The organism is uncultured Psychroserpens sp., assembly GCF_947500255.1.
Lineage (GTDB): Bacteria > Bacteroidota > Bacteroidia > Flavobacteriales > Flavobacteriaceae > Psychroserpens.
On the sequence record NZ_CANMRL010000002.1, the window covers coordinates 287,508 to 402,850 of the forward strand.

General features: G+C 33.5%; 106 protein-coding genes and 1 riboswitch (1 of these 107 only partly in view). Of the genes, 59 read left to right on the top strand and 47 right to left on the bottom strand.

The window, feature by feature from the left end:
- Positions 1-10: 10 nt before the first annotated feature.
- Both Q0783_RS08110 and Q0783_RS08115 read right to left on the bottom strand, forming a co-directional pair.
- Positions 11-1,240 (bottom strand): glycosyltransferase, encoded by a 1,230-nt coding sequence (locus Q0783_RS08110; protein WP_298894401.1) that lies wholly within the window; start codon positions 1,238-1,240, stop codon positions 11-13.
- A gap of 11 nt (positions 1,241-1,251) precedes the next feature.
- Positions 1,252-1,725, bottom strand: a complete 474-nt coding sequence (locus tag Q0783_RS08115; protein WP_298894402.1) for a heme-binding domain-containing protein — start codon at positions 1,723-1,725, stop codon at positions 1,252-1,254.
- Between the two features lie 48 nt (positions 1,726-1,773).
- Here Q0783_RS08115 and Q0783_RS08120 point away from each other — a divergent pair, with 48 nt between their 5' ends.
- Entirely contained in the window at positions 1,774-2,340 is a 567-nt protein-coding gene (locus Q0783_RS08120; protein WP_298894403.1) for an adenylosuccinate lyase, read from the top strand.
- Here Q0783_RS08120 and Q0783_RS08125 read toward each other — a convergent pair.
- Complete coding sequence (locus Q0783_RS08125; protein WP_298894404.1) at positions 2,337-3,272, bottom strand: DUF1028 domain-containing protein; 936 nt, start codon at positions 3,270-3,272, stop codon at positions 2,337-2,339. The genes Q0783_RS08120 and Q0783_RS08125 overlap by 4 nt on opposite strands.
- Before the next feature lie 133 nt (positions 3,273-3,405).
- Here Q0783_RS08125 and purB point away from each other — a divergent pair, with 133 nt between their 5' ends.
- Positions 3,406-4,749 (top strand): adenylosuccinate lyase, encoded by a 1,344-nt coding sequence (gene purB / locus Q0783_RS08130; protein WP_298894405.1) that lies wholly within the window; start codon positions 3,406-3,408, stop codon positions 4,747-4,749.
- Between the two features lie 10 nt (positions 4,750-4,759).
- Positions 4,760-4,951 carry a hypothetical protein gene (locus Q0783_RS08135; RefSeq protein ID WP_298758389.1) on the top strand — a complete coding sequence of 64 codons (192 nt, stop codon included), beginning with the start codon at positions 4,760-4,762 and terminating at the stop codon, positions 4,949-4,951.
- 44 nt (positions 4,952-4,995) lie between these two features.
- Here the strand turns inward: Q0783_RS08135 and Q0783_RS08140 are convergent, their stop codons facing one another.
- The 4 genes from Q0783_RS08140 to Q0783_RS08155 are packed head-to-tail and all read right to left on the bottom strand — an operon-like array spanning position 4,996 to position 7,141.
- Entirely contained in the window at positions 4,996-5,541 is a 546-nt protein-coding gene (locus tag Q0783_RS08140; protein WP_298758392.1) for a DUF4252 domain-containing protein, read from the bottom strand.
- 4 nt (positions 5,542-5,545) lie between these two features.
- A complete protein-coding gene (locus Q0783_RS08145; protein WP_230936310.1) occupies positions 5,546-6,115 on the bottom strand; it encodes a DUF4252 domain-containing protein in 570 nt (189 codons plus the stop codon).
- Between the two features lie 5 nt (positions 6,116-6,120).
- A complete protein-coding gene (locus tag Q0783_RS08150) occupies positions 6,121-6,645 on the bottom strand; it encodes a hypothetical protein (RefSeq protein WP_298894406.1) in 525 nt (174 codons plus the stop codon).
- Positions 6,632-7,141, bottom strand: coding sequence for a sigma-70 family RNA polymerase sigma factor (locus Q0783_RS08155; protein WP_298758401.1), 510 nt, complete (start codon positions 7,139-7,141; stop codon positions 6,632-6,634). Before Q0783_RS08155 ends, Q0783_RS08150 begins: the two co-directional genes overlap by 14 nt.
- Positions 7,142-7,312: 171 nt before the next feature.
- Here Q0783_RS08155 and Q0783_RS08160 point away from each other — a divergent pair, with 171 nt between their 5' ends.
- Complete coding sequence (locus Q0783_RS08160) at positions 7,313-8,749, top strand: S41 family peptidase (RefSeq protein WP_298894407.1); 1,437 nt, start codon at positions 7,313-7,315, stop codon at positions 8,747-8,749.
- 53 nt (positions 8,750-8,802) lie between these two features.
- On the opposite strand, the gene Q0783_RS08165 is transcribed toward Q0783_RS08160, so the two are convergent.
- Positions 8,803-9,369 (bottom strand): PAS domain-containing protein, encoded by a 567-nt coding sequence (locus Q0783_RS08165; protein WP_298894408.1) that lies wholly within the window; start codon positions 9,367-9,369, stop codon positions 8,803-8,805.
- Positions 9,370-9,440: 71 nt separating this feature from the next.
- Positions 9,441-11,372 carry a TonB-dependent receptor plug domain-containing protein gene (locus Q0783_RS08170; protein WP_298894409.1) on the bottom strand — a complete coding sequence of 644 codons (1,932 nt, stop codon included), beginning with the start codon at positions 11,370-11,372 and terminating at the stop codon, positions 9,441-9,443.
- 65 nt (positions 11,373-11,437) lie between these two features.
- Positions 11,438-11,633: riboswitch (cobalamin riboswitch) on the bottom strand.
- Positions 11,634-11,703: 70 nt separating this feature from the next.
- Here Q0783_RS08170 and Q0783_RS08175 point away from each other — a divergent pair.
- The 4 genes from Q0783_RS08175 (at position 11,704) to rmuC (ending at position 16,073) form a co-directional block, all read left to right on the top strand.
- Positions 11,704-12,852 carry an ABC transporter substrate-binding protein gene (locus tag Q0783_RS08175; protein WP_298894410.1) on the top strand — a complete coding sequence of 383 codons (1,149 nt, stop codon included), beginning with the start codon at positions 11,704-11,706 and terminating at the stop codon, positions 12,850-12,852.
- Entirely contained in the window at positions 12,853-13,875 is a 1,023-nt protein-coding gene (locus Q0783_RS08180; RefSeq protein ID WP_298894411.1) for an iron ABC transporter permease, read from the top strand.
- A gap of 8 nt (positions 13,876-13,883) precedes the next feature.
- Positions 13,884-14,678, top strand: coding sequence for an ABC transporter ATP-binding protein (locus Q0783_RS08185; RefSeq protein WP_298894412.1), 795 nt, complete (start codon positions 13,884-13,886; stop codon positions 14,676-14,678).
- Between the two features lie 75 nt (positions 14,679-14,753).
- Complete coding sequence (gene rmuC / locus Q0783_RS08190) at positions 14,754-16,073, top strand: DNA recombination protein RmuC (RefSeq protein ID WP_298894413.1); 1,320 nt, start codon at positions 14,754-14,756, stop codon at positions 16,071-16,073.
- 12 nt (positions 16,074-16,085) lie between these two features.
- On the opposite strand, the gene Q0783_RS08195 is transcribed toward rmuC, so the two are convergent.
- The 3 genes from Q0783_RS08195 to Q0783_RS08205 are packed head-to-tail and all read right to left on the bottom strand — an operon-like array spanning position 16,086 to position 19,843.
- A complete protein-coding gene (locus Q0783_RS08195; RefSeq protein WP_298894414.1) occupies positions 16,086-18,377 on the bottom strand; it encodes a TonB-dependent receptor plug domain-containing protein in 2,292 nt (763 codons plus the stop codon).
- Positions 18,361-19,272 (bottom strand): FecR family protein, encoded by a 912-nt coding sequence (locus tag Q0783_RS08200; RefSeq protein ID WP_298894415.1) that lies wholly within the window; start codon positions 19,270-19,272, stop codon positions 18,361-18,363. Before Q0783_RS08200 ends, Q0783_RS08195 begins: the two co-directional genes overlap by 17 nt.
- A gap of 46 nt (positions 19,273-19,318) precedes the next feature.
- Positions 19,319-19,843: a sigma-70 family RNA polymerase sigma factor gene (locus tag Q0783_RS08205; protein ID WP_298894416.1), complete on the bottom strand. Its 525-nt coding sequence runs from the start codon at positions 19,841-19,843 to the stop codon at positions 19,319-19,321.
- A gap of 114 nt (positions 19,844-19,957) precedes the next feature.
- Between Q0783_RS08205 and Q0783_RS08210 the strand changes: the two genes are divergently transcribed.
- The 6 genes from Q0783_RS08210 (at position 19,958) to Q0783_RS08235 (ending at position 24,274) form a co-directional block, all read left to right on the top strand.
- Positions 19,958-21,034: a hypothetical protein gene (locus Q0783_RS08210; protein ID WP_298894417.1), complete on the top strand. Its 1,077-nt coding sequence runs from the start codon at positions 19,958-19,960 to the stop codon at positions 21,032-21,034.
- 126 nt (positions 21,035-21,160) lie between these two features.
- Positions 21,161-21,541, top strand: coding sequence for a hypothetical protein (locus Q0783_RS08215; protein WP_298894418.1), 381 nt, complete (start codon positions 21,161-21,163; stop codon positions 21,539-21,541).
- A 23-nt stretch (positions 21,542-21,564) separates the two neighbouring features.
- Positions 21,565-22,329 carry a T9SS type A sorting domain-containing protein gene (locus Q0783_RS08220; RefSeq protein ID WP_298894419.1) on the top strand — a complete coding sequence of 255 codons (765 nt, stop codon included), beginning with the start codon at positions 21,565-21,567 and terminating at the stop codon, positions 22,327-22,329.
- A gap of 159 nt (positions 22,330-22,488) precedes the next feature.
- Positions 22,489-23,337 carry a DUF5777 family beta-barrel protein gene (locus Q0783_RS08225; protein WP_298894420.1) on the top strand — a complete coding sequence of 283 codons (849 nt, stop codon included), beginning with the start codon at positions 22,489-22,491 and terminating at the stop codon, positions 23,335-23,337.
- A gap of 18 nt (positions 23,338-23,355) precedes the next feature.
- A complete protein-coding gene (locus tag Q0783_RS08230; RefSeq protein ID WP_298894421.1) occupies positions 23,356-23,718 on the top strand; it encodes a hypothetical protein in 363 nt (120 codons plus the stop codon).
- Positions 23,719-23,737: 19 nt separating this feature from the next.
- Entirely contained in the window at positions 23,738-24,274 is a 537-nt protein-coding gene (locus tag Q0783_RS08235) for a YceI family protein (protein ID WP_298894422.1), read from the top strand.
- A 50-nt stretch (positions 24,275-24,324) separates the two neighbouring features.
- On the opposite strand, the gene Q0783_RS08240 is transcribed toward Q0783_RS08235, so the two are convergent.
- The 6 genes from Q0783_RS08240 to rpmH all read right to left on the bottom strand — a co-directional run bounded on the left by Q0783_RS08240 (position 24,325) and on the right by rpmH (position 30,762).
- Positions 24,325-25,098: a T9SS type A sorting domain-containing protein gene (locus Q0783_RS08240; RefSeq protein ID WP_298894423.1), complete on the bottom strand. Its 774-nt coding sequence runs from the start codon at positions 25,096-25,098 to the stop codon at positions 24,325-24,327.
- A gap of 132 nt (positions 25,099-25,230) precedes the next feature.
- Positions 25,231-26,100: a T9SS type A sorting domain-containing protein gene (locus Q0783_RS08245; protein WP_298894424.1), complete on the bottom strand. Its 870-nt coding sequence runs from the start codon at positions 26,098-26,100 to the stop codon at positions 25,231-25,233.
- A gap of 136 nt (positions 26,101-26,236) precedes the next feature.
- Positions 26,237-27,037 (bottom strand): T9SS type A sorting domain-containing protein, encoded by an 801-nt coding sequence (locus Q0783_RS08250; RefSeq protein ID WP_298894425.1) that lies wholly within the window; start codon positions 27,035-27,037, stop codon positions 26,237-26,239.
- Position 27,038: 1 nt separating this feature from the next.
- Positions 27,039-27,569, bottom strand: a complete 531-nt coding sequence (locus Q0783_RS08255; RefSeq protein WP_298894426.1) for an ankyrin repeat domain-containing protein — start codon at positions 27,567-27,569, stop codon at positions 27,039-27,041.
- 79 nt (positions 27,570-27,648) lie between these two features.
- Positions 27,649-30,501, bottom strand: coding sequence for a carbamoyl-phosphate synthase large subunit (gene carB / locus Q0783_RS08260; RefSeq protein ID WP_298758462.1), 2,853 nt, complete (start codon positions 30,499-30,501; stop codon positions 27,649-27,651).
- A 99-nt stretch (positions 30,502-30,600) separates the two neighbouring features.
- Entirely contained in the window at positions 30,601-30,762 is a 162-nt protein-coding gene (gene rpmH / locus Q0783_RS08265) for a 50S ribosomal protein L34 (protein WP_028873397.1), read from the bottom strand.
- A gap of 195 nt (positions 30,763-30,957) precedes the next feature.
- On the opposite strand from rpmH, the gene Q0783_RS08270 reads away from it, so the two are divergent.
- The 3 genes from Q0783_RS08270 to Q0783_RS08280 all read left to right on the top strand — a co-directional run bounded on the left by Q0783_RS08270 (position 30,958) and on the right by Q0783_RS08280 (position 33,241).
- Positions 30,958-31,857 (top strand): DUF6263 family protein, encoded by a 900-nt coding sequence (locus Q0783_RS08270; protein ID WP_298894427.1) that lies wholly within the window; start codon positions 30,958-30,960, stop codon positions 31,855-31,857.
- Positions 31,847-32,407, top strand: a complete 561-nt coding sequence (locus Q0783_RS08275; RefSeq protein ID WP_230936286.1) for a DUF2892 domain-containing protein — start codon at positions 31,847-31,849, stop codon at positions 32,405-32,407. The genes Q0783_RS08270 and Q0783_RS08275 overlap by 11 nt, the downstream gene beginning before the upstream one ends.
- A 144-nt stretch (positions 32,408-32,551) precedes the next feature.
- Entirely contained in the window at positions 32,552-33,241 is a 690-nt protein-coding gene (locus tag Q0783_RS08280) for a hypothetical protein (protein WP_298894428.1), read from the top strand.
- Positions 33,242-33,257: 16 nt separating this feature from the next.
- On the opposite strand, the gene Q0783_RS08285 is transcribed toward Q0783_RS08280, so the two are convergent.
- A complete protein-coding gene (locus tag Q0783_RS08285) occupies positions 33,258-34,199 on the bottom strand; it encodes a lytic transglycosylase domain-containing protein (RefSeq protein ID WP_298894429.1) in 942 nt (313 codons plus the stop codon).
- Positions 34,200-34,273: 74 nt separating this feature from the next.
- A complete protein-coding gene (locus Q0783_RS08290) occupies positions 34,274-34,936 on the bottom strand; it encodes an alpha/beta hydrolase (RefSeq protein WP_298894430.1) in 663 nt (220 codons plus the stop codon).
- 116 nt (positions 34,937-35,052) lie between these two features.
- Here Q0783_RS08290 and Q0783_RS08295 point away from each other — a divergent pair, with 116 nt between their 5' ends.
- Entirely contained in the window at positions 35,053-35,349 is a 297-nt protein-coding gene (locus tag Q0783_RS08295; RefSeq protein ID WP_298894431.1) for an N-acetyltransferase, read from the top strand.
- A 37-nt stretch (positions 35,350-35,386) separates the two neighbouring features.
- Here the strand turns inward: Q0783_RS08295 and mtaB are convergent, their stop codons facing one another.
- Entirely contained in the window at positions 35,387-36,712 is a 1,326-nt protein-coding gene (gene mtaB, locus Q0783_RS08300) for a tRNA (N(6)-L-threonylcarbamoyladenosine(37)-C(2))-methylthiotransferase MtaB (protein WP_298894432.1), read from the bottom strand.
- Positions 36,713-36,857: 145 nt separating this feature from the next.
- Between mtaB and Q0783_RS08305 the strand changes: the two genes are divergently transcribed.
- Genes Q0783_RS08305 through Q0783_RS08315 form a run of 3 tightly spaced genes read left to right on the top strand, consistent with a single transcriptional unit; the run spans position 36,858 to position 41,412 of the window.
- Positions 36,858-38,009 carry an ATP-binding cassette domain-containing protein gene (locus Q0783_RS08305; RefSeq protein WP_298894433.1) on the top strand — a complete coding sequence of 384 codons (1,152 nt, stop codon included), beginning with the start codon at positions 36,858-36,860 and terminating at the stop codon, positions 38,007-38,009.
- Positions 38,010-38,019: 10 nt separating this feature from the next.
- A complete protein-coding gene (locus Q0783_RS08310) occupies positions 38,020-39,804 on the top strand; it encodes a hypothetical protein (RefSeq protein WP_298894434.1) in 1,785 nt (594 codons plus the stop codon).
- Between the two features lie 3 nt (positions 39,805-39,807).
- On the top strand, positions 39,808-41,412 hold the full coding sequence (locus tag Q0783_RS08315; protein ID WP_298894435.1) for an ABC transporter substrate-binding protein: 1,605 nt from the start codon (positions 39,808-39,810) through the stop codon (positions 41,410-41,412).
- Positions 41,413-41,417: 5 nt separating this feature from the next.
- Here the strand turns inward: Q0783_RS08315 and Q0783_RS08320 are convergent, their stop codons facing one another.
- The 4 genes from Q0783_RS08320 to Q0783_RS08335 all read right to left on the bottom strand — a co-directional run bounded on the left by Q0783_RS08320 (position 41,418) and on the right by Q0783_RS08335 (position 44,241).
- The gene (locus Q0783_RS08320) at positions 41,418-41,750 is read right to left on the bottom strand and encodes a hypothetical protein (protein ID WP_298894436.1); all 333 of its coding nucleotides are present in this window, start codon (positions 41,748-41,750) and stop codon (positions 41,418-41,420) included.
- Between the two features lie 48 nt (positions 41,751-41,798).
- Positions 41,799-42,731 (bottom strand): hypothetical protein, encoded by a 933-nt coding sequence (locus Q0783_RS08325; RefSeq protein ID WP_298894437.1) that lies wholly within the window; start codon positions 42,729-42,731, stop codon positions 41,799-41,801.
- Positions 42,716-43,891, bottom strand: a complete 1,176-nt coding sequence (locus Q0783_RS08330; RefSeq protein ID WP_298894438.1) for a GlmU family protein — start codon at positions 43,889-43,891, stop codon at positions 42,716-42,718. The genes Q0783_RS08325 and Q0783_RS08330 overlap by 16 nt, the downstream gene beginning before the upstream one ends.
- Positions 43,892-43,989: 98 nt before the next feature.
- Positions 43,990-44,241 (bottom strand): type B 50S ribosomal protein L31, encoded by a 252-nt coding sequence (locus Q0783_RS08335; RefSeq protein WP_230936273.1) that lies wholly within the window; start codon positions 44,239-44,241, stop codon positions 43,990-43,992.
- A 161-nt stretch (positions 44,242-44,402) separates the two neighbouring features.
- Here Q0783_RS08335 and Q0783_RS08340 point away from each other — a divergent pair, with 161 nt between their 5' ends.
- The 7 genes from Q0783_RS08340 (at position 44,403) to Q0783_RS08370 (ending at position 51,483) form a co-directional block, all read left to right on the top strand.
- Complete coding sequence (locus Q0783_RS08340) at positions 44,403-44,936, top strand: DUF4199 domain-containing protein (RefSeq protein ID WP_230936272.1); 534 nt, start codon at positions 44,403-44,405, stop codon at positions 44,934-44,936.
- 43 nt (positions 44,937-44,979) lie between these two features.
- Positions 44,980-45,927, top strand: a complete 948-nt coding sequence (locus tag Q0783_RS08345) for a glycosyltransferase family 2 protein (protein ID WP_298894439.1) — start codon at positions 44,980-44,982, stop codon at positions 45,925-45,927.
- Between the two features lie 75 nt (positions 45,928-46,002).
- Positions 46,003-47,733 carry a phospho-sugar mutase gene (locus tag Q0783_RS08350; protein ID WP_298894440.1) on the top strand — a complete coding sequence of 577 codons (1,731 nt, stop codon included), beginning with the start codon at positions 46,003-46,005 and terminating at the stop codon, positions 47,731-47,733.
- Positions 47,733-49,571, top strand: a complete 1,839-nt coding sequence (locus Q0783_RS08355) for an ABC transporter ATP-binding protein (RefSeq protein WP_298894441.1) — start codon at positions 47,733-47,735, stop codon at positions 49,569-49,571. The genes Q0783_RS08350 and Q0783_RS08355 overlap by 1 nt, the downstream gene beginning before the upstream one ends.
- Positions 49,572-49,867: 296 nt before the next feature.
- The gene (locus tag Q0783_RS08360; protein WP_298894442.1) at positions 49,868-50,410 is read left to right on the top strand and encodes an RNA polymerase sigma factor; all 543 of its coding nucleotides are present in this window, start codon (positions 49,868-49,870) and stop codon (positions 50,408-50,410) included.
- Positions 50,411-50,440: 30 nt separating this feature from the next.
- Positions 50,441-50,941 carry a hypothetical protein gene (locus Q0783_RS08365; protein ID WP_298894443.1) on the top strand — a complete coding sequence of 167 codons (501 nt, stop codon included), beginning with the start codon at positions 50,441-50,443 and terminating at the stop codon, positions 50,939-50,941.
- A 5-nt stretch (positions 50,942-50,946) separates the two neighbouring features.
- Positions 50,947-51,483 carry a hypothetical protein gene (locus Q0783_RS08370; RefSeq protein ID WP_298894444.1) on the top strand — a complete coding sequence of 179 codons (537 nt, stop codon included), beginning with the start codon at positions 50,947-50,949 and terminating at the stop codon, positions 51,481-51,483.
- Between the two features lie 29 nt (positions 51,484-51,512).
- Here the strand turns inward: Q0783_RS08370 and Q0783_RS08375 are convergent, their stop codons facing one another.
- The 4 genes from Q0783_RS08375 to Q0783_RS08390 form a co-directional block, all read right to left on the bottom strand.
- Positions 51,513-52,643, bottom strand: a complete 1,131-nt coding sequence (locus tag Q0783_RS08375; RefSeq protein ID WP_298894445.1) for an oxidoreductase — start codon at positions 52,641-52,643, stop codon at positions 51,513-51,515.
- A 201-nt stretch (positions 52,644-52,844) separates the two neighbouring features.
- The gene (locus Q0783_RS08380; RefSeq protein WP_298894446.1) at positions 52,845-53,291 is read right to left on the bottom strand and encodes a hypothetical protein; all 447 of its coding nucleotides are present in this window, start codon (positions 53,289-53,291) and stop codon (positions 52,845-52,847) included.
- On the bottom strand, positions 53,278-53,610 hold the full coding sequence (locus Q0783_RS08385) for a hypothetical protein (RefSeq protein ID WP_298894447.1): 333 nt from the start codon (positions 53,608-53,610) through the stop codon (positions 53,278-53,280). The genes Q0783_RS08380 and Q0783_RS08385 overlap by 14 nt, the downstream gene beginning before the upstream one ends.
- Positions 53,611-53,652: 42 nt before the next feature.
- Positions 53,653-54,228, bottom strand: coding sequence for an RNA polymerase sigma factor (locus Q0783_RS08390; RefSeq protein WP_298894448.1), 576 nt, complete (start codon positions 54,226-54,228; stop codon positions 53,653-53,655).
- Between the two features lie 150 nt (positions 54,229-54,378).
- Here Q0783_RS08390 and Q0783_RS08395 point away from each other — a divergent pair, with 150 nt between their 5' ends.
- The gene (locus Q0783_RS08395; RefSeq protein WP_298894449.1) at positions 54,379-55,593 is read left to right on the top strand and encodes a methyltransferase domain-containing protein; all 1,215 of its coding nucleotides are present in this window, start codon (positions 54,379-54,381) and stop codon (positions 55,591-55,593) included.
- 11 nt (positions 55,594-55,604) lie between these two features.
- Positions 55,605-57,509, top strand: coding sequence for an endonuclease (locus tag Q0783_RS08400; protein WP_298894450.1), 1,905 nt, complete (start codon positions 55,605-55,607; stop codon positions 57,507-57,509).
- Between the two features lie 49 nt (positions 57,510-57,558).
- On the opposite strand, the gene Q0783_RS08405 is transcribed toward Q0783_RS08400, so the two are convergent.
- Positions 57,559-58,662 (bottom strand): bestrophin family ion channel, encoded by a 1,104-nt coding sequence (locus tag Q0783_RS08405; RefSeq protein WP_298894451.1) that lies wholly within the window; start codon positions 58,660-58,662, stop codon positions 57,559-57,561.
- A 167-nt stretch (positions 58,663-58,829) separates the two neighbouring features.
- On the opposite strand from Q0783_RS08405, the gene purL reads away from it, so the two are divergent.
- The 9 genes from purL to Q0783_RS08450 all read left to right on the top strand — a co-directional run bounded on the left by purL (position 58,830) and on the right by Q0783_RS08450 (position 73,031).
- Complete coding sequence (gene purL, locus Q0783_RS08410; protein WP_298894452.1) at positions 58,830-62,492, top strand: phosphoribosylformylglycinamidine synthase; 3,663 nt, start codon at positions 58,830-58,832, stop codon at positions 62,490-62,492.
- An 82-nt stretch (positions 62,493-62,574) separates the two neighbouring features.
- Positions 62,575-63,378 (top strand): helix-turn-helix domain-containing protein, encoded by an 804-nt coding sequence (locus Q0783_RS08415; protein WP_298894453.1) that lies wholly within the window; start codon positions 62,575-62,577, stop codon positions 63,376-63,378.
- 251 nt (positions 63,379-63,629) lie between these two features.
- Positions 63,630-65,402 carry a long-chain fatty acid--CoA ligase gene (locus Q0783_RS08420; RefSeq protein ID WP_298894454.1) on the top strand — a complete coding sequence of 591 codons (1,773 nt, stop codon included), beginning with the start codon at positions 63,630-63,632 and terminating at the stop codon, positions 65,400-65,402.
- Between the two features lie 136 nt (positions 65,403-65,538).
- The gene (locus Q0783_RS08425) at positions 65,539-65,967 is read left to right on the top strand and encodes a hypothetical protein (RefSeq protein ID WP_298758554.1); all 429 of its coding nucleotides are present in this window, start codon (positions 65,539-65,541) and stop codon (positions 65,965-65,967) included.
- A 20-nt stretch (positions 65,968-65,987) separates the two neighbouring features.
- On the top strand, positions 65,988-67,019 hold the full coding sequence (locus tag Q0783_RS08430) for a helix-turn-helix transcriptional regulator (RefSeq protein ID WP_298894455.1): 1,032 nt from the start codon (positions 65,988-65,990) through the stop codon (positions 67,017-67,019).
- Between the two features lie 115 nt (positions 67,020-67,134).
- Entirely contained in the window at positions 67,135-67,590 is a 456-nt protein-coding gene (locus tag Q0783_RS08435) for a MarR family transcriptional regulator (RefSeq protein WP_298894456.1), read from the top strand.
- 1 nt (position 67,591) lies between these two features.
- Positions 67,592-70,000, top strand: coding sequence for a 3-hydroxyacyl-CoA dehydrogenase/enoyl-CoA hydratase family protein (locus Q0783_RS08440; protein ID WP_298894457.1), 2,409 nt, complete (start codon positions 67,592-67,594; stop codon positions 69,998-70,000).
- A gap of 4 nt (positions 70,001-70,004) precedes the next feature.
- Complete coding sequence (locus Q0783_RS08445; protein ID WP_230936254.1) at positions 70,005-71,195, top strand: acetyl-CoA C-acyltransferase; 1,191 nt, start codon at positions 70,005-70,007, stop codon at positions 71,193-71,195.
- Positions 71,196-71,222: 27 nt separating this feature from the next.
- Positions 71,223-73,031 (top strand): acyl-CoA dehydrogenase family protein, encoded by a 1,809-nt coding sequence (locus Q0783_RS08450; protein ID WP_298894458.1) that lies wholly within the window; start codon positions 71,223-71,225, stop codon positions 73,029-73,031.
- A gap of 169 nt (positions 73,032-73,200) precedes the next feature.
- Here Q0783_RS08450 and Q0783_RS08455 read toward each other — a convergent pair whose 3' ends face one another.
- Positions 73,201-74,616 carry an N-acetylmuramoyl-L-alanine amidase gene (locus Q0783_RS08455; protein ID WP_298894459.1) on the bottom strand — a complete coding sequence of 472 codons (1,416 nt, stop codon included), beginning with the start codon at positions 74,614-74,616 and terminating at the stop codon, positions 73,201-73,203.
- Complete coding sequence (locus Q0783_RS08460) at positions 74,617-74,997, bottom strand: BlaI/MecI/CopY family transcriptional regulator (protein ID WP_298758576.1); 381 nt, start codon at positions 74,995-74,997, stop codon at positions 74,617-74,619.
- A 104-nt stretch (positions 74,998-75,101) separates the two neighbouring features.
- Here Q0783_RS08460 and Q0783_RS08465 point away from each other — a divergent pair, with 104 nt between their 5' ends.
- The 4 genes from Q0783_RS08465 to Q0783_RS08480 all read left to right on the top strand — a co-directional run bounded on the left by Q0783_RS08465 (position 75,102) and on the right by Q0783_RS08480 (position 79,088).
- Entirely contained in the window at positions 75,102-76,385 is a 1,284-nt protein-coding gene (locus Q0783_RS08465; protein WP_298894460.1) for a nuclear transport factor 2 family protein, read from the top strand.
- Positions 76,386-76,476: 91 nt separating this feature from the next.
- Positions 76,477-76,962 carry a DUF6265 family protein gene (locus tag Q0783_RS08470; protein WP_298894461.1) on the top strand — a complete coding sequence of 162 codons (486 nt, stop codon included), beginning with the start codon at positions 76,477-76,479 and terminating at the stop codon, positions 76,960-76,962.
- Positions 76,962-77,723 carry a CBM9 family sugar-binding protein gene (locus tag Q0783_RS08475; protein ID WP_298894462.1) on the top strand — a complete coding sequence of 254 codons (762 nt, stop codon included), beginning with the start codon at positions 76,962-76,964 and terminating at the stop codon, positions 77,721-77,723. The genes Q0783_RS08470 and Q0783_RS08475 overlap by 1 nt, the downstream gene beginning before the upstream one ends.
- A gap of 18 nt (positions 77,724-77,741) precedes the next feature.
- Positions 77,742-79,088, top strand: a complete 1,347-nt coding sequence (locus tag Q0783_RS08480) for a M28 family metallopeptidase (RefSeq protein ID WP_298894463.1) — start codon at positions 77,742-77,744, stop codon at positions 79,086-79,088.
- An 86-nt stretch (positions 79,089-79,174) separates the two neighbouring features.
- Here the strand turns inward: Q0783_RS08480 and Q0783_RS08485 are convergent, their stop codons facing one another.
- Positions 79,175-79,972 (bottom strand): T9SS type A sorting domain-containing protein, encoded by a 798-nt coding sequence (locus tag Q0783_RS08485; RefSeq protein ID WP_298894464.1) that lies wholly within the window; start codon positions 79,970-79,972, stop codon positions 79,175-79,177.
- Between the two features lie 501 nt (positions 79,973-80,473).
- Entirely contained in the window at positions 80,474-84,688 is a 4,215-nt protein-coding gene (locus tag Q0783_RS08490) for a LamG-like jellyroll fold domain-containing protein (protein WP_298894465.1), read from the bottom strand.
- A 548-nt stretch (positions 84,689-85,236) separates the two neighbouring features.
- Here Q0783_RS08490 and Q0783_RS08495 point away from each other — a divergent pair.
- Entirely contained in the window at positions 85,237-85,800 is a 564-nt protein-coding gene (locus Q0783_RS08495; protein WP_298894466.1) for a YdeI/OmpD-associated family protein, read from the top strand.
- Here Q0783_RS08495 and Q0783_RS08500 read toward each other — a convergent pair whose 3' ends face one another.
- A complete protein-coding gene (locus Q0783_RS08500; RefSeq protein WP_298894467.1) occupies positions 85,801-86,529 on the bottom strand; it encodes a response regulator in 729 nt (242 codons plus the stop codon).
- The gene (locus Q0783_RS08505; protein WP_298894468.1) at positions 86,526-87,596 is read right to left on the bottom strand and encodes a histidine kinase; all 1,071 of its coding nucleotides are present in this window, start codon (positions 87,594-87,596) and stop codon (positions 86,526-86,528) included. The genes Q0783_RS08500 and Q0783_RS08505 overlap by 4 nt, the downstream gene beginning before the upstream one ends.
- 180 nt (positions 87,597-87,776) lie before the next feature.
- Here Q0783_RS08505 and Q0783_RS08510 point away from each other — a divergent pair, with 180 nt between their 5' ends.
- Positions 87,777-90,185 (top strand): TonB-dependent receptor, encoded by a 2,409-nt coding sequence (locus Q0783_RS08510; protein WP_298894469.1) that lies wholly within the window; start codon positions 87,777-87,779, stop codon positions 90,183-90,185.
- An 18-nt stretch (positions 90,186-90,203) separates the two neighbouring features.
- The gene (locus Q0783_RS08515; RefSeq protein WP_298894470.1) at positions 90,204-90,797 is read left to right on the top strand and encodes a hypothetical protein; all 594 of its coding nucleotides are present in this window, start codon (positions 90,204-90,206) and stop codon (positions 90,795-90,797) included.
- A gap of 30 nt (positions 90,798-90,827) precedes the next feature.
- On the opposite strand, the gene Q0783_RS08520 is transcribed toward Q0783_RS08515, so the two are convergent.
- From Q0783_RS08520 to Q0783_RS08530, 3 genes are read right to left on the bottom strand one after another with little or no spacing between them, the layout of a single operon-like run.
- Positions 90,828-92,294, bottom strand: a complete 1,467-nt coding sequence (locus Q0783_RS08520; protein WP_298894471.1) for a sigma 54-interacting transcriptional regulator — start codon at positions 92,292-92,294, stop codon at positions 90,828-90,830.
- Between the two features lie 6 nt (positions 92,295-92,300).
- A complete protein-coding gene (locus tag Q0783_RS08525; protein WP_298894472.1) occupies positions 92,301-93,428 on the bottom strand; it encodes a VWA domain-containing protein in 1,128 nt (375 codons plus the stop codon).
- Positions 93,429-93,482: 54 nt separating this feature from the next.
- Entirely contained in the window at positions 93,483-94,160 is a 678-nt protein-coding gene (locus Q0783_RS08530; protein WP_298894473.1) for a Crp/Fnr family transcriptional regulator, read from the bottom strand.
- Positions 94,161-94,267: 107 nt separating this feature from the next.
- Between Q0783_RS08530 and Q0783_RS08535 the strand changes: the two genes are divergently transcribed.
- The 12 genes from Q0783_RS08535 to Q0783_RS08590 all read left to right on the top strand — a co-directional run bounded on the left by Q0783_RS08535 (position 94,268) and on the right by Q0783_RS08590 (position 106,248).
- Entirely contained in the window at positions 94,268-96,649 is a 2,382-nt protein-coding gene (locus Q0783_RS08535) for a heavy metal translocating P-type ATPase metal-binding domain-containing protein (protein ID WP_298894474.1), read from the top strand.
- A gap of 107 nt (positions 96,650-96,756) precedes the next feature.
- Positions 96,757-96,945 (top strand): cbb3-type cytochrome oxidase assembly protein CcoS, encoded by a 189-nt coding sequence (gene ccoS / locus Q0783_RS08540; RefSeq protein WP_230936239.1) that lies wholly within the window; start codon positions 96,757-96,759, stop codon positions 96,943-96,945.
- Between the two features lie 6 nt (positions 96,946-96,951).
- Positions 96,952-99,156 (top strand): cytochrome-c oxidase, cbb3-type subunit I, encoded by a 2,205-nt coding sequence (ccoN, locus tag Q0783_RS08545; protein ID WP_298894475.1) that lies wholly within the window; start codon positions 96,952-96,954, stop codon positions 99,154-99,156.
- 3 nt (positions 99,157-99,159) lie between these two features.
- Positions 99,160-99,345: a CcoQ/FixQ family Cbb3-type cytochrome c oxidase assembly chaperone gene (locus Q0783_RS08550; protein ID WP_230936237.1), complete on the top strand. Its 186-nt coding sequence runs from the start codon at positions 99,160-99,162 to the stop codon at positions 99,343-99,345.
- Positions 99,342-100,310 (top strand): cbb3-type cytochrome c oxidase N-terminal domain-containing protein, encoded by a 969-nt coding sequence (locus Q0783_RS08555; RefSeq protein WP_298894476.1) that lies wholly within the window; start codon positions 99,342-99,344, stop codon positions 100,308-100,310. Before Q0783_RS08550 ends, Q0783_RS08555 begins: the two co-directional genes overlap by 4 nt.
- 2 nt (positions 100,311-100,312) lie before the next feature.
- On the top strand, positions 100,313-101,737 hold the full coding sequence (gene ccoG / locus Q0783_RS08560; RefSeq protein ID WP_298894477.1) for a cytochrome c oxidase accessory protein CcoG: 1,425 nt from the start codon (positions 100,313-100,315) through the stop codon (positions 101,735-101,737).
- Between the two features lie 11 nt (positions 101,738-101,748).
- Positions 101,749-102,195, top strand: a complete 447-nt coding sequence (locus Q0783_RS08565) for a FixH family protein (RefSeq protein WP_230936234.1) — start codon at positions 101,749-101,751, stop codon at positions 102,193-102,195.
- On the top strand, positions 102,196-102,897 hold the full coding sequence (locus tag Q0783_RS08570; RefSeq protein ID WP_298894478.1) for a sulfite exporter TauE/SafE family protein: 702 nt from the start codon (positions 102,196-102,198) through the stop codon (positions 102,895-102,897).
- 64 nt (positions 102,898-102,961) lie between these two features.
- A complete protein-coding gene (locus tag Q0783_RS08575) occupies positions 102,962-104,404 on the top strand; it encodes an aminotransferase class V-fold PLP-dependent enzyme (RefSeq protein ID WP_298894479.1) in 1,443 nt (480 codons plus the stop codon).
- Between the two features lie 93 nt (positions 104,405-104,497).
- Entirely contained in the window at positions 104,498-104,917 is a 420-nt protein-coding gene (locus Q0783_RS08580) for a CBS domain-containing protein (protein WP_230936231.1), read from the top strand.
- A 94-nt stretch (positions 104,918-105,011) separates the two neighbouring features.
- On the top strand, positions 105,012-105,710 hold the full coding sequence (deoD, locus tag Q0783_RS08585; protein ID WP_298894480.1) for a purine-nucleoside phosphorylase: 699 nt from the start codon (positions 105,012-105,014) through the stop codon (positions 105,708-105,710).
- Between the two features lie 103 nt (positions 105,711-105,813).
- Positions 105,814-106,248: an Rrf2 family transcriptional regulator gene (locus Q0783_RS08590; RefSeq protein ID WP_298894481.1), complete on the top strand. Its 435-nt coding sequence runs from the start codon at positions 105,814-105,816 to the stop codon at positions 106,246-106,248.
- Here the strand turns inward: Q0783_RS08590 and Q0783_RS08595 are convergent.
- The 8 genes from Q0783_RS08595 to Q0783_RS08630 form a co-directional block, all read right to left on the bottom strand.
- Positions 106,245-107,027: an ABC transporter permease gene (locus Q0783_RS08595; RefSeq protein WP_298894482.1), complete on the bottom strand. Its 783-nt coding sequence runs from the start codon at positions 107,025-107,027 to the stop codon at positions 106,245-106,247. The two genes, Q0783_RS08590 and Q0783_RS08595, sit on opposite strands and share 4 nt — an antisense overlap.
- Positions 107,020-107,727, bottom strand: coding sequence for an ABC transporter ATP-binding protein (locus tag Q0783_RS08600; RefSeq protein WP_298894483.1), 708 nt, complete (start codon positions 107,725-107,727; stop codon positions 107,020-107,022). The genes Q0783_RS08595 and Q0783_RS08600 overlap by 8 nt, the downstream gene beginning before the upstream one ends.
- Positions 107,721-108,965, bottom strand: a complete 1,245-nt coding sequence (locus Q0783_RS08605) for a nitrous oxide reductase family maturation protein NosD (RefSeq protein ID WP_298894484.1) — start codon at positions 108,963-108,965, stop codon at positions 107,721-107,723. The genes Q0783_RS08600 and Q0783_RS08605 overlap by 7 nt, the downstream gene beginning before the upstream one ends.
- Positions 108,966-109,007: 42 nt before the next feature.
- Entirely contained in the window at positions 109,008-109,448 is a 441-nt protein-coding gene (locus Q0783_RS08610) for a nitrous oxide reductase accessory protein NosL (RefSeq protein WP_298758646.1), read from the bottom strand.
- Between the two features lie 30 nt (positions 109,449-109,478).
- Positions 109,479-110,078: a hypothetical protein gene (locus Q0783_RS08615; protein WP_298894485.1), complete on the bottom strand. Its 600-nt coding sequence runs from the start codon at positions 110,076-110,078 to the stop codon at positions 109,479-109,481.
- Between the two features lie 119 nt (positions 110,079-110,197).
- Entirely contained in the window at positions 110,198-112,168 is a 1,971-nt protein-coding gene (gene nosZ / locus Q0783_RS08620; RefSeq protein ID WP_298894486.1) for a Sec-dependent nitrous-oxide reductase, read from the bottom strand.
- 27 nt (positions 112,169-112,195) lie between these two features.
- A complete protein-coding gene (locus Q0783_RS08625; protein ID WP_298894487.1) occupies positions 112,196-112,774 on the bottom strand; it encodes a fasciclin domain-containing protein in 579 nt (192 codons plus the stop codon).
- 6 nt (positions 112,775-112,780) lie between these two features.
- Entirely contained in the window at positions 112,781-113,284 is a 504-nt protein-coding gene (locus Q0783_RS08630) for a cytochrome c (RefSeq protein WP_298894488.1), read from the bottom strand.
- Between the two features lie 202 nt (positions 113,285-113,486).
- Between Q0783_RS08630 and Q0783_RS08635 the strand changes: the two genes are divergently transcribed.
- Positions 113,487-115,343, top strand: partial view of a hypothetical protein gene (locus tag Q0783_RS08635; protein WP_298894489.1) — the 5' portion only. It continues 1,368 nt past the right edge of the window; the window shows 1,857 of its 3,225 coding nt (coding positions 1-1,857); its start codon is at positions 113,487-113,489; its stop codon lies off the right edge, out of view.

Here is a 115,343-nt window from a genome sequence, read left to right on the forward strand (position 1 = left end):
ATGCTAAAATTCACGAATTCTTCGCCTCTATCCACTTACTCATAAACTTCGTACTTTGCATAGTATGGTGTTGCAATAATTGTCCGATAAAGTTTTGCGCGCGATGTGATCTTAACCCTTTAGATACTAATTCTAAACACTCAGCAAATTGAGACTCAAATACGCTTTTCGAAAACTGAGAACTTAACATCTCAAACCCCAAAGACTGATGGGCCTTCCATAGGGTTTCATTTTGATATAACTTTACCGCGTGATGAATAAAATCTTCAGAAGAATCACAAATAAAATCATGAGTTGTATTGTCAAAAATTCCTTCAACTCCAACAGATGTCGATACAAATGACGCTCCATTTTGCATAGCATCAAACAGCTTCCCTTTTAGTCCTGCTCCAAATCGAATTGGTGCCAAGAGTACTTTTGCTTGTTGCATAACTTCATTAACATCATTGACAAAACCTTTAATTAAAAAACCTTCTTTTTCATTATGCAACTGTGTCACTTTTTGAGAAGCATAGGCACCATAATTATGTAATTGCGCATTAGGCAATTGTTTTCTAATGCCATTCCAAATCGTTTTCTTTAAATACAGTAATGCATCATAGTTGGGCTCGTGAAGAAAATTACCAATAGATATAAAATGCTGTCGAGATTCAAAATTTGGGAGCACTTGTTTTCGTTCTTCTGAAACTTCATCTAGTAAAAAAGGTACATACAACAAAAGGGTCTCATCTATTTTAAATGTCGTTTTAAGCAGTTGCATTTCAGCTTTTGAAATAATCAAGCTTAAATCACAACGATAGATGCTCGCTACTTCTCGTTTTGCTGTCTCGTTAAGTAAATGAATGCTTATCATTTCAGTAGCCTCTTTAAAGGCTTGCTGTCGCGCACGTCTTAAGAAATGTAGATCTTCAGTGTCTAACAGCTTAATAGCCTGCGGACAATGCTCTGAAACACGCCAGCCAAATTGTTCTTCGGTCATAAACCGATCAAATAGCACAACATCTGGCTTCAATTTTAAAATAAAATCGTCAAAACTGGAATGGTTAAGTTCTATAGTAACTCTATCCACACCAATCGATTCTAAATCAAATGCATTGTCACTTTTAGCGCATGCACTAGCAAAAGTAATCGTATAGTCTTGGGATTGAAAAAACGAAATGAGTTGCATCATTCTACTTCCAGCAGCAGAACTCTTTGGTTCTGGCCATACAAAACCAATAATGAGCAACTTTTTTTTCAAATGAAATAAAATTATTCAGGTTGTATTTGAGCACTATATTTTGCTCTAACAGCTGTTCCCCAATCGATAATAGCTTTGATCTGTTCTTCAGAAAGCTTAGCATCCCCATGTGTCCATGTGTAAGAAGGAAGTGGCATTTCCTTGGCTTCAATCATCTCAATAAGTTCATCCATTTTATGATCCTTCTTCTTTACAGAATACGAATCCCAAGCTGATACATCAAAATGTCCTTTTCCGTGCTTTATATGATCTGCCATCCAATAATTTACAGGAGTAATACTATTATACCAAGGGTATCGCGTCACATCACTATGACAGTCAAAACAAGCATTCTTTAAAACCTCATGTACGTCGTTAGGCGGATTTGTATCTGCAATAAATGCATCAATAGATGCCATATCCCCTTCATTTTTATCTGGTCCAAAAAATTGCATAATTATTAATACAACAAGTAAACCAACTAGTATTTTTTTTATAATTTTCATCTGTCTAATTTTTATCTAATTTAGAAGCATTAAAATAAGAAAATCAATTTGACTACCGAAGAACTTTATCAAGAATTAAATTATGTAAATCACTCTCGTGACAAACGCTTGTATTATGCCAATTTGGTGATAGGTAATCCAGATCTAATTCCGAAGTTATTGAATATCTTATTCATGGTTGATGATAAAATATCTTGCCGTGCGGCTTGGGTCTTTGAATTTATGTGTGGTGAAAACCTAGAAGCTAGTATTCCCTATTTAGATAGTTTTACCGAAAACATACATAAGGTCCATCTAGATTCGGCTGTACGTCCTGTTGCCAAAGTTTGTGAATACTTGGTCACTGCCTACTATTCGAAACATGACAACGAGATAAAATCGGCTTTACTTCCGAAGCACAAAGAGAAAATTATAGAAGCTTGTTTTGATTGGATGATTAACGATGAGAAAATTGCACCAAAGGCTTATGCTATGAATACGCTTTATTTGTTAGGACATGATGAAGATTGGATTCATCCAGAACTAGTCATGATATTAGAACGTGATTATCAAATGCAAAGTTCAGGATTTAAAGCTAGAGCTAGGCATATTTTAAAGAAGGTTAAAAAGAATTAGAGCTTTATCACTATATTTAATTCCTCCTCAGAAATCACTAGTAATTTACTTTTCACTAATCTAGGTGTAAGTTTTCGCCAATTCTCATCTTGCTCAAAAATAGATTTTAAAATGGGATGGGCTTTTTTGTATTCTTTATTATTCAATAAGTTAATCGCATACCAATATTGCATTTCCAAGTTATCAGGAAATAATTTTTGAGCACTTAAATACAAGGACTCTGCTTTTTTAGAATCGCCAGCTTCCATAGCTAGATCACCTTTATTCATAAAATCATACGCTTTATGAATTTTCATCAATCGCTCTAACTCTCCTATAGGATTCTCGTGATCTTCTACACGTAAATCCATAATGGTATCTTCCCAAGAATTTCCAGTGGCTTTTCCTTTAACAATCAAGATGGCTGCAGATTGCTTTCCTCTAATGTCTCCTTTTTCTCCTTCAGCGGCTTTAAGAGCAGCTAAAATGCGTTCGCTTAACGTTCCTTTTGTCGTTTCAAAAGCTTTGGCCATGGCATCCCAAACCGTATTATTAAGCATCATATTGGCTTGTACTGAGAAGTTATTGCCTTGTCGATGTCCAGCCTCGGCAATACATAAATGACCAGTATGCGTCGCCATTTCTCCTTTCGTATTTAAAAACGCAACCTGACGATACATTTCACCTTCATCGTTTTTAACCAGTTCAATTAAGGCTTGCTCAGGACTCATACCATCTTCCATTAAAGCCAGACCTTTTGGTCCATAAGCTGGATTTACCAAAGATTGTGTAGCAACAACACCAACACCTGCTTTTCCATAAATAACAACAGAACCAACACTAAACCAGTGGGATTGTACAGCAACTCCAATATCTCCTGTTACAGAATCTCTTGCGACAATCGAATACGTATGAGTAAGGGGTTCAGATTTTTTATAAACTTGTGAGAACATGGTTTGAAAACTCAAAACAAAAAGTATTAAAAACAGCTTATGCATAACAATAAATTTTATGCTCTAAGATAACCAAATTATCTTCAATTTACCGTTCGATTTTTCTATCTTTGCAGCCTTAAACACACAACCAATGTCAATATCATCTCTCAATGCTATCTCACCAATAGATGGTCGATATAGAAATAAAGTAAATAATCTTGCACCTTATTTTTCTGAAGAAGCGCTCATCAAATATCGCGTTTTGGTAGAAATTGAGTATTTTATTGCATTGTGCGAGGCAAAACTCCCACAATTAGCGACTATTGACACTTCGGTTTTTGAAGACTTAAGAGCTATTTATAAAGTATTTTCTTCGGAAGATGCGCAAGCAATAAAAGATATTGAAGCCATTACCAATCATGATGTAAAAGCAGTTGAATATTTTATCAAAGAGAAGTTTGACAAGCTCAACTTATCTGCATATAAGGAGTTTATACATTTCGGATTGACATCACAAGACATTAATAATACTGCTATTCCGTTAAGCATTAAAGATGCTATGAACGATGTGTATGTTCCAGAATATTTTGAGGTTGTAAAAAAATTAAAAACCTTAGCTGAAGAATGGAAAGCCATTCCAATGTTGGCTCGAACTCATGGACAACCTGCTTCTCCAACTCGTCTGGGAAAAGAAATACAAGTTTTTGTAACTCGTTTAGAAGAACAGTTTAATTTATTGAACGATGTCCCTAGTGCTGCTAAATTTGGTGGTGCTACTGGAAACTTCAATGCGCATAAAGTGGCTTACCCAAATATAGATTGGAAAGCTTTTGGTACCAACTTCGTACAAGAAAAGTTGGGTTTACAACACTCGTTTCCAACAACACAAATTGAGCATTACGACCATATGGCAGCTCTTTTTGATGCACTAAAACGCATCAATACCATAATTATCGATCTTAATCGCGATATTTGGACTTATGTATCTATGGACTACTTTAAGCAAAAAATAAAGAAAGGTGAAGTTGGTAGTAGTGCTATGCCACATAAGGTAAATCCTATAGATTTTGAGAACTCTGAAGGCAACTTAGGTATTGCTAATGCTATTTTTGAGCATTTAGCAGCTAAGCTTCCTATTTCAAGATTACAACGTGATTTAACAGATAGTACTGTACTTAGAAATGTTGGAGTTCCTTTTGGTCATACGTTGATAGCTTTCAAATCAACTTTAAAAGGTTTAAACAAGTTGTTACTTAATGAAGCAAAGTTTGCTCAAGACTTGGAAAATAACTGGGCTGTGGTAGCAGAAGCCATACAAACCATCTTACGTCGCGAGGCATATCCTAATCCGTATGAAGCTTTAAAAGGCCTAACTAGAACTAATGAAATAATCAATGAACGTTCCATTTCAGAATTTATTGATACCTTAGAGGTTTCCGAAACGATTAAAACGGAATTAAAAGCTATCAATCCTAGTAACTATACTGGGATTTAACCTACTACAAATGCCAAATAGAAATACATTAACACTTGTATTCTCCGGACTTATAGCCGCTGGTTTCTTTGTGTCTGGTATTTTAGATATTTTAGATTACTTCATTGTAAAAGCTATATTATTTGCAGCTTTTGTACTACTGGCTGTACATTTAACCATTATCATTTTAAAAGATTCTGAAAACAAAAACCACCTTAAGTAGTCAGACTTAAAGTGGCTTTCTATTAACATTTTAAATATTAAGGTCTATTTAAAAAATTTGGCGATATCCTTAAATTGAGTTTCCTCAATACTGTTTTCATCGAAAACTGACGCCAGTTCCATTATTTTATTAAAGTTCATTTCATCTCCTAAAATTCTAACAACTACAAATCCTTGCTCATTAGAATTTCCAAATAGGATAAATTCATCAACATCATTTTCTCCTCCTATACATTTTACGACAAATTTTCCGTCTGTTGAGTTTCCTCCACGCATCAACTCTTCATATTTTGGATCTTTAAGAATCGTCTTTATTTTAGCGACTTCTACATCCATATCCTCTTTATTACTTTCGTCTGCGACAAAAGCCAAAAGGCTTAATTTATCTATAGATTCGTAAGCATCTTTTTGCTCTTCAGTTAATGTTGTTTCATCAATTTTAAGCATACTCGTTGGCACGTCTAAACTAGTAAAACCAGGTGCTAACTCACTATCAACATAGTACGTTTGTAAAGTTAAACCCTGGTTGCAACTCTGTAAAGTTACAACCAAGATTAACATGGTGATTATTGTTTTGATTGATGTATTCATAGTTTTAGTTCTTTTTACTTGCTTTTTTCAACTGGTCTCCTCCAGGCATATTCATTTGACTAGTTAACTTAGAGATTTGTCTTAAATCGATATCTCCTGTAAGTGTTAACAATACAGTCTCTACTTCTCTCTTCTTACCATTAATGGTAATATCTTGACCGTTAGTAAGCTCTTTCAAACCGTTAATGAACATTAATAGTTCTTTTACGTGGTTTTCATCTTTACCTTCTTTTACATAAAATTTCACTGTTTGATCACCATCTTTAATACGCATTAATTCGTCTAATTTTGATGATTTTAAATAGCCATTTACGGTAGCATTCATATCGGCAGAGATTTTCTCGTCTCCAGTTGTAAACACTTTAAGACCTGTAATATTTTTAGCCATATCAACATAAGCTTTCATTTCAGGATCATCGACATCTACACCTACTGTAGCTAACATTTTAAACATTCTCTGTGTAAGTACAACTGTCATTACACCATCTTTGTCTTCATATTTGTCAAAAACACTTTGAGCAAACATTATATTAGATGATAAGGCAATTGCGAGTATTAATATTAATTTCTTCATGATTTCTAGTTTTTGTTTTTACTTGTTTTTTTCTTTTTTACTAATCTGTTTGTTGTTTTACCAAATTCACTAACGTGACTGGCTTTTTCTGCACCTTTATTAAAACTGGTAGATACAAGACTCAGTGTGTTTACGCTACTAGCTGCATCGTTAAAATTTGATGATAGCATTGATAACGCTTCTTTGGTTTCGGTATAAACTTTACGTTCTTCATCAGTTAAACCCGCAAGTGGATCAACTATTTCTTCACCTCCCAAAATTTTAGGAACCATAATTCCTAACATAAGAACCGCAACTGCTGCGACAGAAATCCATTGATAGATATAACTTTTTCTAGGTTTTAATGGAACGTCTTTCGTATAAAGTTCTTGTTTTGTGTTGTTAAAGTATTGAAACATCATTTTGTATGACTCTAAATGTGGAGCGACTTCGTCTTGAGTAAAATACTCTTTTAAGCGTTGCTCTTCTTTTAGCGTTGTTTCGCCATTGTCATACTTTTCCAGTAATTTTTCTATACTATTTAATACCATAGCGATGTGTATTAGTTAATTTTTCTCTTATTGTTTTCCTAGCTCTTGATAAAGCGACTCTAATGGCTGTAGGATTCATATCTACTACTTTTGCAATTTCATCAAAGTCATACTCTTCTATATCTCTGAGCTGTAATATTATTTTTTGTTGTTCTGGTAACTCTTCAATTATTTTAGAAACCCAATCAACACTATCTTTATTTTCTACTTGTTTCTGTAAAGACGTGTTATTGTCTTGATAATTACTATGAACAATCTTTAAATTCTGCGCTTGTTTCGATTTTAATCGGTCTAAGCAAAAATTCTTTGTCATTGTCATCGAAAATGCTTCTACATTTTTATAGTCTGCTATTTTCTCTTTATTACGCCACAGTTTCATTAAAATTTCTTGCGTTGCATCTTCAGCTTCTTCTGTAGAAACTAGAAGTCTTTTTGCTAAACGAAAGACTTTATCCTTAAAAGGCAATACCAATTTTGTAAAATCAGTCTGTGTCATTTTTGGTTTGTTAGTTAAAAACAGTTGATTATTCTGCTTCTTGTAATTACGACGAACATGCTTCAATTTTGTTACATGATATTTTTAAATTTACAATAATGTAAGTAAATTTATAGTTTACTAGACCAATAAGCTATTGGTTTAGCTCATAAAAATTGAAAAAGAAAAAATATGAAATTATTAAAACTAAGTGTACTCTTACTACTTACCCTCTCTTTTACGAGTTGTTTTGAAGATAGAGATGACAATGCCATAGCGGCAAGTGAGATTAACGATTTTGTTTGGAAAGGGATGAATGCAGTTTATTTGTATAAGGCCGATATCCCAGATTTAGCTAATGATCGTTTTTCTTCTAACGAAGAGTATGCTAACTATCTTAATAGTTTTGCAGCTACTGAAACACTATTTGAAAGCTTGATTTTTGAAAGAGAAACTGTAGATCGCTTCAGTATTATCATTCCTAACTACATTGAATTTGAACAATTATTAGCTGGAACGTCTAAAAGTAACGGACTTGAATTTAATTTCTATCTCAAGCCTGGAAGCGAAACAGAGGTCTTCGGTATTATTAGACTTGTTCTTAATAATAGTGTTGCTGATGGATTAGGCTTAGAACGCGGACAAATTTTTGATGCAGTCAACGGTAATGCTTTATCAACAAGTAATTTAAATACCTTACTGAATCAAGATACATATACGTTGAATTTTGCAACTTATAACGATAATGGAACCGAAACGGTCGACGACGATACTATAGAGTCTTCTACAGATAGCATTGAGCTTACAAAACAAACCTATACCGAAAACCCTGTGCACCAAGCTGACATCATCGATGTTGATGGAGAAAATGTTGGCTATTTAGTTTATAATGGCTTTAATTCAAGCTTTAATAACCAATTAAATGCTGCATTTGCTGATTTTCAAGCTAATAATGTACAACACTTGGTTCTCGATTTAAGATACAATCCAGGAGGCTCTGTAAATACTGCGTCATTACTTGGAAGCATGATCACTGGCCAATTTAATGGAGATATCTATTCTAAACTAGTTTTTAACAGTGATCAACAAAGTTCAAATACAAATTTTAATTTTGTTAATAGTTTTGATGGAACTACAATAAACAGTTTAAATTTAAACAAGGTGTATGTGTTAACTACAGATCGCTCAGCTTCTGCGAGTGAATTGGTCATCAATAGCTTGAGTGCTTATATTGATGTGGTTCAAATTGGTGATTCCACTACAGGAAAAACGCAAGCATCGATAACAATATATGACTCACCAGATTTGACGTCGGTTGATATCAACCCAAGTCATACCTATGCAATGCAACCGTTAGTTGCCAACTCTATAAATGTAAATGATGTCGAAGTACCTCCAACAGGACTTGTTCCAGATATCTCTTTAATTGAATCGCCAAGAAATTTCGGAACATTAGGTGATGTCAATGAACCTCTTTTAGCAGCTGCTATTGCTGACATTCAAGGTTTAGGGCGATTTAGTGCATTCACAGAATATAGACCAATACAAACCAGCGTCAATATCAAACCATTTGAAGAGAACATGTATATTGAATATGAGATGAATACTAATCGTCTCGAATTTAAATAATAAAAAAAGCCGCTTTTCAAGCGGCTTTTTTTATTATACTTCTATTGCTACAATCAACTTACTTGTCGCTCTAAAGCAATAAAATGTGTAGCTTCATCATTACCTATTGGAAAAATCTTGACTTCGCATTTGTACGGTGTTTTATCTTTCCTATAGTTAATAATAACCTCTGTAAAAGGAGTAATCTCATTAAGCTTTGCCCTAATTCTTTCTTTAGAGTCATTAGACGTTTCTGGTCCCTGTAAAAAACGTGGTGTTTTATTAAGAGCATCAACCTTAGAATATCCGGTCATAGCTGTAAAACCTTGATTAACCCATATTATTTTTTGGTCTATGTCTGTAATAAGTATGGCTTCAAATTGCTGTTCATTAAAAATAGCATTGATATCATTTTGCCAATTTAATTTTTTAGCCAATGATCTTACCTTAAGAATATCGTGTTCTCTCTGAGCTTTTTTCCTTTTTAACATTAGGCTATCACTATAAACATCCCAGCTCATTAGAGGCAATCTTTTTGATGAGTTATAATCAATTTTGGAAGAAACGGTCTCAAATTCTTCTTTACTTAATGATGACAAATAAATATCTAATGCCATCATATTTGATAAATTATTTTTCATTACTTCTAGGTATTCATTAATTATATAAATACTAAACAAAAAGAGCCATTCAAAAAGAATAGCTCTTTTATTTATAAACTTAGCGTAAACCCTATATTAATATTTCGCCCTCTGGTTGAATAACCAAATAACTCTTCATACGCTTCGTCTAAAATATTGTTCACGTTTGCAAAAACCGTAAGCTTGTCTTTCACCAATTTATGACTTACATAAAAATCGATTAAGCTATACGATTCTAGATTAACGCTTTCACTTTGAAACGTTGTACTGTTAAAAAACGCATCGTCACGATCATCATTAAACTGATAGCTCAAACTCATAAACGTTTGTGTATTTAATTGATAGTTTAAAGCCGCGTTTATTTTTAATTCCGGAATTCTAAGGTTTAAATCCTCGTCTACTTTAGTATAGGTTCCATTAGCTCTAAGCTTTAATGTTTGTGTTAATGCCACATCTGCAACAACCTCGACTCCGCTAGCCGTAAAATCATTCTCAGTATTTGAATACTGAAACATAAAATTTCCTTGGTCTACAAAATCAACAAAATTCTCTTCAGAACGATTAAAATACACAACACTTACTGTAGCCTTATCTTTAATATTAACCTCTGTTCCTACTTCAATAGTGGTATTTTCTTCTGGTTCTAAATCACTATTTCCGAAGGAAGGTTCAAACAATTGATACAATGAAGGCGCAATATATGATGTACTGTAACTAGCCAATCCTTTGATATACCCAAAATTAAGTTCCTTTTTAAATGACGGATTCAAACTGTACACCAAATGACTACCATACTCACTATGGTTATTTAAGCGCAGACCAGCATTTACATTTAACCCAAAATCTGAAACAAATACGACATTAGCATAAGGATCAATAATAGTATGCGTCGCATCTTCTGGGTCGATATCTTGAGCAAAAGCAGTGCTTCCGAACGGAATTGAATAACTTTCAATTTCATTTTGTTGAGCATTGACACCCAAAACAGTATAAAATTTATCGTTAAAATTGTAACGGTTATATAGATCTCCTATAAAACTCTCTGCACTAAACTGGGTTGGAAAACTTGATTCTATCTCGCGTTCAACATTATTGTAAGCAACATTCAATATAATGCTACCATTATTATACTTGAACTCTGGTGAAATTCCTATTCTGTATTGATCTGTAACCGATAAATTATCGGCATCAGCAAAACCAAAGCCATCATCAAAGTCGGCTTTAAATGAATCAAAACTAGCATACGTTTGTACTTTAAATGCTTCTGAAAATTGATAACCTAACTTCACATAACCATTATAAGTATTAAAAGGGTCTGATTCTTCACCTACAGCAATTGCAGATAAACCATCAGTAAATTGATGTCCGAAACTAGCGAGATAGTTAAAGTCATCTAGTGTACCATTTACAGACACACTATTTACAAAATTCTCAACTGCATAATTACTATCTTCCTGAGATTGATTGGTTCCAATCGTACTTTTTAAATTAACAGCAAAGGCATCTTTTGACGCTTTTTTCAATTTAATATTGATTACTGCTGTAGATGCTCCACTACCATAAAGTGAGCTGGAAGCTCCTTTTAAGATTTCGATACTCTCAACCTGATCTGCATTTAATAAACGAAGATCATAGTCGTTTGCAATTTGTGAGGCATCAGTAACGGCTATACCATCAATAAGCACCAATACTTGGCGGTTTCTTCCACCTCTGATAAAATAACTTAAGTTCTGACCTGCATTACTTTTTGTTCCGTTAATTTCAATACCTGCAGTAGCATTAATAATCTCTGCAATTGATTTACCTTGTAGATTTTGAAGGTCTTTTTGAGTGATTTTGGTTATAACCTTACCTGAATTCTCTCGTTTTAATTTAAATTTAGAATCGGTAATAACCACCTCATCTAATTGCTCTATCTCTAGAGAATCTGTTTGCTGTTGCGCAAAACTAGATGCTGCTAAACCCATAGCTAGCATACCAAAAAGCATTGTTTTTTTGTTCATTGTAATGTTTAATTACTCGGAATAGCATGAATTACCACACCAAAACTTTTATCCCGAAAGTTTGACTTTTAATGTTTGAATTTGGCAGGTCTCCTGACTTGCGTCTTGCTATTGGTCTTCCCAGAAATACAATTTCCAGTGACATTGAAGGTAATAGCAAGCATAATAGCTTACAGTTGCGGGAACAGCTCTGGACTTTCACCAGATTCCCTTTTAATCTATTTAGATATACCAAATAGAACCTAAATTCGCAGCGAAAGTAAACAATTTGTTTAATGATTCACTCAAAACTTTAAATAATATTACTTTTGACATATAAAAATCACTGCTTTTGAAACAAATCATCTACATTTTAATGGTCTTGATCATCGTATCCTGTAAAGAAGATAAAGGCTTATCAAGACAATTACCTCCTGCTGAAACAAAAGAACTGCTAAAAAATAATCATGCTGAAGGGTTTACTCTTATTAAAAATGACAATTATAGCATATTAACAATTTCTAACCCTTGGCCTAAAGCTGATAAAGTCTATAGATATGCATTAATTCCTAAAGAAAATGCACCTAAGATTACATTAAACAAAGATGATTTTGATGGTATGATTATTACACCAGTTCAAAAGATTGTTGTGACTTCAACGACTCACATACCTGCATTGGAACTATTAGGCGTTGAACAAACCTTAGTAGGCTTTCCTGGCACTGATTATATTTCTTCGGAAAAAACGAGGACTCAAATCGATAATGGTGACATACGTGAACTTGGTAATAATGAAGGTATTAATACCGAAGTATTGTTAGAATTACGACCAGATGTAGTAGTGACCTTTGGTGTTGATGGCACCAATAAAACTATGGAAACGATTGAAAAAGCTGGAATTACTGTTATTTATAATGGTGATTGGGTTGAAAAATCACCGTTGGCTAAAGCCGAATGGATCAAGTTTTTTGGAGCGCTTTATCATAAAGAAAGTCAAGCCAAATCCATCTTTGACCAAATAGAAAAAGATTATTTAGAAGCCAAGTCCATAGCTGCAAAAGCAAGTAAAAAACCTACAGTGTTATGCGGAGCCATGTACAAAGATGTTTGGTATTTACCAAATGGCACAAGTCCGGAAGCTCAATTTTTAAATGATGCCAATGTTAATTATTTATGGAGCGAAACCAAAGAAACTGGCAGCATCGCCTTGAATTTTGAAACTGTTTTTGACAAGGCTAAAACAGCAGAATTATGGTTGAGTCCTTCGTATTATTTAAGTTACGACGCTTTAGAAAAAGCGAACTCACATTATACGCAATTTGATGCATTTCAAAATAAAAAAATCTTTACTTTTTCTAATACAACAGGAAAAACAGGAGGTGTTTTATATTATGAATTAGGTGCAGCTCGACCAGATTTGGTACTCAAGGATATGATAAAAATTTGTCATCCAGAATTACTCACAGACTATAAAACGACTTTTTTTAAGCCACTAGATTAATTGAAAACCAAATATACATATTCATTTATAGGCCTATCAATAGCACTATTGTTATGCTTCTTTGTGAATATTAGTTTGGGCTCGGTTAGTATTCCCATCAAAGATGTATTTAATAGTATTTTAGGGACTTCAGATAACGAAAATTGGCAATATATAATTCAAGATTATAGATTACCAAAAGCATTAACGGCTATTTTAGTAGGATCAGGTTTAGGAATTTCAGGATTATTAATGCAAACATTTTTTAGAAACCCATTAGCTGGGCCATTTGTATTAGGGATTAGTTCTGGTGCAAGCTTAGGCGTAGCGCTGGTTATTTTAGGTTCTGGATTATTTGGAGGTGCTTTTGCTACTGTTTTGATCTCAAAGTGGAGTATTGTTATTGCTGCAATTTCTGGGAGTTTTCTCGTGCTTCTAGCTGTCTTGATTGTCTCCGCAAGAGTGAGAGATACCATGGCTATTTTAATTATTGGTTTGATGTTTGGAAGTATTACAGCTGCAGTGGTTAGTGTACTCTCTTATTTTAGTTCGGCAGAACAATTACAACAGTATATTTTTTGGGGATTTGGAAGCTTAGGTAATTTATCCTGGAATGAACTCTTTGTATTCTTCGGAATTTACCTCTTAGGTATGCTTCTCACTATATTTTCTATTAAAGCACTAAACACCTTTCTATTGGGAGAAAACTATGCCAAAAGCTTAGGGCTGAACATTAAGCAAAGTCGATTAGTCATTATTTTAGCAACAAGTCTATTAGCAGGAACTATTACAGCTTTTGCTGGACCTATTGCTTTTATAGGACTGGCCATTCCGCATATGACACGTCAATTATTTCACACCTCAAATCATAAGATATTATTACCTGCTGTATTTTTATTTGGAGCGATTGTAATGCTTATTTGTGATAGTATTGCACAATTACCTACCAGTGATTATACACTACCTATTAATGCCATAACCTCTTTAATTGGAGCGCCAGTAGTGGTATGGTTATTAGTTAGAAAACGTAAAATGATATTTTAAAGACACTAGTGACAGAACAAACGCAACATATCATCCTTGAAACTCACAATCTTTCTATAGGTTACCAATCTAAGAAAGCAACAGCTGTTATTGCCAGTGACATTAATATCGAATTGTATCAAGGTGAGCTTATTGGGTTAGTTGGCGCTAATGGTATTGGAAAGTCTACTCTTTTGAGAACCTTAACATCTATACAACCTGCGTTATCTGGCACTATTTCGTTAAGTAAAAAACCACTTAATGATTATACTTCGATAGAATTAGCAAAAATCATGAGCTTGGTGTTGACCGAACAACTTATGTCTAAAAACCTATCCGTTTTCGAACTTATAGCACTTGGTCGTCAACCCTATACCAATTGGGTTGGCAATCTCAGTGATCAAGACATCTCTGTTGTCAACCAATCTATTGCACAAACAAATCTTTCAGACTTGAAGCATCGCAAGTGTTTTGAATTAAGCGACGGACAATTACAAAAAGTGATGATCGCTCGAGCATTAGCTCAAGATACCAATCTAATTATTTTGGATGAGCCTACCACACATTTAGATATGTATCACAAGGCTTATATTTTAAAGCTGCTCCAAAAATTAGCTAAAGATACTAATAAGACTATTCTTTTTTCATCACATGAAATCGATTTAGCCATTCAACTATGCGACACCATGATTGTCATGACCAATGATGGCGTTATTTATGACTCGCCGTGTAACTTGATCGAACGTGGTGTTTTTGAAACTTTATTTCCTGATGACCTTATCGGTTTTGATGAAAAAACGGGAAGTTTTAGAGTAAAGAAATAAGTCGATAGTTTTCACTCATCCATAGTATCACTTAACACCTTTTCTTTTATCTTTGAGTAAATTTCTATTCACTTTATGAACGACAATCTTATACTTATTCTAGCTATTGTTATCTCCGCAGCTATTGGTGCGTATTTAGGTATGCTTTTTATTAAACTGAAAAGTAAAAGTGAGCAGAGTACATTAGAAGAACGTCAACATCAGATGAGTTCAACTATTGAAGATCTAAAACAACATCTATCAAAGTTGGAAAGTGAACGTGAAGAGATTAGACGCGAAAAAGAGTTTTTAAATACTGAGTTAACTCGAAAAAATACAGAGTATGAAAATCTTCAGCAACAAAATTTAAAACGTGATGAAGAGCTAGAAGAACGTCAAGAACAATTGCGTAAAGATTTTGAACTGCTCGCCACAAAAATTCTTGATGAAAAATCAGAAAAGTTCACACTTCAGAATAAAGAAAATATCAAGAATATCTTAAATCCGTTACAAGAAAAAATTCAGGTATTCGAGAAAAAAGTTGAGGATACTCAAAAGGAAAGTATCTCAATGCATTCGGCATTAAAAGAGCAGTTATTGGGTTTAAAAGACCTCAATCAGCAAATGACTAAAGAAGCTACCAATTTAACAAAAGCCTTAAAAGGTGATAGTAAGATGCAAGGAAATTGGGGCGAATTGGTATTAGAGCGTGTGCTCGAAAAATCAGGTTTAGAAAAAGACAGGGAATATTATGTCCAGCAAAGCTTCACCTTACCTGATGGCACAAGAGTGCTTCCAGACGTGGTTTTGCATTTACCCGATAATAAGAAAATGATCATTGACAGTAAAGTGTCATTAACCGATTATGAACGTTATGTAAATGCCGAAGATGATGAGCGTACATTTCATTTAAAAGCGCATATCAGTTCCATTAGAAAGCATGTTGATCAACTATCTGAAAAGAACTATCAAGACTTGTACGATATTGAATCACCAGATTTCGTATTACTATTCATCCCGATAGAACCGGCTTTTGCTGTTGCCATAAATGAAGACAGTTCATTATATAATAAAGCGTTTGAGAAAAATATTGTTATCGTAACACCTGCAACACTTTTAGCAACGTTACGTACAATTGATACAATGTGGAATAATGAAAAGCAACAGCGTAATGCGATTGAAATTGCAAGGCAGGCTGGGGCACTTTATGACAAATTTGAGGGTTTAGTAAAAGACTTAACTGGAGTTGGTAAACGTATTGATGATGCCAAACGTGATTATTCATCAGCTATGAATAAATTAGTTGAAGGACGAGGAAACCTAATAACTAGTGTTGAAAAATTGAAAAAAATGGGTGCTAAAGCCAAGAAATCTTTACCCGAAGCCATTGTCAAACGCGCAAAAAGCAGCGAATAATTAAGACCATTATCAAAAGTGAACCCTCAACACAGCATTTGGTGTTATTCCTAACGAGTTTTGTAGTGTTTCACTCACATTATCATTTGTAATTCTATAAAAATTATTGATTTGATTGGTTCGGTCTAAAACGTTCCATATCGAAACCCCTAAATCTGCTTTAGTCTTTTTCCATAGCTTAACATCATACAAAGCAGAAACATCCACTCTCAAATAATCGTTCAACCTGCTTGAGTTAGTATTTTCAAAATTGATAGCATTGTCACTAATTTCATTACCAGCTATTGGCCGCGTTGTTGGACGACCAGAATGCCAATTGATCCCAGCTGACAATCTTAAACGGTCCATGGTATAAGCAGCTCCAAAAGTAATAGCATGAGTGATTTCAAAATTATTTGGAAACTTATCTTCTGGAAGTAAATCAAAACTATAATTGCTATTCATATAAGCATAACTCAACCATGTTGTGAAGTCTTTAATTTGCTTTCTCAAAATAATATCTGCGCCAAACGTATCATAATCACCTCTAGTTTTTATAAACTCATATTGATTTTGAAACCCTTGACTTTGTGTTGTAATGCCTTTTACATATTTATAATAAGCATCTGCACTAAGTAACCAGCCTTTTTTACTGAAACTCAAACCCAACGATACTTGCTTGCTTCTAATTACTGGTATATCAGTATCGTTAGACAATTGCCAACGTCTTTTTTCAATACCTAAAAAATCATTTTGGAAATTAATAATTTGAGACGTGTTTTGGTGCTTGAATTCTCCTAAAAGTTCTACTGAAAAGTCATTTAAAAACTTATGGTTAAATGCCAGTCTTGGCTCTAGTATATGCTTTCTAAATTTATCAATATAATTATATCTCAATCCGAAATTTAGGTTAGTTTTCCTATCGGACGATCTATAATTTAACTGGGAGAACAAGGCATGAGTTCGTACGACTTCAGACACTAACAATCGAAAACGTGGCGTATCAACATCATCTAAGTTTGTAACCTTAGTCTCTACAAAATGATACCCATTCAACCATTGCAAGTTATCATGTACCTTGTAGTTAGTCATTAATTTCAAGCTTGTTTCCGATATGCTATTCTCTTGTTGAAATCGTTGTTCTTCAATGATATTGGCATTATTAGATTTTAACTTATAGTCAGTTTCATAAACTTCAAAAGTGGTTTGCCAGGTATCGTTCCAAATTCTTTTGTATTGCAAAGCTCCTGCAATACTGTTTTGTCTCAAACTACTTCGGCGTGATGTTTCCATGCCACTAATTGTAGAGTTTTCATTAAATCGTAACTCGTTATCGGCATTTAAAAAATTGAGCTGTAACTGGTCCTTATCTGAGATCGTATACAGCCAGCGTAAAGACATGTCGTAAAAATCAAACTCCTGATTGGAATTCAAAATATCATTAGTATTGGTCTCTACTTCTGTATCCTGAGCGATTCTATCAAAAAAATTGGTATATGTTGGTGTTTCTGTAAAATCGCTTGTTGATTTTCGAGCAGCAATTTGTAGAGATGATGTATCTCCTAACGGTATATCAGCAAAGCCATTGGCATCAATAAAATTAACACCCAAACTCCCTTTAAACGTATCGTTGATTTTAGTGTCAGTTTCCATAGAAATTGTGCCCGAAACACCATCTGTAAGCATCGTTTCTGTACCATTTTTCAAAACACTTACCTGTTGTGTGATTTGCGGATTAAACATTGAAATCAAACCAAAGAAATGCCCAGACTGATACATTTTTATTCCATCCCAAAGGATTAAGTTTTGATCGTGTGCACCGCCTCTTATATTAATATTTGATACCGTTTCATTAATACTCTGGATTCCTGGAAAAGCCTGTACAGCCTGTAAAACATCGGTATCTATCAATCCTGGCAGAATATCAAACTCTGAAAAATCAATTTCATAAGAACCATTGTTGAGTTTATTAATTCCCTTAACAATATATTTTGATACTAGTATTTCAGATAATTGTTGCAGTTCAAAAGGCGACTCCTTTAATTGTACTAGAATGAAAGTACCATCTAAGTTTCGGAATGAAAATTTAGTATTGACTTCGAGATATGATAAAACTTGAGTTAAGGTCAAATCTTTGGAAGGTGGTATTATTGTTATACCTTCAAGGTCGGATTCGGCATAATTAAATTGAATACTGTATATCTCTTGAAGTTGAACAAACACATCAGTTAATGGCAGTTGTTCTTTAGTCTCTTGAGCATTGATCTCAAAAGAGCATATAAAAAAGAGGATCCATAAAAAATATAACTTATTTTTTATTGCCATGAATTACGACGTCATTTGATGCATTAATTTTATAGCTCAGACCCATTGGCTGTGTTATAGATAAGAGGGCATTTTCAATATTATCATGCATAAATCCTCCTGTGAATAATCGATTAGCATCTATATTGTCTACTGTAATCTTAATACCATATTGTCGTTCCATTTCTGCTATAACCAGATCAAAAGGAACAGCCTTAAACGCACTTTTATTTTGAGTCCATTGCGGTTTCAAAAATGTTGTTGTATCTGAAGCATAATCATCACCTAATCGCCTATAGGTGTCTCCTGCTAAGAGTTTTTTTGTCACATCTCCCGAAGTAACTTGAACAATCCCTTCATAACAGTGTACTTCAAAATAATTAAGACGTTGTTTTACATTAAACTCTGTACCTACAACAGTGACTAGCCCTTGAGAAGTAATGACATCGAATGTTTTTCCTTTAGCCACTTTAAAATATGCTTCACCATCTAAAGTTAAGCGCCTATTTGTATTCCAGTTTTTTTCATTGTATTCTATTTGAGAACCGGAATTCAATATCACCTCTGATTGATCTGGAAGTTCTATGGTAGTTTGCTCACTCGCCAAAGTTTGTATACGTGTAGGATAGTTGTAAAAAAATGTAAAATAAGCACCAAAAGCAATGACCAAAATACTTGCGATTCGTAGCATTGGTTTAAACCAATTTAACTTTTTAGTTTCTTTACGTTTAGCATCATAAGTTGATTTAAAATCATTGAATGATTCAAGTTCAGAAAAGTTTGATGCCTTAAAATGTTGCGCGCCATCTAAAATAGCTTGATGCAATGCAAAATCATCTCCTTGCTCAAAAGCTTGTCTTTCGGCAGGAGTTAATTCATCATTTAACCACTTTTTGATGTTGTCTTCTTTATTCATAAATCTATGTACACTTATATAACAACTTCATTTCTATTTTTCCTTATTATTTTATTTTAAATCCTTCTAATTCCGTTTTCAATATATTGAAAGCACTATAGATACGATACTCAACCACTTTTCTAGTAACACCAAGAAAATCGGCAATTTCACTATGCTTCTTCCCTTCTACTTTATTTAATAGAAAAGCAACACGCTGCTCTTCAGTTAAACTTTCCAATACCTTTTTATAACGCTGAAGAAATTGTTCCTGCTCTAAAACAAATTCTGGCGTCTCATTTGTATGTGATTTTGGGGCATTTTTTTGATGATTGAGTACCACTTTTTGATGTTTAATATCATTAAGCACCATATTATTGGCAACAGTAAATAAAAAAGATTTTGCTTTACTTAAAGTTACCTTTTTACAGTTATCCCAAAGTTTAATAAAAGCGTCTTGAGCTTTATCACTTGGATTAAATTGTTCTCCATATTTATAATACAAAAAATCATGTAGATCTTTTGAATATGTATTATACACATATTCAAAAACTTTAGCTTCACAAATGTCTTCGTTAAGATCTCTAGACAAGGAGTTTTGTTTTAGTTTTTAAAGGTAAATAAAAATTTATTTTAAAATCTCAGGAGTTTTCAAACTTGAGTTGTTATATATTAAATTGCATTAGAAATATACAAATGCAAAATTATGAAAGCAACAATTAGATTCATATTAGTTTTTATTTTTTCTTCAATGATGATATTAACATCATGTAGAAAAGAAGAAACGGAGTTTATTGAGACTCCTCCAGAAGATGTCTTACAGCCAAATTCTTTAGTCGCTAATTTGTTACAACGTACAGCTTCAAATGACGGTTCTAACGATAATATTTTAGATCTCGCTAATTGTTTTAATATCAAATTACCAGTTAACGTTACAGCAAATTCAATAGATGTGGAAATCACTAATGAGAATGACTATTATTTAGTTGAAACCATTTTTGATGAGGATTATGATGACATAGACGCTTTAGAAATTAATTTTCCTATTACTATAGTTAATTCAGATTATACTGAAGTTTCTATTAATTCTATGAGTGAATTAAATGCCAACGCAAGCAATTGTAATGGCGAAAATATAAGTGATAACGATATAGAGTGTATCGATTTTGTGTATCCATTTACAGCTTCAAAATTCAATCCGCTTAACGAGTTAATTTCTACAGAAACATTTACTAACGACAACGAACTCTATGATTATATAGAAGCAATAACTCCAGATGACATTACGAGTATAGATTTCCCGATTTCGGTTGTACTTTCTGATGATTCGCAAATGACAATAAACTCTCTAACCGAACTTGAAAATATTATTACTAATGAACAAAATTCATGTGATGAGGATGATGACTATGACTATAATGATGACGATTGCAATCACTGCACTCAAGAATTATTAGAAGACTTTCTAACGGGTTGCCAAGATTGGTTTACAGATAAAGTAAGACAAGATAATACAGACTATAATGATGTATATGATGGTTACGATTTCAATTTCTTTGAAGACGGTACAATTACTGTATTTTGGAATATGACTTCGGCAAATGGCACTTGGTCTACTCAAGGCACAGGAAATAATATGTCAGTTCTTATTAATATTCCTGCACTCACATTTTGTAATAATAATTGGAGTCTTCAAGAGATAATTAATGATAATGGTTTAAATAAAATCGATCTTAGACTTAATGAAGAAGATCGGTTACGATATAGAAATACTTGTAATTAACATATAACTGAAAAAGAAAAATTAAAAGGGTGATGATTCATAATTAGGGATTATAAATTGTTAAGATTAAGCTGCTTTAACTCATACCTGTTGAAGCAGTTTATACCCAATCAAAAAAAAGTAACCATGCGCAATCGAATTATCATTCTCATCATTTTAGTTATTGGAATTATAATAGGCTATAATTACATCTATCAAGATCATAGAGACATAGAAAGTGAGGTTGCTAAATATGAAATAACAAGTGAAGATATTACTTCAAGTTTTTCAAAAAACCCTACTGAAGCTGAAACTAAATATCTCAATACTACCATTGAGGTTGCAGGTAAAATTTCTGAGAGCGATAATACTTCAATCACATTAGATGACAAAGTATTTTGTCAGTTTACAAATAACATTCAAAATGCGGTTAAAGTAGATTCTAAAATAAGAATAAAAGGACGTGTTATTGGTTACGACGATCTTTTAGAACAAGTTAAATTAGACCAATGCAGTATTTTAAATTAATAAATCACTAACAACAAATTATTATGAAAACAAATTACTTTTTTACGACTATTTTCACGCTTCTATTTTCAGTGCTTATAGGTCAACACACTTATGCTCAAATTAAAATTTTATCGGTAGATCCTGCTGGAGATACGGTTACCATGAAAAATTTTGGTGGCTCAACAGTCGATATTGCGTCTTATAGATTGTGCTCACTTTTCTCTTATAGAACCTTATCCAGTCAAACAACTGTAGTTAATGGTTCGTTAAACTTAGCTGCAAATGCAGAAGTAACAGTATCTGCACCAAACTTTTTAAGCTTAAGCACATCTGCTGCCGACTTAGGATTATATCTACCTACAGGTAATTTTTCACAACCTACAAGTATGGTTGATTTTATGCAATGGGGAGCTGGAGGTCTCGGACGCGAGAATGTAGCTGTCTCAAAGGGAATTTGGACTGCTGGAACTTTTGTAAATGTAGCACCTCCATATGCATTTACTGGAAATGCAACAGATTTTGGTGTAAATTTTTGGGATACGCTTTTAAGTGTGGACGATTTTGAAACGTCTAGTTTTGATGTGTTCCCAAATCCAACAAGTTCTATTTTACATATTGAACTCACTTCTGGAGCTTCTGGCTTAACATATCAGGTGTTTGATATTCTAGGAAAGCAGATTGCAGCTGAAACTTTAGGAGCTGAAAATTTGTCTCAAATTGATGTATCTAACTGGAACAGTGGACTGTACCTTATTAAGCTTTCAAACGGAGATAAAACAGAAACAAAACGCTTTATCAAACAATAAAGCAATAATCATAAAGCCAAATGCATCACGTATTTGGCTTTAAATAAAACACTATGCAATGAATTTCTTAGTAATTCGGCATTTTTAAATGCCGGAATACGATGTATTAAAAACTAAAACAGGCCAACAAAACCAACTTAACATTTTAAACGATTGACTATGAAAAATTTATTCATACTAATATTCCTTGTCCCAATTTTAACGGTAGCTCAAGATGATTTACTAAATGAAATTGATACTGAAGACACTAATAATGACTACGCTACAGCTGCATTTAAAGGTTTAAAAGTTGTTAATTTTGAATCTACAAAACTTGTAGCAAAACAAGAATTCACACTTATTGTATCACATAGATTTGGAAGTATTGAAAACGGGTTTGACAGTTTTTTTGGTTTAGATGATGCAGTAACACGACTAAACTTTGTCTATGGTATTTCAGATGGTTTTAATGTTGGTGTTTCACGTAGCTCTTTTCAAAAAATTTACCAAGCCTCTGTCAAGTATAGACTATTAAGGCAACAGGAAAATGGATGTCCTTTTACAATTGTTGGATTTAATGCTGTTCTTATTAATACTGCTCTTGAAAAAGATAATTTACCAAAGTTAGAATTTATAGACCGTTTAGGATATACAACGCAACTTATTATATCTCGTAAAGTAAATACCAACTTTTCAGTAGAGTTGGCACCTACTTTCTTTCATGACAATTATGTACAGCAAAATAATCAGGATAATTCCCAGTTCGCTTTAGGACTAGGAACACGCTATAAGCTATCAAAACGCTGGTCTATTAATGCTGATTATGGCTGGCATCTCAATAGAGCAGATAATTCACCTTTCAAGAACCCATTATCTATTGGTTTCGATTTGGAAACAGGAGGACATGTATTTCAAATGCATTTCTCAAATGCTCAAGCCATGAATGCTAATGGATTTTTAGGGCAAGCTACAGGTGATTGGACCGATGGCAATATTTATTTTGGCTTTAATCTAAGTCGTATATTTTAAACTAAAAAAATTAAACAAATGAAATATCCACATAAACTTTGCATTATATGCATTTTAATATGCTTTAGTTGCAGTAACACAAGTGAAGAGGACTTGATAGATGCTACACCAATTCCTACAACAGTCACCTATATTGATAATGTAAAATCTATTATTGATAATAACTGCATATCCTGTCATAGTAATCCTCCAATTAATGGCGCTCCAATTTCATTGGTCACATTTGACAATGTAAAAAGTGCTGTTGAAAACAATGGTTTAATTGATCGCATCTCGTCTAATGATCAAGGTTTTTTAATGCCTTTTGGAGGGCCACGTTTACCACAAACCCTAATAGACCTTGTCGTGCAATGGGAAGCCGATGGATTACTTGAAGAATAAACATAAAATCTATTACAAAATGAAAAAAATCATATATCTAGTTGCTCTTGTCTGTATAAATATGACAGCACAAAATAAGTTTATCACAAAAACTGGAGTTATCAATTTTGAAGCATCTGTACCTTCTTTTGAGGAAGTCGCTGCAAAGAATAATTCAGTAACCGCAATTATTAATACTGAAAATGGAGAGTTTGCGGCTTTGGCCTTAGTGAAAGGGTTTCGATTCAAGAATGCTCTAATGGAAGAACATTTCAATGAAAATTATGCAGAGTCTGATCAATTTCCGAAAGCAACTTTTAAAGGAAAAATTGATAATTTCGATTTAAAAAAAGACACTTCTACTTATAATATTGAAGGTTCTTTAACTTTTCACGGAAAAACGAAGGTCTTGAAAGATCTAGCAGTAACTATTAATATTAAAGAGAATACAATAATCATGAATGGAAAGTTTGTTGCCAAAGCATCAGATTTTGATATCGATATCCCAAAAATTGTAAGTAATAAAATTGCGGAAGATGTAATGGTATCTTTTGAATTTGAGCTAAACAAAAAATAAAGGCCATCGTTTTAGGATGGCCAATTCATAAATATTTTAGTTGGTCATATTTATTGCTTGATAAATCGTTTGGTTTGGGTAACATCATCACTTGTAACTCTAACAATATAAACGCCAGTATTCCATTTACTAACATCTATAGATAAGTTTTGGATACCACTTATTTCTTTTTCAATAACTTTTTTACCTAGTAAATCAAATACTCTAAGTGTTGCATTTTCAACACTACCAGGAATTTCTATATTAAGGTTCAATGAAGCAGGGTTAGGCGAAATTGTAAATTTATTGATGCCGTCAAAGTCATCGACTCCAAGTAACGTATCCCAAAATGTCACTCCTGAATCTGCCGACCCTCCAGTGAATGCGTAAGGAGGTGCTACATTAATAAATGTTCCTGCAGTCCAAAAACCATTAGTTACAGCTTGAGCTTCTCTACCAATACCACCAGCTCCCCATTGAGTGAAATCAATCATATTCGCAGCTACACCAAAGCTTCCTGTTGGTAAATATAATCCTAAATCGGAAGAGGCGTCAGTTAAAACATTACCATTTGAAAATGAAACGGTAACCTCTACTTCCGCATTTGGTGCAAAATTAACGAGATCACCACTTAATAAGGTCATACTACTCAATGCATTGTAAGAAAACCTGGCACAAAGCCTATATGCAGAAATGTCTTCAGTAGTAGCGCCAAAATTTTTGATTTTTACTCTTTCCGTAGCAGGATCTACCTCAATAATTCTAAATTGAGCATTTGCATTTTGGATAGAGAATCCAAAACAAAAAAGCAGAATAAGTAGATAAAAAGTGTATTTTTTTCTCATAATATTTCAATTATAAATGATTTAGGCTTCAACAAGTTAGTGATTTTTTTAATTGGTTTGAGAAAAATTAACAAAATAAAAAGACCCATTAATTAAAAACTAATGGGTCTTTTTATAATTCTTTTTAAGTACTTATTGCTTTACAAAGCGTTTAGTTATCGTTTGTTTGTCATTTGACACTCTAACCAAATATACTCCTGAATTCCAATTAGATACATCTATCGATGATTCTAAGGCGCTTAAACTTTTAGAATATACTTTTTTACCTAAAACATTGTAAACAGTCACATTTGCATTGTCTAAAGTATTAGATAATTTGATGTTTAATTTAGATGACGCTGGATTTGGAGAGATTTCAAAATCATTTTGAACTTGAACATCTTGAGTACTTAATGTCGTAGATGCTGTAATATTATCAATACCAATAGTCGCTTCAATTGCATTAACTGCAGTACTCCATGCAGGAGTATCATTGCTTAAAATACGCATTGCATTTACATTTGATAAGGCATCATTAACAGAGGATGAACCAGAGATAACGGTAAAGTCAGCTGGAGAAATAGGAATTGTTATTGATGTCCAACCAGAACCTGCAGCAACAGCAACAGCATTAGTTGTACAAATTCTAGTCCCACTACCTTGGAATGCCACCCTTAAATTTAAATCATTAATAGTAACATTTACATCCATTTTGATAGCAATGATTCCTTCAGAAATATAGTTTGATCCCCATTGAGAAGAACCACCTGCATTAAATATAACCATCTTACTTGCGACCATTCCATTCATTCCGTTTGATGAATATGTCAAGAAATTATCACCAGCACCATTTGGTCCTCCATCACTAACATTCATAGGCAAATCGTCAGGCCCTGCGGCTCCACCAATGACCCAATTTTGAACAGTACCATCTTCAAAATCATCAACTTGTCCTGCCATAACTTGAGACAAAGCAATTGAAGATGTTAATAATAAGGATAAAAAAAGTAGTTTTGTTTTCATAGTTTTTCTTTTTCAGCACTCCAAATATAAAACATTTTATATTTAAACTAAACAGATATCAAAAATGAAGCCAATTATATAAAGTAAAAAGCCATTAATTAAATTAATGGCTTTAAAATAAAAATACATTTTCTTTTTATTGCTTTACAAAACGCTTCATCTTTGAATTGTTTTTTGTAGTAACCTTTATTACATATATACCAGTACTCCAATTGGAAACATCAACTATTGATGACAAAGAATTTAATTTCTTAGAAAATACTTTTTTTCCTAAAACATTATAAACTTCAATTTTAGTATCATCAGTATATGTTGGTAATTCAATCTTAAAACTAGTTTTAGCAGGATTTGGCGAAATTTCGAAATCGTTAACCTCTTGCTCCACTTCACTTAAAGTTAAAGATTGCATAGTAATCCCTCTACTTTCTGTTCCATGCCATTCTAAAGTATATCCTTCAAAACGTGATCTTGCCCAAGCCAATTCTATAGATGTCGCCGAAGCTGAAAACACATAATCGTTATTATTACCTGTGTTAGTTGCTCTTGTAGCAATTATTGTCCTTACACCAGAATTCAAAGTGTTTGATGTTATGGACCAATCCCTCTCTCCTTCCAAGTCTTCAGTAGGAACAATTCCTGTAGCATCATCTCCAGGCGTTTGTCCTTCAAAACCAAAATATCTATCTGTCAACCTTGAACCATCATAAATAACGACATCATCACCAGCAGTCATGCCCTGAACTCCAAATCCTAAACCTAACCATCTATTGTCAGGTCCTATCATTGTTAAGGTAACAATAGAAGATGTTACATCAATTTGAACAGAATATTCTAAACCAGAGGTATTAGAAAGATTTATCAAACCAGTTGAATATGTTTGACTAAATCCAAAATTAAAGCAAAGCAAAGCTAATAGTGCAATTGTAATTTTTTTCATATTATTTTTCTTTATTTATAAGCTTAATGATTGTATCATTTTGTGTCATAGCAGCATAATCCTTGGCATTTTTCCCTCTATTATCTTTGAAATTTATATCGGCATTGGCATCCATCAATAGTTTTATTATTTCCTCATTGCGAAAAATGATAGCATAATGTAGAGGTGTCGTTCCATTAACGTCTGCCGAATTTGGATTTGCCTTTAATTTAAGTAGATGTTTAACAATTAAAGGTCTGTTCTTGTAAACAGCTGCCATTAAGGGTGTGCCGTAGTCACTATTACCATCTATATCTTCTACATTAGAAGCTAAAAATAAAGCGACCTCTTCATTTCCCTTATAACACGCGAGAGTTAATGGACAATAGCCATTACTATCTACAGCATTTATCGTATCCAAATTTATGGCCATCAAAGTTTTTACATCTGTAACTGTGCCAGAGCGAGCTACATCGAAAATATTTTTTTGTGCAAAACCATGAAAAACCGACAAAAACAAACAGTAAATCAAGCAAAACTTTTTGATATTCAAAACAATAGATTTGAGAAATTTTAAGCTAAAATAGTAATTAAAAGGCGATTAAGACAAGCCGTTTATCGAAAAAAACAACTTATTTACTCAAATACATTTTACGTCTCGAATACAAGTTGTAAAATTCATCATCTTTTAAACTATCAATAAACAGGATACTTTCTCCTGTACTTTTCATCTCTGGCCCTAATTTTTTATTCACATTAGGAAATTTGTTAAATGAAAATACTGGCTGTTTGATGGCATAACCTTCTAAATGCGGTTTAAAATCAAAATCGGTAACTTTTTTCTCACCTAACATAACTTTAGTAGCATAATTAACGTAAGGTTCGCCATAAGCTTTTGCAATAAAAGGTACTGTTCTCGAGGCTCTAGGATTTGCTTCAATGATATAAACCATATCATCTTTTACTGCAAATTGAATATTAATTAATCCAACCGTATTCAATGCTAATGCTATCTTTTTGGTATGATCTTTAATTTGTTGCATCACAAATTCTCCTAGATTGAAAGGTGGTAATGTTGCATTACTATCTCCAGAATGGATACCACAAGGCTCAATATGCTCCATAATACCAATAATATAAACATTTTCACCGTCGCAAATAGCATCAGCTTCTGCTTCAATTGCACCATCTAAATAATGGTCTAACAATAATTTATTATTTGGGATTTTGCGTAATAAATCCACAACATGTTCTTCCAGCTCTTTTTTATTGATGACAATCTTCATGCCTTGACCACCTAATACATAAGATGGTCTCACCAAAATCGGGAAATCCAATTTATCTGCAACTGCTAAAGCTTCGTCTGCCGTTGAGGCCGTGTCAAATTCTGGATAAGGAATATTGTTTTCTTTAAGTAATGTTGAAAAACTCCCTCTATCTTCAGCTAAATCTAAAGATTGATAAGTTGTTCCAATAATTTTTATGCCGTAACGGTCTAATTTCTCTGCCAATTTTAAAGCGGTCTGTCCTCCTAATTGCACAATAACACCCTCAGGCTTTTCATGTCTAATAATATCGTAGATATGTTCCCAAAATACTGGTTCAAAATACAATTTATCAGCAATATCAAAATCTGTTGAAACCGTTTCAGGATTACAGTTGATCATAATTGTTTCGTAGCCACACTCAGCACTAGCCAATACACCATGAACACAACAATAATCAAACTCAATACCTTGTCCGATTCGATTTGGACCTGATCCTAAAACAATAATTTTCTTTTTATCAGAAACAACACTTTCAGTAGCAGAAAACTTCTCTCCATTAGGTGTTTCAACTTCATTTTCGAAGGTAGAATAGTAATATGGCGTTTGTGCCTTGAACTCCGCAGCACAAGTATCTACTAGCTTATAGACACGATTAATGTTAAATTCGTCTCGTTTATTGTACACTTGGCTTTCTAAACATTTAAGCATATGTGCAATTTGACGATCACCATATCCTTTTTGTTTTGCTTCAAGTAGCAAATCCCGCTCGATAGTATCAATAGTAAATGTCGAAATTTCTTTTTCTAAGTGGTACAGTTCTTCATATTGCTTTAAGAACCACATATCGATTTTAGTGATTTCATGAATTCTACTCAAAGGGATTCCCATTTGAATGGCGTCATAAATAGCAAATACACGATCCCAACTAGCATAAGTAAGTTTATCGATAATTTGTTGGTAATCTTTATAACCTTTTCCGTCTGCACCTAAACCATTACGTTTAATCTCCAAGGATTGTGTGGCTTTATGCAATGCCTCTTGAAACGAACGACCAATGGCCATTACTTCTCCTACTGCTTTCATTTGAAGACCAAGTGTTCTATCTGACCCTTCAAACTTATCAAAATTCCAACGTGGGATCTTAACAATAACATAATCCAAAGTTGGTTCAAATAAGGCAGAAGTAGATTTTGTAATTTGGTTACTCAATTCATCAAGTGTATAACCTAAAGCCAACTTTGCAGCAATTTTTGCAATTGGATAACCAGTAGCTTTACTTGCTAATGCAGAAGAACGTGACACACGAGGGTTAATTTCAATAGCAATTATTTCTTCCTCCTCGTCTGGACTTACAGCGAACTGTACATTACAACCACCAGCAAAATCACCAATACTTCTCATCATATGAATAGCCATATCACGCATTTTCTGAAAAGTCTTGTCAGAAAGTGTCATGGCAGGTGCTACTGTGATAGAATCACCTGTATGAATCCCCATAGGATCCATGTTTTCTATAGTACATATGATAACAACATTATCATTTTTATCTCTTAATAGCTCTAATTCGTATTCTTTCCAACCCATCATCGCCTTATCAATCATAACCTCATGGATTGGAGAAATTTCTAAACCTCGTGTTAGAGACTCATCAAACTCATCTTCATTATAAACTATTGAGGCACCTGCTCCACCTAAAGTAAAAGATGCTCTAATACACAGAGGAAAACCGAACTCTTGGGCGATTTCCTTTCCTTTTAAAAAGGACGTAGCTGTTTCTTGGGGTGCCATGCCAACACCGATTTCTAACATTAATTCTCTGAACTTTTCTCTATCTTCTGTAATATTGATGGCATCAATATTTACACCTATAATCTCTACATCAAAATCTTTCCATATTCCTTTTTCATCAGCTTCAATACACAAGTTCAAGGCTGTTTGGCCTCCCATAGTTGGCAATACAGCATCAATATGTGGATGTTCTTTTAGTATTTTAATAATTGACTTTGTAGTTAAAGGCAACAAATACACATGATCTGCCATAGATGGATCGGTCATAATTGTTGCTGGATTTGAATTGATAAGAACAGTTTCAATTCCGTCTTCACGAAGTGAACGTAACGCTTGTGATCCAGAATAATCAAACTCACAGGCTTGACCAATGATTATTGGCCCAGAACCAATGATTAGGATAGATTTTAATTTTTCGTTTTTTGGCATGTTTATTTTTTTTATGGTTGCAAAAATAGGTAACAAATGGGTACAAAAAAAGGTGTTACACCTAAGTAACACCCTTAAAATATTAACAATTGTTAATCATTATCTTTTATGTCTTGTTTCAGATGATACAGACAATTTCTTTCTTCCTTTAGCTCTTCTACGTGCTAAAACTTTTCTTCCGTTTACAGAAGCCATTCTTTCTCTGAAACCGTGCTTGTTCCTTCTCTTTCTTTTTGACGGTTGAAACGTTCTTTTTGGCATTGTCTTATATTTTTATAAACTAATATTCTTTTTTATAAATTGAGAGCTGTCTCAAAACTGGGTGCAAATATACAAAGAGTTTTTACTTTGACAAATCTAAATATAAAATTATTTTAGATATTTATATCAGGCTATATTCTAGCAACAAATTGACAAAAAATTAGTTTCTTTGTAAATCGAAAAAAGAGGAACGAAATGAAGTTTAATATATTACGATTTTTAGTCGCATTTCTGGTGACTATAAACGTCTCGACTGCACAAACTAGCCTAGTCTACAATCTCAAAATAGGAGATCAATTTAAGGTGCAGCAAACTGCTAATCAAGACATTACACAAGATATGAATGGTCAAAAACACGAAATGACCAATCTTATAGAAGGTGATTTCACATTTACAATTGAAGGTGTCAATGATAGTTTATATACGATCAAATTTAAGTTTGACCGTTTTAAAATGGAATCTAAATCAAACCTTGCAGGCAATATCATGTCTGTAAATACTGTAGATCCAGTGACTGAAGGTGACATCGAAGCAAAAATATTCGCTCAACTCATCAATACAGATCTTACTATGGAAATGTATAAAAATGGTAAAATTAAGTCTATTGAAGGCGCTGAGGCCTTAATTGACAAAATGGTCAATGCTGTTGGTGATATTGACGAATTCACAAAAGAAGTCATGAAAGAAGGAATGCGAGGAGAATTTAGCAACGAAAGCCTTGCTAAAAGTTTTGAACAGATGACTTACATCTACCCTTCTACTGAAACCAAGAAAGGAGATTCATGGAATAATACATTTGAAGGTGATTTATCTGCAGAAAATACTTGGACATTAGATGACATAAAAAAAGACGATGTTATGATAAGTGGAGTTAGTACAATTACCTTTAAAACTAATGATGAAGATGTTGAAATGAATTTGGCTGGAGATATGACTAGTACTATTATTACATCACTAGAAACTGGATTTGTGAAATCCATGTCTAGCAAATCTGTTGCAACAGGTAACTCCATCATGCATAAAATGAATGCTATGAAGTTACCAACATCAATTACTACAAACGTTACTTACAAAATAGAAAAACATGTTCAATAAAAACATAAAACTTGTCATTGCTGGATTAATAATAGCCTATGCCGTATATCAATTTATTGAAGGCTACATTGGCAATGGTATCATGTACATATTACTATCGCTTATTTTTATCTTTTTATATTTTAAAAACGAGTTTATCCTACTGGCTTTTTTAAAACTAAGAAAACAAGATTTTGAAGGTGCCAAAAATTGGTTGAATAAAATCAAAAATCCATCAAGTGCTCTTGTGAAAAAACAGGAAGGGTACTATAACTATCTACATGGTGTTATGGTATCACAAACCAACATGAATGAAGCAGAAAAGTACTTTAAAAAAGCACTGGGCTTAGGATTATCAATGGACCATGACGTAGCGATGGCAAAATTAAACCTAGCTGGAATTGCCTTTAGTAAGCGTCGACCAATTGAAGCAAAACAATTGCTCAATGAAGCTCAAAAACTTGATAAAAGAGGCATCTTGACCGAACAAATTAAAATGATGAAAGATGGGATGAAAAAATCCCAAGGCCCAAAGCAACACTACGGAAATCGTAATATGAGACGACGTTAAAACGCTCTCTTTCAGATGTATTTCATCGATGTTTTGTTAAAAAACGCTTCGTTTCTCCACGATTTTGACTTTTTAACGACTTTTTTTGATGCCATTTTACAGGCTCAATAAATTTGTAACTTATTAACCTACAAAAGATTAGACATGCGAGTTTATAGTTGTATACTAATGTTTACATGTATGTTTTTGGCATTCCCTCAACAGCAAAAAATATACTTCGATACCCAAATCGCCAAACATTTAAAAGCATATAGGGCTAAGTCTGAGGTTGCCATTCAAAATGGTGACAACATTTATGCTGGGTTTTTATTTGATTCTATTTTTAATAATTACCTAAAGCATAGTTATATTAGAGATATCTCCCTAAACAAAGTAAAAGGAGGTTCCTTAAAAACGTCGACTCTCGACAAACCTTTTCTTTTAATTACTAAATCTTCTTGGGAGCAAATTAATCTGGAAGAGATTAATGAAATTAACCGAATGTCTAAACTCTATAAAGATCAAATTGACATCATAATCTTGTTTTGGGATTCAAAAACTAAAGCTAAGGCGCTTTCTAAAAACTATAATTCTAATGTTATAATCACCTATGTTGATGAACGTAAGAATAATTCAAACCACATTATTGCAACATTTAAGCACTCCTTTGGAGCACCAGCATGTTTCTACATTTCAGAAGAAAAACAACTCGTTCGAATTGACAAGAAATTTACTATAGTTAAAGATGAAAATAGATCTGAAGTAGCATTTAACGTAATCCATGAAAAGATCAAATGGATGCTTTTCAAAGAAGAGCCTAATTCTGAAGGTCTTATTATTTCTACTGTTAATTAATTATAAAGGCTATCCATTAAGGCTTTACTGAGTAATAGCCCTCTTTAGGAATATCTATAAAATACTTTTTTCTGGATGCATTGTTAAGCTTTGGCTCTCTTAACCAAGGATTGTGAATTTTCAATATCTTATAATTAATTCCGAAGCGCTCTGCAAATTTTGTAAAGTCGGTAACTACAGTATCTACTTCCACTTTGTAGGTTGGAATCGTTTTATAAAGATCTTCCGAAGTAAAGTTAAAACCATATTTTTTAGGATGATTTAGAATCTCTTTAAGCGCTACAATTCTAAAGAGATAACGTCCAGTCTCCTCGCCTAACAATAAATCGTAATAATTAGACACACCTTGCTCTTTTAATCGTCTAGAAACACCTGCATTACCTGCATTGTATGCTGCTGCTGCTAATGTCCACGACCCCAAGTTTTTTTTAGATCTCAATAAGTATTTACAAGCCACTTCTGTAGCCTTTTCCAAATGATAACGTTCATCAACATTATTATTAATCTCTAATCCATTCTCTCTACCTGTTGTTTTCATAATTTGCCAAACACCTCGCGCTCCTGCTGGAGATACAGCATTGGTTAGTCCACTTTCAATAACAGCTAAATACTTAAAATCTTCAGGAATTCCATTCTTCTTTAAGATAGGTTCTATAATTGGAAAATACTTCTCGGCACGTTTGAACATTAATAGACCATTAGATTGCCAATAGGTATTGACAAGTAACTCTCTATCCATTCGTTCTAATATATCGGGATCTTGTAATGGCATATTTTCTCCTGCAAAATTCAAATCGTCAGGAACAGATATTGCATATACGTTATAATCGTTAATCACTTTGATAGGCTCTGCTACCTCTTGATCAGAAGGTGATTTTTCTGCTTGAACTGCAAAAATAAACAGTCCAGACACACATATAAGACCAATTGTTGCTAAAATATTCTTAATCATTGTCATATTCATTTTATTTAGGGGACAGTCATTTAATCGACTGCAAGTCAAATGTATAAAATTAAATCGTTGGTTTCAAGCTAGTCTAAAATTAGTTTTGGTAAATTTTCGTTAAACCATTTATATTTATTGATGACCATGATATGAGATCCACCTTTAATAACGATACAATCTCCTGCACATGAATGTGGAAAAACAGCATCTTTATCGCCATGGATATAAATAGCTTTTTCATTGGGCGCTTCTTGATTCCATTCGATCACATTTTCAATAGCCCAATCTAGGTATTGTTTATCACTCACAGACAGATATTTTTTATAAAGTTCTATACGCTTGGTAATCGTTTCACCAAAAGCATATTTTGCTAAAAAGTCTATATTACCAACCAATTGTGTAGGTAATAGTTTGTAGGCCTTGGTATATTTCATAAGCTTCATACGTTTAGGCAACTCATGTTTTGATTTCACGCTAGACACGACAAACAGCTTTCGCAAACTCATATACTTACTCATCTCTTGGACTAGAATACCTCCAAAAGACACACCCAACAACACAACATTTTCATGTTTAATATTTGCAATCATACGTTTAGCATAAGACTCCAGAGATTCTTTTTTATGAGGAATCATCCATTCTAACCAATGTATCTCAAACTGCTCTTCAGGGAGTTTTATATGCTCAAATATAGTTGGGTTGGCTGCCATTCCTGGCATAAGATATATATGTATAATTTCTTGCTGCATAAGTGTTTAAAATAAAGACTCTTTAATATCTGTGATATTTTTCGTAAATTTGCACTACAAAACTATACAAAAGTATAGTTCCACCCTACCGACCATTGAATTAAATACAAATTATTATGATTGATGCTGCTGAATTAACAGACAATGACTTTTTACGCCAATTCGAATTAAAAGTAGACGGTGAACTTGCAAAAATTGAGTATTCTCTACAAGATCGAAAAATCTTTTTAACAAAGCTTATTATTCCAGACAGAGTCACAAATGACGAGTTTGAAGAAGAGTTTTTAACACTCGTTTTTGAAAACATTGCCGAACGCAACATAAGTGTTGTACCAACAAGCCCAGAGATTGCAAAATTTATAAGGCGACACCGAAAATATAAAAAGATGTTACCTGTAGGTATCAGAATATAACTCATAAATCATCCGAAGCTTTAAAACTTCGGTTTTTTTATACCACCTTCTCTTCAACAAACTCAAATCTCACACTACCATCATCATCAATCTTTGACAATTCTACATCTTGTAATGTATTAACTAGTGCCGGATTCCAAGGTGCTTTCACCTTAACGTAGTTTTCTGTAAATCCGTGAATGTAACCTTCTTTGTTTTCACCTTCAAATAAAACTGTACGAGTACTCCCTATTTGGCTTTCATAGAATGCTCTTCTCTTTTTAGCTGAAAGTCCACGAAGCATTTTACTGCGTTTAGCTCTTACCTTTTTAGGCACAACGCCGTTTAAAGACGCTGCAACTGTATTATCACGTTCAGAATAGGTAAATACGTGCAAGTAGGAGATATCGAGTTCATTTAAAAAATTATAGGTCTCCAAGAATAACTCATCTGTTTCTCCAGGAAACCCAACAATAACATCAACACCAATACAAGCATGAGGCATAACGTCTTTAATCTTGGTCACACGATCTACATACAATTCTTTCATATAGCGACGACGCATCAACTTGAGAAGCTCGTTGCTTCCACTTTGTAACGGAATATGAAAATGAGGTACAAACGTTTTACTCTTCGATACAAAATCTATGGTCTCATTTTTTAGTAAATTAGGTTCAATAGAGGAGATACGTAAACGTTCTATCCCTTCAACATCATCTAAAGCTTGAACTAATTCAAAAAATGTATGTTCATGTTTTTTATTTCCGAATTCTCCTTTTCCGTAGTCACCAATATTAACGCCTGTCAATACAATTTCCTTGATGTTCTTTGCCAAAATCTCTTTAGCATTTTGAAGTACATTCTCTAAAGTATCACTTCTAGAAATTCCACGTGCCAAAGGAATCGTACAATACGTACACTTATAATCACAACCATCTTGTACTTTTAAAAAGGCACGCGTACGGTCTCCAAACGAATAACTACCTACATAGAAATCTGCGTCTTGTATTTCGCAGCTATGCACTTCTCCCATATCATTTTTAGACAGATCATTGAGATAGTCGGTAATTTTAAATTTTTCAGTAGCACCAAGTACCAAATCGACGCCTTCAACATCTGCCAATTCTTGAGGTTTCAATTGTGCATAACAACCCACTGCTGCGACAAAGGCTTCAGGGTTTAATTTTTGTGCTTGTTTTACAATAGATTTAAAACGTTTATCAGCATTCTCAGTTACAGAACAGGTATTGATAACATATATATCTGCTTTCTCTTTAAAATCAACACGCTCAAACCCTTCCGAAGAAAAATTTCTAGCAATTGTAGAGGTTTCAGAAAAATTGAGTTTACAACCCAATGTATAAAATGCGACTTTTTTATCCATATAATGATCTCGTATTTCCTTTAGCTCAGAAATCTATTTATATTTACTCGTTTCTAAATTTAGAGTGCGCAAATTTACGTAATTGTTAGACTTCTCACAATTTCTCAACAATCTCTGAGCTTAAAAACCAATAATTTACAGATATATGTCTAAAGCTGAAGCTAGAATAAAGGAGGTTATTTCATTTTTACAAAATAAAGATACGGTTCTTGGATACCGAAAATTAATGGATTGTGCTATTGACACGCAAGATCTAGATATTTATAGAGAAGTGATCGCGCTTACCGATTGGAAAGAACAATTTCCAGAGAAAGAAGATGAACTTATAGAAAAGTCACTTTCTATTTTAGAGCGAATTTCGAAAGTTCCAATTTCAGAATATGAAACGAATAATCCAGTGGTTATTGGCGAACAATTGACAAAAAGCTATGGTTATAATCGTTTTAAGCTTGGACCAATTTCTGTTAAGATTCATAAAGGTGAAGTCTATGGATTGGTTGGTGAAAACGGAAATGGTAAAACCACATTATTACGTCTTTTGGCAAAGGAACTTAAGTATAATGAAGGTCATTTAGATTTTAGATTTGATACGATCTATAATTCAGATTATGATTTAAGAACCAACTTGGTGTACATACCACAACGTACACAAAAATGGTATGGCAGCCTAAAAGACAATCTTAAGTTTGTATTGTCAAATTATGGCATACCTCCAGAGGAAAATGAAACTCGTGTGTTGATGATGATTGCGCGTTTTGGGTTATGGAATTACAAACATTTAAAATGGAACGAACTGTCTTCTGGGTACAAAATGCGTTTTGAATTGGCTCGAACATTACTGAGACAGCCAGAATTATTGCTATTAGACGAGCCTTTAGCAAACTTAGATGTATTGGCACAACAAGTAATTTTAGAGGACTTAAAATCGATGTGCAATTCTATAAATAATCCGATTGCTCTTATTTTAAGTTCACAGCAATTGTATGAGGTTGAAAAAATTTCGGATAAAGTTATCTATTTAAAAGATGGTAAATACAAAGACAATAAAACCACTATTGCTGATGAAAAGAATCAACTTATAGTAGAGATTGATTGTGAGGCCAAACGTGATACTTTGCTATCAATTTTTAAAGATCTACAATTAGAAAAACTGATTTATAATGGTGGGATTTATGTCGCCTATTTTAAGGACGACACCACCTTTTCTTCAGTATTAGAATTATTGGGAAAACATCAAATCGATGTCACCTACACCAGAAACATAAGTAAATCTACTAGACGATTCTTCGTTTCATAATCCATTTTAGATGAAAGCATTTATATATAAAACCAATCAATATTTACTGGAACGTTTTCCAACCGTATGGAATACAAGACTCATTTGGATGTTGCTCACCGCATTCTTGTTGCATCTTCTATTTTTTATCATAGGGTTTTTCACGCTGTCCAATCCTAAGATTCTACAAGAGCCTTTTATAGATTACATCTTCTTTGAAAATGGCACTGTTTTTTTGTCGTCAATAATTTCGCTATTACTCATTGTGATTTGGCTCATCTTTATGTTTAAAAACAATGCATTTAAAAACTTCTATCCTACTAGCCAATCTAAACTTTTTGGACAATTTCTATGTTATTTACTAATCATTTTCTCGTGTACGACCTTTAATTTATCTTATGAGTATGGCATGAAAACTTATATTGCCACGTCTTACCATGATGATCAAATAAATAAAGAAATAGAAATAGCTAATGATGTTAATATGTTTCTGTCGGAAAGTGTTTCTAATTACACTGTAGACAAACGACGTTTCCCAAAACCATTTTACGAACTGTATTGTGAAGATCGAGAAAAATTTATCGACTATGAAAAGCCCCACATTAACTTTTTAGACGAATCTTTTCAATTTTACACCTTGACCACAAAAGAGGTCCCAATAAATAACAATCGTGCTATTTCGCTAGAATCTGATAGTATTTATGACAATTTTGTGTTTAGTAAAACGAAAGGCGCTACAGAGGTCTACTACTTTAAAGATTCTGTCGTTGATTACACCTCGTTTCTAAAATCGGCAAAACCAAGTTACTATAATATGTCTTCGACATTTTATGTATCAAAAAATGACACGCTTAATGATGACTTTCACTTATTTAGTTACAATAATTATCAAAGTTATGATTATGATAATTATTACAACAGGCCAGAGTTTTCGATACGTCATCAATTGAGAAACCAAAGAAATTATGAACTTCTTAAACACAATAATCGTATAGAAATTAAGACATTAATGGAGGCTTTTTTAAGGTTTTCAAATCATTATAAAATTGATCATAACCTTTCTGCAGAGCAATGGCTCGAGATGGTTTATCATCCCGAAGATGATTTTGAAGTCAAACACTTTATTAGAGATAATCCTAAAGATGATTATGATTATGTGAGTCCAGCCTCATTGGAACAAACAGAAATTCAAAAGTTTTATAAAGATCATTTATCTGATTTCCATTATGATAAAGATGCCTTAGAAAATGTATTTAGAAATATTGAATACGTTAAAAGCAGTAACCCTTTTATGGAAAGTATTCATTTCTCGATGTGGTTTACATTTATATTGGCTATTATCATCTTTATGTTTAGAATTACTGGGCTAAAACCATTATTATTTAGCATTATCACTGTTGGATTACTTACGCTTTTTGTGACACTAATAACGGCATTACTATTTTATGCTGTGCGTGGCAGTGATAATGAAGCTATTTATTTCATATCATATTTTGGACTTTTCCTAGGCTCGTTAATTTTAGCTATCCCACTATTTTTTATTGATAAAGTCAAAAAACTCATCGTGGCTATTTGTGTGAATATATCGATTTTTGGTTTTGCCTTATATGTTTTTTTAATTCTTGCTATCATTTCAATGCATCAAAATGACGCATGTGACATGGATATCTATTTATATAAACAAAACCTTCAATGTCCTACAATACTAGGTGCTCTCGATGAGAATTGGAGTTTTGTGCTATTTGCAATTGCGCTTATATTTATCTTTTTATATTCGAAAGTTATAAAGAAATGGAAATCACTCCCTGAAGGTTAATCTATGAACAACTTTAAATACATACTGCTTTCCCTTTTAGTTATTTCTATGTTCTTTTCATGCGGAAATAGTACGAATTCAACAAAAGACCATCTCGTATTTAGATATAATGAGCACAAAAACATTGGGTCTTTAGATCCGGCTTTTGCTAAAGACAATGCTGATATTTGGGCTATCAACCAGTTGTTTAATGGCTTGGTACAAATGGACGAAAATTTAAATGTTCAACCTTGTATTGCAAAAGATTGGACGATTTCCGACGATGCACTTACTTATACGTTTTCACTTCGAAATGATGTTACATTTCATCCTCATGAATTATTTGGTAAAGATTCTACACGAACCGTAACCGCTAATGATTTTGAATATAGTTTATTTAGATTATGCGACAGTAAAACGGCTTCTCCAGGTAGTTGGGTGGTTAATAACCTCTGGGATATTGAAGCAAAAAATGATTCTCTGAGAATTATTTTAAAATCTCCAGACCCTTCTTTCATTGGAAAGCTTACAATGAAGTACTGCTCTGTTGTACCAAAAGAAATTGTAACCTACTACAATAGTGATTTTAGAGCTAACCCAATAGGTACAGGTCCATTTAAACTAAAACGTTGGGAAGAAAATTTAAAACTCGTTTTCCGAAGAAATGATCAGTATTTTGAAACAGACACCAATGGAGATCAATTACCATATTTGGAAGCTGTTGCAATAACCTTTTTACCAGATAAGCAGAGTGAATTTCTACAATTTGCTCAAGGAAACATTGATTTTGTGTCTGGGTTGGATGCCTCATATAAGGATGAGATTTTAACTGCAAGCGGTAATTTACGTGATAGCTACGAAACAGATGTGAATATGATTCGGGGACCATATTTAAATACCGAATATTTGGCATTTTTTATGGATTCTGAAATCCCCGAAATGCAATCACAAACCTTACGTCAAGCCATAAATTATGGATTCGACAAACAAAAGATGATGACCTATTTACGCAATGGTATTGGTATTCCTGCTCATGGTGGTTTTATTCCAAAAGGTTTACCAGGATATAGTGAAACTATAGGATTTGATTATCAACCTGAAAAAGCAAAGCAATTGGTACAGCAATTTAAAACAGATACTGGAATCAATACCCCAGAAATTACAATTACAACAACTAGTAATTATTTAAGCTTTTGTGAATACATACAGCGAGAGCTGCAAAAAATTGGAATAATAGTTAATGTAGATGTCGTACCAGCTGCAACATTAAAAGATGCAAAGGCTAATGGTAAATTAGATATGTTTAGAGCGAGTTGGGTTGCCGATTATCCTGATGCTGAAAATTATTTATCTCTCTATTCAAGTAAGAATTTTGCGCCTAATGGTCCAAACTATACACATTTTACAAGTAAAACATTTGATGAATGGTACCAAAGTGCTTTTACTATCACAGATCCCAAAGTGCGTGAAACATTGTATACTAAAATGGACAGTTTAGTGATGGCTAATACACCTATTGTCCCTTTGTTTTATGATGAAGTGGTAAGGTTTACAAGGAAAAATGTAACTGGATTAGGAATAAATCCAATTAATTTACTAGACCTAAAACGCGTTAGAAAAAATAAATAGGGCTATTATATATTATCTGAATTTTTACCGATATCCTGAATTTCATTCGTGTCGATAACAACATTTTTTTTCCAGGCTTTCTTCAAAATCGAATATAAAAGATACACAGCGCCAAGTGCTATTGGTAAAGCTATTATTGTCAATAATAATGTATTCTCCCAGTCAATACCTAATCCAAAAACCTCATCAGCAATCCCTAAAAGGACACCACCAATCAATGCAGCCACATAATAAGATACAACACCTAGAATTGCAAAAACCCACTTGTTTTGATTGTGCTCTTCTGCTAATCTAAAAAAACTTCTTCCAATGAATATTATGAGTAGAATTTCTAGCATGGTTTTATTTAAATTAATGGTTAGTACACCAAAACTAAGGAAATAAACCTAATTTATTGTGAAATAATAAATATCATCTTCACCTTTTCCTTTAGGTCGTCGTGATGAGAAGTAACCTTCGGTCTTACTATCATTAATGACATAGCAAAAATCATCACTTCTGCTATTGATAGGTTTTGGTAATAATTGAGGTTCTTCGGTTTCTGGATCTCCTTTCAGATTATAGCTGTAGATATCCAATCCGCCAACACCGCCAACACGATCTGATGCAAAGTATAATACATTATCCTTGCTCACAAATGGAAACATATCTTTGCGTGGTGAATTGATCTTTTTGCCTAAATTTTCAACCTCTCCATATTTACCATCACCTAATATTTTCACTTTAAAAAGATCAGTTTGTCCGTGAGCTCCATGTGCATTTGATGTGAAATATATTGTAGATCCATCTGGACTTAATACTGCATGTCCATAATTATATTTTGGATCACAAAATGGCAAGGGTTCAAAATTTGTCCAACCGCGACCTTCTATATATTCACCACGTTGAATATTTAGATTAATTGATTTTAATTTTCGTTTATACGATTTACCACGTTTCATAAAATTTGTCGTGATATACATATACTTACCATCAGGACTAAAACCTGCACTTGAGGTATTAAAAACAAAATCTTCAGATTTAATAAACTGTTTAGAGTTGATGATTTCACCATCTTTAGTTTTTTCGGCTTCAAACATTGTATAGATTAATCGCTTGTCGTGATCTCGTCTTGCTCTATTTCTGTTATCAAGCATGTAAGAGGTATAATATACCTTATCGCCTTTATAAAAAACGACACCATATTGACTTTTGTCGTCATTAATCTTTAGGTTTTTAATTGTGTAGGTTTGGGCAAACCCGAAATTAATTGTCAATACTAAAATGATACTGCAAATAAACTTCATGTTTCTATAATTTAATATTAGCTTTTTCTCCATTTTTTTGTCTCTTCAAAAACATGCTCCAAAATGGCTTTATCAACTTCGGAAAAATCAATGTTTCTCCGTTTCATTACAACTTCAGCTACTTCAAACGCCTTTTTGGTCACATATGTTGTAAAACCAGAATGTCCTCCCCATGAAAAACTAGGAATGAAATTTCTTGGAAATCCGCTTCCGAAGATATTAGCACTTACTCCAACAACTGTACCAGTATTAAACATGGTATTGATTCCACATTTACTATGATCACCCATCATAAGTCCACAAAACTGCAATCCTGTTCTTGCAAAACCTTCTGTTTGATAATCCCAAAGTCTTACTTCGGCATAGTTATTCTTTAAATTTGAGTTATTAGTATCTGCACCGAGATTACACCATTCGCCTAGCACGGAATTACCCAAGAATCCATCATGACCTTTATTTGAATATCCAAAAATAACTGAGTTATTAACTTCACCACCTACTTTACTATGAGGTCCAACAGTGGTAGGTCCGTAAATCTTAGCACCTAACTTTACAGTAGCATGATCACATAAAGCGAAAGGGCCTCTAATGATACTACCTTCCATAATTTCGGCATCTTTGCCAATATAAATAGGACCAGAATTAGCATTTAAGGTTACATATTCAAGTTTGGCTCCTTCTTCAATAAAAACATTTTGTGTTCCAAGAACTTGATTAGAACTTGGTATGGGTTGTGATTGACGATCTCGTGTTAACAAATCAAAATCGGCTTGAATAGCATCACCATTAGTAGCAAAAATATCCCAAGTATGTTCAATTTTCAAAACAGGCTCATCATACTCTATAGCTTCATAAGTTTCAAAATTAATTTCATCTTGAGTATTTTTTGAAAAAAACGCGATAACATCCTCATTTTGAAATACAGCTTGATTCTCTTCTAAACCTTTAATAATAGCCACCAATTCTTTATTAGGTAAATAGGATGCATTTATCATGACATTTTCATCCATTTCAACCATTGGATATTTTTCAGACAAATACTCTTCGGTTAAGGTTGTGATGGTAAAGCCTAAATGTTTTTCCCATTTTTCTCTAATGGTAAGTATACCTACTCTAATGTCGGCTACTGGCCTTGTGAAAGTAAAAGGCAATAAATTAGGACGTGATGGACCATCAAAAAGAATATAATTCATGATAACTAGTAGTTAGATGTTAAAAGTAAATCAATTATATAAAACAAAAAAGCCTTCGGGACAAATCCTGAAGGCTTACTATATCATATAGCTTAAGCTTATTTTTTAAACTTAGCGTATTTGTTTTTAAACTTATCAATACGTCCTGCTGTATCTACTAATTTAGACTTACCAGTATAATATGGGTGAGACGTTCTAGAAATTTCCAATTTAATTACTGGATACTCAACACCATCAACTTCAATTGTTTCACTAGTCTCAGCAGTAGATTTAGTTAAAAACACGTCATCATTAGACATATCTTTGAATGCTACTAATCTATAATTTTCTGGATGTATTCCTTTTTTCATCTCTTTAAACTTTAAAATCCTTACTATTTTGGAGGTGCAAATTTAAGTAATTTTTGTAAATTACCAATAATTTATTTCTTTTTTTATTTCGTAGATATTTGTAACAAATATAAACATATAGATACTAACTAACATAATCACTAAATAATCAACTAACAATTATGGAAAAATCAATTAAATCGTCATCGATTAACTATGGCATATACTTAGCTTTAGCCCTTGTTTTATACACTGTTTTATGCTATGTCATTAATGTGGAAATGGTAGTCAATTTTTGGATAAATATTCTAGTTATTCCATTGACAATTATAGCAGTAGGTGTTATTTCTAGTGCAAAAGCAAAAAGTATATTAGGAGGATTTATGTCGTTCAAACAAGCGTTTACCGCTTATTTCATTCCTATTGCCATAGCAGTAACTATTAGTACAATTACGACAGTTATTCTTTATAATTACATCGATCCTGATACTGCAGATTACATAAAAGAAATGGTAATAACTAAAACTAGAGATTTCATGGAAGGTTTCGGAGCACCACAGAGTGATATCAACGAAGCTATAGCAGAAATGGAAGGTCAAGACATGTTTGCACCTGCAACACAATTAAGATCTTTAGCGCAAAGTTTAGTATTCTTCATTGTTATAGGATTAATTGTGTCTTTAATCATGAAGAAAAAAGACCCTAATGAAGCTTAAATAATTTCAGTATTTTTGAACTTTAAACATTCAAAATCACTACATGAACATATCAGTAGTCATACCACTACTTAATGAGCAAGAGTCATTAACCGAATTACACGATTGGATTGCAAAAGTCATGCAATCCAATCGTTTTTCTTATGAAATCATTTTTATAGATGATGGTAGCACAGATGAATCTTGGTCAACTATTATGCAATTATCTCAAAAAGACAGCAATGTTAAAGGGATACGTTTTTTAAAAAACTTCGGAAAATCACAAGCACTCCATGCTGGATTTGCTAAAGCAGAAGGTGACGTTGTAATTACAATGGATGCAGATTTACAAGATAATCCTGAAGAAATTCCGGAACTATACAATATGATCGTTGTCGAGAAATTTGATTTGGTATCTGGATGGAAAAAGAAACGCTATGATTCTGTAATTGCAAAAAACCTTCCTTCTAAGTTATTCAATTGGGCTGCTCGAAGAACCTCTGGTGTTAAACTTAACGATTTTAATTGCGGACTTAAAGCTTACAATAAAAATGTTGTTAAAAACATTGATGTCAATGGTGAAATGCATCGTTACATTCCTGTACTAGCCAAAAATGCTGGATTTACTAATATAGGCGAAAAAATTGTGCAACATCAAGCCAGAAAATACGGAGAGACTAAATTTGGTATGGATCGTTTTATTAATGGTTTTTTAGACTTAATAACCATTTGGTTTTTATCCCGCTTTGGAAAACGCCCAATGCACCTGTTTGGAGCTTTAGGTGTTATTATGTTTGGGATAGGGTTTGTTTTTGCGTTTTACTTAGGAATTGATAAGCTATTCTTAAATCCTACAGGACGATTAATTACAGATCGTCCACAATTTTACATTGCACTCACCACAATGATTCTTGGTTCTCAATTTTTCGTAGCTGGATTTTTAGGCGAATTGATCTTGCGTTCTAAAAGAGATAGAAGTCGCTATTTGATAAAACAAGAACTTAATTTTTAACACTAGCCCAAATTATCGAAACCTTAGTCATTCAAAATTATTGAATTACGTATTTTTGCAGCATAATTAATACACATGATACATATTGAACCTCAACTATTAGAACGTGTCAACACATGGTTAACACCAACTTTTGATCAAGAGACTCAAAATTTTATAAAAGATTTAATAGCTAATAACCCAACCGAATTAAAAGAGAGCTTCTACAAAGATCTCGAATTTGGAACTGGCGGAATGCGAGGCGTCATGGGAATTGGCACCAACCGTATAAATAAATTCACTCTTGGTAAAAACACGCAAGGGCTGAGCAATTATCTTAAATCGCAATTCCCTTCTGAAACGTTAAAGGTTGCTATAGCTTACGATTGCAGGCATAATAGTAAATCATTAGCAAAAGTTGTAGCCGATGTATTTTCGGCAAACGGAATACACGTTTATCTTTTTGAGGATTTGCGTCCAACACCTGAATTATCGTTTGCACTCAAACATCTAGGTTGCCATTGTGGAATTGTATTAACTGCATCTCATAATCCTCCAGAGTATAATGGTTACAAGGTCTATTGGCAAGATGGCGGACAACTTGTTCCTCCTCAAGACGCTGAGATTATTGCCGAAATTAATCGTTTAGATTATGCCGAAATAAAATTTGAAGCTAATGACCAAAATATTGAATATATAGGAAAAGCTGTTGATGATGTATTTATTGATAATGCTGTCAAGAATGGTAGTTTTAGCACAACAAAAGAAGCGAAAGAACACTTAAATATTGTCTTTACGTCTTTGCATGGCACATCTATTACTGCAATACCAGAAACTCTTGAACGCGCAGGATATACTAATGTTCATATCGTTGAAGAACAACGTGAACCTAATGGTGATTTTCCAACAGTCAAATCTCCAAACCCTGAAGAACCTGAAGCCTTAAAAATGGCTATGCAACTCGCAGATAAAGTAGATGGCGATATTGTAGTAGGTACAGATCCTGATTGTGACCGTCTTGGTGTCGTTGTTAGAAATCTAGAAAATGAATTGGTGATTCTCAACGGAAATCAAACTATGATTTTAATGACCAACTTCTTATTGAAACAATGGAGAGACTCTGGTCGTATAAATGGGAATCAGTTTGTGGGTTCAACAATTGTATCAACACCAATGATGTCTGTTTTAACCAACGCCTATGGTGTCGAATGTAAAATTGGACTTACAGGTTTTAAATGGATAGCAAAAATGATCAAAGACTTCCCTGATGTTGATTTTATTGGTGGTGGTGAAGAAAGTTTTGGATTCATGGTAGGCGATTTTGTGAGAGACAAGGATGCTGTAACATCAACCCTCTTAGCTTGTGAAATTGCGGCTCAGGCAAAAGCCAAAGGGATTAGTATGTATAAAGAACTAATCGACTTGTATATCGAACATGGGTTTTACAAAGAACGTTTAGTATCATTCACTAAAAAAGGAATTGAAGGTGCACAAGAGATTAAACAAATGATGATCGATGCACGTCAAAATCCGTTAAAAGAGGTTAATGGTTCAAAAGTAGTACGTATTGAAGACTACCAATTGTCAACTATTAAACACATAAGTACTGGAGAAGAAACTGCTCTTGACATTCCTAAATCTAATGTGCTTATTTATTATACCGAAGACGGTAGTAAGATTGCGTTGCGCCCAAGTGGAACAGAACCTAAGATAAAATTCTATATTAGTGTCAATACAAACTTAGACAATATGGCAGCATTTAAGGCTACGGAACAAAAGTTGGAAGCTCGTATTGATGCCATCTTAAAAGATATGAAACTCAGTTAATGAATTATTTCAAACAAATATTAGGTTTTGCAAGACCATATAAAAAATTTGCAGCTCTAAATATTATCTGTAATATTTTTTATGCCTTATTTAGTGCATTATCGTTTATAGCATTAATCCCAATGCTCGATGTGCTCTTTCCTACGGATCAACCTTGTGAAGAGCAAGAAGCAATTGTGAAACCTGTATGGACTGGCATCTCTAACACCATGGACTATTTTAAAGATTTCATGGCATATAGAGTTGATGGTTTTGCTCAAGATGACCCTTCAAAAGCTCTTCTTTTGGTTATATCCTTGGTCATTTTACTCTTTTTCTTGAAAAACATCTTTAATTATTTAGCGATGTATTTTATTACATTTTTAAGAAATGGTGTTTTAAAAGATTTAAGAAATGCCATTTTTGATAAAATCACACAACTACCTATTGCTTTCTTTTCTGAAAAACGAAAAGGAGATACTATGGCAAGAATTTCTAATGATGTACAGGAAATTCAAGGATCTTTCTTATCCATTTTAGAACTTATTGTTAGAGAGCCATTAACCATCATTTTTACTATTGTAATGATGCTTTTGATTAGTGCTAAACTAACACTCTTTGTGTTTGTTTTTATTCCAATTTCAGGGTTTATCATCTCTAGAATTGGTAAATCATTAAAAAAGAAATCTGACAGAGTTCAAAAAGAACAAGGGACTTTTCTATCTATTATAGAGGAAACCTTAGGTGGATTAAAAGTTATTAAAGGATTTAATGGAGAAACCTCATTTTTAAATAAGTTTAAAGCTTCAACCACCCGTTTTTATCACTTTTCAAACAAATTATTAAATCGTCAAAACTTTGCTTCACCAACAAGTGAATTTTTAGGTATCACTGTTATTGCTATTTTATTATGGTATGGAGGAAGAATGGTACTCATAGATGGAACACTTGATGGAAGCTCATTTATTGCTTACATGGGATTAGCTTATAACATCCTTACGCCTGCAAAAGCTATAAGTAAAGCGAGTTATAGTGTAAAGAAAGGAAATGCAGCAGCAGAGCGTGTTTTAGAAATACTTAACACAACATCAACATTAGAAGATCGACCAGATGCTATCTATAAAAATGACTTTACCTCAGAAATTGCATTAAATAATATCTCGTTTAAATATGAAGAAGATTTAGTTCTTAAAAATTTCTCCATTAAGGTTCCTAAAGGAAAAAGCGTTGCACTGGTTGGACAATCTGGAAGTGGAAAATCGACCATTGCTAATTTAGTTACTCGTTTTTATGATGTAACCGATGGTAGTATCTCAATTGACGGAACAGATATTAAACACCTTACTAAACATTCGTTAAGAGGACTAATGGGATTAGTGACACAAGACTCTATATTATTTAATGATACTGTTAGAAATAATATTCTATTAGGAAAAGAAGATGCTACTGATGATGACATTATAGAAGCTCTAAAAATTGCTAATGCCTGGGAATTTGTTGAAAATCTAAAAGGTGGATTAGATTTTAATATTGGTGATTCTGGTGGTAAAATTTCTGGAGGACAAAAACAGCGCTTAAGTATTGCTAGAGCTGTATTGAAAAATCCGCCTATTATGATTTTAGATGAAGCAACGTCTGCTCTTGATACTGAAAGTGAGCGTTTGGTTCAAAATGCTTTGGAGAACATGATGAAAAATAGAACATCAATCATTATAGCCCATAGATTATCTACTATTCAAAATGCCGACGAGATTATCGTAATGAATAAAGGTGAAATAGCCGAGCAAGGCACTCATGATGAGCTCATAGCGAAACAAGGAGTTTATAAGAAATTAGTTGATATGCAAAGTTTTGAATAAGTAACAATTTCCAAAGAAAATAAAAACAAAAAACAGAAAAGGATGCAACATAAATTGCATCCTTTTCGTTTCTATTACCATATTTGGGGACAATGGTAATATTAAAGTAGGTTAGGCTGTGACAAACATAGATGAAATAAATGTAGTATGCAAGAAAAAAATGCATTTCATCGTTATTTTTTCACACTTTATCGATAGTATTTTATTTAAACTATTGAATTTCAATGTTTTAAAAAAAATATTTTTTTTCATTAAACTTTCATTAAATTGAAACGTCTAAATAAAAAATAGTTTTATTGGATAACGAACAAGATTTTATACAGCGCTTATCAAACTCATCTACTAAAGAAGCCGCCTTTAAAGAACTTTTAAAGCTCTATAAGGAACGTTTGTACTGGCATATACGTCATATCGTAAAATCCCATGACGATACCGACGATGTTTTACAAAACACATTTATCAAAATCTATAAAAATATCCATAACTTTAAAGGAGATAGTAAGTTGTATTCTTGGATGTATCGTATTGCTACTAATGAATCTATTACTTATATCAACAGAAATGCAAAACGTCTGAATATATCTAATGAAGAAACACATCAACATCTGGTAAACAATATAAAAGCTGATGTTTATTTTGAAGGTGATACTATTCAATATAAATTGCAGCAAGCAATCGCGACATTGCCAGAAAAGCAACAAATGGTATTTAATATGAAATATTTTCAAGATATAAAATACAAAGAGATGTCTGATATTTTAGAAACTAGTGAAGGTGCACTTAAAGCATCATATCATATTGCAGTAAAAAAAATAGAAGCCTTTTTAACCCAAGATTAAACCAATTACAGACTTAAGAGTCTTATAATTATGAAACAGAAAAAATTAGATACTATTAAAACTTCAGGGTTTAAAACACCTAAGGATTACTTTTCTCAAGTAGAAGAGCAAATTCTTAATGAAGTGAAGTTAATAGATAAAGTTGACCAATCTGGTTTTGATGTTCCTGAATCCTATTTTGATTCAATAGAGAAAGATATCTTGGATAAGATTAATTCTGAACATGACTCGAAAGTTGTGTCATTAGTGAATTGGAAAAAGATAATGTATACCACTGCCATTGCAGCATCTTTAATTTTAATGTTTAATGTATTTTTCAATACTGATGAAAATGTAACTTGGGAAAATCTAGACACCGCTTCTATTGAAAACTATATAGAGGTAGAAGATTATACAACCTACGAATTAGCATCGCTTTTAACAGAAGACGAATTAAACAAAGACAATTTTATAGAAAACGATATACCTGAAAATTCAATAGAAACTTATCTATTAGATAATGTAGAACTTGAAGACCTGATTATAGAATAATTATTATGAAACATCTCTTAGTTACCACAAATAAAAAGCTTAATCAAACTCAGATGTTCCATGTTACAACTGAAAAGAATAAACGTGTACACATGAAAAAAACACTTATAACTATATTGTTTATTGCATTAACGATAAGTGCATTCGGACAAAGAAAAGAACGACAAGAGCGATTAAAAGCACTAAAAGTAGCGTTCATCACTGAAAAACTAGAACTTACATCGGATGAAGCTGAAAAGTTTTGGCCAGTGTATAATGCCATAGAAGAGAAAAAAGAAGTCTTAAGAAAAGAAGTGCAAACTATACGCAGAGAATTAGACTTTGATGCCTTAACAGATACTGAAGCCAATAAACTACTTAAAGATTTGATGGGACTTGAAAACAGAAAGCATAATCTGCAAATCAAACAAGTAAATGATTTACTACAAGTGATACCTGCTAAAAAAATCATCTTACTAAAAGTAGTAGAAGAACAGTTTAAAGCTCAAATGCTAAAAGAATTGAGAAAACGACGTGAAAAATTTAAAAAGAATACACCTTAACATTCAAGAAGCCTAAACAGGCTTCTTTTTTATTTAAAGGTTAATTTAGACACACGTTCACGACCTGCAGCATAAGCCACACTATCATTTAAAAATCGAATCGTATAAAACCCTTCATCACTTAAATGAGTCCAAGTATTTCCATAATCGCTTGAGTAATCAATCCCCTTAAAACCTACAGCAACTAGTGCTTTACCATTACTATTAGGTATATATTTTACACAGCTTCTGTAACCAGGTGATTGATTCTTAGCTACTAATTGCCAGGTTTTTCCACCATCTTGTGTTCTAATTTTATTCGCGCTACTATCTGCTGGTTTTGTATAGTCTCCTCCTATAGCAAAACCATTTGTCTCATCATAAAAATCGATAGAATACATTCCTGTGGTTTCCAAACCTTGAACAATAGGCGTTTCAAAAACATTCCAAGTTTTTCCTTTATCTGCTGAATATAAAATGCGACTCGACTTTCCGCCTGTAGCTACCCATACCTTATCGCCTACTATTGCAATATTTGTATCACTTGCAGCAAAAGCGGCTTCTCCCTCTTTCGATTTTGGTAGAACATCACAAGATAACTTGGTCCATGTATTCCCGCCATCGCGTGTAATGATCACACTCATACACTCATCGGTTGGATCTCCTATAGCAATACCCTCTTGATCATTCCAAAACTCCATAGAGTCATAAAACGCTTTGGGATGCTCTTCTTTATAAACAACCTTAATCTTATCTTCTTCAATGTTGAGTTTATAGATTAATGCAGGTGAACCAATACTAATACCATAACCATGTTTCTCTGTTGCCGACAATGCTCTAAAATTTGGTACAATTGAATCATATGTTAATGAAATAGGAAAAACAATATCATAATTTTTAGAGGCATATAACTCCTCATTAGCTAAAAACTCAAATACTCCTTTTGGACCTATAGCCCCAAATTCGCCTTTTGATGTTAAAAATGCGAGACCTTCTAAGCCATCAACTAATTCAATAGCTCTAACATTCAACAAAGAATCTTGAAGAATGGTTTCTATCTCAACCGTTGTAAATTGCTTTTTATCTAACTGACGTGTTTTCTTATTCTGTCTATTCAATCCGAAACCATATATAGAAATGATTAAAATCGGACCTATTAAAAGGAGGAGCACTTTTTTCATGAGCATCAAATTTCTATAAAAATAAAAAAGCTCCATGACATAATCACGAAGCTTGTCAAATTAACATTAAAGACATCAATCAAATCTCTATATTAATTTATTCCTTTTGATGTAGTAATAGAAAAAAACTTGCGCTACATAACTAAAAAGCGCATCAATAATATTGAAGCGCTTTCAAAAAGACTCAAACATCTATTAACATCACTTACGTTTTTGTCTTCTTTTCTTTTTTATAGCCTTAAAAACAATTTTCTTAAACTGTTCTTTTTGTTCATTTGTACATAACTCTTGAATCGCTCTAAAGTGATAATACGTTTTAGCATCTCTTTTCGCTTCTTGCGTCCCTATTAATTGGGTTAGAGAATCTACGGTTACTGTAGATATATTTTCTTCAGAAATTTCAGTAAACAAGTGCCCTTTTAGCTCTTTAATAGTATCAGAAATCACTTTCATTTCAACCTCATGTTGATCATTTAGTGCTTTAAATTGTTGCATTTGAGAACTATCAAACTTTAATTCTTTTGCAATAAACCCTCCCGAACTACCTCTTTTTTTACCTTTAGAATGACCAAGATGATTAATCAAGAAAAAAATATTGGTAACCGCTAGGAATATAATAAGTACGTATAAGATTTTATTGGTCTTCATAAGTATCAGTTAATAAACTATTGCTTTCATGTGTGGTCAAATCATATAACTCAGCAAAATCTGAAATATAATCGTCATAGGTTGAGTTATTAATTTGCGTTAGAGTAAAAACATTCAAAACGATAAAACAAAATAACGTTGCCAGTTGAAATTTTGGAGTAAACCAAGTCCAATTCACCTGCCTCATTTCTCTTTTTTCAGAAAACAAAACACTCAACATTTTGTCTTTAAAAAAAGGAGACACCTTAACATCTTTAATAGTATCGACACTATTTAAAACAGTATTGACCTTATCCTGTATATCTTTATTTGTTTTCATTATCATTTCTTTAGATGTTAATTATATATAAAACTTGCGCTGTTAATTATTTTTATAAAAATTATCCAAGGTCTTCTGTAAATTCTTTTTTGCTCTAAAAATCAACGATTCAACAGAAGAGAGACTCTTTTGGGTAATATCACTTACTTCCTGATAACTCTTCCCATCAATTTTATTTAAAGTAAATACTAATCGCTGAGCTTCAGGTAGATTATTTATCGCTAAAAATAATAGTTCATTGATTTCTTTATTCTCCAGAATAATCCCTGGATGGTTCATTTCAGTAAAATAATTCGTTCTATCTATTTCAAAGTGTTGTCCAGTTATAGATTGCATGAAGGCAAAACGTTTCTTTGTATTTCGCTTTCTTATAAATTCTAAACACTTATTTGTCGTGATTCTGTAAATCCAGGTAGATAATTTAGATTGCTCCTTAAATTTAGAGATCGATCTATACACTTCTACAAAAACCTCTTGTGCGATATCTTCCGCATCTTGTCTATTAGGGACAAAAGATAAACAGGTTCCAAATACTTTTTGTTGATAGTCGTCTAAGAGCTTGCTGTAAGATGCTCTACTTCCACTTTTTAATGCTTCTATATATTCGGTTTCTGTCAAAAAAAGAAAACTAGATTAATTTAATTAGTTTTAGATGTGTTTTAGGATAAAAACTTGTGCGAAAAAATTATTTCTTAAAAGATAACACTTTATCTTAAACACTTCAATATCTAAACTTTTAATGTACCTTTGCATGCTTAATTTTTTATAATGCGTTTACACAGAAACTTATGCTTTGCGGTTATTGATGGGTTAACACTCATCTTCAATGAAGGCAAATATGCAGATAAAGTCATTCAACAACTACTTAAACGTGATAAACGTTGGGGAAGTCGTGATCGTGCCTTTGTTGCCGAAACAACTTACGACATAGTACGTTGGAAACGATTATATGCTGAAATTGCCGAAGTTAAAGCACCTTACGATAGAGATAATTTATGGCGCATTTTTGCAGTCTGGGCAACCTTAAGAGGTATCAAATTACCAGATTGGAAATATTTTGAAAATACGCCTCAACGAAAAATCAAAGGTCGTTTTGATGAATTATCTCAAACAAGAAAATTTAAAGAATCCATCCCTGATTGGTTGGATGAACTAGGAGCTAAAGAGTTAGGCGAGTCTATTTGGACTAAAGAAATTACTGCGCTTAACCAACAAGCTGATGTGATCTTAAGAGTGAATACACTCAAAACTACAAAGGAGAAATTACAAGCACTCTTATTTGACGACAATATAGAAACAGAGTCAATTAAAGGCTATCCAAATGCGCTTAAATTAAGAGAAAGAGCAAACGTATTTCAAACGGAGTCATTTAAAAATGGTTTTTTTGAAGTTCAAGATGCGTCATCGCAATTAGTAGCAGAATTTTTGGACGTTAAACCTGGAATGCGAGTGGTAGACACCTGTGCAGGTGCAGGAGGAAAAGCTTTGCATTTAGCTTCTTTAATGGAAAATAAAGGTCAGGTTATTGCCTTAGATATTTATGCCAATAAATTACATGAACTTAAACGTAGAGCTAAGCGTAATGGTGCTTTTAATATTGAAACAAGACCAATAGAATCTACTAAAGTTGTTAAGAAGTTATATGATAAAGCCGATCGCGTTTTAATTGATGCTCCTTGCTCTGGCTTAGGTGTTCTTAGACGAAACCCAGACGCTAAGTGGAAATTACAGCCTGAGTTTATTGATTCTATTAAAACAACTCAACAAGAGATCTTACAACAATATTCAAGAATAGTAAAGTCTGGTGGGAAATTGGTTTATGCGACGTGCTCTATTCTTCCTTCTGAAAATAAGAATCAAGTTGATGCCTTTTTAGCATCTGAATTCGGTAAAGATTTTAAATTAATAAAAGATAAAAGTATATTGTCTCATGAATCTGGATATGATGGATTCTATATGGCATTGCTGGAAAAGAAAAAATAATACCCAAATACATGAAGCATTTTTACACCTTACTCATTACGCTTATAACATTAACCGCTTCGGCACAGGTTCCTGCTGGATATTACGACTATGCAACCGGATCAGGTTATACGCTAAAAACACAATTATTTAAGATCATCAATAATGTAGATGATCCTGAAATTAATAACAGTATTGAAGAATTTCAAACTGTAGAAAGCTACAATTCCTTAGATGGATTTAATGCTACATACGAGCTAGATTTTTATTATGAGGTTAATGGCAATACTACCATTTTAGATATGTACTCTGAAAATCCTTCTGGAGCAGATCCATATAATTACACACCAGTTGTTGATGAATGTGGAAATTTCAACGGAGAAGGTGTTTGCTATAACAAAGAGCATGTTATTCCACAGTCCGTTTTTAGCTCACAACTACCAATGTATAGTGATGCACATCATTTAATACCTACCGATGGGCGTGTTAATGGGTTTAGAAGTAATTTTCCGTTTGGAAATGTGGATAACAGCCAATTAGTATCTCAGTCTGGTATTTCTAATCCTACGCAAAATGGCTCCAAATTAGGTGAATATTTAGATTTAGGATATCCTGTGGATTACAATGGTGACGTTTTTGAACCTATAGACGAGTTTAAAGGTGACATTGCGCGAATCTATTTTTACTTTGTGACACGATATGAAGATCAAGTAAGCAACTGGTCGTCGTATGCTATGTTTAATGGTAGCTCAGACCAAGTTTTAGCTGAACCTTTTCTTAGTGTTTTAATCGACTGGCATTTAAATGATCCTGTTTCTCAAAAAGAAATTGATAGAAACAATAATATCTATTACAACCATCAAAATAACAGAAACCCATTTGTAGATCACCCTGAATATGTGGCTTTAATTTGGAATACGACTCCTGATACTGAAGCACCTTCAGATGTTACAGATCTTGCAGCGTCTAATCCAACTGATAATACTATTGATCTATCTTGGACTGCAGCAACAGATAATATTGCAGTATCTTCATATGACATTTATGTAGATGGTGTGAATACATTCAACACCTCTAATACCACGTTCACAGTTCCAGGACTTACCGCAGACACTAACTATTGCTTTACAATTAAAGCTAAAGATGCCTCTGGTAACGAATCCAATTTCAGCAATCAAGCTTGTGAAATGACTACAAACAATGGAAGTTCTGGAGGTGATATAGATATTTTCTTTTCAGAATACATTGAAGGTTCAGGAACCAACAAAGTTTTAGAAATTGCCAATTTCACTGGAGCTGCAGTTGACATGTCTATTTATACCTTAAAACTTAGTGCAAACGGAAATGCTAACTGGAGCACCACTTATACATTTCCGAATAATACAACTATTAACAATCAAGACGTCTATGTGATAGCCAATGGAGGCTCAATCGTTTGTACTTCTGAATATGACGATATCAACAATGCCATAACTTCATTTAATGGAAATGATGCTATTGGACTATTTAAGAATGATATATTGATCGATATCTTAGGCGATTTTAATAGTAGTGCTAATTATGCACAAAATACAACCTTGGTTAGAAAACCAGAAATAGATCGCCCTACAACAACTTTTGACATCAACGAATGGAATAGTTTTGCATCTAATAATTGTGATGATCTTGGAACACATATCCAAACTTTAGATGTTGAAGACTTTATAGTATCAGATATTAAATTATATCCAAATCCGGTAAAAGGTAATGAAGTCACTATAGTATCGAATGAGGCTATTTCAGTTGAAGTTTATGATTTATTGGGTAAAAAAGTGAGCGAGCAAAACATCACATTAGAACATCAAACTCTTGATATCTCAGGATTATCAAAAGGGATGTACATCATTAGACTTAATTCATCTAAAGGAAGTATTACAAAAAAATTAATTAGACAATAACATTTGTTTATATACTAAAAAAAAGCGACTCCTGAGAGTCGCTTTTTTTTTACATGATAATATCATTTTTCCATTCATAAGGTTCAGGAATATTAGTGTCATCAATGAGCTGTCTAATATCTATTTCAATACCACGACTCATATTAGTTATTGGCACATCATTTGGTCCTCCTTCAAAAGGATTTTCAGTATTTTCTCCTATAGCTTCCATAGTATGAAATACCCAAGCTAAAAGTGTGCTAAACGGAATAGAAAACCAAACAAAATGCTGGGCAATAAATTCTTGTATTCTATGCAATGCGGATGTGTGGGTTGCATGTCCTTCCAAATCTGTCACAATGTGTTTCCCAATATCTTCAAATCCTTCCATAATTCCGAAAGGCAATAAAATAATAAAGAGCCAAACAAACATATAGTTTAATGTTGCAAATTGTCTTGGATAAGGGAAGTTCTTTATACGTTCACTTTTTCCTTGTAGCGCATAAAACTCCACCAGCATATTTGATAATTCCATATGTCTAAAGTCTTCGATTAAATCGTTTTGCTTTAGCTCTTTTAAGCGTCTAGATTGGATACCTAATAGTTGTGAAGCTCTATTGCCTTTAGCAAATACTTCGTTGTATTCATTTTCAGAAATATAACCTTTAATGGCCTCTTCAATAGGAATGGTGTCTTCACAAACAAGATAATGTTTCTCTCTAAATTCTCGATTAGATCTTCCCGACTTCAAATGTTGCTCCCAAGGTTTATCTGCTCTTAATTGATAACGTAATGCTGTTAACCATGCCACATGACGATGCACTAATTCTTTATGAATGGTGTGTAATTTTTCATCAGATAATGGTTCTTTGGTATGATCATTATTAATAAAATCTTTGACCATGATTGTCCATGAACGTGATGCATTAACAATACCTCCCCAAATTTTACGCGCTTCCCATAGCCTATCATACGAAGCGTTATTTTTAAAACTAACAATAAATGCCACCGCTGTACCCATAACTCCTAAAGGTAACCAAGGCACATGCAGCCATTTAAGTCCAACAACATCAAATAAAACTACTGGGATAGTGGAAAGAATAAAGAATAAAAAAATATGACGACGCGTCCATTTAATGACGCCTTTAACTGGGAATATCCGTCTTGTATACATAGAATTGGTTTAAGTTAACTAAAAGTAAAAAAATAAGAACAATAAACACAGTATTGATTGTGAATTAATTGGTGGATAACTCAAAATATTCAATGCTATTATCTAAATAAGTTACACTGAAAAAGTGTAAATTTGTGCTTTCAAAAAACAACACAAAATACGAAATAATGATTCATTTCTTCGGAAACCAAAACAGCAAGGTATTTGCTGTTCAAGCAACAAAAGAATTATCAATTGAAACCATAGCTAAATTAACGTGGCTATTTGGCGACCAACCTAAACTAGAACAAGCATCTCTCGATGCTTTTTTTGTTGGTCCTCGTGCAGCAATGATTACACCTTGGAGTACCAATGCTGTTGAGATTACTCAAAATATGGGAATAAAAAACATTATTCGTATTGAAGAGTTTGAAGCCTGCCCAAAAGATTTTATAGAGTATGACCCAATGATTTCCGAAAAATATAACGGATTAGATCAAGAGTCGTTCACCATCGATATACAACCTGAAGATATATTAGACATTGAAGATATTTCTGCTTATAACCAACAAGAAGGTTTAGCTTTAAATGACGAAGAAATAGAATACCTTGAAGGTGTCTCAAAAAAAATAGGACGTCCTCTAACCGACTCAGAAGTTTTTGGGTTTTCACAAGTGAATAGTGAACACTGTCGTCATAAAATTTTCAATGGCACCTTTGTGATTGACGGAGAAGAAAAATCTACATCACTTTTTAAAATGATTAAAGAAACGTCTAAGCAAAATCCAAATGATATTGTTTCGGCCTATAAAGATAATGTTGCTTTCATTAAAGGACCTAAGGTTGAACAGTTTGCTCCTAAGCGCGCAGATGTTCCTGATTTTTATGAAACCAAATCGTTTGAATCTGTTATTTCTCTTAAAGCCGAGACGCATAATTTCCCTACAACCGTCGAACCTTTTAATGGTGCAGCTACTGGATCTGGTGGTGAAATCCGCGATCGACTTGCTGGAGGAAAAGGTTCATTACCCTTAGCTGGAACAGCTGTTTATATGACTTCATATTCACGTTTAGAAGAGAATCGTCCTTGGGAACAAAAACTTGAAGCTAGACCTTGGCTCTATCAAACACCAATGGATATTTTGATTAAAGCGAGTAATGGTGCTTCAGATTTTGGAAACAAATTTGGGCAACCGCTTATTTGTGGTTCTGTACTTACTTTCGAACATGAAGAGGATGCTAGAAAGTTAGGTTTTGATAAAGTGATTATGCAAGCTGGTGGCATAGGTTACGGAAAATTAGACCAAGCTATTAAAGCCGTACCTGAATCTGGTGATAAAATTGTAGTACTTGGTGGTGAAAATTATCGTATCGGAATGGGAGGTGCTGCTGTATCAAGTGCAGATACAGGAGAATTCTCTACAGGAATTGAACTTAATGCAGTACAGCGTTCAAATCCTGAAATGCAAAAACGAGCAGCCAATGTAGTACGTGGTATGGTAGAAAGTGAAAACAACCATATCATTTCTATTCATGATCATGGTGCTGGTGGACACCTTAATTGCTTAAGTGAATTAATTGAAGACACAGGTGGATGCATAGACTTAGATAAATTACCTGTAGGCGATCCTACACTTTCTGATAAAGAAATTATTGGAAACGAATCTCAAGAACGTATGGGATTATTAATTGCTGAAAAACACTTAGATCATATCAGTAAAATTGCTGAACGTGAACGTTCTCCATTATATACCGTCGGAAATGTAACAGATGACAAACATTTTTGCTTTAAGTCAGAAACGAAAGGTAACAAGCCAATGGATTTAGCATTGGAAGATATGTTCGGTAGTTCTCCAAAAACGATAATGACCGATATTTCTTTACACAGAGTTTATAGCGATGTTGCTTATAATCCTGACGAGTTTTATAATTACCTAGATCAAGTTTTACAACTTGAAGCAGTCGCTTGTAAAGATTGGCTGACCAACAAAGTAGATCGCTGTGTAGGTGGAAAAGTTGCAAAGCAACAATGTGCTGGACCATTACAATTACCATTAAATAATGTTGGTGTAATGGCTTTAGATTATAATGGAAAAGAAGGTATTGCCACATCAATTGGTCACTCGCCTATTTCGGGACTAATTAACCCTGAAGCGGGAAGTAGAAATAGTATTACAGAAGCATTAACCAATATTATTTGGGCGCCCTTAAAAGATGGTCTAAAAAGCGTCTCATTATCTGCTAACTGGATGTGGCCATGTAAAAATGAAGGTGAAGATGCAAGATTATATAAAGCTGTAAAAGCGATCTCAGAGTTTGCTATCGATTTAGGAATTAATGTTCCTACAGGAAAAGATTCATTATCGATGAAACAGAAATATCCAAACGAGGAAGTAATCTCTCCAGGAACTGTTATTATTTCTGCGGCAGCGAATTGCAATAATATCAAAAATGTAGTTGAGCCTGTGTTTAATAAAAATGCTGGAGATATCTATTACATTAATTTATCTCAAGACCATTTTAAATTAGGCGGAAGTTCTTTTGCCCAAATTTTAAATAAGATAGGAAATGATGTTCCAAATGTACAAGATGCTTTGTATGTAAAGACTGTTTTCAATACACTTCAACAATTAATTAAAGATCAGCAAATTGTAGCAGGACATGACGTGGCTTCTGGTGGTTTAATTACAACAGTATTGGAATTATGTTTTGCCGACACCAATTTAGGAGCAGAATTAGATCTTACTGCTTTAGGGGAAAAAGATTCGCTTAAACTATTATTTGCTGAGAATTCTGGTATCGTATTTCAAGCTAAAGACCAGTCTATTGAGCACATCCTATCAGAAGCTAATATCGAATTTTTCAATATTGGAAAAGTTACCGATACAGATGTTCTTGGCATTATAAATAATAATGAAGTGTTTACAATGACCGTATCCAGATTACGAGATATGTGGTATAAGACTTCTTTCTTATTGGATCAAAAACAAACCGCAAATGACTTGGCCGAAGCACGTTTTAAAAATTATTCGAAGCAACCATTAACCTATACGTTTCCGAAGCAATTTACTGGCCAATTACCAATTATAGATGCAACCAAACCTAGACCTAAAGCTGCAATTCTTCGTGAAAAAGGGAGTAACTCCGAGCGTGAAATGGCTAATGCTATGTATTTGGCTGGTTTTGATGTTAAAGACGTCCATATGACCGATTTAATTTCTGGACGCGAAACACTCGAAGATATTCAGTTTCTTGGTGCTGTTGGTGGTTTTTCTAACAGTGATGTTTTAGGATCTGCAAAAGGTTGGGCTGGAGCCATCAAATATAACGACAATGCAAATAAAGCCATTAAAAATTTCTTTGAAAGAGAAGATACACTGTCGGTTGGCATCTGCAATGGTTGTCAATTATTCATGGAATTAGAATTAATTAATCCTGAGCACAATACACATGGCAAAATGCTACACAACGATTCTAAAAAACATGAAAGTGCATTTACATCAGTTACTGTTCAAGAGAATAACTCTGTAATGTTATCCACTTTGAAAGATGCAACTTTGGGTGTTTGGATTAGCCATGGTGAAGGAAAATTTAATCTTCCAAATCCTGAGGAAGATTACAATATCGTTGCAAAATATGGCTACGATGCATATCCTTCAAATCCTAATGGATCAGATTATAATACGGCTATGATGTGTGATAAAACTGGACGTCATTTAGTGATGATGCCGCATATTGAACGTTCGACATTTCAATGGAATTGGGCTCATTATCCAGAAAACAGACAAGATGATGTATCGCCTTGGATTGAAGCGTTTGTGAATGCTAGAAGATGGGTAGAAAACAAATAATTATAATTTAGATTTAAAATTTAGTCTATTGCTTTCTTAATTCAGATTAATGTATTACTTTACCTACAATTAATCCTGATCAATGACGCTGAATTATTATGAAAACAAAGTTCCTCATCTTATAGAGGAATATTACCAATTGTCTTTTTCTGAAGACGCTGTTCCATTTCAATCTACTGTATTACCTATCGGACTTACGCACTTAACGAACATTTTTTATGGCGATCAAAAAGCAGTTTTGAATACAAAGGAGATGCGTATTTCTGATATTACAATTAGTGGGCAATTCTTTAGATCCTACCAATTACATTGTTTATCTAAAGCCATGTCGTTTGGAGTTAGCTTTCATCCCACTGCACTATTCAAAATTTTAAATACCGACATTTCCAAATTACAGGATAAGCATATGTCGTTATTAGATTTTCATCCAGAATTATATTCTAAAATGAAACCTCTATTTGAGAATTTTTCTGGTCCAGAAGATATGGTAAAACGTTTAGATCATTTCTTTTCTAAACTAAATCTTACAATTAATAAGACTACCAAAAACATTGATATAGCTATAGATCTCATAAAAAACAAGGAAGGACTTTTAAGTGTTCATAGTATTTTGGAGCATATTAATATGTCTCAAAAAACACTGGAAACTCAGTTCAAAAAAATTGTAGGGCTAACACCTGGAAAGTATGTGAGACTATATCGTTTTTTAAAACTAATGCGGAAATATGAAAATCAAGAGATTGCGATAAAGGATCTTATGTTTATGTTTGACTATTATGATCGGTCTCATTTTTCTAAAGATTTCAAGTTATTTATGAATGAAACTCCTAAATCCTATTTCAAAAAAGATTATCCATTATTAAAAGCTGTTTTTAAAAATAATTAGTTACGATTTTTTACACCGTTATACTATTTATAAATTATAAATTTACTATCTGAAATGTAAGTCAGTTTGTAAAATTAATAGTAAGGGTTTATTAGTTTTTAGTTATTTGTAGTAAAAAGACTTGACTATTTCATTTTAGTTAAAATTCAATAAATTAAGGAGTTGTGTCATTGCAACTCCTTTTTTCATTTACACATTTGAAATTCACTTTTAATTTCATATTTTGCAATACTACAATCTTATCAAACATAATGACAGAAATAACAAGATTATTTGATTTTCCATACTATCAACTAGAGGTTCATAATTTAGATGCCGCATTAGTAACAAAATATGATGGAAAATGGATTAAAACATCGACAAAAGATTACTTAGATAAAGCTAATGCAGTAAGTAGAGCTTTACTAAAACTAGGGATTCAAAAAAATGATAAGATTGCTGTTATTTCAACAGCAAATAGAACCGAATGGAATATTATGGATGTCGGAATCCTTCAAACTGGAGCTCAAAACATTCCAATTTACCCAACTATTTGTGCCGAAGATTATGAATATGTTCTCAATCATAGTGAATCTACATATTGCTTTGTTTCAGATATCGAAGTTTTAGAAAAAGTTAGAAAGGTTCAAGCAAATACGAAATTAAAAGATGTGTATTCTTTTGATCATATTGAAGGTTGTAAACATTATTCTGAACTATTTGAACTTGGAAAAGATGAAAGCACACAATCCGATGTTGAAGCTAGAAAAGATAATGTAGATCCTCACGATCTTGCAACAATAATATACACCTCTGGTACTACAGGAAAACCTAAAGGTGTCATGCTTACTCACCACAACATTACGAGTAATGCATTAGATGCTTCTGAACGATTACCAATAATTAGCGGTAGTCAAACACGAGTACTTAGCTTTTTACCGATATGCCATATTTTTGAACGTGTTCTTATTTATATCTATCAATATGCTGGCACTACTATATATTTTGCTGAAGGTATTGACAAAATTGGCGATAACGCTAAAGAGATAAAACCCAATTTAATGAGTGTAGTTCCACGACTACTTGAAAAAGTTTTCGATAAGATCATGCTAAAAGGAGAAGATCTTTCAGGAATTAAGAAAGGCTTATTCTTTTGGGCTGTAAAATTAGGTGAACAATGGGAACCTTATGGTAAAAATGGAGCTTGGTACGAATTTAAACTTAAGATTGCTAGCAAATTAATTTTTAGTAAATGGAGAGCAGCATTAGGCGGCGAATTATCAACAATGGTATCGGGAAGTGCGCCTCTACAGCCAAGGTTGTCTAGAATATTTTCTGCTGCAGGAATGAAAGTCATGCAAGGTTATGGTTTAACTGAAACATCTCCAGTAGTTTCTGTAGAAATGTATGCCAATAATTTATTTAAAATAGGGACTGTAGGAAAAGTGATTAAAAACGTAGAAGTCAAAATTGCTGAAGATGGAGAAATCTTGATCAAAGGTCCTAATGTTATGAAAGGATACTACAAAGATCCAGATAAAACTGCTAGCGTTATGACTGGTGATTACTTTCATACAGGAGACAAAGGCGAAATAGATCAGGACGGATTTTTAAAGATTACAGGGCGTAAAAAAGAGATGTTTAAAACCTCAGGTGGGAAATATGTGATTCCGCCACTGCTAGAAAACGACATGAAGCAATCGCTTTTCATTGAACAAATAATGGTTGTTGGTGAAAGTGAAAAAATGCCAGCTGCCATCATACAACCAAATTTTGATTTTATTCGAGATTGGATAGATCATAAAGACCATCAAATTGGGACATCAGATGAAGAGATTGCGACCTCAGATATAGTAATCAAACGTATTCAAAAGGAAATTGATAAGTATAATAAAAACTTCGGAAAATGGGAACAGATCAAACGTTTCGAACTCACTCCCGATGTTTGGTCTATAGATGGTGGACATTTAACGCCTACAATGAAAATGAAACGTGATGTTATAAAAGGAATCTATCAAGACCTTTATGATAAAATCTACAGGTAATCACTCTATTTCATACGCGTAACTGGTTTATAATACTTTATTAGACCTTTTTTCGTTCTTTTTTCAAACCTAAAAATTGTTCGACTTACTGTTGATATGGATAGCTTTGCTTCATAATCTTTAAATGTTATCAATCATGAAAAAATCAATTAAATTAGTAACCTGTTTGTTTTTACTTTTATCTCTTACTATTCATGCCCAACAAAACAGTCAACACATTCAACAATGTGATGCCGTCACACTTAACAGAAACATCCAGTTAGATGGAAGTTCAGACACTGAGGAAATTAAAATAGAAGTTGCGAGCAATGCAAAAAAATTGCATATAGGAATAAATAGTACGATCAAGTCTGGCTATTTAACCGTTGAGGTTTATGATCCAAAAGGGAATAAAAAAGGCAATTTCTCAATTGAAAGTCAAGTCAAATCTAGTAGTAAGAAAAAAGAATTGGTATGCGGTCAAATGCAAAAACATATTGATGAACCTATAAAAGGTGACTGGGTGATTAAACTCATTCCAAATAATGTGGCTGGAGATATTTCTATTTGTACATCTATGATGTAATTAAAACCTAAACTAACTAAATGCAAATAAACAAAAGACTTATAAACTTTATTAGACTTGTTTTTTTGCAATTGATTTTTACAATAGCTAGTTTCAATTGCAATTCACAGTCTGCATCAAAAAACGAACAGTCAATCAAAGGTAAACTACAGTTAGATTCCGTATGGGAACCTGTGGTTTACCTATCACATATTCCTACCTTTAAAGACATGTATACCATGTCTAATGAGATGATCATCGCTGAATCTAAAATTGATAGTTTTGGAAATTTTCACTTCTCCTCCAAGGCATTACCTATAAATGATAATTTATACAGAATACATGTTTCAAAAAAAGAAGCACCAGCTGCCTCATTGATTATTGGTGGTAAGGAAGAAAATCATATTTTTTTTATCGCCAACCAAAACACTCAAATATTTATAACCAATACCAGTAGCGATAGTTTATTTAATAAGCATAGTATTAATGGATATCTACCAAATTATGATTTAAAGATAATCAATGACATAATTTATAAAAGCGAACATGCAAAAACTAATTATGGCGCATTAAAAAAGGAGTTTGTGACCAAAACAATACACGAGCAACTACGACATATAGCAGATACATCTTCTCACCCTATAGTATCGTTATATGCCCTTAATAATAGCAAATTCGAATCCACGTTTTTAGAAAATCAAAAGTTTTATGAAAACTACTTAATAAAATGGGAGCATGAAGATTCAGCCTATTTCAAAGAGCTAAGAGTTAAGTTCCCTAAAGAAGATAATAAATCAATATTTCGGTTTATAGTTATTGGTATATTCTTTTTCTTATTTGGGTTTGTCATAAATTATTTCTTTGGAGTAAAGCGAAGAAAAAGTAATAATCTGCTCAAATCTTTAAGCATCCAAGAACGAAAAATTTTCTCACTATTAAAAGACGGGAAATCAAATAAGGAGATTTCCGATGAATTAAATATTGGTTTAAGTACTGTCAAATCGCATGCAAGTAATATCTACGCTAAGCTTGGTATTAAATCAAGAAAGGAAATTTTAGATATTAACCTTTAGGCCTCTTCTCATAATAATATAAATGCTTGATCAAAATACTATGCACGCATAATTTTTTCACAAATACTATGCGTGCATAGTATTTTTTAGTATATTTGGGTTCAAAATTCAAATTATGAAGGATAAAACGATTGACTATGTACTTAGAACCACTTGGTTAGCGGTCAATAAGATGTATAATGAAGAAGCATCTCAATTTGACACCACTATGGCCACTGGTTTCGCTTTACTAAGTATTGATCCTGAAAATGGAACACCTTCCACTTCTCTTGGTCCAAAAATGGGAATGGAAGCTACGAGTTTATCACGTACACTTAAAACCATGGAAGAAAAAGGGTTAATCACAAGAAAACCCAATCCTGAAGATGGTCGTGGTGTCTTAATTCACCTCACAGAATTTGGTAGAGAAAAGAGAACTTATTCAAGAGAAAAAGTACTCACATTTAACGAAACAATTAGAGGTAATGTTTCGGAAGAAGAGCTAGCCAATTTTTATAAAGTGGCTGAAGTCATTAATAATATGATTTCCAACAAACAGATATACAACCAAAAAGAACACATTTTAAAATAAGATGAGTAAACGTAGAATTAAAAAAATTGCCATTATTGGTTCAGGAATTATGGGAAGTGGTATCGCTTGCCATTTTGCCAATATTGGTGTTGATGTCTTACTATTAGACATCGTTCCTAGAGAACTAAATGATAAAGAAAAAGCTAAGGGCTTAACTTTAGAAGATAAGGTCGTAAGAAATAGATTGGTTAATGATGCATTAACTGCTTCAATAAAATCAAAACCTGCACCTCTTTATCATCCATCTTTTAAAAATAGAATCACTACTGGAAACCTAGAAGATGATATTGCAAAAGTAAAAGATGTAGATTGGATTATGGAAGTTGTTGTTGAACGTTTAGATATCAAACAGCAAGTGTTTGAAAAACTAGAGCAACATAGAACACCAGGAACATTAATTACATCAAATACATCTGGTATTCCTATTAAATTTATGAGTGAAGGACGAAGCGATGATTTCCAGAAGCATTTTTGTGGAACACACTTCTTTAATCCTGCACGATACTTAAAATTATTTGAAATCATTCCAGGACCTAAAACAGATGCATCCGTTTTAGAATTTTTAAATGGCTATGGTGAACAATTCCTTGGAAAGACATCAGTTGTTGCCAAAGACACACCTGCTTTTATTGGAAATAGAATTGGAATCTTTAGTATCATGAGTCTATTTCATGCGGTAAAAGATTTAGATCTCACTATCGAAGAAGTAGATAAATTATCAGGCCCTGTAATAGGTCGTCCAAAATCGGCAACCTTCCGTACAGTTGATGTTGTTGGTTTAGACACCTTAGTTCATGTAGCCAATGGAATTAGAGAAAACTGCCCAAATGACGAACGTCATGAATTGTTCCAATTACCAGATTTCATTAACACTATGATGGAAAACAAATGGTTAGGTAGTAAAACTAAACAAGGTTTCTATAAAAAAAATGTATCCCCTGAAGGTAAAAAAGAAATTTTATCTCTAGACCTTAATACATTAGAATACCGTTCTGCTCAAAAAGCAAAATTTGCCACTTTAGAGCTTACAAAATCTATCGATAAGGTTGTTGACCGTTTTAAGGTATTAGTTAAAGGAAAAGATAAAGCTGGTGAATTTTACCGTAAAAGCTTTGCCGCATTGTTTGCCTATGTGTCAAATCGCATTCCTGAAATTACAGATGACCTATATAAAATAGACGATGCTATGAAAGCTGGATTTGGATGGGAACATGGTCCTTTCCAAATTTGGGATGCTATTGGTGTAGAAAAGGGAATTGAGATTATGAAAGCTGAAGGTCTAGAACCTAATGCTTGGGTAAATGAAATGTTAGCTTCTGGAAGCACGTCATTCTACAGTGTTAAAGCTGGTGCCACTTATGCATATGATATTCCGAAGAAATCTCAAGAAAAAATTCCTGGTCAAGATAGCTTTATCATTTTAGACAATATTAGAACATCTAATGAAGTGTTTAAAAACTCTGGTGTTGTTGTCGAAGATCTTGGTGATGGTATTCTTAATGTAGAATTCCAATCTAAAATGAATACGATTGGTGGTGATGTTTTAGCTGGATTAAATAAAGCTATAGATCTAGCCGAAAAAGATTTCGCTGGTTTAGTGGTAGGAAATCAAGGTGCTAATTTTTCAGTTGGCGCCAACATTGGAATGATTTTCATGATGGCAGCCGAGCAAGAGTATGACGAATTAAATATGGCTATCAAATATTTCCAAGATACCATGATGCGTATGCGCTACTCCTCTATTCCAACCATTTCTGCTCCTCATGGTATGACATTAGGTGGTGGATGTGAGTTATCAATGCACGCAGATAAAGTTGTTGCAGCCGCTGAAACTTATATCGGACTTGTTGAGTTTGGTGTTGGTGTTATTCCTGGTGGTGGAGGTTCAAAAGAAATGGCTTTAAGAGCTCAAGACACATTTAGAAAAGGTGATGTTGAGCTAAACGTACTACAAGAATATTTCTTGACTATTGGTATGGCTAAGGTTGCAACCTCAGCTTATGAAGCTTTTGATTTAGGTGTACTTCAAAAAGGAAAAGATATCGTCGTTGTTAATAAGGATAGACAAATTGCAACTGCAAAAGCTCACGCTAAGTTACTCGCTGATGCTGGTTATACACAACCTGTAAAACGCAAGGATATAAAAGTACTTGGAAAACAAGCATTAGGTATGTTCTTGGTAGGAACAGATGCTATGGAAGCGAGTCACTACATTAGTGAACACGACCAAAAAATAGCTAATAAATTAGCATACGTGATGGCTGGTGGTGATCTATCTGAGCCAACGTTGGTTACAGAACAATATTTATTGGATTTAGAACGTGAAGCATTCCTTTCATTATGTACTGAACGTAAAACCTTAGAACGAATCCAACACATGTTAACCAAAGGAAAACCTTTAAGAAACTAAGACAATGAAACAAGCATATATAGTAAAAGCATATAGAACAGCAGTTGGTAAAGCACCAAAAGGCGTGTTCCGTTTTAAAAGAGCCGATGAGTTAGGTGCTGAAACCATTCAGCATATGATGAAAGAATTACCTAATCTCGATGTCTCAAGAATTGATGATGTTATCGTAGGTAATGCAATGCCTGAAGGTTCACAAGGTCTAAACATGGCCCGATTTATTTCTTTAATTGGACTAAACAGTGTCGATGTACCTGGTGTAACTGTCAACCGTTTTTGTTCTTCAGGAATTGAAACTATTGGTATTGCAACAGCTAAGATTCAAGCTGGAATGGCAGATTGTATTATTGCTGGAGGATCAGAAAGTATGAGTTCTGTACCTATGACCGGATTCAAACCAGAATTAAATTATGATACTGTTAAAGCTGGTCATGAAGAATATTATTGGGGAATGGGAAATACAGCAGAAGCTGTTGCTAATCAATTTAAAGTATCTCGTGAAGATCAAGATGAGTTTGCATACAACTCACATATGAAAGCATTACGAGCACAAGCTGAAAATCGTTTTCAAGATCAAATCGTTCCTATTACAGTTGATCAAACTTATATTGATGAAAACGGAAAAAAAGCAACAAAATCTTACACTGTAACTAAAGATGAAGGTCCGAGAAAAGGAACTAATAAAGAAGCCTTAGCCAAACTTAGAGCAGTTTTTGCTGCTGGTGGAAGTGTAACGGCTGGTAACTCATCTCAAATGAGTGATGGTGCTGCCTTTGTTATGGTGATGAGTGAGGATATGGTTAAAGAATTAAATATCGAACCTATTGCACGTCTAGTAAACTATGCTGCTGCTGGAGTAGAACCTCGTATCATGGGAATTGGCCCTGTAAAAGCCATCCCAAAAGCATTGAAACAAGCAGGATTACAACAATCAGATTTAGAATTAATCGAGCTCAACGAAGCCTTTGCTTCGCAATCATTAGCAGTTATTAGAGAATTAGATTTAAATCCAGACATTATTAATGTTAATGGAGGTGCAATCGCTCTAGGGCATCCACTTGGGTGCACAGGTGCCAAACTATCGGTACAGCTATTTGATGAAATGCGTAAGCGCGATATGAAAGGTAAATATGGTGCAGTAACCATGTGTGTGGGAACAGGTCAAGGCGCCTGTGGCATCTTCGAATTTTTAAACTAACAGAAAGAACAAAACAAAAATATAGCAATGGAAACAACAGAAAAAGATATCTTAAGAGGAGGCCAATTTTTGGTAAAAGAAACCAAATGTGAGGACGTATTTACTCCTGAAGATTTTTCAGAAGAACAGAAAATGATGAAAGAAGCGGTTATGGAATTTAATGACCGCGAAATTATAGCACATAAAGCACGTTTTGAAGCAAAAGATTATGCCTTAACTGAAGAATGCATGGTGAAAGCTGGGCAGCTCGGATTTTTAGGTGTTGCTGTTCCTGAAGCTTATGGCGGATTGGGAATGGGATTTGTATCTACGTGTTTAACCTGCGACTATATTTCTAGTGGTACAGGTTCTTTTAGTACAGCCTTTGGTGCACATACTGGAATTGGAACAATGCCAATTACACTCTATGGAACAGAAGAACAAAAGCAAAAATATGTACCAAAATTAGCTTCTGGTGAATGGTTTGGTGCTTACTGTCTAACCGAACCTGGAGCTGGGTCTGACGCCAACTCTGGTAAAACTACTGCTGAATTATCGGCAGATGGTAAATCCTATAAAATCAACGGACAAAAAATGTGGATATCAAACGCAGGTTTTTGTAGTGTTATGATTGTATTTGCACGTATAGAAGATGATAAAAATATTACCGGATTTATTGTTGAATATGATGGAGAAAAACCTAATGGAATTACTTTAGGAGAAGAAGAACATAAATTAGGTATTCGTGCAAGTTCTACACGTCAAGTATTTTTTAATGATACTGTTGTTCCTGTAGAAAACATGTTAGCTGGTCGTGGTGAAGGATTTAAAATTGCTATGAATGCATTAAATGTTGGTCGTATTAAATTAGCTGCTGCTTGCTTAGATTCACAACGACGCATTCTTACAACTGCAGTAAACTATGCCAACGAACGTAAGCAGTTTAAAACACCTATTGCAGATTTTGGAGCAATCAAAACAAAACTTGCACAAATGGCAACTAGTGCTTATGCTGGAGAATCTGCAACATATAGAGCTGCAAAAAACATTGAAGATCGTATCGCCATTCGTGAAGCCTCAGGAAATACACATCAAGAAGCAGAATTGAAAGGCGTTGAAGAATATGCTATTGAATGTTCTATCTTAAAAGTTGCTGTTTCTGAAGATGTTCAAAATTGTGCAGATGAAGGTATCCAAATCTTTGGAGGAATGGGATTCTCTGAAGAGACACCTATGGAAGCAGCTTGGAGAGATGCTCGTATTGCGCGTATTTATGAAGGAACAAACGAAATTAACCGTATGCTTTCAGTTGGAATGCTTGTGAAGAAAGCTATGCGTGGTCATGTTGACCTTTTAGGTCCAGCAATGAAAGTACAGGAAGAATTAATGGGGATTCCTTCATTTGAAACTCCCGATTATTCTGAGTTGTTTTCTGAAGAAAAAGCAATGATCGCCAAACTTAAAAAAGTATTCTTAATGGTTGCTGGTGCTGCTGTTCAAAAATTCGGACAAGATTTAGAAGAGCATCAACAGTTATTAATTGCTGCTGCTGATATCTTAATCGAAATCTATATGGCAGAATCTACGGTTTTAAGAACCGAGAAAAATGCGAAACGCTTTGGTCAAGAGGCTCAAAAAGTACAAATTGCCATGTCTAAATTATACTTATACAATGCCGTAAGTATTGTAGAAGGAAAAGGAAAAGAAAGTATTATTTCATTTGCAGAAGGTGATGAACAACGTATGATGTTAATGGGACTAAAACGTTTTACAAAGTACCAAAACTACCCAGACATTGTTGATTTACGCAATGAAATTGCAGAAAAAGTTAAAGCAGAAAACAAATACTGTTTTTAAAGATTTTTTTTTTAGTTTGAGATGTCGACTTAAGTACATTATGAGCGGTAACATGGAGTTCTGTGCTTAATTAGACAATTAATGTTAGTAAAATTGAGACTAATTCAAATTTTCTAAACATGGAGAGCCAATCCACTTGTGGGATTGGCTTTTAATTTTATTACCAATATTAAAATTTGATTTTACTTGCTTTTAATAAGCCATTGTAGAGTGCTTTGGCTATCTTTTGTTGATGATTAGTATCATTTAATTTAGCCTTATCCTCTGCATTAGATAGAAATCCTAATTCTAAAAGTACTCCAGGGCAATTGATATCTTTTAAAATTTTAAAACTAGCCGTATTCATTTTAGCATTATCAAAATTTCCTTCTAGTTGCTCATACAAGAGAGACATTCCGTATTTCATAGATTCGCTATTGGTTTTAGTATTATCATAATAAAACGCTTCTACACCATTTGCATTCGCATTGGGAGCAGAATTACAATGCAAGCTAATCATAAGGTCTGGGTTTTGAGCATTAATAAATTTGACCCTGTCATTTAAAGACAAAAACTCATCCTCATGTCTTAAGGTAATAATTTTAATGTTCTCATTACTGTATTGCGCCAAAGCATTAGAAATGTTTAGTACAATATTTTTTTCATTTAAATGCCCTGAATCTCTTCCGCCATGAGCGGCATCTATAACTACAACTAATGGTTTACTTAAATCCTTAAACGAGCTGAGCATAAAAATTCCAGAAAATAAAAGTAAAGCAGTTGTAACCTTTAATGTGCGTTTGAAAACTGATGATTTTGATCGATGTAACATAATAATTCTGTTTTTGATTTGAATGAAATTAAATCCGCTAGTAAAAGGAACGCGGCATTCCGTAGGATTAGACCCAATGATGAGTTGGGAATACATATTAATATCTATTCCAGACTTCACAGTTAGGTGATCTGCAATAAACTCATGATTTTGTATGATAGCTTTTTTATACAGCCAAACAAAAGGATTAAACCACAATACACATAAGACCAATTCAATAAAAAGAACGTCTAAGCTATGCCAATGATTACAATGTACAACCTCATGTTGAATCATAGAATTTGAATAGTGGTCTTCCTCAAGGCTTTCAGAATTGATAAACAAATAATTAAAAAAGCTTGAGGCATTTTTACTTTCATTTCCTTCTATTAGCTTAAGATTAGCATAACGAATATAATCTTGCTTTGTAAGTTTAATGATACCCATTAGGTTTTTGACGAATCTAAATACAAAGCATAACGAAATAGCTAAATACACATACCAAATCATATTATATATTGTATGGTCTGGTTTTTTAATTTCAGATACGGTAACACCATTCATTGCTTGATGAACAATCCCATTATTTTCTGAAGGCTGTATGGATAGCTCTGTGATACTAGGCACAGTATCTAATATCTCGATTTCCATTAGTGGTGCCAATAAGCATAATATTAAAGTTATAAGCAGATAAGCACGATTAAACTGAAAGGTCTTTTGCTGTTTTAGAACAAAATGGTATACCAAAAAGGAACCGCCTAAACTCATCAATGTATAGAATAAGTAGTTGATCATTTATTTCTTTTTTTGATTAATTTTTTGTTGTAACAACTCTTGCAATTCCTCTAATTCTGTTACAGATAAATCTGCGTTTTTTGTAAAGAATGATGCAAACTGAGATTTTGAATCATTAAAAAAATGCTGGATCATACCATTTACTTGCTTAGAGAAATAATCATTTTTCTTTAAAATTGGATAATACTGTTTATCCCTTCCTAAACGTTCAAAACCAATATAACCTTTATCACACATACGCTTTAAAAGAGTAGAAATAGTAGTATATGCAGGTCTAGGCGCAGGGAATTGTTCAACAATATCTTTCATGAATCCCTTTTTTAAAATCCATAGATACTTCATGATTTGCAATTCCGATTTATTTAACTGTTTTATATCCACAATTATAGTTTTAATACTACAAATGTAGTAATAAAATTTAACTGTACAAATTTTTTATAAAATGCCTATCAAAACTTTTATATCTTTATGCTAAATCATTACTCATGAAATCTTTAGTTACTCTACTCCTATTTCTAACAACCTTAGCATTACATTCTCAAGCGAATACCGAAGTTTTTCTATTCGATTTAGAAGCGAATAGTTCAAAAATTGAAGTAAAAAATGCCAAGAATTTATCAAATAATGAAGGCTACGATAATCAGCCTTCATTTCTAAATGATCGCTATATTTTATTTGCTTCGACTAGAAATGGTCAAACCGATATTGCCAAATATGATATGCGCTATGATTCTAAATCTTGGCTCAATTTCACAGAAGGTGGTGAATACACACCGCTTAAAATTCCAAATAAAAATGAAGTCTCAGCAGTACGCTTGGATAAAGATGGTAAACAACGCCTCTATGCATATAACATGAGTAATGGTGATTCTAATGAACTCATCCAAGATCTAGTGGTTGCATATTACACATGGTATGATGAACAAACTATCGTATCAGCAGTTATCGAAGAGGATAATTTAAATTTATATACGACAAATCTAGAAGAAGGTAAAAGTCGAAAATATCAATTAAATGTTGGACGTTCATTTCATAAGATTCCAAATTCAAACCTTGTGAGTTATATTTCCAAAGACAATGAAAAACAATGGCAAATAAAGTCATTAAATCCAATTTCTGGTGCCACAAAAGTAATTGCTAATACGATAGCAGGTGTTGAAGATATTTGTTGGTTAGATAGTAAAACCATTCTTTCTGGAAAAGATAATATATTGTATAAATTAACTTTACAAAAAGATAATAACTGGAAAAAAATTGCCGATTTAACTGCAAACGGTATTACTAAAATCACACGTTTGGCTGTAAATCCTGAAGGCACGAAGTTATTAATTGCTGGAGATATTAGTAACACGACTACAACAGATACAAAAACTACTGAAGAAACAACACAAACTCAAACCAACGAATCTGAAGAGTCTACAACTGAAAGTAACACTGCAATCTCTAAGGTCGAAGCCATTGTTCAAAGAAATTTAGAAGCCTATAATGCAAGAGATATTGATGCGTTTATGGCTGATTATGCAGATGATATAAAACTTTATAATTATCCAAACACCTTAAGTACAGAAGGAAAAGAAGCAATGCGAAAGGGTTACAAAGACTGGTTTGATCGCGTTCCAGATCTAAGAGCTTTTATCAAAAAACGCATTGTGATTGGTAACAAAGTTATTGATGAAGAACAAGTCACAGCTAATGGAAAAGTTTTTAATGCAGTAGCAATTTATGAAGTTGAAAATGGAAAGATTGTTAAAGTAACTTTTATTCAATAATCAGATTAATTGATCTACTTAGAGCAAAAATGTCCACGTTATGCATCTTATAAACGTTATAGTAATAAGATGTTTAATTAAAAGATTTAAAATGAAATACATATTTATACTCGTTTTTTGCATTAGCTTTTCAGGGTTTTCTCAAACTGTAACAAAAGCTTCAACAGACTCTCTTGCTCCAAAGCTTGAAAACATCAAATGGATTTCAGGCAACTGGAAAGGTGAAGCCTTTGGTGGCCAAGTAGAAGAAAATTGGAGCGAACCCTCTGGAGGTTCTATGATGGCTACTTTTAAATTGATTAACGATGGGAAAGTATCTTTCTATGAAATTGAAATTATTAGAGAAGTAGAAAATTCACTGGTTCTTCAGTTAAAACATTTTGATAATGATCTCAAAGGATGGGAAACCAAGAATGAAACTGTTGACTTTCCATTAAAAAAAATTACACCAACTCAAGTGGTTTTTGAAGGTATGAGTTTTGAAAAAGTAAGCGATACCGAAATGAACGTCTATGTCGACATTAAAAATGACAAAGGAGAAGTTGAGATCGTAAAATTTAATTATAAGAAAAGTTGATGAGAAAGGTTTCGTGTTTAGTAGTTCTAATTGTAATTGTATTTAGCTGTAAGCAAAATTCAAACAAGGCAAACAATAGTGTTACAACGAAACAAGAACATCAACTTTTAAACATCAAAAAATCCAAAACCAACATCGTATTAGATGGTAAGGCTGATGAAAATGCCTGGGAGAATGCAAGTTGGCATCCCATTGATCAATTATGGTTGGGTTCCTCATATTCTGAAAATGACTTTTCGGGTCGTTACAAACTCACTTGGACCAATGAGGCACTTTATCTCTTAGCCGAAATAACAGATGATGTCCTTTTAGATAAAGAACCAGACCCTCTCAAAGCATGGTGGGACGATGACTGTTTAGAGATTTTTATTGACGAAAACAATAGTGGTGGACATCATCAATTTACTCACAATGCCTTTGCGTATCATATTGCACTAGATGGTAATGTTGTGGATATGTCTACTTCGGAAAAAGGCAAACTCTATAATTTGCATATAGAATCCAAAAGAGAAACTAAAGGAGACACCTCTATATGGGAAGTTAAAATATTATTGTACGATGACACCTATACTGATGATGGTGTTAATACATCTATTACCTTAAAACCTAATAAAAAAGTTGGTTTTGCATTAGCATACTGTGACAATGATACTAGTGCGAACCGTGAAAATTTTATTGGATCTATCGCTGTAGAAGGTGACGATAAAAACCGAGGTTGGATAGATGCAGATATTTTCGGAACTTTATTACTCACAAAATAAAAGCAACTAAAAAATACTATGAAACGATTAATAACACTAGTTTTTTTAACCTATTGTACATTTGCATTCGCGCAAACCAGCCCAAATATTTACGACATTATTGATGCGGTTTCCGAAGAACGTCTAAGACAGGATGTTAAAACTCTTGCCGATTTTGGTACTCGTAACACCTTTAGTGACACCATTAGTGAGACAAGAGGTATTGGCGCTGCAAGGCGATGGATAAAAAATGAATTTGAAACTATTTCTAAAAGTTGTAATAACTGCCTGAATGTATTTTACCAAAAAGATTTTGTCACCAAAGAAGGCAATCGTCGTGTCCCAAAAGATGCTTGGGTGGTTAATGTGGTTGCCATTCAAAAAGGCACCAAATATCCTAACCGTTACGTTATCATGAGTGGCGATATCGACTCACGTGCTAGTAACACTATGGATTTCACCACAGACGCACCAGGTGCTAATGACAACGCTTCTGGAATGGCTGGAGCTATTGAAGCTGCCCGTGTGTTATCTAAATATCAATTTGAAAGTAGTATCGTCTATGTAGGTCTATCTGGTGAAGAACAGGGTTTATTTGGTGGTGCTGGATTAGCAGCCTATGCCAAAGAGCAAGATTGGGACATTATTGGTGTTTTAAATAATGATATGATTGGTAATATTGAAGGTGTAGATGGAGTAATTGATAATCGAACATTCCGAATTTTCTCTGAACCTATTACCACAGCCGAAACAGACCCTGAAATATTAGCACGTCAAGCACGAGGTCGTCGTTTTTTTGGTGGTGAAGTTGATGGTACTTCGCGTCAGCTAGCCCGTTATGTGCATAATACTGTAAAAACGTATATGCCAGAGATGAATCCTATGATGGTTTATAGACTAGACCGTTTTGGTCGTGGTGGACATCACAGACCTTTTAATGATCTCGGATATCCTGGCATTAGAATTATGGAAGCCCATGAAAATTATACCCAACAACATCAAGATATTCGCACCGAAAATGACATTGCTTATGGTGATACCTTTGAGCATGTGAATTTTGGATACGCTAAAAAATTGACTGCTGTAAATGCTATCAATATGGCAAACTTAGCTTGGGCACCTCCTGCTCCATCAACTGTTGAAATTGGCGGAATTGTAGAAGCCTCTGTAAAACTAAAATGGAATGCCGTTGATGGCGCCAAAGGTTATAAGATTTATTGGAGAGATACCACATCTCCAACTTGGGATCATAGCAGATATGTAGGTAATGTCACCGAGTTTACTTTGGGTGGCATCGTTATAGATAATTTTTACTTTGGTGTTGCTGCTGTCGATGATGATGGTTTTGAAAGCGTTGTTGTATTTCCTAATAAGATTATGAGATAAAATAATGGATATTTCAATACCGTACGATATACAAAAAGGCTATCCATTAGGATAGCCTTTTTGATGACTTAAAATAAAAAAACTAACTAATTAACTAAAATCTTTTTCGAGTTAATACCGTTTTCAGCTTTTACAATCACAACATAAGCACCAGTTGTCATTGTATTAGTATTTATACTTAATTCGTTATTTGAATTTGAAGCATTTGATCTATGAACAGATTGTCCAAGAATAGAGTATACTTCAACTGTATCTATTTTTAAATTTGCGTTGTTTAATATCTTGATTTGATCTGCAGATGTATCAAACATAATATCTAATGATTTATCTGCATCAAAATCTGTTGTACTTAATGTTTCTGGTTGCATGAATACAATTTCAAAACGGTTTAAGTAAAGACCAGCTGGAAGATTAATTTCGTATGCACCATCTTTAATACTATGGTATACACCTGTTTGAGTATCGTGAACAAAAATCTTCATTGCGTTTGGAATATTTTCCAATTTGTTAATTGAAATGGTGTTTATTCCACTTGTATTTGTGTGAATACCCAAAGCAATTACTGTTTCTTCGTTAATTTCACCAATAGCTTGGTTAATATATTTTCCTTGATCAATTACCCAATACATATCATCAGATTGTATGTTGTCAATTGCAGTATCATAATCTGCATCATATCCTTCTGTTGCATTTTCATCTTCTACAACTAATATTTCTCTTTCGTAAGTTCCAGCAGAATTAAGTTGCAAACCTATTTTCTTTCTTAGGTCTGGATCATTAGGCGTATTAGCAAATACAAAATTTGAACACATTAATGCGATACAAAAAAGTAATGCAGATACTCTTGTTGTTTTTGAAATTTGAAAATTTGTAATCGTTTTCATAATAGTAGGTTTTTAATGATGCCTTACATCATTGCTTAGTTAAATTCTCTTGTTTTTTTATTAAATGTTGTGCGCGAACTAAATGACATTTAGCGTTTACACGTTGAGGGAGAATACTTCGCTATTACGAAAAGTATTTTGGATTAATTTGAAATTGAAAGAAATATTATGAAAGTCAAATAGGTATTTTATTTCATAGGCTTGGGGCCAAATATTTAATTGTATGTAACACACAATTTCAATAACAGTTCAAATATAGAACGGCAATATGAGGTGGTGTGAAATACTCGTTTAGATGCATAAAATACTCGTTATAATGATTGAAATTGCATAAAATATCGATTAAGTGACATTTATTTAACAACACATAAATGATTGAATATCAGAATATATAGCTTAAAAATCATTGAAATTTCGCACATAACGAACATAGTATTCAGTAAAAACAAAAAGACCACCAAAAAGGTGATCTTTAAATTGACATAAAATTCTAAAAACTATCTAATTAACTATAACTTTTGTAGAGTACCCTCCAGTTTCGGTTTCGACTTTTACAATATAAGCTCCAGCACTTAATGTACCTGTTTTTATTTTAATTTCACTTTCATTTACAAAATCATCTGATGCATATACAGACTGACCAAGAATGGTAAACAGTTCTATACTATCAATAATTAAATGTTTAGGGTTTAGTACAGAAATAACATCAGCTTCGCCATCATAAATAACCTGTATGGTATCATCATCTAACTCTGTTGTTTCAACTCCTAATGTATCTTGATTATTAAACACAAGTTCAAAACGACTCAAATGTATACCCGAAGATAAGATTACCTCATAGTCTCCTTCTTTTAAATTATGATACAATCCAAGTTCGATATCGTGTAAAAAGATATCCATGTCCTCAGGTATGTTTTCCAATTTATCAATCGAAATTGTGTTAGATCCAGTGTCATCAACATGAACCCCTAAAGGGAGAACTGTTTCAATGGTCATACTGTTAATACCTTGAATCACATATTTACCTTGAGCAATTAACCAATACATATCATCTGCTTGGATATGATATAATTCAGCATCGTATCCCCAATCATAATCCATAGTAGCATTCTCATCAGCAGTTACCAATATCTTTCTTGTATAGGTTCCAGAAGAATTAAATTTTAATCCAATCTTCATTCTTAGATCACCTTCAGTCTCTGGTTCAGTTTCAGTTTCACCATCTTCGGAAATTTGATTAGGTGCAGCATTACGCATAAATGTTGAAGAGCTTGTGGCTTCACTCATAAATACACGCTGACTATTTTTAAATCTAATCGTTCCTGTGTTTTCACCAACAACAAAGAATCCTTGTCCAACTGGAATGTATCGTCCAGGTAATTTATTACCTACTAAATTACTTTGATCTACATCTTCATCTGCAATACCATAAGCTGCTGCTGGAACTGCTCCAGCTAAATTATAAGTTGCATAACCGCCTTGATATTCGGCTAAAATATGAGATCCTCCACCCCAATGTTCCCAAAAATAGATGGTACCTGTTGTATTCCCCGCACCTTCAATTGTTGGTGCATTATCTAGAATAAAGGCATGTGCATCAATAGCAGAAGCATAAGGATTACCAACTAAATAATCGTTTCCTGCACTAATTGGCAATGTGATATCTCCATTATTTGGTTTTCCGTTAACAACATAATTTTGTTCTTGTGACACATTACCAGAAGTATTGGCAACACCTTTCATTGTAAAGCCTTCACCTGGTTTTAAAGTTCCTGTACTTCTTACATGCTGCCATGCAGAATAGTCATCGTCTGGTTGATTTGCAAATTTCCATACCCAGTAATCTGCAATACCAATTGGTGATCCAGACGTACCATCGTATGAATTTGTAATAAAGTTTATGCTTAATGGTGACGAAGAGTTTGTTCCGTCTCTAAATACACTAGTCAAAGAATAGTTGGTATTATTAGCTGTTGTACTCGACACACCTACTGGTGATGACCAATAATTATAGGTAAACATATCTCTAGTTCCTTGCTGATCTTTTTCCACAGACCCAGAACTTGCAACTTCTAAATCACTATCTTCAGATTGAATTAATTGTGATTCACCTTGTAAATCAATATCACCATTTAATCTTAAATAATGTGTTACTGTTAAACCATATCCAGTATTTGTCGAATTATTTCCGTCGACTGTAATTTTATTTGAATTCACAATCAAACCTAGCAATGATCTATTTTTTGAATTAATAGAAGCATTGTCCATCGTTAAATTATGAGATGTTTCGACAATATTCCAATCTACTGAAATGGCAGTGTTAGATATAGATGTCGCTCCAGGAATTGTTTGTCCTGAACCATTCACCCAAGAAGAACTTGATTCCCAGCTTCCATTTTGTGTAGACTTGTAAGGTAATGGAGCTGTTTGGGTATCAATAGCACTATTAGGTGTATTGTATAATCTACCATTTAGTGTAGTTTGCGATGATTTGTTAAATAAGCAATTTCCTCTTAAATGTGAAAACGGAAAGTAACCTTTCAAGTTCGTCCATGGTATGGAAGAAATATCATTTTTTGTAGGTGTAATCCCTTGTGATATAAAATATGAACCTGCTACATTACTACCAGATTGCTCAATCTCTTGATTCATTATAAATCGCAATTGGTCTTCAGATAGTTCAACATCCCATATTCTAACTTCGTCAATATCTCCATTAAAAAAACGACCAGGTGTTTCACCAGAAGCTCCAATCATAAAAGACGATGTAGATGCAGCTGGAGCTGGCTTAATACCAGAACCATCAGCAACACCATCTACATAAAGCGTCCCTTTAGTTCCGTTATACGTAAATGCTAAATGATGCCATTCTCCAGTTGGAATAACAACCGACGAAATAAGATATTGCAAACTTGAGGTAGCATCTCTCCATGTCACCTGAAATTTTCCATTGTTAGCAATTTTAAAATCATAGCCTTCGGCATTATTACTTGTCCTCTTAGAGATGATAGACCTGTTAGTACCGCTTGTTCTTTTTACCCAAGCAGACATTGTAAAACTACCAGTATTTAAATCATAGTTATCGCCAAGGTCAACATAGTTAGACGTACCATCAAAGTTAAAATGATAAGAATCATTCATTTCTACTAATTTCGCTAAGGTGAAATAGTCACCATCTTCTAAATTTAATCCAGTAAAGCTTACGGTTTTAGTCGTGGCATTATATGTTCCTGTAATATTTTTATAATTAGTTAAGTCGCTATTGCTTGAAATAATCAATTCTAGATCTGTACTACCAGATATACTCCATTGACTTAAATCAAAATCCAATTTAATGGTACCAACATCATTAGAGCTTTCTCTGGCTTTCCAAATTCTACCAATGGTAGAAGATACTCTTTCAGGAACTACTGAAGATTGCAACTGAATTGCTACTCCATTATTTCCTACCAATAAATAATCTCTATCATTAGAAATAGAATTAGATTCATCCTCCATAGTTAATACAGAAGTTTCCTTAGTTATTTCCGCAACATGGACACTCTTAGATTTTAGTTGTAATAAGCCAGAGTCATCATCTCTTGCTATGCCAAAAACATTATACCCAAATCCAGAGTTATCAGATCCAGTCCAAGCATAAGTTCCATTAGAAAGTACATAATCATTACTAGTACCAGAATATCCAAAAGTAGTTGTATGATTTGGTGAGTTTTCCCATCTGTAATATTCATCATTATAACCAAGAGTAATTCCATACTTAATGGCCATATAAGTTTCAACCTTTTGTCTTTCGGCTGCTGTTAATGCTCTATCATAAACAATGATTTCAGCAACTCTTCCTTGTAATAAATTACCAATATCTGTATTACTATTATTTCTTCTTCCACCAATGATAACATCTTTATCTGTGGTTTCTCCAGTACCAAAACCAGCATCACCATCTGTATAAGTTGTTAATGGATCGAGGTATCCGTTTACATATTTCTTTATTTTTCCTGATGCTTCATTAGGATCATTTGCCAATGAGGCTCCACTAATATCAACAACTAAAGATGAAATTTTTGGATCATTTCTGGCATGTGTAATTCCGTAGTTAATTCCACTATTGGGGTCAGATTGACTGGTTCCTGAAGTTCTTCCAAGTGTATAATGCACCACACGATCTCTATCTCCTAACCATAATTGGTAACTTCTACTACTACCTGTTGCTCTTGACAATATTGTTCCTGCTCCACTTTGATCAGTTAAAAAAGCCGCAAAGATTGACATACTTGAAGGATTTGTTATGGCAGCATCAGGAGACGGTGTTATATCTAAACCTGTTCCTGAAATAGAAGCTGTTGCTATTTTCATATACTCTCCACCACTTCTTGTAAATCGAAGTGCAGGATTAAAATTAATTGCATCAGTTATATAGGTAGGTCCATTAGTAGATCCCTTTACAATACTAAACGCGTTAGAAGAATTATCTCCCCAAGTATTCACACGTTGATTATTTGTAGTTGTACTTGTTGAAGCATCTGCCTTCATCCATAATTGCAATTGTGTACTCACATTACCAGGCGAAGTTGAGATAACCACAGAAGTTTCTGGAGCTTCATAAACTTGTTCACTCGTCTCTTGTCCAAATACAACAATGGTATTGAATAAAAAGAAGATGATTAGAATACATAATTTGGTAATAGCGGGTCTACCAAAATTCTTAATAGCTTTCATACATAATAATTTTTAAGGTGCATCGCACCACAGTAAATCCCTTACTTTTAGTTTAATTAGGTTAGGCAATGTTAACTAAAGCTAACACATAGCACTATGAGGGAAATACTTTCTAGCTATAAAAAGTATTTTGGATTAATTAGATATTGAATAAATATTATGAAAGTGTATTACCGATTTGGGTATTGCGAAATGTATTAAAACGATCCTGAAATTGTCTGCTGAACAGACTTGGAAAGAAAAGAACATAACGCTGTAGTATTAACTACATTAAATAGGTATTTTTGTTTCATAGGCTTGGGGCCAAATATTTAAAAGTGATATAAATCACAATTTCAATAACGGCGTAAATGTATACTTACGCGATACAAGTATACAGAATAAATCGATTAAATGCATTAAATATTCGACGAAATACATAAAAATGTTAAAAAAATCGCTGAAAAACAGCGCTAAGGCCTATAAAACACAAAAATTGTAAATATCACATAATCAGCATTTTAGTGATTTTAACATGTTAAAATTGTAAGTAAAGTCTTTAAAAAACCATGGAATACTACTTCAAAACAGACATAGAATGGCGTAATTGGCTCCTTGAGAACCACAATTCTTCAGCAGGTATCTACTTAATCTTTTATAAAGTTGAAAACAAAGAGGCGTCGATGCGTTGGGAAGAAGCCGTTAAAGTAGCACTTTGTTATGGTTGGATTGATTCTACTGTTAAAAGTCTTGGCAATGGAAAACGCAGGCAATATTTCTGTCCGAGAAAACCTAAAAGTGTTTGGAGTGCCTTAAACAAAAGACACATTAAAGAACTTTCTGCTAAAAATCTAATTCATGAAAGTGGATTAAATAGTATAAGAACAGCTAAAAAGAATGGTAGTTGGACAGCATTAGACAACGTAGAAAAAGGAATAGTGCCTACCGAGTTGCAGTTAGAATTTGATAAAAACTCTAAGGCCTTTGAAAATTTTAAAAACTTTGCGCCTTCTTATAGAAAAGGCTACTTATACTGGTTAAATCAAGCAAAACGTGAGGTGACGCGACAAAAAAGAATCGCAGAGATCATAAAACTTTGCGAAGCAAATATTAAAAGTAGAGCTACTTGGTAGCTAAAACATCAATTTTTTTATGTTATCCATATATCCTCTACTCACTCTTACGATGTCACCATTTAACATGGTTACATCATAACTTTTTGTATACTTATTAAGTTCTTTTACTTTATTTAAATTGATTATAGAAGAACGATGTACTCTAATAAAAATGCTGCTATTAAGCTTCTCTTCCAATGTTGATATTCCGTAGTTACTCAAATAGGTCTTATCTGTTACAACAATTTTTGAATAATCACCATAAGCTTCAATTCTAACCACTTCTTCCAAGGCAATGGTTACCAATTTATTTTGGCTCTGTACCAATATACGCTGTGGAGATTTTGTGGTATCCATTAATAAGCTCTCTGCCAATGGTCTTGCTTTATTTTGATTGCTGTTTTTTTCAGATTTTTCAACTGCTGTTTTAAATCGTTCTTTAGTATATGGCTTTAAAAGATAATCTATAGCATGAACCTCAAAAGCTTTTAATGCGTATTTATCATAAGCCGTAGAAAAAATAATTTGTGGTAATTCCTCTAAATGTTTTAGTACATCAAACCCTGTCATTCCGGGCATTTGAATATCTAGAAAGATCAAATCTGGTTTAAACTCATTAATCATTTTCACTGCATCTACACCATTATTAGCTTCTCCCAATAGGATTAAATGCGAAAAATCTTCAAGATATTCTCTTATGAGTTGTCGCCCAGACGCTTCATCATCTACGATAATTACCTTTCTCATATTTCAAAGCTAATTTTTAGTCCTTGAGGTCTATTATCAGATAATTTCAAGGCACTGTTATAACGCTTTTCTAGGCGCAGTCGTGTATTTGTTAATCCAATACCTTTCCCAAAAATTGATTGTTTGTTTTCAACACCTATACCTGTATCAGAAATTTCAAAAGCCAAATGCTCTCCTTTCTTTTTTACTGAAATAGTAATAGATCCACCTTCAATTAAAGATGATAGACCGTGCCTAATAGAATTTTCAACCAACGGCTGAAGCAACATTGGCGGTATCATTTCATCTAAAATGGAATCATCAACATCAATATAAATCTCCAATCGCTCTTGAAAACGCTCTTTTTCTAGAGCTAGATACTTATTTACAAAGTCCAATTCCTCATGAAGCGGAACATTTTCTACCTGAGACGCCTTGAGTTGATAACGAAACAAATCTGACAACTCTGCAATTAAATGTCTTGTTTTCTCATTCTCCGAGGGAACAGATGCACTAATGGTATTAAATATATTATACAGAAAATGCGGATTTAGCTGCGCTTTTAAAGCAGATAATTCACTTTTTAATGCAGCCGTTCTTAACTCTCCTTCAACAATTAATTTCTTCTGGTTCTCTTTATGATAATTGTAAGAGTGTAAAATTCCAAATTGAAGAATGTAAAATAATGCTGGAATATAAATATCCCAAACAGCTCCCCTTCCAGTTAAATGCCCAAAATCGATACTATCACAAATCCAATAATAACTTTGTTGCCATACCAATACAAATACTGGTAGTAATATGATATGCAGTAATAACAAATTGCGTGTAGACCAATGCTTTAATTTTTTAAACAATAACCACCATATAGGAATAGTTAGTAAAAACTTTAAAATATAATCTAAACCACTATCATCCATAAAACTCAGAGGCTCAAATAAAATATCATCGTCATGCTTAAATCCACCTCTATTATACCACAATGTTGCATGATAGAACATTGCCATTGATAGATAAAACCCAGCAAAAATTGTTAATTCACCTAAGTTTATCCCAAATAATCGTCGTTTAAAAAAAGGAGTTTTCATGAAACATGTTTTCAACAAATTTAAAAGTACTCCATATTATTAAATAATACTAATCGACGAATTGACCTATTTACAGTTCAATTGGAATTCCCATTCATCACGTTATAGGTCCATTCGTCACAAAGTAGATGTGTCGTTTGTTTTATTATGTCATATTTGTCACATCAAAACAACCGCATTATGAAAACTACTCTTATAACCATTATTTTCAGCCTTTTCATCGGACAAGTATTTGCACAACAATCTGTAAAAGGTCAAGTTTTTGACGAAGAATTAAAACCAATATCAGCAGCTGTAGTCTCTATATTTAATTCGGATAAGTCTCAATTTATAAAGGCTGGAATCACAGAAGATGATGGAACATTTCATATAAAGAATGTTCCAAATGGCACTTATCTAATCAATATCACAAGTCTAGGTTACAAAGACTACAACTCTGCGACATTCACACTTAATGCTTCGTCAAAGGATTTCGAAAATATTATAATGGCCGAAGATTCTCAAGCCCTGGATGAGGTGGTTGTAAAAGCCGAAAAGCCTATGGTGCAAGTGATGGCTGACAAAACCGTTTTTAATGTGCAAAGTACGTTAAGCGCTGCTGGAGATTCTGGTTTTGAATTATTACGTAAGGCTCCAGGTGTAATTATAGACAATACCGATTCTATTATTGTAGAGGGCAAAGCTGGTGTACTTGTTTATATAGATGATAAGCCGTCAGTACTTCGTGGACAAGATCTTGTTAATTATCTAAAGACCATTCAATCTAGTGATATAGAGTCTATAGAAATCATTACACAACCGTCTTCGAAGTTTGATGCTGAAGGTAATGCTGGTATTATCAATATTAAATTTAAGCGTGATAAAAGCTTAGGAACTAATGGTACTGTAGCTTCAGGGTTAACTTATGGTGAATTTGGACGCTATAACACTTCGGTATCTTTCAATAACAGAAGTAAAAAAACAAGTGTTTATGGGTCGTTTAGTAATCGTTTTGGGGAAAGTTTGAATTTCATTAATCTCTATAGAACTCAAAACAATACCATTTTTGATGCGCAAACCGAAACGATTTCAGACAATAATAATAACAATGCGCGCTTAGGTTTTGATTACTATGCCAATAAAAAATCGACCTTCGGAATTATCCTTACCGGAAATTTTAGTGATGGTAGTTCAGATTCAGATTCAAGAACACCTATTTCCGATATTGGTAGTTCTAATCCCAATGAGGTCTTAGTAGCTGGTAGTGATGCCGATAATAAGACATCAAACCTCTATGCCAACCTCAACTATAAGTTCAACACAGGAAAAGATTTTTCCCTAAACGTTGATGTCGACTTTGGAAAATACTCAAGCGACAGGACCAATTTACAACCCAATCAATATTTCAATGGTGATGAAACACAACTCATTAGTGAAACTATCAATTATATGATCACACCAATAGATATTGATATTTTCACATCAAAGGTTGATTTTGAACAAAATGTCTTAAAAGGAAAATTAGGCTTTGGAGTTAAATACTCTAAAATAGTCACCGATAATCAATTCGACTTTTTTGATCGTATCAATGGTCAAGACATCATCAATGAAGAACGAACAAATGACTTTGCTTATGACGAACAGATCAATGCTGCGTACATCAATTATAATAGAAAGTATGAAAAATTTAGTTTTCAAGCTGGACTTAGAGTAGAGCAAACAAAATCTGATGGGGTTTTAACTGCGCTTCAAGAAGCCCAAAATGATCGTGTGAAGCGTAATTATACAGATTGGTTTCCTAGTGGTGGAATCACCTATCAACTCAATCAAAAAAATTCATTTGCGTTAACGTATAGTAAGCGTATTCAGCGTCCTAATTATCAGAGTTTAAATCCGTTCGAATATAAAATTGATGAATTATCATTCCGAAGAGGAAACCCATTCTTACAACCTCAATATACCGATAATCTCAAGTTGTCTCATACGTATAACTACAGACTTAATACATCTATTAGTTATAGCTTCATCAGAGATTTCTTTGCGCAAGTAACAGAAGCGGTTGGTGACGATCAAAACTTTATCAGCCAACGAAATGTTGCCAATCAAAAGGTGATTAACCTAGGCATATCATATCCTACAAAATTCAATGATTGGTGGAGTGTGTATGCAAGTTTAAACGCTTATCGAAGTATTTATGAGGCAACTAACGAAGATTTCGTATCCACATCCCAAAATACCTTAAGCCTCTATGCACAAAACACATTTAAACTACCAAAAGGTTTTAGAGCAGAAGTATCAGGTTGGTATAGCTCACCATCAGTTTGGGGAGGAACCTATCAAACTAAAAGTTTGGGTGCGCTTAATCTTGCTGTTCAGAAAAAATTCTTTGACGATAAACTTACTGCCAGATTAGCATTTAATGATATACTCTACACTTCACCTTGGCGAGGCGACACACAATTTGGGGCATTAGTTATTAATGGTGATGGTGGAAACGATAGCAGGCAAGTACGTTTTAACCTAAGTTATAACTTCGGAAGAAATGAAATTAAAAAAGCAAGAAATAGAAAAACAGGTCTAGAAGATGAGAAAAACAGACTAGGCGGTTAAATTTAAAACACTATAAACATGAAACATCTAGTAATCACATTAGCACTAATTTTGGCAAGCAGTCAAACGTTTGCACAAAACACATACTTAAAGATTTATACTGATGATACACCAGAATCAGTAATTATGTATCCTCCTGGAACAGATTTCGAATTAAAAACGAAAGAAGGTTACATTGTTATGAAAAATAACAATACACCCAAAATATTTGAAATCGATGATGACTATACCCTTTTTGTCTATCCGAATTATAAAGAAAGTAGTGATGTATTTAAGTTGAATAAAGGAAAGGTAGAATTAGCATTAACGAGTCGTTTTTCTGACAAAGACCCTAAGGAAGAAACCTTATTTATTGACGATAGTAATATCACATCACACCAAAAGATAACAGATTCTAAAATTAATAGTGGACTAAAAAATCTAGAGTTTGAATTGAGTAATGGCATTATGTTTAAATATACTGACGGGAAGTACAAAGCCTATTTCAAAAAAGAAGAAAACTACCTCAACATTAAAGGGAAGTATCTTATCGAGAGCAAACTAGGAGTTTTAAAATTAAGTTTCAATCCTAAAAACGGACAAGTATGGTGGGTTTTTGAAGCTAAGAAATAAAAAAGGGAAGCGTTTTGCTTCCCTTTTATATTATATACCACTAATATAACTTCCGTAAGGATCTTTAAATTGAATGCCTTCGGTAAAACGGTATTTGCTGAGTTGTTTAAATTCTACTAATGCCCAAAGCACAAATTCTTTAACAAAATAGCTATCTTCTTTTCTTAAATTAGGCTGGTACTCACCTAAAAGATCATCTAATGGAGAAATCGCATCGAGTAATGCTTTATATTCTTTATCTCTAAGATCATCAAGAATTTCAAAACCATCTTGCTGATTAAAAAACCATGAGACAATATCATCATAAGGGGTTTCGTCATCGTCTTTTTTTAGTTTTTCTATCTTCGGAAAGAACTCTGGGAACAAGCGTTTTACGGCTTCACCTATTAAATTATAGGCTACCATTGCTGCACCTTCCTGCTCACCTTCATATACCAATTCTACTTTTCCTGTAATGGACGGAATAATACCAACAAAATCACTTAAGCGCAACATGGTCTTATTATCACCTACTTTTAAAGCACGACGTTCTGCAGTACTTAACAAATTTTCTAAAGCTGTAATACTTAAACGAGCACTTACGCCACTTTTAGCATCAATATATTCACTTTCTCGAGCTTCAAATACAATTTGCTCCAATAAATCTCTGGCAAGATCTGGAACACTAACAGATTCCTTTTGGTTTTCTACCAATTTGGCTTCTTGCTCTGTAATGAGTCGTGCTGTTTCAATATCAATAGGATAATGTGTAAGAATCTGGCTTCCAATTCTGTCTTTTAATGGTGTTACAATACTTCCTCTATTGGTATAATCTTCAGGGTTTGCCGTAAAAATAAACTGAACATCTAAAGGTAATCTTAATTTAAATCCGCGAATTTGAATATCACCTTCTTGCAAAATATTAAACAACGCTACCTGAATTCGAGCTTGTAAATCGGGTAATTCGTTAATAACAAAAATACTTCGATTCGCTCTTGGGATCATGCCGTAGTGAATTACACGATCATCGGCATAACTCAATTTCAAATTTGCCGCTTTTATTGGATCAACATCTCCAATAAGATCAGCTACAGTTACATCTGGTGTTGCCAGTTTTTCAGCAAAGCGTTCACTTCTGTGCAACCATGAAATTGGTGTTTCGTCTCCCTTTTCAGTAATTAATTCTGTAGCAAAACGTGAAATAGGTTGAAATGGATCGTCATTAATCTCTGAACCTTCTACAAAAGGAATATATTCATCTAAGAGATTTAGCATCAAACGCGCCAAACGTGTTTTTGCTTGTCCGCGTAAACCCAATAAATTAATATTATGTCTTGATAGAATAGCGCGTTCCAACTCAGGAATCACGGTATTCTCATAACCATGCACACCTTCAAAAGCTGTTTCTTTATTCTTTATTTTTTCAATTAAGTTATCACGTAATTCATCTTTTATAGATTTAGATTGATAACCTGATGTCTTTAATTCGCCTAAGGTTTTTATCGTTTCTATTTTCATATATATTTATCCTCTTATTCTTTTTTTTCTATTCGTTTCATAATCTTCAAAAATCATTTCCCCTAAGCCTTTCAAACCTGTGTAAAAGGCTTTTCCTTGATTGGCTCTAGTAAATTCTTGAACAAACTGCATCAAGTAGCGATCTTGAGCAATCATAAATGTAGTTATAGGAATATGTAATTTCCTTGCCTGTTGTGCCATAGCATAACACTTATTGGTGATGTAAGGGTTGAGTCCGTTGCTATCTTTGTAATATTGTCCGTCAGGTAATCGCAAGCAACTTGGTTTACCGTCGGTAATCATAAAGATTTGTTTATTCGTGTTTCGTTTTCTTCTGAGTAGGTCCATGGCTAATTGCAAACCTGCAACCGTATTGGTATGATAAGGGCCAACTTTGAGATAAGGAAGATCTTTGATCTCGATCTGCCAAGAATCATTTCCGAAGACAATAATATCCAAAGTATCCTTTGGGTAACGTGTCGTAATGAGTTCTGCTAAAGCCATAGCTACACGTTTGGCTGGTGTGATACGATCTTCTCCATAAAGAATCATACTATGACTAATATCAATCATCAAAACGGTACTCATTTGAGATTTATGTAATGTTTCTTCTACGACGAGGTCATCTTCAGTAATACTAAAATCGCCAATACCATGATTAATTTGTGCATTACGCAAACTTTCAGTCATAGAGACTTTATCTAAAGCATCACCAAATTGGTAACTTCTAAAATCACCTGTGTGCTCATCTCCTATTCCCGGACTTTTACTTTTATGATTGCCTTGTCCACTTCTCTTTATTTTTCCAAAGATATGGTCCAAAGCCTGTTGTCGTATAGCACGTTCTGTTTTTGCGGTTATAGCCATTCCACCTTTTCCATCAGGATTAATCTCTTCTTTGATGTAGCCTTTCTTTTTTAAATCTTCGATAAAATCGTCAATAGTATATTCGGCTGTGGTGAGCTCGTATTCCTTATCCAATTCAAGAAGCCAAGAAATCGCTTCATCAAAATCTCCAGATGTATGTGTAATCAACTCTTTAAAGATCTCAAAAAGTTTTTCAAAAGGGGACTGATTAGGTGCTTCGTACGATTTAAAAACAAAGCCTTTTTTGAAATTAATTCTCTCTTTCATAGCTGTATAAAAATACAACTATTACAATTTAATTTTGGTAAAGTTTTTATAAAACTACTCGATGAGTTTTAATTTATGAAGATTCTCAATTTTTATTTGCTTCCCTTGGGTTGAAATAAAACCATCTTTTTTAAATTGAGATAAGATTCGAATAGCAGATTCGGTTGCAGTTCCAACAACATTAGCATAATCTTCTCGAGAAAGATTAATGGCTAGAAAACCATCATCATCAACTCCAAAATTGTCATTCAAATAGATGAGAACATCGGCCAATCTATTTTTAACCGATTTCTGAGCCATATCGACAATCACATTATCAGATTCTTTCAAATCATGAGCCATTTGCTGAAGCATATCTAAAGTGAATTTTGGGTTTTTTTGAAGGTCTTGCATAATTTCACTCTTTGGAATAAAACACACTTCCATATCGTTTAATGCTACGGCACTCAAATTTGCCGACTCTTCACCTACCAAAGAACGTTGTCCCAATAAATCACCTTTAACTACCAACTTTACAATATGATCCTTTCCATTAGAGCTTAATTTAGATAACTTACAAACACCATCTTTTACACAAAACACACCATTAACGGCATCACCTTCTTCAAAAATAACCTCACCTTTTTTGATACTTCTAGAAGTCTTACATCCAGATATTCGCACTAACTCTTCTCTGGTTAGTGCTTTAAGAGAATTGAATTGCCTAATAATACATTGTTCACATTTACTCATAATCGATGTTTAGGTAATCTTGTAAAATTAATCAAAACATGACAAATATCATATTATAATCACAGTTCATTTTCAAACTTTGCATCAGGTATAAATGAGCAAATAATATGGACAAGTTATCTTGTTTCCACTGTGGTGATGATTGTGACAATACAAATATCACCTTCAACGAAAAGAACTTCTGCTGTAATGGCTGTAAGACCGTTTATGAGATATTCTCAGAAAATGATCTCACCTGTTATTATGATTTGCAGACTTCTCCTGGCGCTGTACCAAAAGAAATCCAAGGCAAATACGATTTTTTATCTCAAGATAATATCATCGAAAAGCTCACTGAATTTAATGATGGAAGCATTCAAATTGCGACACTCTACATTCCTCATATTCACTGTAGTTCTTGTATTTGGATTTTAGAGAATCTCAATAAATTAAATGAAGACATTACCGCTTCACAAGTGAATTTTGGTAAGAAAACCGTTCGTATTACTTACAATTCGGAAAAGGTTACACTTAAAGATACGGTCTTACTTTTAAGTACTATTGGTTACGAACCCTATATTTCGCTAGACGATTTTAAAACTGGGCAGCAACATGTCAATAGAAGTCTTATCTATAAGCTAGGTATTGCTGGTTTTGCCTTCGGAAATGTGATGTTTTTATCTTTTCCTGAGTATTTTGAAGTAGGCGAATTCTGGTTAGAGCAGTACAAACATCTATTTCGTTGGTTGATGTTTGCATTTTCAATTCCTGTAGTTTTCTATGCTGGTCGTGATTACTTTATATCTGCTTATAAAGGTTTAAACTCTAAGTTATTAAATATTGATGTGCCCATAGCTTTAGGGATTGCTGTACTATTCATTAGAAGTACTGCAGAAATCATCTTCGACCTAGGTTCTGGTTTTTTTGATAGTCTTACTGGTTTGGTATTCTTTTTATTACTGGGGAAGTTCTTTCAGCAAAAAACATATACGTTCTTATCATTTGAACGCGATTACAAATCTTATTTTCCAATTGCTGTTACCAAAATAACATCAGTTGGTAATGAATCGCCAATTCAAGTTTATGACATCAAAAAAGGTGATCGATTACTCATTAGAAATGAAGAGCTTATTCCTGTTGATGGTATTCTTATTAATGGAAAAGCAAGAATCGACTATAGTTTTGTTACTGGCGAATCTGAAACGGTTAGCAAACAATCTGGTGATAAATTATATGCTGGAGGAAAGCAAACTTCAGGAGTGATTGAAATGGAAGCCATTAAATCGGTTGAACAAAGTTATCTCACACAATTGTGGAGTAATGATGTATTTAATAAGAATAAAGAAGACGGCTTTACCACTTTAACCAATGCTATCAGTAAACGGTTTACTATAGCTGTACTTAGCATTGCTATTATTGCCACCTTGTTTTGGTTGGCTACAGATGCTTCTAAGGCTATGAATGTATTTACAGCAGTATTGATTATTGCTTGTCCGTGTGCAATTGCATTATCAGCACCTTTTACCTTCGGAAATTTGCTACGCATCTTCGGAAAGCTAAAATTTTATGTCAAAAACGCATCAGTTATTGAGCAGTTAGCAAGAGTGAATACGATTATTTTTGATAAAACAGGAACGATAACCTCTAACCAAAAAAGCACTGCCAATTATGAAGGCGTAGCGCTCACATCTTCAGAAGAAACATTACTAAAAAATACGCTTCGTGGTTCTAATCATCCGTTGAGTAGAACTTTATATGATATTCTGGATGAACACCATATTATTTCTCTCAATCATTTTGAAGAACACCTCGGAAAAGGTATTGAAGCAACTCATGATAACAATCATATCAAAATTGGATCGGCAAGTTTTGTCGGCACAACTGAATCTTCAGTTTTGAATACAACGGTACATATTAGTACAAATGATCATTACAAAGGAAAGTTTACATTTTACAATAGCTACAGGAAAGGTCTCTCAAAACTATTTAATCAACTTAAAAAACACTATGATTTAGTGATCTTGTCTGGTGACAATGAAGGAGAACTTGAAAATCTAAAAAAACTATTGCCTTCAAAAACCAAACTCATTTTTAATCAAAAACCAGATGATAAATTGGAGTACATCAAATATCATCAATCTGAAGGCGCGAAAGTACTAATGGTTGGCGACGGATTAAATGATGCAGGTGCTTTAGCTCAGAGTAATGTTGGCATTGCACTCTCAGAAAATGTGAATGTATTTTCTCCAGCCTGTGACGCGATTTTAGATGCTTCAAAGTTTAAGCAACTGAATAAATTTATTAAGGCTTCAAAACGTGCCATAGATATCATAAAATGGAGCTTTGCCTTATCATTTATTTACAATATTATCGGACTCTACTTCGCAGTAACAGGTCAATTAGCCCCTGTTGTCGCTGCTATTTTAATGCCATTAAGCTCAATAAGTATTGTTGTATTTACCACTATAGCAACAACTATTTTGGGTAAAAAAATAAATGAGAAAGAATAGATGAAAATAAGTATGCATAAAAAAATAAAAATAATTATCAAACATGATATAAGTCATGTTTTAAGAACCATCTCAAGCGTAATTTTGAACCATAACTCCTAATAGGTATGAGTGTTATATATATTTTGTTAAGTATCAGCATTGTTGTTGCTATTGTATTTTTTATTGCATTTATAACTGCAGTAAAAAAAGGACAGTATGACGATAGCTATACGCCTTCTGTTAGAATGCTTTTTGACGACGAACTCGTAAAAGAGCAACCAAAACCATCTATTAAAATAAAAAAGACTAATTAAATTATTATGGAAGTTCAACAGTTTCATTACGATAATAAAATCGTTAAAAATTTCCTCTATGCAACCATGCTTTGGGGAGTTGTAGGAATGCTAATAGGATTACTATTGGCATTTATGTTTTTATTCCCTAACATGACCGACGGTATTTCTTGGTTGAGTTTTGGTCGATTAAGACCTTTACACACTAATGCTGTCATTTTTGCCTTTGTTGGGAATGCCATCTTTGCTGGTGTTTACTATTCGGTACAGCGTTTATTAAAGGCAAGAATGTTCAACGACACCTTAAGTAAAATAAACTTTTGGGGTTGGCAACTTATCATTGTTGGTGCTGCCATTACTCTACCTTTAGGTTATACAACATCAAAAGAATATGCCGAATTAGAATGGCCTTTTGATATTGCCATTGCCGTTATTTGGGTTGTTTTTGGTTGGAACTTAATTGGAACCATATTAAAAAGACGACAACGCCATTTATATGTAGCCATCTGGTTTTACCTCGCCACGTTCGTGACTGTTGCAGTTTTACATATTTTCAACAGTTTGGAGATACCTGTTAGCGGACTTAAAAGTTACTCTGTTTATGCAGGTGTTCAGGATGCGCTGGTACAATGGTGGTATGGTCATAATGCTGTTGCCTTTTTCTTAACAACACCATTCTTAGGATTGATGTATTACTTTGTTCCTAAGGCTGCCAATAGACCTGTTTACTCTTACAGGTTATCCATTGTTCACTTTTGGTCGCTCATCTTCATTTACATTTGGGCTGGTCCACATCACTTATTATATACATCACTTCCAGGTTGGGCGCAAAATCTTGGTGTTGCATTTTCTGTAATGCTATTAATGCCATCTTGGGGAGGAATGATTAACGGACTCCTAACACTTCGTGGTGCATGGGACAAAGTAAGAACAGATCCTGTTTTAAAATTCATGGTAGTAGCCATAACAGGTTATGGTATGGCAACATTTGAAGGTCCAATGCTATCCCTTAAAAGTATGAATGCCATGGCGCATTTTACAGATTGGATCATTGCACATGTTCACGTTGGTGCTCTAGCTTGGAATGGCTTTTTAACCTTTGGAATGATCTATTACTTAGTTCCGAAGTTATTTAAAACAAAATTACATTCTTTAGCATTAGCCAATTTACACTTTTGGATAGGAACGCTAGGAATCATTTTTTATGCATTACCAATGTATGTTGCTGGTTTCCAGCAATGGGCTATGTGGAAACAATTTAGTCCAGACGGTAGATTAGAATATGGTAATTTCCTTGAAACAGTAACAGCTATAATGCCTATGTACTGGATGCGTGCTATTGGAGGTACTTTATTTATCACAGGTATGATTATCATGGTTATAAATGTGATTATCACGATTAGAAATGGTAGCAAAGTAAGCGATGAATTAGCAGAAGCTGCTGCTTTGAAACGTGTCTCTAAAAGACGTGTTGTAGGTGAAGGATGGCATACTTGGTTAGAACGTAAACCAGTTAAGTTAACCATTTTTGCTACAATCGCTATCTTAATTGGTGGTATCGTACAGATTGTTCCAACTTTATTGGTAAAATCCAATATTCCAACTATTACCAGTGTAAAACCATATACGCCTTTAGAACTAGAAGGAAGAGATATTTATATTAGAGAAGGTTGTGTAGGTTGTCACTCACAAATGGTAAGGCCATTTAGAAATGAAGTTGCACGATATGGCGAATACTCTAAAGCTGGAGAGTTTGTTTATGATCATCCATTCTTATGGGGAAGTAAACGTACTGGACCTGACCTTCACCGCGTTGGTGGTAGGTATACAGATTCATGGCACTTCAAGCATATGTATAATCCTCAAGAAATCTCTGATGGCTCAATAATGCCAGCTTACCAATGGCTTATTAAAAACGGATTGGATAAATCACTAACAGAAGCTAAAATGAGAGCTATGGTCAAACTGGGTGTGCCATACACAGATGAAGATATTAATACTGCACAACAGCAAATGAATGCTCAAGCAGAAACTATAGTTGAAAATCTAAAAGAAGACCCTGACCTAGCAACCTCTTTCGTTGAAGGTAAAGAAGAAGCCTTAGCTAAAGGTGAAACATACATTGAAATAAAAGAACGTGAGATTATAGCTGTAATTGCTTATCTCCAAAGATTAGGAACAGATATTAAAGTATCTGACATAGAAGAATTAACAACCACAGAAAACGAATAGATCATGCTAAAATTTGTAAAAAACCATATGGAAAGCATCACAGGTATAGAAATCTATCCTTTGATCTCTTTAGTTATATTTTTCAGTTTTTTTGTCATCTTATTTTGGTGGGTAATAACTGCAAAAAAAGAATACATCACTACCGTGAGTAATATTCCATTAGACAACCAAAATCCATCAGAATTATGAGAAATATACCATCATGGATAAGAGTACCTGTAGTATTCTTTATCATTTTCGGACTTACAGAATATTTTATAGATTCTGGTGACGAACCAGCATTTATAGCAGAACCTTTGGTATCATTATTTTTGGTACTTGTATTCCTTATTCTAGTTGCGATCGAAGCCATTGTTGGCGCTCTAGATAATGTACTATATCAAAGTTTAGATGCGGAAGCTAAAGCAAGATATGAAGCGAAAAGAGCTGCTCCTCCAAAATTCATTAGTTGGATTAAAAAGCTTTATCAAAAATCATTGGGACAAAAACCTATCGAAGAAGAACACGATATCATTCTTGATCATAATTATGACGGAATCAAAGAGTTAGATAACGACTTACCGCCATGGTGGCTATATGGTTTCTATGCTTCTATTATATTCGGATTTGTATATATGGCCAAGTATCACATTTTTAATGGGCCAGACCAATACCAAGAGTTAGAAGCTAATATTGTTCAGGCTAACATAGAACTTGAAGAATATAGAAAAAATGCTAAAAACCTTGTCGATTTTAATACAGTAACTGTCTTAACTGATCCTGCCGATCTAGCAAGCGGAAAAGAAATTTTTGAATTGAATTGTGTCGCCTGCCATGCCATTGATGGAGGTGGCGGAATTGGTGCAAACCTAACTGATAAGTATTGGATTTTAGGTGGTGGCATCAACAACGTTTTTAAAACGGTTTCCGAAGGTGGTCGTGATGGTAAAGGGATGATTGCTTGGAATCAAAATTTGAGTCCGGCGGAAATTGCCCAAGTATCTAGCTACGTTCTTAAATTTCAAGGTACAACACCCGAAAAACCTAAAGCTTCAGAAGGTGAAATATGGGTTGATGAAAGTGCTGTTTCAGAAGAAGAAACTGAAGCAACAGGCACCATTGCACCAGAAACAATTGAAGTACAAACAGACTCTATTAGTACTACAGAACAATAATAATGGAAACACCCGAGAACGAAACATTTAGAGATTCGATTGGTACTGTAACCGACGAAGGGAAACGTGCTTGGGTGTATCCAAAAAAACCAAGCGGTCGTTATTATGAAAGACGAAAAATTGTTAGTTACGGACTTTTAGCATTTTTATTTGCTGCACCTTTTATAAAAGTAAGTGGTAATCAATTTTTACTCTTTAATGTACTAGAACGTCGTTTTAATATTTTTGGATTTCCGTTTTGGCCACAAGATTTTTATCTATTTGTAATTTCAATGCTTATTGGTGTTGTATTTGTAACACTATTTACCGTTGGCTTTGGTCGAATTTTCTGTGGATGGATTTGTCCGCAAACTATTTTTATGGAAATGGTTTTCCGTAGAATAGAATATTGGATTGAAGGCGATAGAAATAAACAGCGAAAGCTGGATAGACAAAAATGGAATGCCGAGAAAATTAAAAAACGACTTATAAAGTGGTTCGTTTTTTTGGTGATTTCGTTCTTAATAGCAAATGTGTTTTTAGCCTATTTGATTGGAAGTGATAAATTAATTAGATATATCACCGAAGGACCATTTGAGCATTTAAGTACGCTACTTCCACTTATAATTTTTACTGCTGTATTTTATTTTGTTTTTGCTTGGTTTAGAGAGCAAGTTTGCATTATCGCTTGTCCATATGGACGTTTACAAGGTGTGTTACTAGACAATAAATCTATAGTTGTGGCCTATGATCATAAACGTGGCGAAGGTGAAAGTGGTCGAAAAAAATTTAGAAAAAATGAAGATAGAACCGCTCTTGGTCATGGTGATTGTATCGACTGTTTGCAATGTGTACATGTGTGCCCGACTGGAATTGATATCAGAAACGGAACACAATTAGAATGTGTTAACTGTACAGCGTGTATTGATGAATGCGATCATATTATGGAAAGCATTAATTTACCAAAAGGCTTAATACGATATGCTAGTGAAGATAATATTGAAAAGAAAAAGAAATTTGAATTTACGCCTAGGTTAAAAGGATATACAGCTGTACTTATCATTTTGATTGGTATACTAACTGGTTTACTTCTGTTGAGAAATGAAGTTGAAGCTAAAATTTTAAAGCTACCTGGACAAACCTATCAATTAAAAGAAGGAAACATTATTAGTAATGTATATACCTATAAATTAATAAATAAAACAACAGACACAATAAGAAATGTACGGTTTAAATTGCGCAAGTATGAAGGCGAGATCAAACCAGTTTCAACTTCAGAAACATTTGAAATTCCGGCTCAAGGTTTAGCCGAAGGTACATTGTTTATAGAAATCAAAAAAAGTGAGCTCTCTGATGATACTATAAAACTAATGATTGAGGTTTACAATGATACTGAAATCATAGAAACCACAACTGTTAGTTTTTCAGGACCTAGAACTTATAATTAAAACCAAGTATTATGAAACTAAATTGGGGAACAGGAATCGTATTGGCATTTATAGGCTTTATAAGCTTCATCATGTATTTTGTAATTAATATGAATACATCTGAAAAGTATAACACCTCATTAGTCACTGAAGATTATTACAAAGCAGAATTAGAGTATCAAAATGATATCGACAAAGAAAAAAACGCTAGAAACCTAGCTCAAAATATTACTTGGAAACGAACAGAAAAAGGACTGGAAATTAACTTTCCAGAATCTATGGATATTAGTCAAATTACTGGAAAAGTGTTCCTTTACAGACCATCTAATGAACAAGTAGACTTTGAAACTGCAATTTCATTGTCTCATCACAATTTGCTCATACCTGACAAACGTTTGTTAGATGGTCGCTGGAACATTAAAGTGGATTGGCAATATAGAGGAAAATCATATCTCTACAAAAAAGAAATCGTGTATTAAATGCTTTGGTCTGCTCTCATATTTGGTCTTTTAGGAAGCTTCCACTGTGTTGGAATGTGTGGCCCTATTGCCTTTATGTTACCTGTAGATAGAAGCAATTCAACAAAAAAAATAGTTCAAACCTTTGCGTATCACATCGGAAGACTTTTCGCCTATGGTCTTATTGGATTAGTATTCGGTCTCGTAGGCAAAGGATTATACCTCTTTGGAATACAACAGCAATTATCTATTGCCATCGGAGTTTTAATGATTGTAATAGTGCTCATCCCAGTGCAAAAGTTCAATACATATAATTTCTCAAAACCAATATATAAACTGATTTCAAAAGTGAAGATGTCTTTAGGGAAAGCGTTAAAAAAGAAAACTGCAGACACATTTTTAACTATAGGGTTTCTTAATGGTTTTCTTCCTTGTGGTCTAGTTTACATGGCAGTTATAGCGTCTTTAACTATGCAAAATGCCTCATACAGTGCCTTATACATGCTACTATTTGGCATTGGCACTATTCCTTTGATGACAACCGCTATATATCTTGGTAAGTTCTTAAACACAGCGGTTAAGCGTCGAATTCAGAAAGCTATCCCTGTTTTCGTGATCATTATTGGTCTGTTGTTTATTATACGAGGTATGGGGTTAGGTATTCCTTATTTATCTCCTACTCCAGTTGTTGAAATGGCTTCTAGTACTATTGATTGTCATTAAAAATAGGAGCAATTTGTTTTCTTAAAACCATCCCAGAACTACAACGTATTCATATTTTTCAATTATGTCAAAAAAATTAAATAATACACATAGATTACAGCTTAACAAAAAGGAAATGAAAAACTATGGTTATCAAGTCATTGATTCTATAGTTGACCATTTTGAAACAGAACATCTTAAAAAACCTGTCGCATATGCGTCAAGAGAAGAAATGGATACGCTTTTTAACATTGAAGCTCCAGAAAAAGAAACCAATTTTCAAGATGTTTTAGATTTCGTTGTTAAAGAAGTATTACCTAATAGCAATATCGTATCACATCCAAAATCGTATTCCTTTGTTCCTGGACCTAGTAACTATGTTAGTGTTATGGCAGATACGTTAGCAACTGGATTTAATATTTTTTCTGGTGGTTGGGCTGCTTCTCCTGCTGCAGCAGAACTCGAAATAGTAACCATGAATTGGCTATTGAAATTATTCAAATTCCCTAAGAAAAAAGGAGGAGGCATCTTTACAAGTGGCGGTTCAATGGCTAATTTAACTGCCCTAGTTACTGCAAGAAGACAACGTTGCGGTGATGACTTTTCAAAGGCCATAATTTACATGTCTGATCAAGCACATTCGTCTAATATAAAAGCGATTAGAGTATTAGGATTTAAGAAAGAACAGGTTAGAATCATACCAACAGATATTGCTTTTAAAATGGCTATTAATAAATTAAAAAATGCTATTGCTAAAGACCGATTAAAAGGGCTCCAACCGTTTTGTATTATCGCTTCGGCTGGAACCACGAATACAGGTAGTATTGATCCTTTAGATGAAATAGCCGCTATTTGTAAAACTGAAAAACTCTGGTTTCATATAGATGGTGCTTATGGCGGAGCTGCTGTACTATCAAAAAAAGGGAAATTATTACTAAAAGGTATAGAAAAGGCAGACTCTTTAACCATAGATCCTCATAAATGGCTATTTCAGCCCTACGAAATGGGATGCTTACTCATACGAAATCATAAATGGTTAAGTAAAACGTTTAGTGAAAAACCTGAATATCTCCGTGATATTGAAGGTAATACTTCGGAAATTAATTTTTATGATCATGGCATTCAACTCACTAGACGTTTTAGAGCTTTAAAATTCTATATGTCAATGAAAACATTTGGACTAGAAGCGTTTAAAACTGCTATATCCTACTCCATTGATCTTACCGAAAACGTTGAAGCTTATTTAAGAAAAAGTTCTAACTGGGAAGTCATTTCTCCAGCTACGTTAGCGGTTATTAATTTTAGATATAATCCTATTGGAATGACGTTCTCTGAAAAAAAATTAGATGCACTTAATCAACATATATCTCAAAAAATATTGGAATCGAGAGAGGCTCTATTAGTGACAACTATCCTTCAGAATCAAATTGTTCTAAGAATGTGCTTAATCAATCCAAGAACAACACTTAATGATATAAAAGATACTCTAGCATTGTGTGAATCTATTGCAAAAAATAGTATGCCATGAAATCTTCAGAATAAATAATTCATAGCTGATATATATCATATAATTTCAGACCATCTTATAGTAACTTTAATATAGAATTAAAAACCTAAGATCATGAAAAAAAGAATGCCCATTTCAACAATAATGACAAAAGATATCATTACTCTAAATCTAACCGACAATTTGGAAACTGCCGAATTATTATTCAAAAAAAATAATATTCGTCACATTCCAGTAGTAAGTGGAGATAAAATTATAGGAATGTTGAGTTACACCGATTTACTACGAATTAGTTTTGCAGATGCAGTGGATGAAGGCGAACAAGATGTAGACACTGTAGTTTATAATATGTTCACTATCGAGCAAGTAATGGCAAAAAATGTAGTAAGCGTAGGCTCAAATTCTACTATAAAAGACGTAGCAGAAATGCTTGCAAAAAAAGAATTTCATGCATTACCAGTGGTAGATAATAATAAATTGGTTGGTATTGTTACTACTACGGATTTGATAAATTTTTTGATTGAACAGTTTTAATGTGTCATCATTAAAACCTTAAATCCTGAAAGGTTTTTAATCGGATCTTTCAGGATTTATTTTGTAATTTCATAAAGAAAAATAACGAACACAAATGAGCACACACATAGAAGCTAAACCAGGAGAAATTGCAGAAACAGTCTTACTGCCTGGAGATCCAATGCGAGCGAAATGGATTGCAGAAACATTTTTTGAAAACCCTAAACTCTACAATGATGTTAGAGGAATGCTAGGTTATACTGGTGAATATAAAGGTAAACGTGTTTCTGTTCAAGGAACTGGTATGGGGATTCCGTCTTGTTTGATTTATTGTCATGAACTCATTAATGATTATGGTGCAAAAAATCTGATACGTGTCGGTTCTGCTGGTTCCTATAAAAAAGAAGTAAAAATTAGAGATATCGTTATTGCCATGTCTGCTTCTTCAAATTCTGGTATCAATAATTCACGATTCATAAATGCCGATTATGCACCTACAGCTAATTTTGACCTCTTTATGAAGGCTGCGACATACGCAAAAGCCAATAATATTGCTATTAAAGCTGGTAATGTTTTGTCATCTGATGAGTTTTATGAAGATGATTTTGACTCGTATAAAAAATGGGCAGAGTTTGGAGTACTTTGTGTCGAAATGGAAACAGCTGGTTTGTATACTATTGCTGCAAAACACAATATAAAAGCCCTATCTATATTAACTATTTCAGATTCTTTAGTTACTAATGAACACACCTCAGCTGATGAGAGAGAATCTACATTTAATACGATGATAGAAATAGCATTGAGTACGTTATAGTAGCATTCATTTTTAAAATTATAAGACAATTAACTTAATTAAGATATTTTTGTCCTAATTAAATATTTCCTTACCTTTATCTTACCAAAAAAATTTAAATTTAATGTTTTCTAAAGCTTGTCAATACGGTATTAAAGCCACTATTTTCATAGCGATTAATTCGCTTGAAAACAGACGTGTTAGTCCGAAAGAGATTTCCAAAGAAATTGATTCTCCTCAAGCATTTACTGCTAAAATATTACAAGCCTTAGTAAAACACAATATTATCAATTCTGTCAAAGGTGCTTATGGTGGTTTTGAAATTGATAAAGAAAATATTACTTCAATAAAACTTTCTCAAATTGTAAGTGCAATTGATGGTGATGCAATCTATAGTGGCTGTGGTTTAGGATTAAAAACCTGTGATGAAAGTCATCCTTGTCCAGTTCATGATAAATTTAAAATTGTACGAACAGAGCTAAAAGACATGTTAGAAAACACCAACCTAGAACAATTAGCTTTAGATATTACATCTGGAACCTCTTTTTTAAAGATCTAAAAATCTTTTCGTTTCGATTTGAAGAGTATTCTTAAAACTGGTAAGATTACCCATAATATGAGCATAATAAAAGATATAATAAGCCCAAAGCTTGTGCCGAAAAACTGTTTAAACACCGCTCCAGTATAACCTAACAGTGCCGAAATATCTAACTTTAAAAGAATAAGTGTTCGTGATAAATCAATAGGATTTAGCATGGTACCAATTAATGATACCTTATCTAACGGATAATCCTCGAACATAATTAGAGTCATTAAAAAAAGGCCGTCATAAATAATCGCTAAGAACAGCCATAACAGAATGGCATATCCAAACCCTTTAATTTTATTCTCATTAGACATAGCGATGTTAAACGCTAGCGCTGTAAATATGAAGGTTAAAAAAGCGCCTGTAATCAATAGTAATGAAAAGTCCCAAATAGCATTACTCTTCAATAAACCATAAAATATAAATGGAATTCCTAAACCTAAAATCAAACTCATACTAAGTGATAAAGCAACACCTAAATACTGACCTAAAAATATAGATGGTCGCTTTAAAGGTTGGGCCAATAATAGCTCGGTAAATTCTCTAGAATTGTAATAATACATGACGCCAAAAATGGTTCCTATTAAAGGAACTAATACAATAATGACATTCATTAATGTTATAACGGCTTTTGAAAGATCATTATTCAAAAACAAAAGCACAATTCCGAGTAGTAAATAAAATGCAAAGTAGACATAACTCCAACGACTACGCATTAAATCAAAAAAACTATATTTTAATATCTTAAACATGATTAGTAGTTAATATAGACGCAATAGCGTGTTCAAAATCTGGCTGACTGGTCATTTGTTTTAATTCTGAAATAGACCCTTTAAAGTAAATATTACCTTCTAACAAAAACACAATCTCGTCTGATACTTCTTCGACAAAACTCATAATATGTGATGTAATTAGAATGGTTTTCCCCTTTGATTTTTCAGTTTGAATAAGGGTCTTTAATCGTATCAAAGAAATAGGATCCAATCCTGTGGTTGGTTCATCTAAAATAATCAGAGGGCTATCAAACATAAAGGTCAAAACAATATTCACCTTTTGTTTGGTACCTCCTGAAAGCGTATTTAATTTTTTATTTAAAAAAGGTTCTAATTTAAACAACTTGATTAATGATTCATCTTCTGCAGTTTTTCCACGCAAATCTTTAATCATTTTAATCAATTCTTTCACTTTTAAATTACTTGGAAAGTTGGCAATCTGTGGTAAATAATCAATTTTATTGCGATACTTAGAACTGTTCTTTATATTTTTCCCAAGTACAGATATTTCTCCTTTATTAGGAATAACCATGCCCAAAATAGACTTTATCAATGTTGTTTTACCCGAACCATTTGGTCCAAGTACAGCAAAGATTCCTCCCTCTTCTATTTCTAAGTCTAATCCACTTAACACTTTGTTCTTTCCAAACTTTTTATGTAATCCTTGAATACTTACCATGTTACTTTTTTTGTTTGCGGATTATGATCTAATAAATTATCTGGTGTAAATACAGGTGACACTTTTTCAGAAAAATCAATAATGTCTATAAATAAACTTCGAAGTAAAATAATGGTTTCTGGTGTTCGGTTTACGATATATGAAAATAGTTTTACTGGTCGGTACGGTACATCTCCAATACCATCTTTATCTAAATCGTAACCTGTATAATTACTCCAATAGTTTCGATCAAACACATTGTCATTAATCTTACTATTATAAGCAATATCAAATGAATTATATAGAAAATTATTTTCTATAAATCTATTTGTATAACAAGCGCCACGGACTTTAACAGCCCATCCGTTTTTTTTAAAATTATTGTGTTTATAAAGAATTCTATTAGAGCCTTCTATGTTTATTCCTATAGTATTTTCTTCAAAAGTATTCCCAATAATTTCGGCATCATTAATCTCTTTTAAAAGCATCCCATAAGATGCGGTTCCCCAATTTTCTTTAAAAATATTGTTATACATTTTGATTTTCTTAGAGAACATCACTGCCACTCCTGCGCCATTATTTTCAAACGTATTATCTTGATAGATATCATTATTAGAAAACATAAAATGTAATCCGTAACGCAAATTCTCGGCACTAACATTGTTTTTGATTAAGCAGTCATCAGAAAATTCTAAATAAATTCCATCGCGCACATGCTCTACATAATTATGCTCAATTTCAATATGATTACTATACCACAATTGAATCCCATTTCCAGAATTATACTCTTCTTTAGCGTCTCCAATAATCTTATTATGATATAATTTTCCGTAGCTAGATTTTTCAATGTAAATTCCAAAAAATAGTTTCTCTAAAACCACATTCTGAATCACAAAATGCTTACTCTTTCTAACACGAATTGCGGCATAATCTTCAGTATAACTAGTTCCAACATTAATAACAAAAAGGCCATCTATAGTAACGTTATCAGATATAACAGTAATAACTTCTCCTTTTAATTCTCCGTCGATAACAGGATAATCTTCACCAATAATGGTTAACGGTTTGTCTACTTTTATACCATACTCTTTATAGGTTCCTTTTTTAATACTTATAGTATCAAAAGGGTTGGCTTTTGCTATAGCATTTTTTAATGTTGTCGTTGAGCAACTGTCACAAACCTCTATTGTTTGTGAAAAACTTATACTACTAGTTAGTAATGAAAGGCACAAAATAATATGTAGAACTAAAGATTTCATTTATAACGCAGTATATTTTAATCCAAAATTGAGATTTAAATTTTAATTCTTGCTTAAATGATCTTGAAGTTCACTCCAATTGTAAAGTGTTCCTCCTTTTTCAGATTTTGTTTTTTCAGCTTCGGCTTGATTCTCAAAAGCTGATAAAAAAGCACCCATCGGACTTGGGATATTCTCACTAATTAAAAAAGTAGCTTTAGTGGCATCTATAAGTGCTTCTGGTTCGGTATAGTTATTTGATAAATACAGTTTAATTTGAGAAGTGTCAAATTCATCAAGGAAATTTATCATACATTCGGTAGCATCAAACTTGTATACTTTTCCCTTTGTAGTAACAATTTCTGCTGCATGTACTTTATCTACTATAGTCATTTTACAAAAATGACAACCATCATTTCCATAATCTATAGGCTTTGGTGAAACATTACAGCTACATAAGAGTAGTAATAATGTAATAATTGAATAGTGTTTTAGTGTTTGCATGATTTTAGTGTTTTAGTGTTTTGATCTCGTCTACATAGTCATAGATTTTTTATGTATTTTCTTTCCAATTAGGAAAGCAATAAATGAAGTTGCAATACCTAAGGCTAGAAATAAAGCACCTAATTGCGGATAAGAGTGTGCTCTAAAATTTAATATGTCCTTACTTCCAAACAATGGTGGTTGAAACCCCATTTGTGTCCCATCAGGATTAGTAAATTTCATGATTGCCTTAGGGTCAAGATTGTGACCGTAATCATGCTCCCACAAATAAAAATCATACATCCCTGCTGCACTCAAAGCAATCATTAAAATAAACCATCCTAAAAACCATTTATAATTTCCTTTAAATGCAATAAGAAGACCTATTACACTAGTAATGATAATACCTAAAGGAAATATCTTAAACTCTGGAATCGCTTCTGGTATATACTTCATACCAACATAATGATTCATCAAATTTATATTCTTGATGTCATGCGGATTAGCATCAGAAAAGTCATTAATGTGTATGTACATCCCTAATGGTGTTGGATATTGTGGTGCTTCCAATGTAATCTTCCAAAGTGGAAATAAAAACAATCCTAATGGCAGAATAGCCGCAAGTAACATGATGATATTTGACTTTTTCATCTTGAAATATTTAGTGTTTTTTTAGTGTTTTAGATTAGAAAGGCGAGAGCGAAAAAATAACTCTCGCCTTTTTGTATAGGAAAATAAACACTAAAACAAAATCCTCCTATGCTATTTAATTATTCGATGTCTTCCCCAAGTGACCATTTTAATGGCGTATCAGAATTTTCTGGTGAAACTCTAACATAACCTTGCATCTCTTGGTGAAGCGCAGAACAGAAATCGGTACAATAGAATGGCCATACCCCAACTTGTTTTGGTTCCCAGAGGAAAGTCTCTGTTTGACCTGGCATGATCAATAATTCAGAAGTATTAGCTCCAATCATACTTACACCATGAGGCACATCATAATCTTGTTCTAAGTTGGTAATATGGAAGTACACCTTATCTCCTACTTTAATACCTTCAATATTATCTGGCGCAAAGTGACTACGTATGGTGGTCATATAAACATGTACTGTTTTCCCATCACGAACTACTTTAGTATCCATTTCACTTTTAGCGACATATGGATGGTTATTATCTTCGAGGTTGAAAATCTTTTTAGAACGTGGTTTAATTAAATCTGCAGGGCAACCAGCAGCGTAATGCGGTTCTCCAATCGTTGGAAAATCTAATAACAATTCCATTTTATCACCTGAGATATCATAAAGTTGTGCAGATTGCGTCACCTCTGGACCAGTTGGCAAATAACGATCTTTAGTAATCTTATTCATGGCTACTACATATTTACCCCAAGGTTTTTGTGAATTTCCTCCTGGAATCATTAAGTGACCCACTGAATAATAACATGGTTGTCTGTCTAAAACTTCCCAAGTTCCTACTTTCCATTTAACAACTTCAGAAGAAATAAAGAATGTTGTATAGGCGTTTCCTTTGTCATCAAACTCTGTATGTAATGGTCCTAACCCTGGTTGCTCTACAACACCTGCTAATACATCTTCAAAATTGATAATTGGAATACCATAAGCATCACCTGCGAATTTTTTGTTTTCAATGGCATCCAGCATTTTTGTAAAGGAGTGTACTGTTAAATTAGCAGATAATTTACCGTTACCAACAATGTACTCTCCAGTTGGATCAACATCACAACCATGAGGTGACTTAGGCGTAGGTAGAAGGTATACTGCACCAGGAACTTCAGACGGATTAACAACTCTCACCTCTTTTTTCATTGTAGATGTTGCCATGTGTGTACTTTCATCATAAACATTATGCGCATAGTTTGTTGGCATCATCGTACCTCCTCCATTATTTACATACTCTTCAATTTTCTTCCAATTAATTGCAGCAATAAAATCTTTATCATTTTGGGAAGCATTTACTTCCATAAGTGTACTTGCTTCTTCAGAATTATACGTTGAGAAGAAGAACCAACCATGAGAAACACCACGACCTGGGTGTGCTAAATCATAATCAAAACCAGGCATGATTAATTGAAATTTAATATCCATATGACCATGTTCAGGTTCAACAGAGATAAATGTTAAAGACCCTTTAAAATTTCCTTTATAATCTTTAATAGGCATATCTTTTTGAGGAATCGGTACAGAGAAACGTGTTCCTGCCACAACATACTCACTATTTTCAGTCACAAATGAAGAACTGTGATTACCAGCACTATTTGGTACTTCTATAATTTCTGTTGTCTCAAAAGTTGTTAGATCTATTTTTGCTATACGAGGTGTATTATTCCCATTTATAAATACCCAACGTCCATCAACGACACCATTAGTTTGAGAAATATCTGGGTGATGGGCATCATCCCAAGGCACAAAACCGTGTGATGTATTTAGCATTGGTTTTGTTTCTTCATTATATCCATAGGCTTTTTCTGCATCTTGAGAGAATACAGGAATAACCTTAAATAATCGCCCAGAAGGTAATCCGTAAACAGATAATTGCCCACTAAATCCTCCAGAGATAAATGCGTAAAACTCATCATGTTCTCCTGGCGCTACATAAACTTTTTCAGCAACATTGTCTGCTAAAGCACCAGATTTACTATCTGATGATTTTGAGTTATTACAACTTGTATACGTCGTAAATATGAATACAAGAGCAATACTTAATTTAAATAAATTCTTCATGTTTTCTTAATAATTTGATTAGTGTTTTTATTCTTCTGTTGGTGGCAACAGTACTTTATCTATGACATGTACAATACCATTACCAGCTTTAACGCTACCTAGTATTTTTGCTCCTCCAATTATTGGCTCACCATCTATAACTTCAACTTTAACATATTGATTATTGGCTTGACCTAGTGTTTTGAATTTCTTTAAAAAATCTTTGGAATAGTTACCTGGTGTAACATGATATTTTAAGATATTAGCCAAAGCATCTTTATTTTCAGGCTTTAATAAATTGTCTACTGTACCTTCAGGTAAAGCAGTGAAAGCCTCATTAGTTGGTGCAAAAACCATTAATGGCCCTGCATTAACTAAGGCATTTTCTAGCTCTGCAGCTTGTACTGCAGCGACCAAGGTAGAATGGTCTTTTGATCCAATCGCTATATCTAAAACTGTTGGCGTACTTTCATCATCTTTAATAAAAGCTTGTCCTGTCTTTTCATTAGCTTTGGCTTCAGTTTTAGTAACTGTTGTGTTCGTTGAGGCTTCGTTATTTTCATTTTTACAAGAGCAAATAAATGCTACAAATGCAAGAACAAAAAGGAATTGTTTGACTGTCTTCATAATATACTATTTTAGTGTTCTGAAATACTCTAATACGGCTCTTGCCTCTTCCTCAGTTAGATTTTGATTAGCCATAGGTGAACCGTTAAACTCAATCAACAGCTCCTTAGCTAAAGGGTCATTTTTAACCATACCTTCTGGATCCAAAATCATATTCATAACCCATTCTGGTGTTCTCCTTTCTAAAATCCCTGATGGGGCTGGACCAATAAATTTTTTATTTGGTCTATGGCAAGCTGTACACATTTTTTTAAAAACCTCTGCACCCTCAGTTGCTAGCGCTTGGTCTATCCCATCGTTCAATGTTAGAGATGTAATTGGTCCAACACCTTTGTTAGTGAGGTCTACTTTTTCTGAAGCCTTTACTGAAGTTGATTTAGGCGTATCCTTTTTTACCGTTTTTTCTTTTTTCACAACGGTAACCTGTTCTTTTTTCTCCTCCTCTTTGCCTCCACAACTCAATAGCAGTGTCACAAAAAATACGAGCATTAGTCTTAGTGTTGTTTTCATATTAAATCGATTTTATTTAACAAAATTAAGACTCAGAAACCTCATAAAATATGACAATTATCATATTGAGGATAAAATTGTCCTAATTAAAAATAAATACAGTCTTCTTTCATATTTATGTTAAAACTTTAAGTATGCCTCTACCAACCAATAACTTGACCACATCTTTTGCTTATCTTTAAAGCAACTAAACCAAACACAAATGAAAAAAATAAATTTCCTGATGCTTCTCTTTGCATCATTATCTCTCTTTGCTCAAGACATTTCACTTGATGTACTAAAAAACATGGAACCTCGTAATATTGGGCCTGGTGGTATGTCTGGACGTGTAACTGCTATTGACGCTGTTCATACTAATCCTGATATTATGTATGTCGGTACTGCTTCGGGTGGTCTCTGGAAAAGTGAATCTGGAGGTATTACTTGGATGCCAATTTTCGACGATCAAGTCACAGCTTCAATTGGTGCTGTTGCTATTCAGCAATCAAACCCGAGTGTAATATGGGTTGGTACAGGAGAAGGTAACCCTAGAAATAGTTTAAATGGTGGTTATGGCATCTTTAAATCTTTAGATGGCGGAAAGAGTTGGACAGCGATGGGACTCGAAAAAACACGTCACATTCATCGTGTGATTATCGATCCAACAAATCCAAATATTGTTTATGCCGCGGCTATAGGTTCACCATGGGGAGAACATCCAGAACGTGGTATTTTTAAAACTACAGATGGTGGTAAAACATGGAATAAAGTCTTATTTGCTAATAATAAAACTGGAGCGGCAGATTTGATTATGGATCCTAAAAATCCTAACAAGTTAATTGCAACGCTATGGGAACACAAACGTGAACCTTGGTTTTTTAATTCTGGTGGTGAAGGGTCTGGATTACACATCACTCATGATGGTGGAGTAACTTGGAAAAAAATTACTGATAAAGAAGGGTTTCCTAAAGGAAACCTTGGTCGCATTGGTGTCGCAATAGCTGCCAATAAACCCAATATTGTTTACGCTTTAGTCGAAGCAAAGAAGAATGCCTTATATAAAAGTGAAGATGGTGGATTTACATGGAAAATGATCAATAATAAAAGAGATATTGGTAACCGTCCATTTTATTATTCTGAAATTTATGTAGATCCACAAAATGAAAATCGTGTGTATTCTATATATACCTATGTGAATGTATCTGAAGATGGCGGAAAAAACTTTAGACAATTGATGCCTGCCTATGGTGTGAGTAATGGTGTTCATCCAGATCATCATGCGTGGTGGATTCATCCAAAAAATGGAAACTTCATGATTGATGGTAATGATGGTGGTATGAACATCACTAAAGATGGAGGAAAATCATGGCGTTTTATTGGAAACTTACCTGTGGCTCAATTTTATCACATCAATGTCGATAACGAGATTCCGTATAATGTTTATGGAGGAATGCAGGATAATGGTTCTTGGAGAGGTCCAGCTTATGTATGGAGATCTCAGGGAATTCGTAACAGTTATTGGCAAGAAATAAGTTTTGGTGATGGTTTTGATGTCGTACCAGACAAGGACGATTCTAGATATGGATGGTCAATGAGTCAACAAGGTTTTGTAAGTCGATACGATTGGCAAACAGGAAATAATTATTCGGTGAGACCAACACATCCAGACCCAAAAGTAAGGTTGCGTTTTAATTGGAATTCAGCTATTAATATTGATCCGTTTAATAATAGTACACTTTACTTCGGAAGTCAGTTTGTTCATAAATCAACAGATAAAGGAGACACGTGGACTGTTATTTCTCCAGACTTAACAACTAACGATCCCGAAAAACAAAAACAATCTGAAAGTGGTGGTCTGACAATGGATGCTACCGGAGCAGAAAATCATACAACAATCTTAGTAATTGAACCTTCTCCACTCGAACGTAATATGTTATGGGTTGGAACAGACGACGGAAAAGTACACTACACGACAAATGGTGGAGATTCATGGAATGATGTCACAAAAAACATTAAAGGTTTACCTGCAGGAAGTTGGATCGCACAAATAAAAGCGTCTAATAAAAGTAAAGGTGAAGCT

Bases quoted from the DNA above. Each gene is read 5' to 3' on its own strand.
- Q0783_RS08345 (WP_298894439.1), top strand. From the start codon at position 44,980: ATGAACATATCAGTAGTCATACCACTACTTAATGAGCAAGAGTCATTA.
- Q0783_RS08215 (WP_298894418.1), top strand. From the start codon at position 21,161: ATGCGCAATCGAATTATCATTCTCATCATTTTAGTTATTGGAATTATA.
- Q0783_RS08195 (WP_298894414.1), bottom strand. From the start codon at position 18,377: ATGGCAATAAAAAATAAGTTATATTTTTTATGGATCCTCTTTTTTATA.
- Q0783_RS08150 (WP_298894406.1), bottom strand. From the start codon at position 6,645: ATGGTATTAAATAGTATAGAAAAATTACTGGAAAAGTATGACAATGGC.
- Q0783_RS08530 (WP_298894473.1), bottom strand. From the start codon at position 94,160: ATGAGTAAATGTGAACAATGTATTATTAGGCAATTCAATTCTCTTAAA.
- Q0783_RS08325 (WP_298894437.1), bottom strand. From the start codon at position 42,731: ATGGAGAAAAAGCTAATATTAAATTATAGAAACATGAAGTTTATTTGC.
- Q0783_RS08445 (WP_230936254.1), top strand. From the start codon at position 70,005: ATGAAACAAGCATATATAGTAAAAGCATATAGAACAGCAGTTGGTAAA.
- carB (WP_298758462.1), bottom strand. From the start codon at position 30,501: ATGCCAAAAAACGAAAAATTAAAATCTATCCTAATCATTGGTTCTGGG.
- Q0783_RS08370 (WP_298894444.1), top strand. From the start codon at position 50,947: ATGAAACATCTCTTAGTTACCACAAATAAAAAGCTTAATCAAACTCAG.
- Q0783_RS08490 (WP_298894465.1), bottom strand. From the start codon at position 84,688: ATGAAAGCTATTAAGAATTTTGGTAGACCCGCTATTACCAAATTATGT.
- Q0783_RS08305 (WP_298894433.1), top strand. From the start codon at position 36,858: ATGTCTAAAGCTGAAGCTAGAATAAAGGAGGTTATTTCATTTTTACAA.
- Q0783_RS08220 (WP_298894419.1), top strand. From the start codon at position 21,565: ATGAAAACAAATTACTTTTTTACGACTATTTTCACGCTTCTATTTTCA.
- Q0783_RS08275 (WP_230936286.1), top strand. From the start codon at position 31,847: ATGTTCAATAAAAACATAAAACTTGTCATTGCTGGATTAATAATAGCC.
- Q0783_RS08505 (WP_298894468.1), bottom strand. From the start codon at position 87,596: ATGAAAACTCCTTTTTTTAAACGACGATTATTTGGGATAAACTTAGGT.
- Q0783_RS08380 (WP_298894446.1), bottom strand. From the start codon at position 53,291: ATGAAGACCAATAAAATCTTATACGTACTTATTATATTCCTAGCGGTT.
- Q0783_RS08250 (WP_298894425.1), bottom strand. From the start codon at position 27,037: ATGAAAAAAATTACAATTGCACTATTAGCTTTGCTTTGCTTTAATTTT.
- Q0783_RS08365 (WP_298894443.1), top strand. From the start codon at position 50,441: ATGAAACAGAAAAAATTAGATACTATTAAAACTTCAGGGTTTAAAACA.
- Q0783_RS08235 (WP_298894422.1), top strand. From the start codon at position 23,738: ATGAAAAAAATCATATATCTAGTTGCTCTTGTCTGTATAAATATGACA.
- nosZ (WP_298894486.1), bottom strand. From the start codon at position 112,168: ATGAAGAATTTATTTAAATTAAGTATTGCTCTTGTATTCATATTTACG.
- Q0783_RS08230 (WP_298894421.1), top strand. From the start codon at position 23,356: ATGAAATATCCACATAAACTTTGCATTATATGCATTTTAATATGCTTT.
- Q0783_RS08565 (WP_230936234.1), top strand. From the start codon at position 101,749: ATGAAACTAAATTGGGGAACAGGAATCGTATTGGCATTTATAGGCTTT.
- Q0783_RS08295 (WP_298894431.1), top strand. From the start codon at position 35,053: ATGATTGATGCTGCTGAATTAACAGACAATGACTTTTTACGCCAATTC.
- Q0783_RS08440 (WP_298894457.1), top strand. From the start codon at position 67,592: ATGAGTAAACGTAGAATTAAAAAAATTGCCATTATTGGTTCAGGAATT.
- Q0783_RS08600 (WP_298894483.1), bottom strand. From the start codon at position 107,727: ATGGTAAGTATTCAAGGATTACATAAAAAGTTTGGAAAGAACAAAGTG.
- Q0783_RS08140 (WP_298758392.1), bottom strand. From the start codon at position 5,541: ATGAATACATCAATCAAAACAATAATCACCATGTTAATCTTGGTTGTA.
- Q0783_RS08455 (WP_298894459.1), bottom strand. From the start codon at position 74,616: ATGATCAACTACTTATTCTATACATTGATGAGTTTAGGCGGTTCCTTT.
- rmuC (WP_298894413.1), top strand. From the start codon at position 14,754: ATGAACGACAATCTTATACTTATTCTAGCTATTGTTATCTCCGCAGCT.
- Q0783_RS08200 (WP_298894415.1), bottom strand. From the start codon at position 19,272: ATGAATAAAGAAGACAACATCAAAAAGTGGTTAAATGATGAATTAACT.
- Q0783_RS08395 (WP_298894449.1), top strand. From the start codon at position 54,379: ATGCGTTTACACAGAAACTTATGCTTTGCGGTTATTGATGGGTTAACA.
- Q0783_RS08155 (WP_298758401.1), bottom strand. From the start codon at position 7,141: ATGACACAGACTGATTTTACAAAATTGGTATTGCCTTTTAAGGATAAA.
- Q0783_RS08280 (WP_298894428.1), top strand. From the start codon at position 32,552: ATGCGAGTTTATAGTTGTATACTAATGTTTACATGTATGTTTTTGGCA.
- Q0783_RS08425 (WP_298758554.1), top strand. From the start codon at position 65,539: ATGAAAAAATCAATTAAATTAGTAACCTGTTTGTTTTTACTTTTATCT.
- Q0783_RS08580 (WP_230936231.1), top strand. From the start codon at position 104,498: ATGAAAAAAAGAATGCCCATTTCAACAATAATGACAAAAGATATCATT.
- Q0783_RS08550 (WP_230936237.1), top strand. From the start codon at position 99,160: ATGCTAAAATTTGTAAAAAACCATATGGAAAGCATCACAGGTATAGAA.
- Q0783_RS08630 (WP_298894488.1), bottom strand. From the start codon at position 113,284: ATGAAAACAACACTAAGACTAATGCTCGTATTTTTTGTGACACTGCTA.
- Q0783_RS08500 (WP_298894467.1), bottom strand. From the start codon at position 86,529: ATGAGAAAGGTAATTATCGTAGATGATGAAGCGTCTGGGCGACAACTC.
- Q0783_RS08210 (WP_298894417.1), top strand. From the start codon at position 19,958: ATGAAAGCAACAATTAGATTCATATTAGTTTTTATTTTTTCTTCAATG.
- Q0783_RS08315 (WP_298894435.1), top strand. From the start codon at position 39,808: ATGAACAACTTTAAATACATACTGCTTTCCCTTTTAGTTATTTCTATG.
- Q0783_RS08495 (WP_298894466.1), top strand. From the start codon at position 85,237: ATGGAATACTACTTCAAAACAGACATAGAATGGCGTAATTGGCTCCTT.
- Q0783_RS08240 (WP_298894423.1), bottom strand. From the start codon at position 25,098: ATGAGAAAAAAATACACTTTTTATCTACTTATTCTGCTTTTTTGTTTT.
- Q0783_RS08160 (WP_298894407.1), top strand. From the start codon at position 7,313: ATGAAATTATTAAAACTAAGTGTACTCTTACTACTTACCCTCTCTTTT.
- Q0783_RS08385 (WP_298894447.1), bottom strand. From the start codon at position 53,610: ATGAAAACAAATAAAGATATACAGGATAAGGTCAATACTGTTTTAAAT.
- Q0783_RS08520 (WP_298894471.1), bottom strand. From the start codon at position 92,294: ATGAAAATAGAAACGATAAAAACCTTAGGCGAATTAAAGACATCAGGT.
- Q0783_RS08145 (WP_230936310.1), bottom strand. From the start codon at position 6,115: ATGAAGAAATTAATATTAATACTCGCAATTGCCTTATCATCTAATATA.
- Q0783_RS08350 (WP_298894440.1), top strand. From the start codon at position 46,003: ATGATACATATTGAACCTCAACTATTAGAACGTGTCAACACATGGTTA.
- Q0783_RS08135 (WP_298758389.1), top strand. From the start codon at position 4,760: ATGCCAAATAGAAATACATTAACACTTGTATTCTCCGGACTTATAGCC.
- Q0783_RS08290 (WP_298894430.1), bottom strand. From the start codon at position 34,936: ATGCAGCAAGAAATTATACATATATATCTTATGCCAGGAATGGCAGCC.
- Q0783_RS08310 (WP_298894434.1), top strand. From the start codon at position 38,020: ATGAAAGCATTTATATATAAAACCAATCAATATTTACTGGAACGTTTT.
- ccoN (WP_298894475.1), top strand. From the start codon at position 96,952: ATGGAAGTTCAACAGTTTCATTACGATAATAAAATCGTTAAAAATTTC.
- Q0783_RS08400 (WP_298894450.1), top strand. From the start codon at position 55,605: ATGAAGCATTTTTACACCTTACTCATTACGCTTATAACATTAACCGCT.
- Q0783_RS08330 (WP_298894438.1), bottom strand. From the start codon at position 43,891: ATGAATTATATTCTTTTTGATGGTCCATCACGTCCTAATTTATTGCCT.
- Q0783_RS08285 (WP_298894429.1), bottom strand. From the start codon at position 34,199: ATGACAATGATTAAGAATATTTTAGCAACAATTGGTCTTATATGTGTG.
- Q0783_RS08525 (WP_298894472.1), bottom strand. From the start codon at position 93,428: ATGAAAGAGAGAATTAATTTCAAAAAAGGCTTTGTTTTTAAATCGTAC.
- purL (WP_298894452.1), top strand. From the start codon at position 58,830: ATGATTCATTTCTTCGGAAACCAAAACAGCAAGGTATTTGCTGTTCAA.
- Q0783_RS08570 (WP_298894478.1), top strand. From the start codon at position 102,196: ATGCTTTGGTCTGCTCTCATATTTGGTCTTTTAGGAAGCTTCCACTGT.
- Q0783_RS08470 (WP_298894461.1), top strand. From the start codon at position 76,477: ATGAAATACATATTTATACTCGTTTTTTGCATTAGCTTTTCAGGGTTT.
- Q0783_RS08270 (WP_298894427.1), top strand. From the start codon at position 30,958: ATGAAGTTTAATATATTACGATTTTTAGTCGCATTTCTGGTGACTATA.
- Q0783_RS08595 (WP_298894482.1), bottom strand. From the start codon at position 107,027: ATGTTTAAGATATTAAAATATAGTTTTTTTGATTTAATGCGTAGTCGT.
- Q0783_RS08475 (WP_298894462.1), top strand. From the start codon at position 76,962: ATGAGAAAGGTTTCGTGTTTAGTAGTTCTAATTGTAATTGTATTTAGC.
- Q0783_RS08465 (WP_298894460.1), top strand. From the start codon at position 75,102: ATGAAATCTTTAGTTACTCTACTCCTATTTCTAACAACCTTAGCATTA.
- Q0783_RS08480 (WP_298894463.1), top strand. From the start codon at position 77,742: ATGAAACGATTAATAACACTAGTTTTTTTAACCTATTGTACATTTGCA.
- Q0783_RS08225 (WP_298894420.1), top strand. From the start codon at position 22,489: ATGAAAAATTTATTCATACTAATATTCCTTGTCCCAATTTTAACGGTA.
- deoD (WP_298894480.1), top strand. From the start codon at position 105,012: ATGAGCACACACATAGAAGCTAAACCAGGAGAAATTGCAGAAACAGTC.
- Q0783_RS08555 (WP_298894476.1), top strand. From the start codon at position 99,342: ATGAGAAATATACCATCATGGATAAGAGTACCTGTAGTATTCTTTATC.
- Q0783_RS08610 (WP_298758646.1), bottom strand. From the start codon at position 109,448: ATGCAAACACTAAAACACTATTCAATTATTACATTATTACTACTCTTA.
- Q0783_RS08125 (WP_298894404.1), bottom strand. From the start codon at position 3,272: ATGTTCTCACAAGTTTATAAAAAATCTGAACCCCTTACTCATACGTAT.
- ccoG (WP_298894477.1), top strand. From the start codon at position 100,313: ATGGAAACACCCGAGAACGAAACATTTAGAGATTCGATTGGTACTGTA.
- Q0783_RS08435 (WP_298894456.1), top strand. From the start codon at position 67,135: ATGAAGGATAAAACGATTGACTATGTACTTAGAACCACTTGGTTAGCG.
- Q0783_RS08170 (WP_298894409.1), bottom strand. From the start codon at position 11,372: ATGAACAAAAAAACAATGCTTTTTGGTATGCTAGCTATGGGTTTAGCA.
- Q0783_RS08335 (WP_230936273.1), bottom strand. From the start codon at position 44,241: ATGAAAAAAGGAATACATCCAGAAAATTATAGATTAGTAGCATTCAAA.
- Q0783_RS08515 (WP_298894470.1), top strand. From the start codon at position 90,204: ATGAAACATCTAGTAATCACATTAGCACTAATTTTGGCAAGCAGTCAA.
- Q0783_RS08355 (WP_298894441.1), top strand. From the start codon at position 47,733: ATGAATTATTTCAAACAAATATTAGGTTTTGCAAGACCATATAAAAAA.
- Q0783_RS08625 (WP_298894487.1), bottom strand. From the start codon at position 112,774: ATGAAGACAGTCAAACAATTCCTTTTTGTTCTTGCATTTGTAGCATTT.
- Q0783_RS08430 (WP_298894455.1), top strand. From the start codon at position 65,988: ATGCAAATAAACAAAAGACTTATAAACTTTATTAGACTTGTTTTTTTG.
- Q0783_RS08375 (WP_298894445.1), bottom strand. From the start codon at position 52,643: ATGAAAAAAGTGCTCCTCCTTTTAATAGGTCCGATTTTAATCATTTCT.
- Q0783_RS08575 (WP_298894479.1), top strand. From the start codon at position 102,962: ATGTCAAAAAAATTAAATAATACACATAGATTACAGCTTAACAAAAAG.
- purB (WP_298894405.1), top strand. From the start codon at position 3,406: ATGTCAATATCATCTCTCAATGCTATCTCACCAATAGATGGTCGATAT.
- Q0783_RS08245 (WP_298894424.1), bottom strand. From the start codon at position 26,100: ATGAAAACAAAACTACTTTTTTTATCCTTATTATTAACATCTTCAATT.
- Q0783_RS08165 (WP_298894408.1), bottom strand. From the start codon at position 9,369: ATGAAAAATAATTTATCAAATATGATGGCATTAGATATTTATTTGTCA.
- Q0783_RS08615 (WP_298894485.1), bottom strand. From the start codon at position 110,078: ATGAAAAAGTCAAATATCATCATGTTACTTGCGGCTATTCTGCCATTA.
- Q0783_RS08605 (WP_298894484.1), bottom strand. From the start codon at position 108,965: ATGAAATCTTTAGTTCTACATATTATTTTGTGCCTTTCATTACTAACT.
- Q0783_RS08485 (WP_298894464.1), bottom strand. From the start codon at position 79,972: ATGAAAACGATTACAAATTTTCAAATTTCAAAAACAACAAGAGTATCT.
- Q0783_RS08340 (WP_230936272.1), top strand. From the start codon at position 44,403: ATGGAAAAATCAATTAAATCGTCATCGATTAACTATGGCATATACTTA.
- mtaB (WP_298894432.1), bottom strand. From the start codon at position 36,712: ATGGATAAAAAAGTCGCATTTTATACATTGGGTTGTAAACTCAATTTT.
- Q0783_RS08415 (WP_298894453.1), top strand. From the start codon at position 62,575: ATGACGCTGAATTATTATGAAAACAAAGTTCCTCATCTTATAGAGGAA.
- ccoS (WP_230936239.1), top strand. From the start codon at position 96,757: ATGAGTGTTATATATATTTTGTTAAGTATCAGCATTGTTGTTGCTATT.
- Q0783_RS08590 (WP_298894481.1), top strand. From the start codon at position 105,814: ATGTTTTCTAAAGCTTGTCAATACGGTATTAAAGCCACTATTTTCATA.
- Q0783_RS08320 (WP_298894436.1), bottom strand. From the start codon at position 41,750: ATGCTAGAAATTCTACTCATAATATTCATTGGAAGAAGTTTTTTTAGA.
- rpmH (WP_028873397.1), bottom strand. From the start codon at position 30,762: ATGCCAAAAAGAACGTTTCAACCGTCAAAAAGAAAGAGAAGGAACAAG.
- Q0783_RS08115 (WP_298894402.1), bottom strand. From the start codon at position 1,725: ATGAAAATTATAAAAAAAATACTAGTTGGTTTACTTGTTGTATTAATA.
- Q0783_RS08535 (WP_298894474.1), top strand. From the start codon at position 94,268: ATGGACAAGTTATCTTGTTTCCACTGTGGTGATGATTGTGACAATACA.
- Q0783_RS08405 (WP_298894451.1), bottom strand. From the start codon at position 58,662: ATGTATACAAGACGGATATTCCCAGTTAAAGGCGTCATTAAATGGACG.
- Q0783_RS08420 (WP_298894454.1), top strand. From the start codon at position 63,630: ATGACAGAAATAACAAGATTATTTGATTTTCCATACTATCAACTAGAG.
- Q0783_RS08450 (WP_298894458.1), top strand. From the start codon at position 71,223: ATGGAAACAACAGAAAAAGATATCTTAAGAGGAGGCCAATTTTTGGTA.
- Q0783_RS08510 (WP_298894469.1), top strand. From the start codon at position 87,777: ATGAAAACTACTCTTATAACCATTATTTTCAGCCTTTTCATCGGACAA.